The organism is Shinella sp. GW835-FHT14H05, from assembly GCF_058793575.1.
Window position 1 is genome coordinate 57,672 of sequence record NZ_JBXAFY010000003.1, and the last position, 112,184, is coordinate 169,855.

The 112,184-nt window shown below is 63.7% G+C and carries 107 protein-coding genes (2 of these 107 cut by a window edge); 62 read left to right on the plus strand and 45 right to left on the minus strand.

The features are described from left to right. From lpdA to AC1Q6Z_RS11550, 7 genes are all read left to right on the plus strand, one after another. Positions 1-106: the end of a dihydrolipoyl dehydrogenase gene (gene lpdA, locus AC1Q6Z_RS11520; protein WP_492647901.1), read on the plus strand. 1,298 nt of this gene lie to the left of the window's left edge; 106 of the gene's 1,404 nt are visible here — the last part of the coding sequence; its start codon lies beyond the left edge, outside the window; its stop codon occupies positions 104-106. Between the two features lie 100 nt (positions 107-206). Beyond that, positions 207-1,289, plus strand: a complete 1,083-nt coding sequence (gene ada, locus AC1Q6Z_RS11525) for a bifunctional DNA-binding transcriptional regulator/O6-methylguanine-DNA methyltransferase Ada (RefSeq protein ID WP_492647902.1) — start codon at positions 207-209, stop codon at positions 1,287-1,289. A gap of 37 nt (positions 1,290-1,326) precedes the next feature. Beyond that, on the plus strand, positions 1,327-1,992 hold the full coding sequence (locus AC1Q6Z_RS11530) for a hypothetical protein (RefSeq protein ID WP_492647903.1): 666 nt from the start codon (positions 1,327-1,329) through the stop codon (positions 1,990-1,992). A gap of 42 nt (positions 1,993-2,034) precedes the next feature. Beyond that, positions 2,035-3,276: a hypothetical protein gene (locus tag AC1Q6Z_RS11535; protein WP_492647904.1), complete on the plus strand. Its 1,242-nt coding sequence runs from the start codon at positions 2,035-2,037 to the stop codon at positions 3,274-3,276. Positions 3,277-3,362: 86 nt separating this feature from the next. Beyond that, positions 3,363-3,584 (plus strand): hypothetical protein, encoded by a 222-nt coding sequence (locus AC1Q6Z_RS11540; RefSeq protein ID WP_256116266.1) that lies wholly within the window; start codon positions 3,363-3,365, stop codon positions 3,582-3,584. Positions 3,585-3,759: 175 nt separating this feature from the next. Continuing rightward, entirely contained in the window at positions 3,760-4,086 is a 327-nt protein-coding gene (locus AC1Q6Z_RS11545) for a DUF1236 domain-containing protein (RefSeq protein ID WP_492647905.1), read from the plus strand. A 108-nt stretch (positions 4,087-4,194) separates the two neighbouring features. Further along, the gene (locus AC1Q6Z_RS11550) at positions 4,195-4,998 is read left to right on the plus strand and encodes an alpha/beta fold hydrolase (protein WP_492647906.1); all 804 of its coding nucleotides are present in this window, start codon (positions 4,195-4,197) and stop codon (positions 4,996-4,998) included. An 8-nt stretch (positions 4,999-5,006) separates the two neighbouring features. Here AC1Q6Z_RS11550 and AC1Q6Z_RS11555 read toward each other — a convergent pair whose 3' ends face one another. After that, positions 5,007-5,885 carry a LysR substrate-binding domain-containing protein gene (locus tag AC1Q6Z_RS11555; RefSeq protein WP_492647907.1) on the minus strand — a complete coding sequence of 293 codons (879 nt, stop codon included), beginning with the start codon at positions 5,883-5,885 and terminating at the stop codon, positions 5,007-5,009. Between the two features lie 109 nt (positions 5,886-5,994). Between AC1Q6Z_RS11555 and AC1Q6Z_RS11560 the strand changes: the two genes are divergently transcribed. From AC1Q6Z_RS11560 to AC1Q6Z_RS11580, 5 genes are all read left to right on the plus strand, one after another. Further along, on the plus strand, positions 5,995-7,518 hold the full coding sequence (locus AC1Q6Z_RS11560; RefSeq protein ID WP_492647908.1) for an ABC transporter substrate-binding protein: 1,524 nt from the start codon (positions 5,995-5,997) through the stop codon (positions 7,516-7,518). Between the two features lie 71 nt (positions 7,519-7,589). Further along, entirely contained in the window at positions 7,590-8,255 is a 666-nt protein-coding gene (locus AC1Q6Z_RS11565; RefSeq protein WP_492647909.1) for a dimethylsulfonioproprionate lyase family protein, read from the plus strand. Then, a complete protein-coding gene (locus tag AC1Q6Z_RS11570; protein WP_492647910.1) occupies positions 8,252-9,205 on the plus strand; it encodes an ABC transporter permease in 954 nt (317 codons plus the stop codon). Before AC1Q6Z_RS11565 ends, AC1Q6Z_RS11570 begins: the two co-directional genes overlap by 4 nt. Beyond that, positions 9,202-10,089 carry an ABC transporter permease gene (locus tag AC1Q6Z_RS11575; RefSeq protein ID WP_492647911.1) on the plus strand — a complete coding sequence of 296 codons (888 nt, stop codon included), beginning with the start codon at positions 9,202-9,204 and terminating at the stop codon, positions 10,087-10,089. The genes AC1Q6Z_RS11570 and AC1Q6Z_RS11575 overlap by 4 nt, the downstream gene beginning before the upstream one ends. A gap of 1 nt (position 10,090) precedes the next feature. Then, on the plus strand, positions 10,091-12,115 hold the full coding sequence (locus AC1Q6Z_RS11580) for an ABC transporter ATP-binding protein (protein WP_492647912.1): 2,025 nt from the start codon (positions 10,091-10,093) through the stop codon (positions 12,113-12,115). Here AC1Q6Z_RS11580 and AC1Q6Z_RS11585 read toward each other — a convergent pair. Next, positions 12,112-12,900, minus strand: coding sequence for a pseudouridine synthase (locus tag AC1Q6Z_RS11585; protein ID WP_439615916.1), 789 nt, complete (start codon positions 12,898-12,900; stop codon positions 12,112-12,114). The two genes, AC1Q6Z_RS11580 and AC1Q6Z_RS11585, sit on opposite strands and share 4 nt — an antisense overlap. Positions 12,901-13,006: 106 nt before the next feature. Between AC1Q6Z_RS11585 and prmB the strand changes: the two genes are divergently transcribed. Further along, positions 13,007-13,924, plus strand: a complete 918-nt coding sequence (gene prmB / locus AC1Q6Z_RS11590; protein ID WP_492647913.1) for a 50S ribosomal protein L3 N(5)-glutamine methyltransferase — start codon at positions 13,007-13,009, stop codon at positions 13,922-13,924. Positions 13,925-13,927: 3 nt separating this feature from the next. Here the strand turns inward: prmB and AC1Q6Z_RS11595 are convergent, their stop codons facing one another. Together AC1Q6Z_RS11595 and AC1Q6Z_RS11600 are read right to left on the minus strand one after the other, a co-directional pair. Further along, positions 13,928-16,378: a GcvT family protein gene (locus AC1Q6Z_RS11595; protein WP_492647914.1), complete on the minus strand. Its 2,451-nt coding sequence runs from the start codon at positions 16,376-16,378 to the stop codon at positions 13,928-13,930. A gap of 88 nt (positions 16,379-16,466) precedes the next feature. Continuing rightward, positions 16,467-17,249, minus strand: a complete 783-nt coding sequence (locus tag AC1Q6Z_RS11600) for a DeoR/GlpR family DNA-binding transcription regulator (RefSeq protein WP_492647915.1) — start codon at positions 17,247-17,249, stop codon at positions 16,467-16,469. 183 nt (positions 17,250-17,432) lie between these two features. Here AC1Q6Z_RS11600 and AC1Q6Z_RS11605 point away from each other — a divergent pair, with 183 nt between their 5' ends. Further along, positions 17,433-18,449 (plus strand): GlxA family transcriptional regulator, encoded by a 1,017-nt coding sequence (locus tag AC1Q6Z_RS11605; RefSeq protein ID WP_492647916.1) that lies wholly within the window; start codon positions 17,433-17,435, stop codon positions 18,447-18,449. 147 nt (positions 18,450-18,596) lie between these two features. Here AC1Q6Z_RS11605 and AC1Q6Z_RS11610 read toward each other — a convergent pair whose 3' ends face one another. From AC1Q6Z_RS11610 to AC1Q6Z_RS11635, 6 genes are all read right to left on the minus strand, one after another. Further along, a complete protein-coding gene (locus AC1Q6Z_RS11610) occupies positions 18,597-20,603 on the minus strand; it encodes a putative 2-aminoethylphosphonate ABC transporter permease subunit (RefSeq protein WP_492647917.1) in 2,007 nt (668 codons plus the stop codon). 2 nt (positions 20,604-20,605) lie between these two features. Further along, positions 20,606-21,769, minus strand: a complete 1,164-nt coding sequence (locus tag AC1Q6Z_RS11615; protein ID WP_492647918.1) for a putative 2-aminoethylphosphonate ABC transporter ATP-binding protein — start codon at positions 21,767-21,769, stop codon at positions 20,606-20,608. Positions 21,770-21,849: 80 nt separating this feature from the next. Further along, entirely contained in the window at positions 21,850-22,860 is a 1,011-nt protein-coding gene (locus AC1Q6Z_RS11620) for a putative 2-aminoethylphosphonate ABC transporter substrate-binding protein (RefSeq protein WP_439615914.1), read from the minus strand. Between the two features lie 266 nt (positions 22,861-23,126). Continuing rightward, positions 23,127-24,581, minus strand: coding sequence for a phosphonoacetaldehyde dehydrogenase (phnY, locus tag AC1Q6Z_RS11625; protein ID WP_492647919.1), 1,455 nt, complete (start codon positions 24,579-24,581; stop codon positions 23,127-23,129). 10 nt (positions 24,582-24,591) lie between these two features. Beyond that, positions 24,592-25,854 (minus strand): phosphonoacetate hydrolase, encoded by a 1,263-nt coding sequence (gene phnA, locus AC1Q6Z_RS11630; protein ID WP_492647920.1) that lies wholly within the window; start codon positions 25,852-25,854, stop codon positions 24,592-24,594. 18 nt (positions 25,855-25,872) lie between these two features. Then, positions 25,873-27,075 (minus strand): 2-aminoethylphosphonate--pyruvate transaminase, encoded by a 1,203-nt coding sequence (locus AC1Q6Z_RS11635; RefSeq protein WP_492647921.1) that lies wholly within the window; start codon positions 27,073-27,075, stop codon positions 25,873-25,875. A gap of 198 nt (positions 27,076-27,273) precedes the next feature. On the opposite strand from AC1Q6Z_RS11635, the gene AC1Q6Z_RS11640 reads away from it, so the two are divergent. Next, positions 27,274-28,149, plus strand: a complete 876-nt coding sequence (locus tag AC1Q6Z_RS11640; RefSeq protein WP_435265856.1) for a LysR substrate-binding domain-containing protein — start codon at positions 27,274-27,276, stop codon at positions 28,147-28,149. Between the two features lie 203 nt (positions 28,150-28,352). Further along, the gene (locus tag AC1Q6Z_RS11645) at positions 28,353-29,438 is read left to right on the plus strand and encodes an acyl-CoA dehydrogenase family protein (protein WP_492647922.1); all 1,086 of its coding nucleotides are present in this window, start codon (positions 28,353-28,355) and stop codon (positions 29,436-29,438) included. Between the two features lie 27 nt (positions 29,439-29,465). Here the strand turns inward: AC1Q6Z_RS11645 and AC1Q6Z_RS11650 are convergent, their stop codons facing one another. Then, positions 29,466-29,930, minus strand: a complete 465-nt coding sequence (locus AC1Q6Z_RS11650; RefSeq protein ID WP_256116288.1) for an RrF2 family transcriptional regulator — start codon at positions 29,928-29,930, stop codon at positions 29,466-29,468. 202 nt (positions 29,931-30,132) lie between these two features. Here AC1Q6Z_RS11650 and AC1Q6Z_RS11655 point away from each other — a divergent pair, with 202 nt between their 5' ends. The 4 genes from AC1Q6Z_RS11655 (at position 30,133) to AC1Q6Z_RS11670 (ending at position 33,153) form a co-directional block, all read left to right on the plus strand. After that, positions 30,133-30,351, plus strand: coding sequence for a hypothetical protein (locus AC1Q6Z_RS11655; RefSeq protein WP_492647923.1), 219 nt, complete (start codon positions 30,133-30,135; stop codon positions 30,349-30,351). A gap of 54 nt (positions 30,352-30,405) precedes the next feature. Then, a complete protein-coding gene (tauA, locus tag AC1Q6Z_RS11660) occupies positions 30,406-31,410 on the plus strand; it encodes a taurine ABC transporter substrate-binding protein (protein ID WP_439615841.1) in 1,005 nt (334 codons plus the stop codon). Between the two features lie 94 nt (positions 31,411-31,504). Then, positions 31,505-32,311, plus strand: coding sequence for a taurine ABC transporter ATP-binding protein (locus tag AC1Q6Z_RS11665; protein ID WP_492647924.1), 807 nt, complete (start codon positions 31,505-31,507; stop codon positions 32,309-32,311). Further along, entirely contained in the window at positions 32,308-33,153 is an 846-nt protein-coding gene (locus AC1Q6Z_RS11670; RefSeq protein ID WP_492647925.1) for an ABC transporter permease subunit, read from the plus strand. Before AC1Q6Z_RS11665 ends, AC1Q6Z_RS11670 begins: the two co-directional genes overlap by 4 nt. 15 nt (positions 33,154-33,168) lie before the next feature. On the opposite strand, the gene AC1Q6Z_RS11675 is transcribed toward AC1Q6Z_RS11670, so the two are convergent. The 5 genes from AC1Q6Z_RS11675 to AC1Q6Z_RS11695 form a co-directional block, all read right to left on the minus strand. Further along, the gene (locus AC1Q6Z_RS11675) at positions 33,169-33,804 is read right to left on the minus strand and encodes an RBBP9/YdeN family alpha/beta hydrolase (protein WP_492647926.1); all 636 of its coding nucleotides are present in this window, start codon (positions 33,802-33,804) and stop codon (positions 33,169-33,171) included. Positions 33,805-33,974: 170 nt separating this feature from the next. Then, positions 33,975-34,631: a methionine ABC transporter permease gene (locus tag AC1Q6Z_RS11680; protein ID WP_492647927.1), complete on the minus strand. Its 657-nt coding sequence runs from the start codon at positions 34,629-34,631 to the stop codon at positions 33,975-33,977. Further along, positions 34,612-35,682 carry a methionine ABC transporter ATP-binding protein gene (locus tag AC1Q6Z_RS11685; RefSeq protein ID WP_492647928.1) on the minus strand — a complete coding sequence of 357 codons (1,071 nt, stop codon included), beginning with the start codon at positions 35,680-35,682 and terminating at the stop codon, positions 34,612-34,614. The genes AC1Q6Z_RS11680 and AC1Q6Z_RS11685 overlap by 20 nt, the downstream gene beginning before the upstream one ends. A gap of 82 nt (positions 35,683-35,764) precedes the next feature. Continuing rightward, a complete protein-coding gene (locus AC1Q6Z_RS11690; RefSeq protein WP_492647929.1) occupies positions 35,765-36,613 on the minus strand; it encodes a MetQ/NlpA family ABC transporter substrate-binding protein in 849 nt (282 codons plus the stop codon). A gap of 245 nt (positions 36,614-36,858) precedes the next feature. After that, positions 36,859-37,686 carry an SDR family oxidoreductase gene (locus AC1Q6Z_RS11695; protein WP_492647930.1) on the minus strand — a complete coding sequence of 276 codons (828 nt, stop codon included), beginning with the start codon at positions 37,684-37,686 and terminating at the stop codon, positions 36,859-36,861. 128 nt (positions 37,687-37,814) lie between these two features. Between AC1Q6Z_RS11695 and AC1Q6Z_RS11700 the strand changes: the two genes are divergently transcribed. Then, a complete protein-coding gene (locus AC1Q6Z_RS11700; protein WP_492647931.1) occupies positions 37,815-38,732 on the plus strand; it encodes an AraC family transcriptional regulator in 918 nt (305 codons plus the stop codon). On the opposite strand, the gene AC1Q6Z_RS11705 is transcribed toward AC1Q6Z_RS11700, so the two are convergent. After that, on the minus strand, positions 38,729-39,544 hold the full coding sequence (locus tag AC1Q6Z_RS11705; RefSeq protein ID WP_492647932.1) for a MerR family transcriptional regulator: 816 nt from the start codon (positions 39,542-39,544) through the stop codon (positions 38,729-38,731). The genes AC1Q6Z_RS11700 and AC1Q6Z_RS11705 overlap by 4 nt on opposite strands. 257 nt (positions 39,545-39,801) lie before the next feature. Here AC1Q6Z_RS11705 and AC1Q6Z_RS11710 point away from each other — a divergent pair, with 257 nt between their 5' ends. Both AC1Q6Z_RS11710 and AC1Q6Z_RS11715 read left to right on the plus strand, forming a co-directional pair. Then, on the plus strand, positions 39,802-41,079 hold the full coding sequence (locus AC1Q6Z_RS11710; protein WP_256116299.1) for a 4-aminobutyrate--2-oxoglutarate transaminase: 1,278 nt from the start codon (positions 39,802-39,804) through the stop codon (positions 41,077-41,079). A gap of 96 nt (positions 41,080-41,175) precedes the next feature. Further along, entirely contained in the window at positions 41,176-42,657 is a 1,482-nt protein-coding gene (locus tag AC1Q6Z_RS11715; RefSeq protein WP_492647933.1) for an NAD-dependent succinate-semialdehyde dehydrogenase, read from the plus strand. 35 nt (positions 42,658-42,692) lie between these two features. Here AC1Q6Z_RS11715 and AC1Q6Z_RS11720 read toward each other — a convergent pair whose 3' ends face one another. Genes AC1Q6Z_RS11720 through AC1Q6Z_RS11735 form a run of 4 tightly spaced genes read right to left on the minus strand, consistent with a single transcriptional unit; the run spans position 42,693 to position 45,050 of the window. After that, positions 42,693-43,088 (minus strand): type II toxin-antitoxin system VapC family toxin, encoded by a 396-nt coding sequence (locus AC1Q6Z_RS11720; protein WP_492647934.1) that lies wholly within the window; start codon positions 43,086-43,088, stop codon positions 42,693-42,695. Beyond that, positions 43,088-43,327 carry a type II toxin-antitoxin system VapB family antitoxin gene (locus AC1Q6Z_RS11725; protein ID WP_492647935.1) on the minus strand — a complete coding sequence of 80 codons (240 nt, stop codon included), beginning with the start codon at positions 43,325-43,327 and terminating at the stop codon, positions 43,088-43,090. Before AC1Q6Z_RS11725 ends, AC1Q6Z_RS11720 begins: the two co-directional genes overlap by 1 nt. A 57-nt stretch (positions 43,328-43,384) precedes the next feature. Further along, positions 43,385-44,029: a maleylacetoacetate isomerase gene (gene maiA / locus AC1Q6Z_RS11730; protein ID WP_492647936.1), complete on the minus strand. Its 645-nt coding sequence runs from the start codon at positions 44,027-44,029 to the stop codon at positions 43,385-43,387. Positions 44,030-44,033: 4 nt separating this feature from the next. After that, on the minus strand, positions 44,034-45,050 hold the full coding sequence (locus AC1Q6Z_RS11735) for a fumarylacetoacetate hydrolase family protein (RefSeq protein WP_492647937.1): 1,017 nt from the start codon (positions 45,048-45,050) through the stop codon (positions 44,034-44,036). A gap of 113 nt (positions 45,051-45,163) precedes the next feature. Here AC1Q6Z_RS11735 and AC1Q6Z_RS11740 point away from each other — a divergent pair, with 113 nt between their 5' ends. Then, on the plus strand, positions 45,164-45,724 hold the full coding sequence (locus AC1Q6Z_RS11740) for a DUF2585 domain-containing protein (protein WP_492647938.1): 561 nt from the start codon (positions 45,164-45,166) through the stop codon (positions 45,722-45,724). A gap of 8 nt (positions 45,725-45,732) precedes the next feature. Here AC1Q6Z_RS11740 and hmgA read toward each other — a convergent pair whose 3' ends face one another. Beyond that, on the minus strand, positions 45,733-47,073 hold the full coding sequence (gene hmgA, locus AC1Q6Z_RS11745; RefSeq protein WP_492647939.1) for a homogentisate 1,2-dioxygenase: 1,341 nt from the start codon (positions 47,071-47,073) through the stop codon (positions 45,733-45,735). Positions 47,074-47,158: 85 nt separating this feature from the next. On the opposite strand from hmgA, the gene AC1Q6Z_RS11750 reads away from it, so the two are divergent. The 6 genes from AC1Q6Z_RS11750 (at position 47,159) to AC1Q6Z_RS11775 (ending at position 52,280) form a co-directional block, all read left to right on the plus strand. Beyond that, on the plus strand, positions 47,159-47,617 hold the full coding sequence (locus AC1Q6Z_RS11750; protein WP_492647940.1) for a MarR family winged helix-turn-helix transcriptional regulator: 459 nt from the start codon (positions 47,159-47,161) through the stop codon (positions 47,615-47,617). Between the two features lie 88 nt (positions 47,618-47,705). Then, positions 47,706-47,954 (plus strand): WGR domain-containing protein, encoded by a 249-nt coding sequence (locus AC1Q6Z_RS11755; protein WP_492647941.1) that lies wholly within the window; start codon positions 47,706-47,708, stop codon positions 47,952-47,954. A 225-nt stretch (positions 47,955-48,179) separates the two neighbouring features. After that, a complete protein-coding gene (gene repA / locus AC1Q6Z_RS11760) occupies positions 48,180-49,385 on the plus strand; it encodes a plasmid partitioning protein RepA (RefSeq protein ID WP_435266073.1) in 1,206 nt (401 codons plus the stop codon). 2 nt (positions 49,386-49,387) lie between these two features. Next, positions 49,388-50,413 carry a plasmid partitioning protein RepB gene (repB, locus tag AC1Q6Z_RS11765; protein WP_492647942.1) on the plus strand — a complete coding sequence of 342 codons (1,026 nt, stop codon included), beginning with the start codon at positions 49,388-49,390 and terminating at the stop codon, positions 50,411-50,413. A 156-nt stretch (positions 50,414-50,569) separates the two neighbouring features. Next, entirely contained in the window at positions 50,570-51,892 is a 1,323-nt protein-coding gene (gene repC, locus AC1Q6Z_RS11770) for a plasmid replication protein RepC (RefSeq protein WP_492647943.1), read from the plus strand. A gap of 94 nt (positions 51,893-51,986) precedes the next feature. Continuing rightward, positions 51,987-52,280: a DUF6074 family protein gene (locus tag AC1Q6Z_RS11775; protein WP_439625304.1), complete on the plus strand. Its 294-nt coding sequence runs from the start codon at positions 51,987-51,989 to the stop codon at positions 52,278-52,280. 2 nt (positions 52,281-52,282) lie between these two features. On the opposite strand, the gene AC1Q6Z_RS11780 is transcribed toward AC1Q6Z_RS11775, so the two are convergent. Further along, a complete protein-coding gene (locus AC1Q6Z_RS11780; RefSeq protein WP_492647944.1) occupies positions 52,283-52,864 on the minus strand; it encodes a LysE family translocator in 582 nt (193 codons plus the stop codon). A 144-nt stretch (positions 52,865-53,008) separates the two neighbouring features. Here AC1Q6Z_RS11780 and AC1Q6Z_RS11785 point away from each other — a divergent pair, with 144 nt between their 5' ends. The 8 genes from AC1Q6Z_RS11785 to AC1Q6Z_RS11820 all read left to right on the plus strand — a co-directional run bounded on the left by AC1Q6Z_RS11785 (position 53,009) and on the right by AC1Q6Z_RS11820 (position 63,409). Beyond that, a complete protein-coding gene (locus AC1Q6Z_RS11785; protein WP_492647945.1) occupies positions 53,009-53,512 on the plus strand; it encodes a heme-degrading domain-containing protein in 504 nt (167 codons plus the stop codon). A gap of 89 nt (positions 53,513-53,601) precedes the next feature. Further along, positions 53,602-55,425, plus strand: coding sequence for a sensor histidine kinase (locus AC1Q6Z_RS11790; RefSeq protein ID WP_492647946.1), 1,824 nt, complete (start codon positions 53,602-53,604; stop codon positions 55,423-55,425). Next, entirely contained in the window at positions 55,422-56,777 is a 1,356-nt protein-coding gene (locus tag AC1Q6Z_RS11795; protein WP_492647947.1) for a sigma-54-dependent transcriptional regulator, read from the plus strand. Before AC1Q6Z_RS11790 ends, AC1Q6Z_RS11795 begins: the two co-directional genes overlap by 4 nt. A 198-nt stretch (positions 56,778-56,975) precedes the next feature. Beyond that, positions 56,976-57,959 carry a tripartite tricarboxylate transporter substrate-binding protein gene (locus AC1Q6Z_RS11800; RefSeq protein ID WP_435265831.1) on the plus strand — a complete coding sequence of 328 codons (984 nt, stop codon included), beginning with the start codon at positions 56,976-56,978 and terminating at the stop codon, positions 57,957-57,959. Positions 57,960-58,053: 94 nt separating this feature from the next. Next, positions 58,054-58,515 carry a tripartite tricarboxylate transporter TctB family protein gene (locus AC1Q6Z_RS11805; protein WP_492648342.1) on the plus strand — a complete coding sequence of 154 codons (462 nt, stop codon included), beginning with the start codon at positions 58,054-58,056 and terminating at the stop codon, positions 58,513-58,515. A gap of 9 nt (positions 58,516-58,524) precedes the next feature. Beyond that, on the plus strand, positions 58,525-60,030 hold the full coding sequence (locus AC1Q6Z_RS11810; RefSeq protein ID WP_256116320.1) for a tripartite tricarboxylate transporter permease: 1,506 nt from the start codon (positions 58,525-58,527) through the stop codon (positions 60,028-60,030). A 132-nt stretch (positions 60,031-60,162) separates the two neighbouring features. Further along, the gene (locus tag AC1Q6Z_RS11815) at positions 60,163-61,047 is read left to right on the plus strand and encodes a helix-turn-helix domain-containing protein (protein WP_492647948.1); all 885 of its coding nucleotides are present in this window, start codon (positions 60,163-60,165) and stop codon (positions 61,045-61,047) included. Positions 61,048-61,207: 160 nt separating this feature from the next. Then, the gene (locus AC1Q6Z_RS11820) at positions 61,208-63,409 is read left to right on the plus strand and encodes a TonB-dependent siderophore receptor (protein ID WP_492647949.1); all 2,202 of its coding nucleotides are present in this window, start codon (positions 61,208-61,210) and stop codon (positions 63,407-63,409) included. A 100-nt stretch (positions 63,410-63,509) separates the two neighbouring features. On the opposite strand, the gene AC1Q6Z_RS11825 is transcribed toward AC1Q6Z_RS11820, so the two are convergent. From AC1Q6Z_RS11825 to AC1Q6Z_RS11865, 9 genes are all read right to left on the minus strand, one after another. Then, the gene (locus AC1Q6Z_RS11825; protein WP_492647950.1) at positions 63,510-64,532 is read right to left on the minus strand and encodes an LLM class flavin-dependent oxidoreductase; all 1,023 of its coding nucleotides are present in this window, start codon (positions 64,530-64,532) and stop codon (positions 63,510-63,512) included. Between the two features lie 135 nt (positions 64,533-64,667). Next, positions 64,668-65,027, minus strand: coding sequence for a cupin domain-containing protein (locus tag AC1Q6Z_RS11830; RefSeq protein WP_439615811.1), 360 nt, complete (start codon positions 65,025-65,027; stop codon positions 64,668-64,670). 19 nt (positions 65,028-65,046) lie between these two features. After that, positions 65,047-66,432 (minus strand): NAD(P)/FAD-dependent oxidoreductase, encoded by a 1,386-nt coding sequence (locus tag AC1Q6Z_RS11835; protein ID WP_492647951.1) that lies wholly within the window; start codon positions 66,430-66,432, stop codon positions 65,047-65,049. A 20-nt stretch (positions 66,433-66,452) separates the two neighbouring features. Continuing rightward, a complete protein-coding gene (locus AC1Q6Z_RS11840) occupies positions 66,453-67,568 on the minus strand; it encodes an ABC transporter ATP-binding protein (RefSeq protein WP_492647952.1) in 1,116 nt (371 codons plus the stop codon). Between the two features lie 2 nt (positions 67,569-67,570). Then, positions 67,571-68,356 carry an ABC transporter permease gene (locus AC1Q6Z_RS11845; RefSeq protein ID WP_256116327.1) on the minus strand — a complete coding sequence of 262 codons (786 nt, stop codon included), beginning with the start codon at positions 68,354-68,356 and terminating at the stop codon, positions 67,571-67,573. A gap of 5 nt (positions 68,357-68,361) precedes the next feature. Beyond that, positions 68,362-69,183 carry an ABC transporter permease gene (locus AC1Q6Z_RS11850; protein ID WP_492648343.1) on the minus strand — a complete coding sequence of 274 codons (822 nt, stop codon included), beginning with the start codon at positions 69,181-69,183 and terminating at the stop codon, positions 68,362-68,364. A gap of 132 nt (positions 69,184-69,315) precedes the next feature. Continuing rightward, positions 69,316-70,392 (minus strand): extracellular solute-binding protein, encoded by a 1,077-nt coding sequence (locus AC1Q6Z_RS11855; RefSeq protein ID WP_414714148.1) that lies wholly within the window; start codon positions 70,390-70,392, stop codon positions 69,316-69,318. Positions 70,393-70,431: 39 nt separating this feature from the next. Beyond that, a complete protein-coding gene (locus tag AC1Q6Z_RS11860; RefSeq protein WP_256116331.1) occupies positions 70,432-71,049 on the minus strand; it encodes a helix-turn-helix domain-containing protein in 618 nt (205 codons plus the stop codon). Between the two features lie 83 nt (positions 71,050-71,132). Further along, entirely contained in the window at positions 71,133-73,097 is a 1,965-nt protein-coding gene (locus AC1Q6Z_RS11865) for an oxidoreductase (protein ID WP_492647953.1), read from the minus strand. Positions 73,098-73,305: 208 nt separating this feature from the next. On the opposite strand from AC1Q6Z_RS11865, the gene AC1Q6Z_RS11870 reads away from it, so the two are divergent. Next, positions 73,306-73,908: a helix-turn-helix domain-containing protein gene (locus AC1Q6Z_RS11870; RefSeq protein ID WP_492647954.1), complete on the plus strand. Its 603-nt coding sequence runs from the start codon at positions 73,306-73,308 to the stop codon at positions 73,906-73,908. 7 nt (positions 73,909-73,915) lie between these two features. On the opposite strand, the gene AC1Q6Z_RS11875 is transcribed toward AC1Q6Z_RS11870, so the two are convergent. Then, on the minus strand, positions 73,916-74,614 hold the full coding sequence (locus tag AC1Q6Z_RS11875; protein ID WP_435265821.1) for an LrgB family protein: 699 nt from the start codon (positions 74,612-74,614) through the stop codon (positions 73,916-73,918). Further along, positions 74,607-74,981 (minus strand): CidA/LrgA family protein, encoded by a 375-nt coding sequence (locus AC1Q6Z_RS11880; RefSeq protein WP_439615807.1) that lies wholly within the window; start codon positions 74,979-74,981, stop codon positions 74,607-74,609. The genes AC1Q6Z_RS11875 and AC1Q6Z_RS11880 overlap by 8 nt, the downstream gene beginning before the upstream one ends. 326 nt (positions 74,982-75,307) lie before the next feature. Here AC1Q6Z_RS11880 and AC1Q6Z_RS11885 point away from each other — a divergent pair, with 326 nt between their 5' ends. From AC1Q6Z_RS11885 to AC1Q6Z_RS11900, 4 genes are all read left to right on the plus strand, one after another. Next, positions 75,308-76,417, plus strand: coding sequence for a phytanoyl-CoA dioxygenase family protein (locus AC1Q6Z_RS11885; RefSeq protein ID WP_492647955.1), 1,110 nt, complete (start codon positions 75,308-75,310; stop codon positions 76,415-76,417). Between the two features lie 63 nt (positions 76,418-76,480). Next, positions 76,481-77,425 (plus strand): sugar ABC transporter substrate-binding protein, encoded by a 945-nt coding sequence (locus AC1Q6Z_RS11890; protein ID WP_435265818.1) that lies wholly within the window; start codon positions 76,481-76,483, stop codon positions 77,423-77,425. Positions 77,426-77,502: 77 nt separating this feature from the next. Next, the gene (locus AC1Q6Z_RS11895; protein ID WP_256116339.1) at positions 77,503-78,624 is read left to right on the plus strand and encodes an ABC transporter permease; all 1,122 of its coding nucleotides are present in this window, start codon (positions 77,503-77,505) and stop codon (positions 78,622-78,624) included. After that, entirely contained in the window at positions 78,624-79,400 is a 777-nt protein-coding gene (locus tag AC1Q6Z_RS11900; protein WP_439655478.1) for an ATP-binding cassette domain-containing protein, read from the plus strand. Before AC1Q6Z_RS11895 ends, AC1Q6Z_RS11900 begins: the two co-directional genes overlap by 1 nt. A 196-nt stretch (positions 79,401-79,596) precedes the next feature. Here the strand turns inward: AC1Q6Z_RS11900 and iolE are convergent, their stop codons facing one another. Then, positions 79,597-80,496: a myo-inosose-2 dehydratase gene (iolE, locus tag AC1Q6Z_RS11905; RefSeq protein ID WP_492647956.1), complete on the minus strand. Its 900-nt coding sequence runs from the start codon at positions 80,494-80,496 to the stop codon at positions 79,597-79,599. Between the two features lie 115 nt (positions 80,497-80,611). On the opposite strand from iolE, the gene AC1Q6Z_RS11910 reads away from it, so the two are divergent. The 6 genes from AC1Q6Z_RS11910 to AC1Q6Z_RS11935 all read left to right on the plus strand — a co-directional run bounded on the left by AC1Q6Z_RS11910 (position 80,612) and on the right by AC1Q6Z_RS11935 (position 87,135). Next, positions 80,612-81,724 carry a Gfo/Idh/MocA family protein gene (locus tag AC1Q6Z_RS11910; RefSeq protein WP_492647957.1) on the plus strand — a complete coding sequence of 371 codons (1,113 nt, stop codon included), beginning with the start codon at positions 80,612-80,614 and terminating at the stop codon, positions 81,722-81,724. A gap of 20 nt (positions 81,725-81,744) precedes the next feature. Beyond that, positions 81,745-82,728: a Gfo/Idh/MocA family protein gene (locus AC1Q6Z_RS11915; protein WP_492647958.1), complete on the plus strand. Its 984-nt coding sequence runs from the start codon at positions 81,745-81,747 to the stop codon at positions 82,726-82,728. 135 nt (positions 82,729-82,863) lie between these two features. Beyond that, a complete protein-coding gene (locus AC1Q6Z_RS11920) occupies positions 82,864-84,300 on the plus strand; it encodes an NAD-dependent succinate-semialdehyde dehydrogenase (RefSeq protein ID WP_492647959.1) in 1,437 nt (478 codons plus the stop codon). 10 nt (positions 84,301-84,310) lie between these two features. After that, on the plus strand, positions 84,311-85,126 hold the full coding sequence (locus AC1Q6Z_RS11925) for an HpcH/HpaI aldolase family protein (RefSeq protein ID WP_492647960.1): 816 nt from the start codon (positions 84,311-84,313) through the stop codon (positions 85,124-85,126). Then, positions 85,127-86,116 carry a hydroxyacid dehydrogenase gene (locus AC1Q6Z_RS11930; RefSeq protein WP_439615799.1) on the plus strand — a complete coding sequence of 330 codons (990 nt, stop codon included), beginning with the start codon at positions 85,127-85,129 and terminating at the stop codon, positions 86,114-86,116. 107 nt (positions 86,117-86,223) lie between these two features. Then, positions 86,224-87,135 (plus strand): MurR/RpiR family transcriptional regulator, encoded by a 912-nt coding sequence (locus AC1Q6Z_RS11935; protein ID WP_492647961.1) that lies wholly within the window; start codon positions 86,224-86,226, stop codon positions 87,133-87,135. 2 nt (positions 87,136-87,137) lie between these two features. On the opposite strand, the gene iolG is transcribed toward AC1Q6Z_RS11935, so the two are convergent. After that, entirely contained in the window at positions 87,138-88,139 is a 1,002-nt protein-coding gene (iolG, locus tag AC1Q6Z_RS11940; RefSeq protein ID WP_492647962.1) for an inositol 2-dehydrogenase, read from the minus strand. 111 nt (positions 88,140-88,250) lie between these two features. On the opposite strand from iolG, the gene AC1Q6Z_RS11945 reads away from it, so the two are divergent. From AC1Q6Z_RS11945 to AC1Q6Z_RS11965, 5 genes are all read left to right on the plus strand, one after another. Next, a complete protein-coding gene (locus AC1Q6Z_RS11945; protein ID WP_492647963.1) occupies positions 88,251-89,444 on the plus strand; it encodes a Gfo/Idh/MocA family protein in 1,194 nt (397 codons plus the stop codon). A gap of 89 nt (positions 89,445-89,533) precedes the next feature. Further along, entirely contained in the window at positions 89,534-91,375 is a 1,842-nt protein-coding gene (gene iolD / locus AC1Q6Z_RS11950; protein WP_492647964.1) for a 3D-(3,5/4)-trihydroxycyclohexane-1,2-dione acylhydrolase (decyclizing), read from the plus strand. 44 nt (positions 91,376-91,419) lie between these two features. Next, the gene (locus AC1Q6Z_RS11955) at positions 91,420-92,472 is read left to right on the plus strand and encodes a sugar phosphate isomerase/epimerase family protein (RefSeq protein WP_492647965.1); all 1,053 of its coding nucleotides are present in this window, start codon (positions 91,420-91,422) and stop codon (positions 92,470-92,472) included. 53 nt (positions 92,473-92,525) lie between these two features. After that, a complete protein-coding gene (locus tag AC1Q6Z_RS11960) occupies positions 92,526-93,659 on the plus strand; it encodes a Gfo/Idh/MocA family protein (RefSeq protein ID WP_492648344.1) in 1,134 nt (377 codons plus the stop codon). A 60-nt stretch (positions 93,660-93,719) separates the two neighbouring features. Beyond that, a complete protein-coding gene (locus AC1Q6Z_RS11965; protein WP_435265806.1) occupies positions 93,720-94,526 on the plus strand; it encodes an SDR family oxidoreductase in 807 nt (268 codons plus the stop codon). A gap of 16 nt (positions 94,527-94,542) precedes the next feature. Here AC1Q6Z_RS11965 and AC1Q6Z_RS11970 read toward each other — a convergent pair whose 3' ends face one another. Then, the gene (locus AC1Q6Z_RS11970; protein ID WP_492647966.1) at positions 94,543-95,607 is read right to left on the minus strand and encodes a helix-turn-helix domain-containing protein; all 1,065 of its coding nucleotides are present in this window, start codon (positions 95,605-95,607) and stop codon (positions 94,543-94,545) included. A 225-nt stretch (positions 95,608-95,832) separates the two neighbouring features. Here AC1Q6Z_RS11970 and AC1Q6Z_RS11975 point away from each other — a divergent pair, with 225 nt between their 5' ends. Next, positions 95,833-96,654, plus strand: coding sequence for a hypothetical protein (locus tag AC1Q6Z_RS11975; protein ID WP_492647967.1), 822 nt, complete (start codon positions 95,833-95,835; stop codon positions 96,652-96,654). A 213-nt stretch (positions 96,655-96,867) separates the two neighbouring features. Here the strand turns inward: AC1Q6Z_RS11975 and AC1Q6Z_RS11980 are convergent, their stop codons facing one another. The 5 genes from AC1Q6Z_RS11980 to AC1Q6Z_RS12000 are packed head-to-tail and all read right to left on the minus strand — an operon-like array spanning position 96,868 to position 103,440. After that, on the minus strand, positions 96,868-97,659 hold the full coding sequence (locus tag AC1Q6Z_RS11980) for a shikimate dehydrogenase family protein (RefSeq protein ID WP_439615792.1): 792 nt from the start codon (positions 97,657-97,659) through the stop codon (positions 96,868-96,870). Beyond that, on the minus strand, positions 97,656-99,173 hold the full coding sequence (locus tag AC1Q6Z_RS11985) for an aldehyde dehydrogenase family protein (protein WP_492647968.1): 1,518 nt from the start codon (positions 99,171-99,173) through the stop codon (positions 97,656-97,658). The genes AC1Q6Z_RS11980 and AC1Q6Z_RS11985 overlap by 4 nt, the downstream gene beginning before the upstream one ends. After that, a complete protein-coding gene (locus tag AC1Q6Z_RS11990) occupies positions 99,170-100,780 on the minus strand; it encodes a GMC family oxidoreductase (protein WP_492647969.1) in 1,611 nt (536 codons plus the stop codon). The genes AC1Q6Z_RS11985 and AC1Q6Z_RS11990 overlap by 4 nt, the downstream gene beginning before the upstream one ends. A 55-nt stretch (positions 100,781-100,835) precedes the next feature. After that, positions 100,836-102,404 carry an acyl CoA:acetate/3-ketoacid CoA transferase gene (locus tag AC1Q6Z_RS11995; protein WP_492647970.1) on the minus strand — a complete coding sequence of 523 codons (1,569 nt, stop codon included), beginning with the start codon at positions 102,402-102,404 and terminating at the stop codon, positions 100,836-100,838. 1 nt (position 102,405) lies between these two features. After that, complete coding sequence (locus AC1Q6Z_RS12000; RefSeq protein WP_492647971.1) at positions 102,406-103,440, minus strand: LacI family DNA-binding transcriptional regulator; 1,035 nt, start codon at positions 103,438-103,440, stop codon at positions 102,406-102,408. Positions 103,441-103,599: 159 nt separating this feature from the next. Here AC1Q6Z_RS12000 and AC1Q6Z_RS12005 point away from each other — a divergent pair, with 159 nt between their 5' ends. From AC1Q6Z_RS12005 to AC1Q6Z_RS12025, 5 genes are all read left to right on the plus strand, one after another. Further along, a complete protein-coding gene (locus AC1Q6Z_RS12005) occupies positions 103,600-104,664 on the plus strand; it encodes a sugar ABC transporter substrate-binding protein (protein ID WP_435265798.1) in 1,065 nt (354 codons plus the stop codon). A 36-nt stretch (positions 104,665-104,700) separates the two neighbouring features. Continuing rightward, the gene (locus AC1Q6Z_RS12010; RefSeq protein WP_492647972.1) at positions 104,701-106,206 is read left to right on the plus strand and encodes a sugar ABC transporter ATP-binding protein; all 1,506 of its coding nucleotides are present in this window, start codon (positions 104,701-104,703) and stop codon (positions 106,204-106,206) included. Further along, positions 106,194-107,183 (plus strand): ABC transporter permease, encoded by a 990-nt coding sequence (locus AC1Q6Z_RS12015; protein ID WP_256116363.1) that lies wholly within the window; start codon positions 106,194-106,196, stop codon positions 107,181-107,183. The genes AC1Q6Z_RS12010 and AC1Q6Z_RS12015 overlap by 13 nt, the downstream gene beginning before the upstream one ends. A 3-nt stretch (positions 107,184-107,186) precedes the next feature. Beyond that, positions 107,187-107,939, plus strand: coding sequence for an enoyl-CoA hydratase/isomerase family protein (locus AC1Q6Z_RS12020; protein WP_492647973.1), 753 nt, complete (start codon positions 107,187-107,189; stop codon positions 107,937-107,939). 67 nt (positions 107,940-108,006) lie between these two features. Next, a complete protein-coding gene (locus AC1Q6Z_RS12025; RefSeq protein ID WP_492647974.1) occupies positions 108,007-109,041 on the plus strand; it encodes a zinc-dependent alcohol dehydrogenase in 1,035 nt (344 codons plus the stop codon). A 234-nt stretch (positions 109,042-109,275) separates the two neighbouring features. On the opposite strand, the gene AC1Q6Z_RS12030 is transcribed toward AC1Q6Z_RS12025, so the two are convergent. Next, positions 109,276-109,509: a hypothetical protein gene (locus AC1Q6Z_RS12030; protein ID WP_256116366.1), complete on the minus strand. Its 234-nt coding sequence runs from the start codon at positions 109,507-109,509 to the stop codon at positions 109,276-109,278. 251 nt (positions 109,510-109,760) lie between these two features. On the opposite strand from AC1Q6Z_RS12030, the gene AC1Q6Z_RS12035 reads away from it, so the two are divergent. Together AC1Q6Z_RS12035 and AC1Q6Z_RS12040 are read left to right on the plus strand one after the other, a co-directional pair. Next, positions 109,761-110,162, plus strand: coding sequence for a hypothetical protein (locus tag AC1Q6Z_RS12035; RefSeq protein ID WP_256116367.1), 402 nt, complete (start codon positions 109,761-109,763; stop codon positions 110,160-110,162). Positions 110,163-110,205: 43 nt separating this feature from the next. After that, entirely contained in the window at positions 110,206-110,541 is a 336-nt protein-coding gene (locus AC1Q6Z_RS12040; protein WP_492647975.1) for a nuclear transport factor 2 family protein, read from the plus strand. Between the two features lie 86 nt (positions 110,542-110,627). On the opposite strand, the gene AC1Q6Z_RS12045 is transcribed toward AC1Q6Z_RS12040, so the two are convergent. Next, positions 110,628-111,587 (minus strand): sugar phosphate isomerase/epimerase family protein, encoded by a 960-nt coding sequence (locus tag AC1Q6Z_RS12045; RefSeq protein ID WP_435265792.1) that lies wholly within the window; start codon positions 111,585-111,587, stop codon positions 110,628-110,630. An 11-nt stretch (positions 111,588-111,598) separates the two neighbouring features. Continuing rightward, positions 111,599-112,184: the 3' portion of a Gfo/Idh/MocA family oxidoreductase gene (locus AC1Q6Z_RS12050; protein WP_492647976.1), read on the minus strand. Its footprint extends 428 nt past the window's final position; the window shows 586 of its 1,014 coding nt (coding positions 429-1,014); the start codon falls outside the window, past its right edge; its stop codon occupies positions 111,599-111,601.

Here is a 112,184-nt window from a genome sequence, read left to right on the forward strand (position 1 = left end):
CGCGACGGCGGAGGACATTGCTTATACCTGCCACGCGCACCCCACGCACAGTGAGGCCATCAAGGAAGCCGCTCTGGCCTTCACCGGTGCCGCCATCCATATCTGAAATCGGGTGGTCTTCCATCGGATTTGAAAGCAAGGATCGGAGTGTGGCGACTGCAGCTTGGCGGCATGGTGGCCGCGATCCGTTCAGGAAGGCGAAGACGATGACCCGATCTGCATCCACACAACCCCTGTCACCCGTGGCGGACGATCCGCGCTGGGCGCGCATCGTCGCCCGCGACAAGGCAGCCGATGGGCGACTGTGGTATTCGGTCGCGACGACCGGCGTCTATTGTCGCCCCACCTGCCCGTCCCGCAGGGCCAATCCGCGCAACGTCATGCTGCACGACACGCTGGAAAGCGCGCGGGCGACCGGCTTTAGGCCATGCCAGCGCTGCAATCCCGAAGGGCCGTCGCTCGAAAGCGAGAATGCGGCGCTCGTCGCGCGCGCCTGCCGGATCATCGAGGACAGCGAGGAGGAGCCGGCCTTGGAGGCGCTGGCGGAGGCGGTTGGCCGCAGCGCCGGTTATTTCCACCGGGTGTTCAAGGCCGCGACGGGATTGACGCCGAAGGCCTATGCCGCCGCCGACCGGGCGAAGAAGGTTCGCGAAGGCCTCGAAACCGGCAACAGCGTCACCGCGGCGATCTACGATGCCGGCTTCAATTCCAGCGGGCGCTTCTACGAGAAATCGACGGGCATGCTCGGCATGACGCCGACGCAATATCGCGCCGGCGGCGCCGATGAGGCGATCCGCTTTGCGGTCGGCCAGACGTCGCTCGGCGCGATCCTCGTCGCCTCCAGCACGAAGGGCGTCGCCTCCATCCTGCTCGGCGACGACCCGGATGCGCTGGTTCGCGATCTCCAGGATCGTTTTCCGAAAGCCCGCCTCGTCGGTGCCGACAAGGACTACGAGGCGCTGGTCGCCCGCGTCGTCGGCTTCGTCGAAAATCCGGGTATCGGGCTGGAACTGCCGCTCGATGTGCGCGGCACAGCGTTCCAGCGCCGTGTCTGGCAGGCGCTGCAGGAAATCCCGGCCGGCGCGAGAACCTCCTATTCCGAGATCGCGCGGCGCATCGGGTCGCCGACGGCGGTGCGCGCGGTGGCGGGCGCCTGCGCGGCGAATGCGCTTGCCATCGCCATTCCCTGCCATCGCGTGGTGCGGACCGACGGCGCACTCTCCGGCTATGCCTGGGGTGTCGAGCGCAAGCGCGCACTGCTTGAACGGGAGGCGGCGCCGACCATTTGAGGTTATGGTGATCGCCTGTATCAGCCAGGAAGACGCCATGCCCCTGCAAAATCGTGTCACGCCTTTTGGCGAGATCGTCGCCCTCCCGCAACGCGGCCTGTTCACCGGCAATCGCGGCATCATCCATGATCCGACGACCAAAACCCTTCTCACCAAGCGCTGGTCAAGCAAGGCCTGGCTGATCTGCGTCTGCGAATACAAAGGCCGCCGCCGCGCGGTGATGGGCGGGCGGAGTTGGACCGAACTGTTCTTCCTCGACGAGGCCGTGGCCCTCGCCGCCGGCCATCGCCCCTGCTTCTTCTGCCGGCGAGAGGCTGCGGAGGGTTTTCGCGCCTCCTGGGCCACCGCGCGGGGCGAAGCGCCGCCCCTGGCCGGCGTGATGGACGCCGTGCTCCATGCCGAGCGCGTCGCGCGCCGCCGCAAACGCATGCATCCGATCGCCGGGCCTTTGGCGGCGCTTCCCGATGGCGCGGTCGTCGCGCGCGGAATGGAGGCGTTTACGCTTCGTGGCGGCCTCGCCTATCGCTGGACGGTGGAAGGATATGCCGCGCCGCAGCGCCTCGCCAGCGCCGACGGGCTGCTGACACCACCCTCCACGGTGGGGGCACTCAGTGCCGGTTACGAGCCCATCTTCCATCCGACGTTGGAAAATTGCAGGCCGGCTGCCATCGTGGATTGCGGATTGCCGGAAGTTGAAGCATAGTTCTAATTCAACTTCACCTATCGTGACAAAGGGCCGTGTCGCATGCCGGCTTACCCGCTTGGTCCCGAGCATTCCGCCGCCCGCTCGACGGGGCCAGCGCCCTTTGCCGGCGCGCCGCTTGAGGCGCCCAACCAGTTCCTGCCGAACCCGCGCATCGCCCTCCTGCCGCCACTGACCCGCAAGGCGAAGGCCGCCGAGGTCGCGCTCGCGCGTGCGCTAATCGACGACATCACCATGGGCCTGTGCGCCATGCGCACCGTTTCCGTCGTCGCGCCCCATACCGCAAGCTGCCTGCGCAACGAGCCCGACTGGCTCGACCATCTGGAGCGCAACAAGGTCCAATATATCCTGGACGCGCGCAGCACCCCGGAAGGCCTGCTCCTCCAGCTCGTCTTCCTTCCCTCCGACACGATGATCTGGGCGGCGCGGTATGCGCTGCACGTCGCCGTCCTGCCGGATCAGCGCCGGGAAATCGCGCGGGCGGTGACGGTGCAACTCGCGCAGGAGCTTGAGCGCAACGAGGTGTTCTACGCCGACTATGTGCGAAACGCCCGTGCCTACCACCTCTATCTCCGCGGCTTGGACCGGCTGAAGGCCGTGACGCTCACTGACAGCCTCTGGGCGCGCGAAGCCTTTTTGCAGGCGCTGGAGGAGCACAAGGATTTTGCCCCGGCGCTGAGCGGGCTGTCGCGCACGTTCACCATGGAATGGCTGCTACGCGGGCGGGACGACCAGGCGCTGTTGCAGGCGGCGGAAAATGCGGCATGCGAGGCCATCCGGCAGAACCCGCTTTCGCCGCTCGGCCATCGCGAGCGGGGCGTCGCGCGTCTGTACCAGGGCGGAGTGGAGGAGAGCGTCGAGGCGCTTTCGACATCCGTCAGCCTCGGCCCGCACTATGCGGATGCCATCTACAGTCTCGGGGACTCCCTCGTGCACGCCTCCCGCCCGCTGGAAGGGCTGGCGACCATCGAGCGGGCGCTCGCGCTCAACTTCATCCCGCCGGACACCTATCTCTGGAGTGCGGCCGGCGCCTGCTTCTTCCTCGAACGATACGAGGAGGCGATCGACTTCGTCCAGCGCATGAAGGTTTCCGCCCCCGCCGCGCGCCTTGCCGCTGCCGCCTGGGGCATGCTCGACAATGCGCAGGAGGCCGCCGCCGAGCGTCGGCGCGTGCTTCAGCTCAATCCGGATTTCGACCTGGAAACATGGCTCGCCGCCATCCCCATCAAGGAGAGGTGGCAGAAGGACATGTACCGGGCCGGCCTGAAGAAAGCAGGTTTCTAGCACTAGGCCGTGCGAGAAAACAAAGAGATGGAGCCTTTTCGCGATCCCGCGAAAAGCTTCGGCAACCCGAGAGAAAGGAAAGCAATATGGCAAATACCGTTGTGATCGGCGTGGAAGGCGACGCGGCTCTCTACATGATCGACCTCGATGCGAAGACCGTCGAGCCCATCGAGGCGCTCGGCCAGGACGCCTTGTTGAAGGCGAATGCAATCCGCTCGACGGGTGCACCCGTCATCAATGGCATCAATTTCGCCGTGAAGGTCGCGCAGGCCCCGGCCCTTTCGGCCGGCCATTTCGACGGTCATTAAGACCGGCGCGATCGGCGAACGTCCGGTCAGGATCGACAGACACCGAGGCGATGGGAGGGTTTTACGACCCTCCCATCGCACGTTTCTGGAGCATCGGTCTCGACGGAGATGACGGTTACGGGGAACCGTAGCCGGACATTGTCGTTTCTTCCGCATCCAAAAGAGGAGAACGACGATGCAGACCAAACTCATTCTTGCCACGGCGGCGCTTCTGACCCTGTCGGCAACCGCCTATGCGCAGGATACCGTCATCATCCAGCAGACCGACCCGGTGACCACGGAATCGACGGTCGTCGTGCCGGGTGAAGTTCGCACCTACGTACTGGAACAGCAGGTTCCTTCCGCCACCTATGAAGGCGACGTCCTGATCGGCCGGGTGATGCCCGACACAGTGGAAATCCACAGCGTCGACGGCCATTCCGACTATGGCTATACCGTCGTCAACGAACAGCGGGTGATCGTTGACCCGCAGACGCGCACCGTCATCCAGGTGCTCGAATAATTGAAAAAGCCCGGCGGTCTCCGCCGGGCTTTTTCTTTGTATTTTCTCACAAGCTGTCGGAAAGCCGTTCATGCAATCGTCCTTGCCTTGAAGGACAAGGAGGCGGCCATGCAGGGGACGGATGACGAGCTGGTGATTTTCGAGAGGGACGGCGCGCCGCCGCTCCCGGCCTCCATCGCAGAAGGTTTTGTTGCGAATGACGGCGCGCGCATCTGGTATGCCGTCCATGGCGCCGGCCCAGCCGTCATCCTGCTGCATGGCGGATTGGGCAATGCCGGAAACTGGGGTCACCAGGTTGCGGCGCTCGTGCAATCCGGCCACACGGTCGCCGTGATCGACAGCCGCGGCCATGGCCGCAGCACGCGCGATGCCGGGCCGTTCGGCTATGATCGTATGGCAGGCGATGTGCTGGCGGTGATGGATCATCTCGCTATCGAAAAGGCGAGCCTCGTCGGGTGGAGCGATGGCGCCTGCACGGCGCTCATCCTTGCCGACAAGCACCCGCAGCGCGTCTCCCGCGTGGTCTTCTTCGCCTGCAACATGGACCCGAGCGGTGCGCTTCCCTTCAAGCCGACACCGGTGATCGACCGCTGCTTCAGTCGCCACCGGCAGGATTATCGGGCGCTCTCCGCGACGCCGGACGATTTCGAGATATTCGTCGCCGACGTATCGCGCATGATGGAAAGCGAGCCGAACTACAGCGCTGAGCAGCTTGCCGGCATCAAAGTGCCGGTCTCCGTGGTGATCGGCGAGAACGACGAATTCATCCGGCGCGACCATGCGGACTATCTGGCCCGCACCATTCCCGGCGCCGAACTGGTGGTTCTGCCGGCCGTTAGCCATTTCGCGCCCTTGCAGCGGCCGGAACTTTTCAACCGCGCCGTCCTCGGGTTTCTTGACCGGTTCGACTGAGGCTTGCCTCACACCTGGCTCTGGAGCCATTGCACGAATTTGCGCACCGCCTTTTCGTTGCCGCGCCGTTCCAGATGGACGAGATACCAGCCGCCGGGCTGCATGACGTCGGAGGTCAGCGGGGCGACGAGGGTGCCGCTGGCGATATCGCCTTCCACCAGGAAGGCTGGCACGACGACGAGCCCCTGCCCGTTGATCGCCGCCTCGATGGCGAGCAGGTTGCTGTCGAAGAGCGGCGAGGATTTTTGCGAGTGGCCGGTGGCACCCACGCTCGCCGCCCAGGTCGCGGCGTCCTCTGTGGTGCCGCTGACGGCCAGGAACGAGAAATGGCGCAGGTCCTCCGGCGCCTTGATCGCCTTGGCGATGGCGGGCGAACAGACGCCGACGAGCCGCTCGCGGCGCAGAAGCGTATAGGTCAGGTTCGGCCGGCTGGGCGTGCGGGTATAGATGAAGCCGATATCGGCGCGGTCGGGGTTGAACTCCCAGTCGAGCAGGCTCGCATCGAGGCTGACAGCCACTTCGGGCGAGGTCTCCTTGAAGGTCTGCAGCCGCGGGATCAGCCAGCGCACCGCCACAGTGACGTAGACCTGCACCGTGAGCGCGGCCGGCGTGTTGGTCTGGCGGATGAGGTCCGTGGTGAGCGCGATCCGGTCGAGCGCGTCCTGCACGACGGGAAAGTAGATCGCGCCCGCCTCGCTCAGTTCCACGCGGCCGGGCAGCCGCAGGAAGAGCGGCGTGCCGAGATTGCGCTCCAGCGAGGCGACCTGATGGCTGATGGCGGATTGCGTGACGCGTAGCTCTTCGGCGGCCGCCTTGAAACTCAAGAGCCGGGCCGCCGCCTCGAAGGCCCTCAGCGTCGTCAAAGGCGGCAGGATTCGCCGGACCATTTTTCGCAATCCACATGAATTTTACTCATGTAGACGTTAATTCTAATCGTTTGCAAGCCGGGCGCCCCGTTTTCATACTCCCGCCATAATCCGAAAACGGGGAACCGAAATGAAACGAGATCTTCTGAGAACCACGGCGCTCGCCGTGGCAATGGCCGCCTGCGCGCTTTCGACGGCCGCCTTCGCCCAGCAAAGCTGCGTGCGCGTGCTCGGCTACGAATCCGATGGCGAAAAGCAGACGATGGACCCGGCAGCGCTGATCGGCACCGACAGCGTCTACCACATCCGTGCGGTCTACGAGCCGCTTGTCGACCGCAGCAACACGATGCAGCCGGTGCCGGTGCTTGCCGAATCTTGGGAAGCCAATGCCGACGCGACGGAATGGACCTTTCATCTGCGCAAGGGCGTGAAGTTCCACGACGGCTCGGATTTCGACGCCAAGGACGTCGTCTACTCCTATCGCCGCCTGCTCGACCCCGCGGTCTCGCCCGGTGGTTTTTCCACCCTCGCCTTCCTCGATGCGGATGGCATCACGGCCGTCGGCGACCATACGGTGCGCTTCAAGGTGAAGCAGCCCGTCGTCGAGCTGCCGATGCTGATCGCCACAAAGTATGCCCTGATGGTGCCGGAAGGGGCCAAAGCGGAGGATCTGCGCGTCAAGGGCAACGGCACCGGCCCATTCGTGCAGGAGACCTTCACGATTAACGGCGCCGTGCGCGTGATGGCGCGCAACCCGGCCTATTGGCGCGCCGGCTTGCCAAAAGCCGATTGCCTGGAGATCACCACCAGCCTTGAGCCGACCTCCCGCCTTTCCGCGCTGTTGTCGGGCACGATCGACTTGTCGCTGACGGTCGATCCGGCAAGCCTCATCACGCTCAAGGACAACCCCGCCGTCGAGCTTGCCGCGACGCCCGGCGCCACCTCGCTCTATCTCGCCGTGTGGACGGATACGCCGCCCTTCGACGACGTCAGGGTGCGCCAGGCGATGAAGCTGGTGATGGATCGCCAGAAGATCGTCGATACCGTGCTGCTCGGTTATGGCGAGGTCGGCGGCGATACGCCGATCCCGCTCTCCTCGCCGCTCGGCCTCGGCACACCGGCCCAGACGGCGGATGTCGAGAAGGCGATGGCGCTGCTGGCAGAGGCTGGCCACGCGGATGGCATCGATTTCGATCTCTACACGTCGGATTCCTATCCCGGCATGATGCTGCTCGCCCAGGTCTATGCCCAGATGGCTGCTCCCGCCGGTATCCGCGTCAATGTCATCACCTCGCCGGCCGAAGGCTATTGGGACACGATCTGGCTGAAAAAACCGGCCGTCATTTCCTACACCAGCGCCCGACCGCCGGCCGAAGCCCTGACGCTTTCGCTGAACAGCAAGTCCGAATGGAACGAGACCCACTGGATGCGTGACGATTTTGATGCGCTCGTCGTCAAGGCCGGCCAGACGGCGGACGAGACGCAGCGCAATAATCTCTACCGCGATGCCCAGCGCATCGTCGCCGATGAAGGCGGCATGATCCTGCCGGTCTTCACCTCGGTCGTCGCGGGCCTGCGCAAGGGCTGCACCGGCTACCAGCCGAATGTCGACGTGAACCGCATCGACTATGCGAACCTGAGCTGCGGCGAGTAACCGCCCTTTTTACCCAAGCCCAAGACAACCGCATCCACGGGGCGAACCGTCCCGTGGAAGAGGATAGCTGCATGACCACTTCCGCCCTGACCACCTTCCTCATCTGTTTCGCCGATGCGCTTGAGCAGGACGCGCGGCCTGTCTCGCGGTCACACGCCGCCCGGCTCCGCCGGCTTGCCGAGCGCCTGCCGCCCATCAGCGACGTAACGCCCGCCCGCGTACCGATCCAGGCGGCCTGCGAGGCCGAACTCGCAGCGACCGAGACGCCGCTTGCCCGGGCGCTCGCAGCCCTCCTGCCGACCCTCCACATCACCCGCAGCACCAGCTATCTTGCCAACCCGCCCAGCAGCGATTTCGGCGCGAATTACGGTTACGGCGTCATCTGCGGTCCGCAAGGTGGCCCGCCGACGCTGATCGAGGATCCCGATATCGCCTTCGGGCTGATGTTCCTGGGGCCGAAGACGCATTATCCGCTGCATCACCACCCCGCCGACGAGCTCTATTATACCGTCACCGCCCCCTCCTTCTGGCGGGCGGGCACGGCGGACTGGACCCGGCGCGGGATCGATGAAATCATCCACCATCCGCCGTGGCTGCCCCATGCGACGCTTTCGGCCGAGCGGCCGCTGGTGCTGCTCTACATCTGGGAGGGCGACCTCAAGACCGATGCCGCCTTCATTCCCGACACCGTGACGGCGGACGCCGCCCTCATTTCCGTGGGATTGGATGCGACATGAGCGTTTTTCGCCTGCTTGCCAGCAGAATCCTGTTCTCGGCGTTGACGCTGCTTCTCGTCTCGGTGCTGATCTTCCTGATCCTGGAGGCGCTTCCCGGCGACGTCGCCACCCGCATCCTCGGCCGTGACGCGACCGCCAGGGCGCTGGAGGTGCTGCGCAGCCAGCTCCATCTCGATCAGCCGGCGCTGGTGCGCTATTTCCACTGGCTCGGAGATTTCCTGCGCGGCGATCTCGGCGTGTCGATCGCCACCGGCCGGCCGATCGCCGACGTGCTCGGCCCCCGCATCGTCAACACGCTGCTGCTCTCGCTCTTCGCCTTCGTGATCTACCTCGTGCTGGCGCTGGTGCCGGCCATCATCCAGGCGACAAACCGCGGCATGGCGGTCGACAACGTCATCTCGGTCATCACGCTCGTCCTGCTCTCGCTGCCGGATTTCCTGCTCGCCACGATGCTGCTCTTCCTGTTTGCCGTGGCCGTGCCGATCCTGCCGGCACTCGCGACGATCTCCGAGGCCAGCACCTGGCAGGAGACGCTGCGCGCCATGGTCCTGCCCGCCGTCACACTCGCCATCATGATGGCGGTCTATGCCATCCGCGTGTTGCGAGACAGCCTGATCGAGGTGCTGCGCTCGGACTATGTGCGCCTTGCGGAATTGAAGGGCCTGCGCCCCCGCGCCGTGCTCTTCCGCCATGCTTTGCCGAACGCCATCGTGCCGGCGCTCAACGTCACGGCGCTGAACCTCGGCTTCCTGATCGGTGGCGTCGTCATCGTCGAGCGGGTGTTTTCCTATCCGGGCTTCGGCACGCTGCTGATCGACGCGCTGCAACTGCGCGATATCCCGCTGATCAAGGCGACCGTGATGATCAGCGCCGCCGTCTATGTCGCCGCCAATCTCGTGGCGGACGTTCTCGCCATCCTGCTGCAACCGCGCCTGAGGGCAAGCCGATGAGCACGATCACCTCTCCCCCCGCCAAGCGCCTTGCCCGGTTCGATGCCGTCCGCTGGCGCGCGACGCCCGGTCCCTTCAAGGTCGGCGCGGTCATCCTTCTCGCCCACGCGCTCTTCGCCCTTGTCGGCGTGTTCTGGACGCCCTACGGTTTTGCCGAAATGGGCGCGGGCCTGCCGCTCTCCGGTGCCTCCTGGCAACACCCGATGGGTCTCGACCAGATCGGCCGCGATGTGTTCAGCCGCTTCATGCATGGCGCGCATATCGTGCTGCTGCTCGCCTTTGCCGGCACCATTCTCGGCATGGTCGCGGGCACAGCGCTTGGTCTTCTCTCCGGCTATATCGGCGGCTGGTTCGACGAGATCACGCAGCGCATCGTCGAGGCAATGATCAGCATTCCCTTCCTGGCACTCGCCCTGGTCATGATCATTGCCGCCGGCCCGGCGCTTGCCGGTGAACCAGTGCTGATCGTCTTCGTCGTCGGCCTCGTCTATGCGCCGCGCATCGCGCGCATCGCGCGCGCCGCGGCCATGGAGATCGCGACGCGCGAATATGTCGCCGTCGCGGAGCTGCGCGGCGAAGGCACCTGGTCCATCGTCTGGCGCGAGATCCTGCCGAATGCCGCCAATGTGCTGCTGGTCGAGTTCTCGCTGCGCCTCAGCTATGCGCCCATCCTCATCGGCGCGCTCGGCTTCCTCGGTTTCGGCATTCGCCCGCCGACGCCGGAATGGGGCTTGATGATCAGCGAGAACCGCAACCTGCTGATCGCCTCGCCGGTGACGGTGTTCGGCCCAGGTCTCGGCCTCGCCTCCCTCGTCATCGGCTTCAACCTGTTCACCGATGGCCTGTCGCGCATGCTCGGCCAGCGGGCCGTCGCGGGAGCGTAAAATGCAAAACCTCATCGAAGTCCGCAATCTCAACATCGCCTATGGCAGCGCCGCAGGCTGGACCAATGTCGTGCAGGGCGTCTCCTTCGGGATCGCGCGCGGCGAGGCCTTCGGGCTCGTCGGGGAATCCGGCTGCGGCAAGTCCACCGTCGCCTACCGCCTGCTCGGCTACGGCACCGTCAACAGCCTGGTGCAGACCGGCGAGGTGCTGTTCGACGGAAACGACCTGCTGAAACTCGACGCGAAATCGCTCGGACGAATGCGCGGCAACCGCATCGCGCTGGTGCCCCAGAACCCGACGACCTCACTCAGCCTCGGCATGCGGGTCGGCTCGCAGATCCGCGAGATGATCGCCACCCACAAGGCCCTGCCGCCCGGCATGACCATGCAGGCGCGCATTGCCGAGCTTTTTGCGCTGGTCGGCCTGCCGGATGTCGGCCATCGCTATCCGCACGAGCTCTCCGGCGGCCAGCAGCAGCGGGTGACGATCGCCATGGCCGTCGCCTGCAATCCCGACCTGCTGGTGCTGGACGAGCCGACGACCGGCCTCGACGTCACAACGCAACGCCAGATCATCCAGCTTCTCGGCGATCTCAGAAGCCGCATCGGCATGGCGATGCTCTACGTGACGCATGACCTCGCGCTGCTCGCCCAGATCGCCGACCGGGTGGGCGTCATGTATGCCGGCCAGCTTGTCGAGGTGGCGCCCTGCGATCAATTGCTGGCGGCGCCGGCGCATCCCTATTCGCGCGGCCTGATCGCCTCGATCCCGACCGTCGACGGCACGGAGCGGCAGGCGCGCGGCCTGCGCGGCGTACTGCGCCGCGACCAGATGTCCACCGGCTGCAAATTCGAGCCGCGCTGCGATTTCGCGACCGCCGCCTGTCGCAGCATGCCGCAGGTGCTGGAGCCGGTCACGGACGCCCGCACGGTCGCCTGCATGAAATGGCGGGACGCGGCGGTGCCTGAGACGCCGGCCGTCAAGCTGCGGCTCGAAGCCAAAGCCACAACAAAGCCGGAGCGCCTGCTCTCGATCGCCGACCTCGACCTCACCTATCGAAAACCCGGCCTTTTCGACAAGCTCCTCGGCCGCATCAGCCCGTCCGTGGTGCGCGATATCGATCTCGAACTGCGGGCCGGCGAGGTGGTGGCGCTTGTGGGCGAATCCGGCAGTGGCAAGTCGACCATCGCGCGGGCGATCAGCGGCCGCCTGCCGCCGCGTGCAGGCCTGATCAGCCTCGATGGCAGCCTGCTCGATCCGGTGCTGAAAAGCCGTTCGGTCGAGCAGTTGCGGCAGATCCAGTACATCTTCCAGAACCCCGACGCCTCGCTCAATCCCCGCCGCCGCATCCGGGCGATCCTTGAGCGCCCGCTCGACCATTTCGGCATCAAGGCCGACGAAAAGACGCTCGAAGGCGTGCTCGAAAATGTGGGCCTGCATGCGGGTTATCTCGACCGGTTTCCCGAGCAGCTTTCCGGCGGCGAGCGGCAGCGCATCGCGATCGCCCGCGCGCTGCTGGTCAATCCGAAACTGCTGATCTGCGACGAAATCCTGTCGGCGCTCGATGTCTCGGTGCAGGCGCGCATCGTCGAGCTGCTGCGTTCCCTCAAGGAGAAACACGCCGTCGCGATGCTGTTCATCTCGCACGATCTCGCCGTCGTGCAGCAGCTCGCCGACCGGGTGGCGGTGCTCTATCGCGGCGAGTTGATGCAACTGGCCGAGACCGAAACCCTGCTCGCCGCGCCGCTGCATCCCTATACCGAGATGCTGCTGGAAGCGGCACCCGGCCTCAGCAAGGACCAATACGTCTCCCGCCCGGCGGCCATGCCGGCCTCGAAGCCGGTGCCGGGGGTCGGTTGCCCGCTCGCCGGCCGCTGTCCCCGCCAGGTCGGCAGCGTCTGCGCCGAGACGCGTCCGCCCGTGCAGGCACATGGCAGCGGTTTCATCCGCTGCCATGTGCCGGTCGAAAATCTGGCGATCCGCGCGGTTCCGCCGGTGGAAAGGCGGCCGGTTGCGGCCCTCTAGGCGATGCGGGCCGCGACGAGCCGGCGCAGGCCCTCGACCTCGCCGTCTCCCAACGCCCGGACCGCGCCCTTTTCCAGATCGCCGAGCGCGAGATTGCCGATCGAGACGCGCACAAGCCGCAGGCAGGCGATGTTCATCGCCTCCAGCATGCGACGGATCTGGCGGTTGCGGCCCTCGTCGAGTTCGATTTCGAGCCAGGAATTCTTGTCGCCTTCGCGCAGTTTCCGCACGCTTTGTGCGCGCAGCAATTCGCCGTCATGGCGCACACCGGCCTGCAAGGCGGCGAGAAGCGCGTCGTCGGCGAGGCTGTCCATCTGCACGTGATAGGTTTTCGAAACATGGGTTTCGGGATCGAGCAGCGCCTGGGCGAATTCCGTGTCGTTGGTAAAAAGCAGCAGGCCCTCGCTCGCCTTGTCGAGGCGGCCGACGGGCGAAAGATGGGCGTGGTCGAGCTGTTTCAGGCAATCGTAGACTGTCGGTCGGCCTTCCGGATCGTGCCGGGTGGTGACCAAGCCACGCGGCTTGTTGAGCATCAGGTAGACCCGCTCTTCCGCCGCGACGGGCTTGCCATCCACGGCGATCACGGCGTTCGAAAGATCGACCCAGGTCGCCGGATCGGTGACCACGCGGCCGGCGAGTGCCACCCGGCCCGCCAAGATCAGCTCCTCTGCCTGCGTGCGCGAACAATAGCCGAGCTTGGAGAGCGCGCGCGGCAGCGTGACTCGCTTGCCGCCCGGCGCCGGCTCGACCTTTCGAGGAGCGGCCGGTTTCTGCCGCTTGCGGATGTCCTTCATGACGCCGTCCTTGAAACCTGCCATATGTCCCGGGATCGGTTGACCCGCCGGCCTTTCTGATTCTAAAGCACCGTCTTAGCAAATAAGTGAGAGTGCGTTGACCCAGGACGATATTACCCGCGAACTCGTGACGCTGCGCGATTACTGGCGCTATGCGATTTCCCGTTTCAACGCCGCTGATCTCAGCTTCGGCCACGGCACGACGACCGCTGGCGACGATGCCGCGTTCTTGCTGCTCGATTCGCTGGATCTGCCGATCGACGCGCTTGATCCCTTCCTCGATGCGCGGCTGCTTCCCGCGGAACGCAAGCTGCTCGCCGAACGCATCGAGACGCGCGTGACGACCCGCAAACCCTCCGCCTACATCACCGGCCGCGCCTATATCCAGGGCGTGCGGTTCCTCGTCGACGAGCGGGTGATCGTACCGCGCTCGCATATCGGCGAAATCCTGTTCAACGAATATGTGAATTCGCCGGGCTCGTCCTTCCTGCCCGACCCGATGGCCGTGGCCAGCGCCGTCGACATCTGCACCGGCTCCGGCTGCCTGGCGGTGCTTGCGGCAAAGTTCTTCCCCTATGCCGCGGTCGATGCGGTGGATCTCTCCGCCGACGCGCTGGACGTGGCGCGGCTGAACCTCGCGGAACACGAGGTGGAGGAACAGGTCACCCTGCACGAAGGCGACCTTTTCACGCCGCTTGCCGGCCGGACATACGACCTGATCATCACCAACCCGCCCTATGTCGACCACGCAGCGCTCGGTGCCTTCCCCGCGGAGTTCCGCGCCGAGCCGCAGATGGCGCATGACGGCGGCGAGGATGGGCTCGATCTCGTGCGCCAGATCCTGGCAACGGCGGGCGATCACCTCAATCCCGGCGGCGGCATGATCTGCGAGATTGGGTCAGGCCGGGAAATCCTGGAGGAGGAATTCCCGCACCTGGAGTTCCTCTGGCTGGAAACGGCGGAATCCCAGGACGCGGTGTTCTGGATTTCCGCCGAAGCGCTGGGCGTGGCGTGATCGCTACGCCTTGACCCGCAGGCTCTTCGGGTCATAGGCCGGCGAAAGCCAGGCCGTGACCGCGAAGCGCTCCCCGGCAAGCTCGACCTCGAAACGGCCGCTGGCCAAAAAGTCCTTGTCGACGCCGGACGGATGTTCGACGAGGGCAAGCGCGACGGCGCTGCCGAGCGTGTGGCCATAGGCGGCCGAGCGCACTTCGCCGACCGGCTTGCCATCCCGCAGCACCAACTCGCCGCCCCACAGCATGGGCGACGGATCGTCGAGGGTGAACTGCACGATGCGCCGCGTCGGGGTGCCCATCGCCTTTGCCTCGATAAGCGCCTTCCGGCCGATGAAGCCGCTCGGTTTGTCGAGCGAGACCGCGAAGGCAAGACCCGCCTCGTAAGGGTTGATATCCGGCGTCAACTCCCGGCTCCAGGCGCGAAAACCCTTTTCCAGCCGCAGCGCTTCCAGCGCGTAATAGCCGCAGTCGATCAGCCCGGCGTCGCTGCCCGCCTCCTGCAAGGCCTCGTAGACGCCGACCGCGAATTCCGTCGGCACGATCAGCTCCCAGCCGAGTTCGCCGACATAGGTCATGCGGTTGGCATAGGCCGTGGCATAGCCGATATCGATCTCGCGCACGGTCGCGAAGGGAAAGGCCTCGTTCGAAAGGTCTGCGGAGGTGAGGCGCCCGAGAATGTCACGCGAGCGCGGCCCCATCAGTGCCAGCACCGCATAGGCTGAGGTGACGTCGGTGAGCGTGACATGGGCGTCGGCGGGAATGTTCTTGCGGATCCAGTCCGCATCATGCACCGCCTGCGCCGAGCCGGTGATGAGGAGAAAGCGGTCTGCCGCAAGGCGCAAGACGGTCAGGTCGCTTTCATAGCCGCCGCGTGCGTTGAGGAGGCCCGTATAGATCGACCGGCCGATGGCGACGTCGATCTCGGCGGCGCAGATGCGGTTCAGCGCTGCGGTGGCATCGCGCCCCTGCACGAGGAGTTTCGCGAAGGAGGTCTGGTCGAAGAGGCCGGCGGCCTCGCGCGTCGCGGCCATCTCGCGCTTCACAGCCTCGTGCCAGTTCTGCCGGCCGAAGGCATAGTCCGTCACCGGCGTCTCGCCTTCCCCGGCAAACCAGTTGGCGCGTTCCCAGCCCATTTTGGAGCCGAAGCAGGCGCCCTTGGCGGCAAGCCGGTCGTAGAGCGGGGAGCGGCGGAAGGGCCGTGCGGTGTCGAGCTCCCGGTTCGGCCAGGGCATGGCATAGTGCAGGCCGAGTGTTTCCTTGACGCGGTCGTGCAGCCAGCGCGGATTGTTGTTGAAGCCGGCGAAACGGCGGATATCGACCGGCCAAAGGTCCATGGTCGGCGCGCCGTTGACGATCCACTCCGCCAGCGCCCGGCCGGCGCCGCCGGCACTGGCGATGCCCATCGAGTTGAAGCCGGCGCCGACATAAAAATTCTTCAGCTCCGGCGCTTCGCCGAGGATGAAGTTGTTGTCGGGGGTGAAACTTTCCGGACCGTTGTAGAACTTCTTCACCTCGGAGGTCGCGAGCTGCGGCACGCGTTCCAGCGCGCTTTGCATGAGGATCTCGAACTGGTCCCAATCGTCCGGCAAGAGGGCGAATTCGAAATCGTCCGGAATGCCCGCCATGCCCCAGGGCTTGGCCTCGGGCTCGAAACCGCCCATCACGAGGCCGCCGACCTCCTCCTTGAAATAAATGTAACCGTCCGGATCGCGCATGACCGGCAGGTCCGGATGCACGCCCGCGATCTTGCCGGTGACGATATACATGTGCTCGGCCGAGTGCAGCGGCACCGAGACGCCGCACATCTGGCCGACCTTGCGCGCCCACTGGCCGGCGCAATTGACGACGATCTCGGCGGCGATCGTGCCGCGGTCGGTTTCCACGCCGGTGACGGCGCCGTTCCTGGTCGTGATGCCGGTCACCCGCACGCGTTCAAAGATGTGCACACCGCGGTTGCGCGCGCCCTTGGCAAGTGATTGCGTGAGGTCGGTGGGGTTGGCCTTGCCGTCGCCCGGCAGCCAGACGGCGCCCGCGAGATCGTCGATCGCCATCACCGGCCAGAGATCCTGCGCCTCCTTCGGCGAGATCACCTCGATATCGACACCCTGCGCGCGGGCCGAGGCGGCGGTGCGCTTCAGCACGGTCATGCGGTCGGCGGTGCGGGCCACGGAAACGGAGCCGCAATTCTTCCAGCCGGTGGCGAGGCCCGTTTCGGCCTCCAGCTCGCTATAGAGCTGCGTCGAATATTTGATCAGACTCGTCATGTTGGCATGGCTGCGCAACTGGCCGACGAGACCGGCCGCGTGCCAGGTGGTGCCGCCGCTGAGCTGTCCCTGTTCGAGCAGCACGACATCGCGCCAGCCGAGCTTGCTCAAGTGATAGGCGACCGAACAGCCGATGATGCCGCCGCCGATGATGACGACCTGTGCCTGTGTTGGAAAATCCTGTGCCATGTGACGACCTCCCGGAACCATGGAAGGCCGCACTGTAACAAGGTGCCGGCAGATAACAAGACAAAAAGTTACAAAAGATTACATTATCTCACGTCGAGACGATCAGGCTCGGCCCCTTTCGCTCCAGCGCCTCGCAGATCGCCTCCGGCGGACGGCGGTCGACGATTACCCCGGCAGCCAGTTCGAAGCGTGGAATGCGCAGCGGCGTCAGCCGGCCGAACTTGGAGCTGTCGAGCACGAAATAGGCTTTTCCCGCGAGTGCTGCCATGCGCGAACGCTGCTCGGCGCCGCTGCGGGTAAAATCCGTCACCTCGCCATCCGGCGACAGGCCACCACCGCCGAGAAAGGCGACATCCACGCGAAAATGGCTGATCGCCTCCAGCGCATCGATGCCGACGGCGGCCTCCTCCACGGGGTCGATCTCGCCGCCCAGCATATGCACGCGCACCAGCGGTTGGCGGCACATCAGCAGCGCGATGGAAAGCGACGTGGTGCAGATTGTCAGGTTCTTGCGCTCGGTCAGCGCCTGCGCCACGGCGAGCGTCGTTGTGCCGGAATCGAGGAAGACAACCATGCCGTCGCGCACCAGATCAGCAGCCGCGCGGCCGATCGCCACCTTGGCCCCGGCGTTTTCCTCGCGCCGCTCCGTGAAGGCTGCCTCGGTAGGTTCGAACAGCGTGGCGCCGCCGTGCACAAGATCGAGTTGACCGCGATCCGCCAGGTGTTTGAGGTCGCGGCGGATCGTTTGCCGCGACACGTCGAAGAAGTCGGCAAGCGCGGTGATGCTGACCGTTCCATCCGCAGCGAGGCGGCGAAGAATCTCGCCATGACGGCGGGGCGCGAGGGCGCGGGTGTTTTGAGACTCTGACATGGTCCTATCTGCGATCATTTTTGTCGCTTTGACAAGCAGGGCGGGAGAATCCTCGATTTGTGGCCCTTCGACGCCTTTATAGCGCAGGAAATTCGGCCGAAAGCGCCCTATCCACGTCCAAACATGTTGCAAAATGTAATTATTATTTGCATTCTTCGCCTGTACCGCATTGGGAGGAAAACGATGCAACAGGCATGTGCACAGACCGGCAGCTTCACCTTCTATCTGCTCGATGGATTCGCGCTGCATGCCTTTTCCGCGGCGACCGAGGCTCTGCGCCTTGCCAACGAGGCTTCGGGCCGTGCCGCGTATGACTGGCGGATCGTGACGGCGGATGGCAGGCCGGTCGTATCCTGCTGCGGCACGCGCCTTGCGGCCGACGGTTCGCTTGCCGAGGCGCGAGACCGGCTGCACCAAGCCGGGCATCCGCGCGTCGTTGTCTGCGGCGGACGCGCCGTGCCGCCGTCCGACCGGTCGCTCGAAGGCTGGCTGCGGCTCTGCCGGCGCTGTCGGGTTCCCCTCGCAGGCTTTGCCGGCGGGCTTTACAGCCTGGCGCGCGCCGGCGTGCTCGATGGCCGCCGTTCCGCCGTGCACTGGGAGCATTTTCCGGATTTTTCCGAACGGTTTTCCGCGGTCGAGGCACGCCAGACGGCTTTCGAGATCGACGGCGATCTCTACACCTGTGCCGGCGGCAATGCGCCGTTCGACATGATGCTCGGCATCGTCGAGGCCGACCTCGGGCAGGATATCGCCAACCGCATCTGCGAGATGGCACTTTGCGAGCGCGTGCGGCCGGCGGGCGAGCGCCAGCGCCTGCCGCTCCAGGCGCGCCTCGGCATCGACAATGCGGTGTTGATCGCCGTCATCGAGCAGATGGAGGCGAACCTTTCCGAACCACTGAAGCTCGCGGAGATGTCGCCCGCAACCGGCCTCTCCCGCCGCAAGATGGAGCGCCTGTTCCGTCGCGAAATGGGGCGGTCGCCGGCGCGCTATTATCTCGACATGCGGCTGGAGCGGGCGCACCTGCTGCTGCAGAATTCGTCGCTGCCCGTCATCGAGATCGCCATGGCCTGCGGCTTCTCCACCGCCTCGCATTTCTCGCGCACCTACCGTGAGCATTATGGTTGCACGCCGCAGCAGACGCGGATGGCGGAAACGGAACGGCGCCGGCTCGACCGGCCGGAGCGACGCGTGGCGTGAATGGGAGGGCGCCGCGTGCTCCAGAGCATTTCCAGCCGAAGCGGCATCGCTTCGGCGTCGGATAATGCGACAAAAACAAAAATCTAGAGCATTTCCGGTAAACCGAAGTTCACCGGAAATGCTCTAGCACCCGGCGTGGGTCGTGGCTTATCGCCAGGCCTGGGTGCGGGCCAGCAGTCTGCGGGCGATCAGCGCGTGGATGAACTTGGCGGCGACATTCGTGTAGAAGATCATCATGCCCATGGCCGCTGCCGGGGCGATATCGCCGGCATCGTCCATGTTGAGCACGGCGACGGAGGCGAGCTTCGTATCCGTGGCGTAGAGGAAGACCACGGCGGAGACCGTCGTCATCGCATTGACGAAGAGATAGATCGCGATGTTGAGGATCGCCGGCAGGCAGACCGGCACGGTGACCCGGAAGAACAGCCGGTGGAAGGGCTGCTTGAGGGAGGCCGCGACGGATTCGAATTCCGGATCCATCTGCTTCAGCGCAGTCAGCGCCGTCAGGTGCGCGACCGTGTAGAAGTGCGTGACCGTCGAGACGACGAGGATCGTCATCGTGCCGTAGATGGCGTTCAGCGGATTGGCCGGGTTGTTGAAGAAGAAGATATAGGCAAGGCCCAGCACCATGCCCGGCACGGCCATCGGCATCATCGCGAGAAAATGGAAGACGCCGCGGCCGAGGCGGAAACCATCCGCCTTTTCCACCATATAGGCGCCGGCGAAGACGACGAGCGAGCCGAACAGCGCCGTCAGGAGGGCGAGCTGGATGGAATTGCCATAGGCCGCCCAGCCGCCCCCATCCATCAGGTCGAAGGCGAAATTCTTGGTCGTCAGCATCAGGTCATAGGGCCAGAATTTCACCAGCGCCGCGATCTGGCACATGGCGATCATGCCGAGGATGAACAGGCTGACGAGGCAGGCGAAGGCGAAGCAGATCGGATCCAGCCTTGCGTTCGGCTTCGGCGAATAGGGCACGGCGCGTGCGGAGAGCAACGCCACCTGGCGCTTCTGCATGCGGCGGTCGACGGCGAAGGCGAGGATGGCCGGCACGAGCAGGATGACAGAGACGACCGCGCCCATTTCGAAGTTCTGCTGGCCGATCACCTGCTTGTAGATGTCGACCGCCAGCATGCCATATTGCCCGCCGATCACCTTGGGCAGGCCGAAATCGGTGATGACCAGCGTGAAGACGACGAAGGCCGCCGAAACGAGGCCATAGCGCGCACCCGGCACCGTGACGGTGGTGAAGGTGCGCCATTTGCTGGCTTTCAGCGAGGCGGCGGCTTCGTAATGCCGCGCATCGGCGACGGAGAGCGCGGTCAGGATGATCAGGAAGGCATGCGGCAGGGTGAAGAAGACCGAGCCGATGACGATGCCGATCGGACCATAGATGGAGTAGCCCATCAGCCAGTCCTTGAAGACGCCCTGGTTGCCGAAGAGATAGACGAGCGCGATGCCGGGCAGCAGCGACGGCACGAGGATCGGGATCGTCAGGATGCCGCGGAACAGGCCCTTTAGCGGCATGCAGCTTCGCGTCAGCCCATAGGCGAGCGCGAAGGCGATGGAGATCGTCACCACCGTGCTGATCGTGGCCATCAGCACCGAATTGTAGATGGAACGGGCAAGGGCCGGCGTCGAGAAATAGGTTTTGAAGTTTTCCAGGCCAAGGCTGCTTGCCGGCCGCAGAACGACGCGCCGGAACGTGCCGGAATCGTATTCCCGCCATTCCGTGCCCTTCTCCAGCGTCGAGCCTGCGAGGAAGGCCGTTTCGGCGCTCGTGCCGCGAATGCGGTAGTGGACGGGGCTGCGGAAGCTGAAGTCCGGGAAGAATTTCGTGGCGGCGAGCCGTCCGTCAGAGCTGCTGTCGAGCTCCTCCTGCGTGACGGCGCCGAGCTTTTGATTGAGCGCCTCCGCGGTGACGATCGGCCCCCAGTTGGCGCCCGTCTCGTCGCTCACCTGGAATTCGAAGGCGGCGAGGTCGAAGCGGTAGGTCGACAGCGATTTCGACAGCATGACGGCGAGCGGCGCGCCGAGTGTAATGATCAGGTAGAGCCCGATGACGGCCATGAAGCCGAGCTTGATGCGGTCGTCGCGCGAGGATTCCTGCCGGACGCGCTTGCCAGGCGGGGCGAAGTCGAGTGCAAGCGTCATCGTTATGCCCCCCTCGGAAAGAGCAGCAGGCGGTCTTGCGGGATCTCCACCTGGATGACGCCGCCCGTCTCGATCTGCAGCCGGCGCACCGCGTTGACGGAGAAATCGGCGACGAGCGTGCGCTCGCCGAGCCGCGGGGCCGTTAGCCGCGTGCGCCAGAACATGCCGAGGAACTCCATCTCCCGCACTTCGGCATCGATGAGGTTCTGCGGCGTCGTCGGCCGGTCGATGGCGTTGACGGCATGCGCATAGGCGCCATGCGGAATGATATCGACCGGGCGCACGATGGCGGTCGCCGTGTCGCCCGTCGCGAAATCCTCCGTCAGACAGCAGAAGGCCGAATGGCCGATCTCGACCTGGCCGTCGGGCAGGACTTTTGCGGGAAACTGGTTGGTCTCGCCGATAAAATCGGCGACGAACAGGGTTTTGGGATGGCGGTAGATTTCGGTCGGCGAGCCGACCTGCTCGATGACGCCGTGGTTCATGACCACGATACGGTCCGCCATGGCGAGCGCTTCTTCCTGGTCGTGCGTCACCATGATCGTCGTGACGCCGAGCTTGCGTTGCAGCGACTTGATCTCGTGGCGCAGGTGCACGCGCACCTTTGCATCGAGCGCCGAAAGCGGTTCGTCAAGCAAAAGCAGGCCGGGTGAAATGGCGATGGCGCGGGCGAGCGCGATGCGCTGCTGCTGGCCGCCGGAAAGCTGGGCGGGATATTTTTTCCCATGCGCCGAGAGACCGACTGTTTCCAAAAGCTCGGCGACGCGTGCAGTGATCTCCGCCCTGGAGCGGCCGGTGTTTTCCAGGCCGAAGGCGATGTTCTGCTCGATCGTCAGGTTCGGGAACAGCGCGTAGGACTGGAAGACGATGCCGTAGTCGCGGCTGGAGGCCGGCAGGCTCGAAATGTTGCGGCCGCCCTGCAGGATTTTCCCGTGGGACTGGAGGTCGAGGCCGGCGATGGCCCGCAGCAGGGTCGTCTTGCCGCAGCCGGAGGGGCCGAGGAAACAGACGAATTCGCCCTTGGCGATGCTGAGCGAAATGTCGCGTAGCGCGACGAAATCACCGTAGCTCTTCCAGAGATCGGAGATTTCCAGATAGGAAGCCGCCTCTCCGGGCGCGCGGTGAATGCTCGTGGGTGTCGGTTCGATCGACATGGCATGTCTCATCTGCAAGCTCCGCTGGCTGTCAGGCACGTTTCGAGAATGCGAAGGGCGGAGCGCTTGGTGCCCCGCCCGGCCGATCGATATCAGCTCTTCGGTTCCGACTTGGCGTCGTAGCGCTTCTGCCATTCCTTCAGGATCGTGGCGCGGTTGTTCGCGGCCCATTCGAAGTCGTTCTCGATCATCTTGGAAGCGATATCGGACGGCAGGTGTTCGACCGCCTTGGCGACGCCCGGATAGGCGACCACGGCGTAACCGACATTGTACATCTCGTTGGCTTCCTTGGTGACGGACCAGTCGACCAGGGTCTTGGCGGCTTCGAGGTTCGCCGTGCCGGCGATGATCGCCGTCGCCTCGGCTTCCCAGCCCGACCCTTCGGACGGGAAGATGATGTCGATCGGCGCGCCGGCGCTTTTCGCTTTGGCGCCGGGGAACTCGAAGGACACGCCGATCACCGCTTCGCCGGCGCCCGCCATCTTGCAGGGTTTTGAGCCGGAATGGGTATAGGCCGAGATGTTTTCGTGCAGCTTGTCCATGAAGGACCAGGCCTTCTCCTCGCCCCACATCTGCACCCAGCCCGAGACATCGAGGAAGCCGGTGCCGGAGGAGGCCGGGTTCGGCATGACGATATGGCCCTTGTATTCCGGCTTCGTCAGGTCTTCCCAGCTCGTCGGCGCCTTGAGGCCGAGCTTTTCACCCTCGACCGTGTTGTAGCAAAGGGCCGCGACATAGGCGTCCATGCCGACCCAGCTCGGCGGGTTGTCCTTGTCGACGAATTTCTTGTCGAGCGCTTCGACGCCCTTCGGCGCATAGCCTTCCAGCATGCCCTCGGTCTTGAGAAGGAGCAGCGATGTTGCGGCCAGCCCCCAGACGACGTCGGCCTGCGGATTGTCCTTCTCGGCGAGCAGCTTTGCCGTCATGACGCCGGTGGAATCGCGCACCCAGTTGATCGTGATGTCGGGGTGGGCTTTTTCGAAGGTGGCCTTGTAGCGGTCGAGATCGACGGCCTCGACGGCGGTGTAGACGGTGAGTTCGCTCTGGGCGAAGGCAATGGTCGGAAGCACGGCGGACATGGCGCCGGCAAGCAGAAAAAGCATGCGTCTGTTCATGATTGAAAATCTCCTCTGAAGGCCTGGAAAAACCTGGGAAGCGCGGCGGGTGATCTAGTTGTCGCCCTTTGATGATCGGCTTCGAGAGGCATTCTGCGCAGGGGTTTTCGGTAAGTAAAATTTATTATTCTTATCGTTCGGAAGGTAAAATCTATAGGTTCCGCGTCGCGAAAACGGTCCTTTTCGGCAACGAAAAAAGGGAGCCGCGCGAAGGCAGCTCCCAGAAAGGGTGATCCCGCAGGGGTTTGCCCGGATCACCAGGGCAGGGAAAAGGTCTTGACGTTGGTAAAGCTCTTCATCGCCTCGATGACGCCTTCCTTGTAGCCGTTTCCGGAATCCTTGATGCCGCCAAAGGGGGACATCTCGATGCGGTAGCCGGGCACTTCCCAGATGTTCACCGTGCCGACCTTGAGCCCCGCTATGTATTTCTGCATGTGGCGGAAATCGTTGGTGCAGACGCCGGAAGAGAGGCCGAAGGCGGTGGAGTTCGAGAGCGCGATCAGAGCGTCGTCGTCATCCGGCGCGCGGACGATGGGGATGATCGGCGCGAAGGTTTCCTCCATGACGAGCTCGCTTGCATGCGAGACGCGGTCGATGACGATCGGCGGCAGCAGGGCGCCCTGCCGGCCCGGATTGTAGAGGATCTCCGCCCCCTCCTCCGCGGCCTTGTGCACGCGGCGCTCGAAGACTTCCGCGGCCTTGGCATGCACGACGGTGCCGAGATCCATCGTGCGGTCCATCGGATCGCCAAACCGGAGCTTCTTCGCCCGCTCCAGCACCAGCGGCACGAAGCGGTCGGCGACACGCTCCTGGCATAGGATGCGTTTGACCGCCGTGCAGCGCTGGCCGGAATTCTTCGTGGCGCCCGCGACCGCGAGGTCGGCGGCTCTGGCGAGATCGTCATCCGACAGGTCGTTCAGGATGATCAGCGGGTCGTTGCCGCCGAGCTCCAAAATCTGGCGCTTGTAGTGGGCATGTGCGGCGATCAGTTTTCCCACCGGCACGCTGCCGGTGAAGGTGATCAGGTCGAAATTCGGGTTGGTGATCATCTCCATGCCGATATCGCCCGGCCAGCCGGTGACGACGGAGAGCATTTCCGGCGGCAGGCCGGCTTCATAGAGAATATCGGCCAGTACCAGCGCCGTTATCGGCGTCAGTTCCGTCGGCTTCAGCACCACGCAATTGTTGGTGGCGATGGCCGGCGCCACCTTGTGCGCCACCATGTTGAGCGGGTGGTTGAAGGGGGTGATCGCCGAAATGGCGGTCAGCGGCTCGCGGGTGGTGAAGATCTTTCGTGCCTTGCCATGCGGGGTGAGGTCGCAGGAGAAGATTTCGCCGTCGTCATGGATGCACATCTGCCCGGAGAGCGTGAAGACATCGAAGGCGCGGCCCACTTCATAGAGCGAGTCCTGCTTGGAAATGCCGAGTTCCAGCGTGATGAGATCGGAGACCTCCTCCTTGCGGGCGACCAGCAATTCGGCCGCCTTGAGCAGGATGCGCTGCCGCTCGTAGCGCGTCAGCTTCGGCTGGTAGGCGGCGGCAATCTCGAAGGCCTTGCGCGCATGTTCCGCATTGCCCGCCGGAACGGTGCCGATGACGGCATCGTTCCAGGGATAGTGCACCTCGACCACGCCTTCGGTGTCGACCTTCTTGCCGGCGATCCGCATGGGTTCGTGGCGGATCGCGAATGTCGTTTCGACCTTGGCCATCATCCGCTCCCTATTGTGCCGGCTGCGCGGCTGCGACGAGCGCGTAGTAGAAGGCATCGAAGTTGCGCAGCGTGCCGGCGGAAAGAAGCTCCGGCAGCGTACGGTTGGCGATGAAGGGCACTTCCTGCTCGGTGAGGCCGCCATGGGAGCGCAGCGGCTCGTTGAGTGCGGCAAGGTCGTGCCGGTGCTCGCTGGTGCCGAGCGTCTTGTTCTCCGAAGAGACGAGCACGATGTCGCCGATGCGATCGTCCGGCAGTTCGAAGCGAACGCAGGCTTCCGGGCGCGACAGCACGACGTCGATGCCCTCGATCGCCTTCAGCCGTTCGATGATCTCCTCCTTGTCGGTGCCTCCCGGCAGGTAGGCGGTGGCGAAGGAGCCGAGCGCACCGTGATGCACGACATAGGGATCGGTGATCGGCAGGATAACGCGGGCGGCGTCCTTGCCGAGCCATTGGTCAAGCAGGTCCTGCACATAGATCACGTCCGGCGAGCCATCGGCCTTGTGCTTTGGCTTCATGCCATGGTCGGCCGTGACGATGATCGCAGCACCCAGCGCATCGAGTTCGGTCAGGTACTTGTCGAACATCTCGTAGAAGGCATTCGCCTGCGGCACGCCGGGGGCATATTTGTGCTGCACATAGTCCGTCGTCGTCAGGTACATGACGTCCGGGCGGAATTCCTTGAGGAGCTTCACGCCGGCCGCAAAGACGAACTCGGAGAGTTCCGCGGAATAGACCTCCGGCACCGGCCGGCCGAGCCAGGCCGAAGCATTGTCGATGCCGTGTTCCGCCTTGGTCGTCGTGTCGGACTTTTCCGAGGAAAAGCAGATCGCCCTGCCCTCATCGAACTTCAGGCCATGGCCGAGCAGTGCCCGCAGCTTGTCCTTCGCCGTCACAACGGCGACCTTGGCGCCGGCATCATAAAAGGCCTTGAAGACGGTCGGCGCGCGGAGGAACCGCGGGTCGTTCATCATCACTTCCTTGCCGGTTGCGGGCTCATAGAGATAGTTGCCGCAGATGCCGTGGATGGACGGCGGGCGGCCGGTGGCGATCGACAGGTTGTTCGGGTTGGTGAAGCTCGGGATGACGCTGAGCGCGGTGCGCTCCGTGCCGGTCTTGCGGATGCGGGCGAGCGTCGGCATCAGGCCGGCCTTGATGGCCTCGTCGAGATAGGCCGGCTCGCAGCCGTCGAGGCAGATGGCGATGGCCGGGACATTCGGCCAGGGATAGGTGCGCCGGTTGGCGGTGACGGTGAGCTTGGACATCTGGTTCATCGGAAATTCCATCCTTATTCAGGCCGCGAGGCGGCTGCGTTCTTCAAGGGCGATGGCCGGGGGCGCGGCATTGTCGACGCCCATTTCGGCAAGGGAGGAGCGGGCGGCGTCCACCACGCGGCGCATGACATGTTCGTCCATGCGGCCGATGCAGCCGACGCGGAAACTGTCGACGACCGTCAGCTTGCCGGGATAGATGATGAAGCCCTTGTCCTTCATCAGCGCGTAGAAGCGATCGAAGGCGAAGGCCGGATGGGCCGGGCTGAAGAAGGTGACGATGATCGGCGACAGCCAGCGGTCGGCAAGCAGCGTCTCGAAGCCGGCCTCGCGCATGCCGGCCACCATGACATCGCGGTTGCGGGCGTAGCGGGCGCCTCGGGCGGTTACGCCACCCTCTTCGCGGTGCAGGCGCAGCGCCTCCAGGAAGGCGGCGACGACATGGGTCGGTGGCGTGAAGCGCCACTGGCCGGTCTTGTTCATGTAGTCCCACTGGGCGTGCATATCGAGGCTCAACGAATGGCTGCGGCCCTTGGCGGCTTCCAATTCGCTCTTGCGGGCGATGACGAAGCCGAAGCCCGGCACGCCCTCGATGCACTTGTTGGCGGAGGAGACGATCGCCTCGTAGCGGAAGTCGGCGATGCCGGCGGGCACGGCGCCGAAGGCGCTCATCGAATCGACGATCAGCTTGCGGCCGCAGGAATAGACGGCGTCGGAAATTTCCTTGAGCGGGTTGAGGATGCCCGAGCTCGTCTCGCAATGCACGACGACGACATGGCTGATGGCGGGATCGGCATCCAGCGCGGCAACGACTTCGGGGCCGCGTGGCGGCATGTAGTCGCCCTTGTCGATCGTTACATGGTCGCGGCCGAGATAGGCGAGCGTCTGGGCGATGCGCTTGCCATAGGCGCCGTTGCTCAGCACCAGCACCTTGCCGTCGCGGGGAACGAAGCTACCGAGCATCGCCTCGACCGAGAACGAGCCGCTGCCCTGCATGGGCACGCAGTCGAATTCGCCAGTTGTATCGCCGGCAATCTCCAGAAGCTGGCGGCGCAGGTCCGCCGTCATGGCGCGGAAATCGGCATCCCACGAGCCCCAGTCCCGCAGCATCGCTTCCTTGACCGAATAGGCTGTCGTCAACGGGCCGGGCGTCAGGAGATAGGGTTCGCCGAGCCTTGGCGTTTCCAGCGGCGCGATGGTTCTGTCAGAAGCGGTGTTGGGCATGGTCCGTCCTCGCATTGGCGTCTCTGGAGCAACAATGCGGCGGGCAGACATATATGTAAAATCGTTCTTTTGTATGAAAATATAGGTTTTTCTTATGGTAGTGCCGAAGGCGACAACGAATGCGCCTTTTGCTCTTTACATAAGAAGAATCGTTCGGTCTGATGATTGCATCACCTTGATCGATCGAAAGACGGTTCCATGCGCTATGTCCAGCTTCGCGCTTTCCATAACGTGGCCATCCACGGCGGCTTTTCGCGCGCGGCCGAAGCGCTCTTCCTCACCCAGCCCGCCATTTCCGACCAGGTGCGCAAGCTGGAGGAGGAATACGACGTCCTGCTCTTCAACCGCAACAAGAAGCAGGTGACGCTCACCCAGGCCGGCCAGCAGCTTCTGGAAGTCACCCGTCGCATGTTCGACGTGGAGCAGCAGGCGCTCGATCTCTTGTCGGAATCGCGGGCGCTCCGGGCCGGCAAGCTGCGGATTGTCGCGGATGCCGCCCACCATCTGCTGCACATCCTCGCCGCCTTCCGCCGCGCCTATCCGACCGTGCAGGTCTCGATCGACGCCGGCAATACCGAGACGGTCATCACCAGCCTGCATGCCTATGAGGCGGATATCGGCGTTCTCGGCGAAATCCCGCAATCCAGCGACTTCGAGATCCTGAAGCTCAATTCGACGCCGATCATCGCCTTTGCCAGCCGCGATTATCCTCTCGCAGGCCAGACGGAAATCACGCTCGCCGAACTCGCCAAGCACCCCCTGGTCTTTCGCGAGCGGGGCTCCAAGACCCGCCAGAAGCTGGAAGCGATGGCGGCGCAATGTGGCGTCACGCTGACGCCGCTCATCGAGGCGGAGGGGCGCGAAGCGGTTCGCGAGATCGTCGCGGCAGGCGGCGGGGTCGGCTTTGTCTCTTCCGCCGAATTCGGCCAGGACAACCGGCTTGTCCCGATCCGCATCGATGCGCCGGAAATGCTGATGGACGAGGCGCTCATCTGCCTACGCGAGCGCAGCAACGGCAAGCTCGTCAACGCCTTCTACGAAATCGCCCGCAAGCTGGCGCAAACGGCGGGTTGAATGGCCCACCAGTCGCGCAGTGCGGCTTCTCAAGAAAAAGCCGAGGGTTTTTCGCGAGGCGATCGCCGCTTTTTCGTGGTAGCGTGACGACAGTTTCATCGATCGAGTGGCGTAAAATCAATCTATACAATCTCTATAGAATGTGATCTTTTTGCCCCGGTTAAGCCTGTGCGCCTGAAACGGCATCCGCAAGGAGAGACGACATGGGTATGATCTCGTCAGCACTCGACCGCCCAACGCGAACCGCCGCCGTCATCAGCACCGAGGACGAGGCGCTGACCGTCGTCGGCACGATTGCCGGCATTTTCAGTGCCGCCGCGGGCGGCACGCTGGCAACGGCGGAGGCCCGCCTCGACCTCCTGTCCCGCTCGGGCCTGTTCGGCATTTCCGTGCCGACGGAGTATGGCGGCATCGACGTTTCCAACACAGTTCTGGCGGATGTCTGCGCCGTGGCGTCAGCGCAATCCGCCACGCTGGGCGAAATCCTTGCCGCCCATTTCGTCGTGCTCGAAGAGCTTCGCAGCCACGGCACGGACGGCCAGCGCAGCGGGGTTTTCTCGGCCGCCCTTTCGGGCGCGCGGCTCGCCCGCGCCGTCCCCCGGCGCAATGGCGAGGAAGCCGAAACACTGCCGCTCGCCGCAAGCGGCCTTGCCTGGCGGCTCAGCGGTGAAGCGCTCTGTACGCCGTGCACCCGCCACGCCGACTGGTTGCTCGTGCCGACCCGCAACGACGGCGGCAAGGCCGCAAGCCTGTTGCTGCCGACGCGTATCGACGGCCTGCACTATATCGCCAACAATTGCGAGCCGGCGAACGGCGCGCCGCAATCGGCGGAACATGTGCTGTTCAAGGATGTGCTCGTCGATGGCGATGCCCTGCTGCATGCGCCCGGCGAGGTGGCGGTGCCGCATTCCCTCGGTTTGCTTCTCGGTGCCGCAAGGCAATTGGGCGCCGGCCAGCGGGCACTCGGCCGTGTGCTGGACAAGGCGGATGGCGATGTTTTCGAGGCCGGCCTGCTTTCCGCCCGCCTCGCCGCCGCGCAGGCCATGGTCGCCGAGGCGGGTCGCGCCATAGACGCGGCACAGATCGGGATTGCGGACCAGCACAGGACGAACGCCTTCCTCGCCGCCACCGCTGCCCGCGCCGTGGCGCAGGAGGCTGCCGATCATCTTCGAGCGGCAGGCGGTGGCGCGCAGCAGGAGGGTCCGCCGGCGAATCTCACCGAGGCGCTCAGGCAAAGCGGCCGGCTGCGGCGCGAAGCGCACCGCAACCCGCAGGATGAAGAAAACTAGGTTTTTGTGCGGATTTGCGGGGCGGCTTCAGCCGACTCGCTTTTCCAGCTCTTCGTCGTCGATCATCGCGGCGGCACCCGGCACGGCGACGAACTGTTCGAGCGTCATCGTGTCGAGAATGGCGGCGATGGCGTCGCGCACGTCGGTCATGGCGCGGCGGACCTGACAGGTTTCCGGATCGGCACAATCCTCGCAGGCCTCATAGGCGGTGCGGCTGGCACAGCGGATGGGCGCGAGCGGCCCGTCGAGCACGCGGATGGCGTGGCCGATTCGGATTTCCGAGGCCGGATGGGAGAGCGAATAGCCGCCGCCCGGCCCCTTCTTGGAGCGCAGCATGCCGGCATTGCGCAGTTCCAGCAGAATCGTGTCGAGGAACTTTTTCGGAATGTTGTTTCGAAGCGCGATCTCGCTGACGAAAGCGGTTTGGCCCGGCGCCAGCCGTGCGAGGTCCACCAAGGCCTTCAGTCCGTATTTTCCCTTTTTCGTCAGCATTTCAGCCTGCTTTCCGTCAGCATATGTGCATTACCCGGATATGCCCGGCAGCGCGGACGCGCACGCCGCGTCCCGCTGTTTCCATCCGTCGTCCTCGGGAAGATCGATCGGCTCACCTTTGACGGGTGATTCTGGCTCATTCTTGGCACCGGAGTGCGAAAAACATATAAAAACAATATAATTTATTTATGAGCATAACGCCATGGAAATTGGCATTCTCCGGCAACCCCTTATGCCGATTTTTGGCCCCGGCGTGCCCATTTCGCATCATTTTTCGCGACAATCGGTATTTCTTCTGCTCGTCATCAATTTTGCGCCAGGCGCGGCGTTCCACCCGAACCACAGAAAAACGCAAAACCAATTGCGGCAAGGCAGGCAAATTGAGGCAAATATTTCTCTACTAAATTTATGGAATGGATAGCCTGAATTGCCGGCCCGCGGCAGACCGCGGCAACGGCAATTTGAGGAGAGGACCATGACCATCAACCGCAGAACCCTGCTTGCCGCGACCGCCGCCCTTGCCATGGCCGCGTCGTTCGGCACCGCCTTCGCCCAGGAGGTGACGCTCAACATCGGCTACCAGCCGATCGTCGAGCCGTCCCGCGTACCCCAGGCTGACGGCACCTATGAGAAGGTGACCGGCGCCAAGATCAACTGGCAGAAATTCGACGGCGGCGCCGACGTGATCGCGGCGATTGCCTCCGGCTCGCTAGATATCGGCTATGTCGGCTCCTCGCCGCTTGCCGCCGCCTCCAGCCGCGAACTGCCGATCGAGTTGATCTACATCGTCGGCTTGATCAGCGAGGCAGAAGCGCTCGCCGTGAAGTCGATCGAGAAGCCGGAAGATCTTGTCGGCAAGAAGATCGCCACGCCCTTCGTCTCCACCGCCCATTACAGCCTGCTGACGGCGCTGAAGCACTGGAAGGTCGATCCGAAGTCGGTCGAGATCCTCAACCTGCGTCCGCCGGAAATCGCGGCCGCCTGGGAACGCGGCGATATCGACGGCGCTTACGTCTGGGATCCGGTTCTGGCGCAGCTCAAGAAGAGCGGCACGGTGCTGGCGACCTCGAAGGATGTCGCCGATTGGGGCGGCCCGACCTTCGACGCCTGGATCGTCAGCAAGAAGTTCGCGGAAGAGCATCCGGACGTCGTGACGGCCTTCGTGAAGGTGACGGGCGACGCGACCGCCGCCTATCGCGCCAATCCGGACGCCTGGAACGCCACCTCGCCGGAAGCCGAGAAGATCGCGCGGCTGACCGGCGCCAAGCAGGACGAGGTGCCGGCGCTTCTCAAGGGCTACGTCTTCCCGACGCTGGAAGAGCAGGCCGGCGAGGCGCTGCTCGGTGGCGGCACGGTGAAGGCCGTGGCCGATACATCGGCCTTCCTGCTGGAACAAGGCAAGATCCCGTCGGCGCTCTCCGACTACAAGCCTTACATCTCCACGCGCTGGGTCACGGACGCGACGAAGCTGTCCTACTGATCGGCGACAAATCCTGCGGCGGAGGTGGCCCGGCGGCGTGAAAGCGCTGCCGGGCCACCTCCGACAGATAGGCCAAGACACTCCCGGAGGTTCCATGAGCATCCTGACATTCCGCAACGTTTCGCTGCGTTATCCGCCAAGGGCGGGACGCGGCGGCGCCGCTGAAAAACTCGTCCTCGACGGCATCAACCTGCAGGTCGCTTCGGACGAGCTGGTCGCCATCATCGGGCGTTCCGGCTCCGGCAAGACGAGCCTGCTCAACCTCGCTGCCGGGTTTCTGGAACCGACCTCCGGCTCCATCACCGTCGACGGCGTGCCGATCAAGGGACCGAATGCCGACCGGGCCGTGGTCTTCCAGGACGATGCGCTCTACCCCTGGCTCGACGCCCGCGACAACATCGCGCTTCCCTTCAAGTTGCGGGGCGTTCCCCTCGCCGAACGGCGCGAGAAGGCCCAGCAGCTTCTCGAACGCGTAGGCCTTGCGGATGCCGGCGACCGGCGCATCTGGGAGCTTTCCGGCGGCATGCGCCAGCGTGTGGGCATTGCCCGGGCGCTCGCCGCCGAGCCGCGCTTCCTGCTGCTCGACGAGCCGCTCGGCGCGCTCGATGCGCTGACCCGCACGCGCATGCAGGCCTTCCTGCTGCGCATCAAGGCGGAAAGCGGCGCGGGCGCGCTGCTCATCACCCATTCGATCGAGGAGGCACTGCTGCTCGGCACGCGCGTCGTCGTGCTGTCGCCCAATCCGGGGCGCCTGACGGCGGAGATCGAGGCCGGCTTCAATGCGGAGGTGCTGAACGGCGCCCCGGTTGCCACCGTCAAGGCCTCGCCGCTTTTCAAGCGCATGCATGCCGGGCTCAACGGCCTCATCCAGTCCACCACTGACGAGGAGTTGGCCGCATGACGCTCTCCACCGATATAGAAGCCCTGCCGCAGCCGGTCGAGACCACCACGGAGGACGCCCTCCCCCGTGCATCGCGCCCCGTGCCGATCGCCGTCATCTCGACCATCACCGTCGTTGCGATCATCGGGCTGTGGGGCCTTGCCTCCGCCTATGCGCTGGTCTCGCCCGTCTTCCTGCCCTCGCCGCGGCAGGTGGTCATCGCTCTCTATAACCTCGTCGTGACCGGCTTCGTCGATTCGACACTGGCCGAGCATGTCGGCGCCAGCCTCTACCGCATTTTTGGCGCGCTTATTGCGTCGATCCTGATCGGCATTCCCGCGGGCATCGCCATCGGCACGAGCCGCGTCGGCCGCGGCATCCTCGATCCGATCGTCGAATTCCTGCGCCCGCTGCCGCCGCTCGCCTACCTGCCGCTCGTCATCATCTGGGTCGGCATCGGCGAGGCGTCGAAGATCACGGTGATCGCGCTTTCCATGCTGCCCTCGATCATCCTGTCGACATCCGCGGGCGTGCGCGGAGTCTCGAAGGACCATGTCAACGCGGCCCGCTCGCTCGGTGCCAGCAAGCGGCAGGTGCTGACGGAAGTGGTGCTGCCGAGTGCCGTGCCGTCGATCCTCACCGGCATCCGCATTGCGCTCGGTGCCGGCTGGACGACGCTGGTCGCGGCCGAACTGGTGGCGGCGACGAGCGGCATCGGCTTCATGATCCAGTCGGCAGCACAGTTCCTCGTCACCGACATCGTAATTGCCGGCATCATCGTCATCGCCCTGATCGCGATCCTGCTGGAATTCATCGCGCGGCTGATCGAGCGGCGCCTGGTGCCCTGGGCCTCCCATCGCTGAGAGCGATGCCGGCGCTCAGTTGAGCGCCAGCCCCATGCTCGCGACGGCTGCCGTGAACAGGCGGCCGTCCTGCGTTGCGGCGAAGGGATCGCGCTCCGCCCGCGCCTTCAGCAGCTCCAGGAAATCGTAGCCCGCCGTCCAGCGGCCGAAGCCGCTCGCGATGTTGATGTGGCCGGCATTGCCGATATCGATGAGATCGCTGCCCCAGGCCTTGGCGCTCTGGCGCAGCCGGTCGACCGGCATATAGGGATCGTTCAGGCTGCCGACGACGAGCGAGGGAAACGGCAGCCGCTTAACCGGCATGGCGCCGAAGCGGACCACGCAAGGGTGCAGGGTTTCCGTCGTGTCGAGGTCGCAGGGCGCGACGAGCAGCGCGCCGCGGATGCGCGAGGCAAGCGGGCTTTCGGCAAACTGCGCGGCCAGCACGCAGCCGAGGCTGTGGCCGACGAGCCAGAGGTCCTTGCCGATCATGTCGACCTGACGTTCCAGCTGCACAAGCCAGCTCTGCCGGTCCGGGCAGTTCCAGTCGAACTGCTCGACGACGCGGCTTTCGGGATTGTCGCGCGCCCAGTGACGCTGCCAATGGTCACTCGCGGACCCGTTGAGGCCCGGCAGGATCAGCGTGTCGACGGGGATATCGAGTGACGGCATGGCGGCGGCCTTCCTTCGCAAACCAGATCTGTCCGGAAGGATGCGCGACACAACGCGGAATGGTAAGGAAACCGCTGCTAAACTCTTCAAAATCCATAAAAATTTTTTGCATCATGGCGATGATGCGAAGCATCGGGCGGCAAGTTCGCCCAATGCCTTTTTGAGGTTTCTCAGCCGCGATGATCGAGGCGCGCGACGAGCCGGTCGCCGAGCCACTGGATGCCGCAGACGAGCACGATCAGCACGGCGACGACCGCCACCATGACCGTCGTCTCGAAGCGCTGGTAGCCGTAGCGGATCGCGAGGTCGCCGAGACCGCCGGCACCGATGGCGCCTGCCATGGCGGAGGCGCCGATCAGCGTCACGAGCGTCACGGTGAAGCCCGCGACGATGCCCGGCAGCGCCTCGGGGATCAGCACCTCGCGCACGATCGTCCAGCGGTTGCCGCCCATGGCGCGCACGGCCTCGATCAGCCCGCGGTCGACCTCGCGCAGCGACACTTCCGCGATGCGTGCATAATAGGGTGTCGCGGCGATCGACAGCGGCACGATCGCGGCCCAGGTGCCGATCGACGTGCCGACGATGAGGCGCGTGACGGGGATGAGCGCCACGAGCAGGATGATGAAGGGCACGGAGCGGAAGCCGTTGACGATGGCGCCGAACAGGCGGTTGGTCCAGAGGTTTTCCGCAATGCCGCCGCGCGCGGTCGCCACCAGCGCCAGGCCGAGCGGCAGGCCGAAGGCGAGCGAGATGACGCCGGAGGCGGCCGTCATCACGACCGTTTCCCAGAGCGAGCGGACGAGAAGCTCAAGCATGATCGGCGACATGGCCGAGGACCTCCACCTGTGCGCCGAGGCGCTCTGCAAACGAAACGAGGCGCGCGGCGGCATCGGCCGGCACCGCGATAAAGAAGCGGCCGACGGCCTGTTCCTGGATATGATCGACGCCGCCATGGACCAGGCGGTAGCCGCCCGGAAATTCTTCCGACAGCTTCTGGAACAGCGGGCCAGTGGCGGCGGGGCCGGCAATGTCGAGGCTGAGGATCGCCTCGCCTGCGATATCCGCCGTAAGCCTTTTTGCGATATGGGCGGGTAGTTGCGGGCGGATGCCGCTGAGCAGGCTCTTCGTCGTCTCCGCCTGCGGTCGTGAAAACACCTGCCAGACGGGACCTTCCTCCACGATGCGCCCGGCATCGAGCACGGTGACGCGGTCGGCGATATTCCGCACCACTTCCATCTCGTGGGTGATGAGCAGGATCGTGAGGCCGAGCTTGCGGTTGATGTCCTTGAGCAGCGCCAGGATCGAGCGCGTCGTTTCCGGGTCGAGCGCGGAGGTCGCCTCGTCGGAGAGCAGCAGCGCCGGGCTTGCGGCAAGCGCGCGAGCAATGCCGACGCGCTGCTTCTGGCCGCCGGAGAGTTCCGACGGATAGGCCTTCGCCTTGCCGGTCAGGCCCACAAGGTCGAGCAGTTCTGCGGCGCGCGCGAGGCGTTTGGCCTTCGCCCAGCCCTCGATCTTCAGGGGCAGCGCGACATTCTCCTCCACCGTCTTGGCGGAGAGCAGGTTGAAATGCTGGAAGATCATGCCGATGCGGCGGCGCAGCGGCTGCAGTTCGGCTTCGCTGAGGCCGGTGATCTCGCGGCCTTCGATCTCGATCGTGCCGCTGTCCGGCCGCTCCAGGCCGTTGAGGCAGCGGATGAGCGTCGACTTGCCGGCGCCGCTGCGCCCGATGATGCCGAGGATCTCGCCCCGGCGGACGTCGAGCGAAACGCCGTCCAGCGCCGGCGTCGCGCCAAAACGGCGGCGGACGTCCGACAGGCGGATGACGTCTTCTTCGGCGGTGGCGGTTTGCACCCGCTTGCCTGTCACATGTTTGTTCATGCGCGGTTCCCTTCCGGAAACGGAAAGACAGCCCGCGGCGGCTGGGCGCATCGCGGGCTGTCTCTGCTGGTTGTCGAGTGCCTTAGTAGGCGCTGATGCCCGTGCCCTTGTAGACGCGGTCGAACTCGGCCTTCACGACGTCGTTCTGATAGGCCTCGACCAGCGGCTTGACCCAGGGCTCGTCCTTCGATTCCTCGCGAACCGCGATGAAGTTGCGGTACGGATTGTCGGCGACCGGCTCCTGCGCGATGCGGTTTTCCGGGGTGAGGCCGCTTTTCAGCGCCCAGTCGGTGTTGACGATCGCGGCATCCAGGTCATCGACCGAGCGGCCGACGATGCCGGCGTCAAGTTCCTTGATCTCCAGCTTCTTCGGGTTTTCCGAGATGTCGGCGATGGTGGCGAGAATGCCGGTGCCGTCCTTCAGCTTGATCAGGCCCTCGTTCTGCAGCACGCGCAGCGCCCGGCCCTCGTTCGACGGATCGTTCGGCACGCCGACGACGGCGCCGTCCGGCAGGTCCGCGACCTTGGTGTGCTTCTTGGAATAGAGTCCGATCGGCCAGACGGCGGTGTAGCCGGCGGGAACGATCTTGTAGCCGTGCTGATGGATCTGGTTTTCCAGATAGGGCAGGTGCTGGAAGGCGTTGGCGTCGACCTCGCCGCGGGCGAGCGCCTCGTTGGGCTGGGTATAGTCGTTGAAGACGACCGTCTCGATGGTCAGGCCCTTCTTGGCGGCTTCCGCCGTCACGACGCGCCAGACATCCTCGTCCTCGCCGGAAATGATGCCGACCTTCAGGTCCTTCTTGTCTTCGGCAAAGGCGGGCGCGGAAACGGAGAGCGTGGAGACGGCGACGGCCGCCACCGCGAGCGCCGCAAGGGCGGAGCGGCGGGAGAAAAACGCGCTTTCGAGGAGTTTTTTGCTGATTTTGGACATGCTGGCCTGCTTTCGCGATGGGGAGGATCGACTGCGAAACAACGTTGTTTCTACCCCTAAAATCGCAAATGCCGCATTTGTGGACAACGAATGGCGGTTTATTGGGCAGGCCGAACGGGAACTTTCGCTCTCTGATATCGAAGCAGGGCGGAAAATATTTTCTACTGTTTTAGTGGAATACAGCGGAGGCGCTAGGAACGGAGATCCGGACCTCTCGGGAGAGGTCCGGATTAAGCTACGGTCGGCTACTCGGACGTGGGTGCGAACATTGCGCGCATGCGATCGCGATAATGGTCTTCAGAGGTCGACCAGCGCAGCGCGGCGAGCATCTTGGTATCGGCACCGGCCGGATAGCGCAGCCGTTCCCCTTCGTCGGTCGCCGCCGCATAGGCAGCCTCGGCAACTTCCGCCTCGGTGCAATAGGCCGTCGGATAGTCGGCCATCCGCGCGAATGCGGCCTGGGCGAAGGCGCCGTAATCCTCCGGGATCAGGCCCTGCATGCGCGGGCCGCCATTGGCGGTGAAACTGGTCGTCGGCGCATAGCCGGGTTCGACCAACCGCGCCTTTATGCCGAATTGCTCCAACTCATAGGAAAGCGACTCGGTAAAACCCTCGACGGCGAACTTGCTGGCGGCATAGGCCGCGACCAGCGGCATGACGCCGATCGCGACGCTGGAGGTGACGTTGACGATCACGCCGTGCCCCTGCCTGCGCATCTGCGGGATGATCTCGCGGCAGGCGTTGAACACGCCGAACGTATTGGTTTCGAAAAGCTCGCGGATCGCGCTGTCCGGCGTCGCCTCCACCGCGGATGCCATGCCGATGCCGGCATTGTTGATCCACACGTCGATCGAGCCGAAGGCCGCGACGGCTGCGTTGATCGCGGTGCGGATCGTCTCGGGGCGAGTGATGTCGAGCGGGACGATCTTCAGCCGCTCGGCCGGGCCTTCGATGAGATCGGCTTTCGGGGTGCGCATCGTCGCGACGACGTTCCACCCCCGTTCGAGGAAGAGTTCCGCGGTTGCCCTGCCGTAGCCGGACGAGGTTCCGGTTATCAAAACCGTGTTTGTCATCTGTATCTCCTGTCTGAATAGCCCGATTATATTGGTTAGCGGGAGATTTTGAATAATTCAGAGTCCAGTTTGCATTACCGATCGTCCAAATGATAATGTGGCCAAACTCGCTTTACGGATCGTGCAAAATGGATGCTTTCACCGATGTCGTGCAATTGCTGCGCCCGAAAACCGTGCTGATGGGCAGCATGGTGGCGCATGGCACATGGGGCGTGCAGGTGCCACCGCAGCCGGGGCCGACGCTCTATTTCATCACGGCCGGCCAATGCTGGTTCCGCGCGAACGGCGGTGCCGCCCTCCAGGTCGGGGCGGGTGACTTCATCCTTTCGGCCAGGCCGGTGATGGATACGTTCTCCAGCGCGCCCGGGCAGAAGACCGTGCTTTCCGACGATGGTTTCAAGGCGCGGCACATGGTCGACGGCGAGATTCATATCGGCGACGCGCATCGGGGCGACGCGACGCGCGTCCTCGGCGGCGTCATCATGTGCGATCCGACCAATGCGGACCTGCTGGCGGAGATGATGCCGCGGCTCGTGCATGTCTCGGCCGAAGACGGTGTCGGCGCGCGGCTCGGCACGCTCATCGGCCTCATCCGCGGCGAGGCGGCGCTGGCGGGGCCGGGCAGCGATCTCATCCTGTCCCGCCTGATCGAGGTTCTGCTGATCGAGACGCTGCGGCGCGAGGCGGCGACGCTGCCGCATCCCGGCATGCTGCGCGGCCTCGCCGATCCGCAACTCGCCCGGGCACTCGCCAATATCCACGCCGATGTTTCCCGGGAGTGGACGATCGCGGAACTGGCGCAGAAGGCGGGCATGTCGCGCTCGGCCTTCGCGCGGCGCTTTTCCGAGGCCGTCGGGCTCGCACCGGTCGAATATCTGCTGCGCTGGCGCATGGCGATCGCCAAAGATGCGCTGCGCCATCGCCAGGGAACGCTGGAGGAGATCGCCGAGCGGATCGGCTACCGCTCCGCAAGCGCCTTCAGCACGGCCTTCAGTCGCAAGGTCGGCTGCCCGCCGCGGGAGTTCGCGCGCAGCAGCGCGGCCTAGAAGGTCGGTGGCGTGTTGATCCAGATCAGCACCGTCTCGCCGTCATGGCGATTGCGCCAGGCGTGGCGGCGGCAGCTTTCGAAATAGAGGCTGTCGCCGGGGCCGAGATCGTGGAATTCGTGGCCATCGAGCACCATCTCGACGCGGCCGGAGAGCACGTGCACGAATTCCTCGCCCTCATGTTTATAGGCGCCGTCGCTGGAGGCGCCGGGGGCGAGCACGAAGCGGTGGCAATCCATCATGTTGCGGCCGTCCGCCAGCACCTGCACGGTGACGCCCGGCGAGGTCTCCGGCCAGAACTTCCACTCCCCTGCCCGCACGACCGACCGGTTGGCCTCTTCCTCTTCGCCGGAGAGTTTCGAGACGGTCGTGTCGTAATAGGCCGCGAGATCGTGCAGCACGCGGAAGGTCACGCCCTGCGAGGTACGTTCGAATGTGGAGAGCACCGAGGTCGCAATGCCGATGTCGCCCGCGACCTGCTCCAGCGTCTTGCCCGTGGCATGGCGCAGGCTGCGCAGCTTTCGGCCGACACCCTGAGGCGCGTCGCCTTCGGAAACCGTGGTCTCGCCTGGCGGTTCCTCGGCTTCCAGCGCCTCGCGAATGGCGGCGGGGTTCAGGCCGCGTTCCGTCCTGTACCAGGCGATGCGCTTCAACCGGGCGACGTCGTCGCCGCTATATTGACGGTGGCCGGTCTCCGAGCGTTCCGGCACGACGAGGCCTTGCGTTTCCCAAAGCCTGAGCGTGGACGCGGAAACGCCGGCAAGCCGCGCGGCCTCCGCCACCTTGTAGTGCACCGGTTCTTCCGAACCCATCGCGCCAATCCCTGATTCTGGTTATATTTGCTTATAGCATTCCCGGCGGACTGCGCCCGACTTCGCACCCCTGAAAATCCGTCGCATTCCCGTCTTAAAATGACCGTTGCATTCTTGCAGAAAAAATGTAGGAATTCCACTTGAGACTTGCAGAAAAAATGTAAGTTAAAGCAGTTCCAGCAAAAGTGCGAAGCGGTTTTGCGTTCGGAACTGCGAGTATTTTTAACCATTGAAGCCTCCAGATCCAGGATAGCGCCATGACCGCAACGCCCCTCACAGACCGCAAGAACGCCGCCATTTCGCGCGGTGTCGGCATGACCACGCAGATCTACGCCGACCGTGCGGAGAATGCGGAGATCTGGGACAAGGAAGGCAATCGCTATATCGATTTCGCCGCCGGCATCGCCGTCGTCAACACCGGCCATCGCCATCCGCGCGTCATCGAGGCCGTCAAGAACCAGCTCGACCGCTTCACCCACACCTGCCACCAGGTCGTGCCTTATGAAAATTATGTCGAGCTTGCCGAGCGCCTGAACGCCATCACCCCCGGCAACTTCGCCAAGAAGACGATCTTCGTCACCACTGGTGCCGAAGCCGTTGAAAACGCCGTGAAGATCGCCCGCGCCGCCACCGGCCGCCAGGCCGTCATCGCCTTTTCCGGCGGCTTCCACGGCCGCACCTTCATGGGCATGGCGCTCACCGGCAAGGTCGTGCCCTACAAGGTCGGCTTCGGCGCCATGCCGGCCGACGTCTTCCACGCGCCCTTCCCGGTCGAGATGCACGGCACGACCGTCGAACAGTCGCTCGGTGTGCTGAAGAAGCTGTTTGCTGCCGATGTCGATCCCAACCGCGTTGCCGCGATCATCATCGAGCCGGTGCAGGGCGAAGGCGGCTTCTACCCCGTCCCGGTCGCCTTCATGAAGGCGCTGCGCGAGATCTGCGACCAGCACGGCATCCTCTTGATCGCCGACGAAGTGCAGACCGGCTTTGCCCGCACCGGCAAGCTCTTCGCCATGGAGCACTACGGCGTGGTGGCTGACATCACGACGATGGCCAAGGGCCTCGGCGGCGGCTTCCCGATCGCAGCCGTCACCGGCCGTGCGGAAATCATGGATGCCCCCGGTCCGGGCGGCCTGGGCGGCACCTATGCCGGCAGCCCGATCGGCGTGGCGGCGGCCCATGCCGTGCTCGACGTCATCAAGGACGAGGACCTCTGCAACCGCGCGGAAAACCTCGGCGCCCGCCTGAAGCAGCGCCTCGCCTCTTTGCAGGACAAGGTTCCGGAAATCGTCGACATCCGCGGCCCGGGCTTCATGAATGCCGTCGAGTTCAACGACGTTTCGACCAAGCTGCCGAGCGCCGACTTCGCCAACAAGGTGCGCCTGAAAGCCCTCGAAAAGGGTCTGATCCTGCTCACCTGCGGCGTGCACGGCAACGTCATCCGCTTCCTGGCACCGATCACGATCCAGGACGAGGTTTTTGCCGAGGCACTCGACATCCTCGAAGCCGCGATGGTCGAAGCCCGCGCCGCCTGATCGGCGACGCCAAAGACTGAAAAAACATCCTCCCAGGGAACACCCGGAGCACATGCTCCGGGTGAACGTCCTTCCACGTCCGAAAGGAACGAAATCATGGCCTTCTACGATGCGCTCACGAAGCACCTGAAGTCGACCGACTTCCTGCGCGATGCGGGGTATGTCAACGGCAACTGGATCGGCGGCAACGGCGCCGAGACCTTCGACGTCTTCAACCCCGCCACCGGCGAAAAGCTCGCGACGCTGCCCGAAATGGGCGCGACCGAAACCTCCGCGGCCATCGACGCCGCCTACAAGGCGCAGCAGGTCTGGGCCGCCCGCCCGGCCAAGGACCGCAGCATCCTGCTGCGCAAATGGTTCGACCTGATCGTCGCCAACGCGGACGAACTTGCGGCCATCCTGACCGCCGAAATGGGCAAGCCTCTGCCGGAAGCCAAGGGCGAAATCCTCTACGCCGCCTCCTATGTCGAATGGTATGCCGAAGAGGCCAAGCGCATCAACGGCGAGACGATCCCGGCACCGTCCATCGACAAGCGCATGCTGGTCATCAAGCAGCCGGTCGGCGTCGTCGGCACGATCACGCCGTGGAATTTCCCGGCCGCGATGATCGCCCGCAAGGTTGCCCCGGCGCTTGCCGTAGGCTGCACGGTCGTCTCCAAGCCCGCCGAACAGACGCCGCTTTCTGCGATCGCGCTGGCCGTGCTCGCCGAAAAGGCCGGCCTTCCGGCCGGTGTCTTCAACGTCATCCTCGGCACGGACGGCCCGGCGATCGGCAAGGAGCTTTGCTACAATCCGAAGGTCCGGAAAATCTCATTTACGGGCTCGACGGAAGTCGGACGCATCCTGATGCGCCAGTGCTCCGACCAGATCAAGAAGGTGAGCCTGGAACTCGGCGGCAACGCGCCCTTCATCGTCTTTGACGACGCGAACCTGGACGCTGCCGTCGAAGGCGCCATGGCCTCGAAGTATCGCAATGCCGGCCAGACCTGCGTCTGCGCCAACCGCATCTACGTGCAGTCGAACGTCTATGATGCCTTTGCCGAGAAGCTCGCGAAGAAGGTCGCCGAGCTTTCCGTCGGCAACGGTTTTGACAAGGGCATCACGATCGGCCCGCTGATCGAGGAAGCGGCCATCGAGAAGGTCGAGGCACACATTGCCGACGCTGTCTCGAAGGGCGCGACGGTGGTTGCCGGCGGCAAGCGCGTTGCGGGCAAGGGCACCTTCTTCGAGCCGACCGTGCTGAAGGGTGTTGCGCGTGGCATGACGGTCGCGCGGGAAGAGACTTTTGGCCCCGTTGCGCCGCTCTTCCGCTTCGACACGGTCGAGGATGTCATCGCCCAGGCAAACGATACCGAATTCGGCCTTGCCGCCTATTTCTTTGCCGGCGATCTTAAGAAGGTCTGGCAGGTGACGGAAGCGCTGGAATACGGCATGGTCGGCGTCAATACCGGCATCATCTCCTCCGAAGCCGCCCCCTTCGGCGGCATCAAGCAGTCCGGCCTCGGCCGCGAAGGCTCCGCGCACGGCGCCGACGATTATCTGGAGATGAAATACGTCTGCATGGGCGACGTTGCCTGACATTTATAAAACGCCCCGCTTCGGCGGGGCGGTTTTCATGCTGTTTCGATATCCGTCTGCGAAAAGTCGTCGCCCTTGTAGAGCAGCGGGACGGCGAGGTGCCTTGCACAGGCATAGGCGAAACAGTCGCCGAAATTGAGTCCGGCCGGATGGCGGCCTTTGCCGTAGCGCTGGTAAGCCTCGACGGCGGCCGCGGTCGCCGCCGGCAAGATTGCGATGACCTCGATTTCTAGCGGTCGAATATAGGCTTCCACCTCGCGCAAGGCAGCTTTCGGCTCGACGCCGGAAATGCGGCTGTAGGCGACGGAGGCCTCCCAAAGCGCCATCGGTGATGTTGCGCGCGAGGTGGCCGCCATGAGGCGTGCCGACAGCGACGCGGCGTCGCTTTCGTTTGTCATCATGGCGACGATAGCGGAAGCATCGACGAACATCAGTCTTCGTAGAGGCTGTCGATGAAGGCTTTGTCAGCCTTGAGGCCTGTCGGAGAATACTTTCGGTTCAACTCCCGCGTCATGGCAACGGCCTTTTCCACCAGCGTCGGCTCGTTCTCCGCGCGCTCCAACTCATGCGTCAGCGCCTGGCGCACCGCCTCGGTCTTGCTGACCTTGCGCAGCGCGGAGAGCTTTTCCGCAAGCCTATCGACCTCCTGGTCCTTCACGTAGAGCGGCATGGTATATCCTTCCTCTTGTGGAGGTATATATAGCATCCGACCCCTGCAAATGAAAGCTCAGCCCAGCTTTGCCTTGTCCGGATGTGCCGCCTGGAAGGCCGGGAGGGTGCGGCAGGTTTCAGTGATGCGGCACACTCTTTCAAGCGCGCTGATGTCGGCGCCCCAGCGCTCCGCGTTGTAGACCTGCGGCACGAGGCAGAAATCGGCCATGGTCGGCGTGTCGCCGTGGCAGAAGGTGCCGGTTGCCGCATTGTCGAGCAGGGTTTCGACGGCGGCGAGGCCTTCTCCGATGAATTTCTTCATCCAGTCGGCGCGCACCGCCTCGCCGTCCTCGATCAGCGTCATGAGATGGCCGACGACGCCGGTGTTGCAGACGGCATGGATTTCCATGGCGATGGCATAGGAGATCGCCCGCACCCGCTGCCGGCCGAGCGGATCTGCGGGCAGGAAACGCGCCTCAGGGCGCGTCTCCGAGAGATACTCAATGATCGACAGCGACTGCGTCAGCATGTGTCCGTCGATCGCAAGCGCCGGCACGAGGCCCTGCGGATTGCGGGCGCGGTGCTCGGGCGAACGCTGCTTCCCGTCGAGCAGATCGACGGATTCGCGCCGATAGGCGAGACCGAGGCTTTCCAGCGCGATGCGCACGCGGTAGCTGGCGGATGAGCGCCAGTAGTCGAAAAGCACGATCTCGCCGCTCATCGGTTCAGTCCTTTTCGTAGGCTTTGACGGTCTGCTCGATCGCACCGAAGATCGAATGGCCGGTCTTGTCCTTCATCTCGATGCGCACGGTGTCGCCGAATTTCATGAAGGGCGTTTTGGGCGCGCCGGTGGCGATCGTCTCGATGGTGCGAATTTCGGCGATGCAGGAATAACCGGCGCCGCCCTCCGCGACAGGCTTGCCCGGGTCGCCGTCGAGCTTGTTGGAGACGGTGCCGGAGCCGATGATCGAGCCCGCGACGAGCGGGCGGGTCTTTGCCGCATGGGCGACGAGCTGGCCGAAATCGAAGGTCATGTCGACGCCCGCATCGGCCTTGCCGAAGGCCTTGCCGTTGAGCGAAACGAGGAGCGGCAGGTGCAGTTTGCCGCCGTCCCAGGCCTCGCCCAGTTCATCCGGCGTCACGGCGACGGGAGAGAAGGCTGAAGAAGGTTTCGACTGGAAGAAACCGAACCCCTTGGAAAGCTCGGCCGGGATCAAACCGCGCAGCGACACGTCGTTGACGAGCATGACGAGGCGGATCGCGGCGCGCGCTTCCTCGACGCTCGCGCCCATCGGGACGTCGTCGACGATGACGGCGATCTCGCCTTCCATGTCGATGCCGAAGGTCTCGTCGGCCGCCAGGATCGGGTCGCGGGGTCCCAGAAAGCTGTCGGAGCCGCCCTGGTACATCAGCGGATCGGTCCAGAAGCTTTCCGGCATGTCGGCATTGCGGGCCTTGCGCACCAGCTCGACGTGGTTGACATAGGCTGAGCCGTCCGCCCACTGGTAGGCGCGCGGTAGCGGCGAGGCGGCGTCGTGCTCGTGGAAGCGGGTGGTCGGCTGCGCGCCGGTTTCCAGCCCTTCGGCGACCCGTTCCAGCCGCGGCGCGACATGCGCCCAGTCGTCCAGCGCCGCTTGCAGCGTGCGGGCGATGTGCCCGACTTCCGAGCAGAGCGTCAGGTCACGCGAGACGACGACCAGACGGCCGTCGCGGGTGGAATCCTTCAGTGTCGCAAGCTTCATGCGTCTCTCTCCCGATCTTGTTTCCGGCCGCAAGGATGTGTCATCTTTCGGCCGCCTGTCTCCACCCTCGTGCGCCGCTTTGCGCGGCGCATCGTTTTTCAAGGAAATCCCGCGTGAACCGCACGGTCCTGAATTCCCTGCTGCTCGCCGCCGGCTTCATCGGCGCGACGGCGCTTCTCCTTTATACGATGGGTCAGCCGCTCATCTGCAAGTGCGGATATGTCAAACTGTGGCATGGCGTCGTGGTTTCCTCGGAAAACTCGCAGCATCTCTCCGATTGGTACACGCCGAGCCACATCATCCACGGCATTCTGTTCTTCGGCCTCTTCACGCTGATCCTTCCCAAGGCGGGCATCAACCTGCGCCTGGCGCTCTCCCTCGTGCTCGAATGCGCCTGGGAAATCCTCGAAAACACCGACATGATCATCAATCGCTATCGCGAGTCGACAATCTCGCTCGATTATTTCGGCGACAGCGTCATCAATTCGAGCGCAGATATTCTGGCGATGGTCGTCGGCTTCTTCCTGGCCTCGCGCCTGCCCGTCTGGGCAAGCGTCGCACTCATCGTCGTTTTCGAGGGCGTAACTACCTACCTGATCCGCGACGGCCTGGCACTGAACATCCTGATGCTCGTCTGGCCACTCGAAGCGGTAAAGGCCTGGCAGGGGGGCTGAGCGGGCGGTCACTTGATGCCCGGCGTGCCGTCGAATTTGCGCTCAAGCCCGTCCCAGCATTCGAGATAGTTGTCCTGCAGCGTTTCCAGCTCGGCGGCGAATTTCGTGAGCTGCTGCGGGTAGCGGGTCTCGAACATGAAGGCCATGGTGTGGTCGAGCTTGACGGGTTTCAGCTCGCTGTTCGACGCCTTGTCGAAGCCCGTCGCGTCCGGTCCATGCGGCAGCATCATGTTGTGCAGGCTCATGCCGCCGGGCACGAAGCCCTCTTCCTTCGCGTCGTACTGGCCATGGATCAAGCCCATGAATTCGCTCATGATATTGCGATGATACCAGGGCGGGCGAAACGTGTGTTCGGCCACCAGCCAGCGCGGCGGGAAGATGACGAAGTCGATATTTGCGGTGCCGGCCTCTTCCGTCGGCGCGGTCAGCACGGTGAAGATCGACGGGTCCGGGTGGTCGAACAGGATGGCGCCGACCGGGGAATAGGTGCGCAGGTCGTATTTGAACGGCGCGTAGTTGCCGTGCCAGGCGACGACGTCGAGCGGCGAATGGCCGATCTCGGTGACGTAGAACTTGCCGCACCATTTGACGTGGACCCGGCACGGCGTCTCCTTGTCCTCGTAGGCGGCGACCGGTGTCTTGAAGTCACGCGGATTGGCAAGGCAGTTGGCGCCGATCGGGCCACGGTCCGGCAGGGTGAATTTCGCGCCGTAGTTCTCGCAGACGTAACCGCGCCAGACGTCACCCTCGCCGAGGCGGGAAACCTTGAACATCATGCCGCGCGGGATGAGGCAGATTTCCAGCGGCTCGACATCCATGATGCCCATTTCGGTGAAAACGCGGATCGCGCCCAGTTGCGGCACGACGAGCAATTCGCCATCGGCATCGAAGAAGTAGTCGTCCACCATGTCGGCGTTGAACGTATAGGCATGTGCCGCCATGCCGACCTGCGTCAGCACATCGCCGGCCGTCGTCATGGTGCGCATGCCGTCGAGGAAGGTGAGCGTCTCCTTCGGTGCCGGCAGCGGGTTCCAGCGCAATTGCCCGAGCGGCAGGGAATGGTCGTCGAGGCAGGGCGCGCTCTTCCAATGCGGGTAGCTGGCATTGGAGAAGCGGCGCGTGTGGCGCACGCTCGGGCGGATGCGGTAGAGCCAGGAGCGCTCGTTGGTGCCGCGCGGCGCGGTGAAGGGCGAGCCGGAAAGCTGCTCGGAATAGAGGCCGTAATTGCATTTCTGTGGGCTGTTCTGGCCCTGCGGCAGGGCGCCGGGCAGGGATTCCGTCTCGAAATCATTGCCGAAGCCGGGCATGTATTTCAGGCTGTTGGCGATCTCCGCTGCATGGTCCGGCATGGCTTGGCCTCCTCTTGCAAAGCACCCTTGTCGTCAGGTGGTTACAGATGTAACTGTCCGTTTTGTAACCATCAAGGCACCGTCCATGGACTTCCGGCTCGAAACATTCCTGCCCTACCGCCTCAACCAGGCGGCGGAACTGGTCAGCCAGCGTTTTGCCGCGCAATACCGCGCGCGCTACCGCATGACCCGGCCGGAGTGGCGGGCGCTGGCCGCGCTCGGCTCCTATGGCCGCATGACCGCGACGGAGATCGGTGCCAATTCCAGCATGCACAAGACGAAAGTGTCGCGTGCCGTGCGGGCGCTGGAGGAAAAGCGTTGGCTGAAGCGCAGCGAGGATGCCGCCGACCGCCGGATCGAGCATCTCGACCTGACACCGGCGGGCCGGCGCATCTATGGTGAAATGATCGCGCTGGCGCATGAATACGAGCAGGAACTGGCCCAGCTTCTTGGTGCAGACGGCCTGGAGCAACTTGAGGCAGGCCTCGCCACGATCGAAGCGGCGCTGGCGGTGCAACCGGCGCGGCGCGGGCCAAGCGACTGACGACATATCACGCAGATGAATCGATCCGCCCTGATCGATTCAAAGCTTTCGTTGGACGGTGATTCGGGGCTTCGGCAGAATCCCGGGCATGTCGAACACCACCCCCTCCCCCGCCTATCGTTTCCGCCGCATCGACGCGACGCGCAACATGGCGCGCTTCTACATGCTCTCACTGGAGCCGACGCTGTTCGGCGAGGTCGCCGTGCTGCGTCACTGGGGCCGCATCGGCACCCGCGGCCGGCAGGTGTCGAGCCTGCATGCGACAATGGCCGAGGCTGAGACGGTGCTCGCCCGGCAAATCGCCCGGCGGCGCCGGCGCGGCTACACCGAGACGTAGAGGACGGAAAAGGTTAATTTTCCCGAGTTTTCCCCAATCGAATCGGGGCATGCCGATAGGCGTGCGATGGTCAATACGCTAAAGTCTCATTCATGGACGTACCAGCGCCGGTCGAGCGCGGTGCGTTAACCATTATTGCCTTGCCCTCGATTCAGAATCGGTTCTAAATGCGGTTTAAACCCCAAGGTGGGCTTGAAATCGCATTTTGAGATTCTCGACATGAATATGGCCGCAATGTTCGGACAGGCAATTTCCGAGGTCGATCAGCTGATCATCGGGCAGGCGCACGAACTGTCAGACAAGCTGAAGCAGCATCGGCTGGAGATGTTTCCGCCTGTTGCCCAGAAGAGCCTGCGCCAGTTCCAGCTGAGCGAGGCGGCGCATTTTCTCGGGGTCACCAGTGGCTACCTGCGCAATCTTTCGCTGGAATCCAAGGGGCCGCTGCCGCAGGTGACGCCCTCCGGCCGCCGTTCCTACTCGGCCGAGCAGCTGCAGGAAATGCGGGAATATCTGGAGCAGAACGGCCGCGGCGGCCAGCGCTACGTGCCGCGCCGGCGGGGCACCGATCATCTCCAGGTCATCGCCGTGGTGAACTTCAAGGGCGGCTCCGGCAAGACGACGACGACGGCTCATCTCGCCCAGCACCTGGCGCTTACCGGCCACCGGGTGCTCGCGGTCGATCTCGACCCGCAGGCGAGCCTTTCGGCGGTGCATGGGTTCCAGCCGGAATTCGACGTCAACGAGAACGAGACGCTCTACGGCGCCATCCGCTACGACGACCAGCGGCGGCCGCTGAAGGAAATCATCCGCAAGACCAATTTCCCCGGCCTTGACATCGTGCCCGGCAATCTCGAACTCATGGAGTTCGAGCACGACACGCCGCGCGTTCTGGCGCAGGGCGACCGGAGCGATTACGGCCGGATCTTCTTTGCGCGGCTCGACGAGGCGCTCTCCTCCGTCGCCGACGATTACGACGTGGTGGTGATCGACTGCCCGCCGCAGCTCGGCTTCCTGACGATGAGCGCGATCTGCGGTGCCACGGCGGTGCTCATCACCGTGCATCCGCAGATGCTCGACGTCATGTCGATGTGCCAGTTCCTGCAGATGCTGGGCGAGGTGCTGAACACGCTGAAAAGCGCCGGCGGCAACATGAACCTTGACTGGCTGCGGTATCTGGTTACCCGCTATGATCCGGCGGATGGCCCGCAGACACAGATGGTTGCCTTCATGCGCTCGCTGTTCAAGCAGCATGTTCTCACCAGTCCCATGGTGCGTAGCGTCGCCATCGCGGATGCCGCGCTCACCAACCAGACGCTCTACGAGGTCGACCGGAGCCAGTTCACGCGTGCCACCTATGATCGAGCGCTGGAATCCATGGAGGCGGTGAACGCGGAAATCGTCGAACTGATCCACAAGGCATGGGGGCGTTGATCATGGCGCGCAAGAACGTTCTTTCCAATCTGATGTCGCCGAGCGCAGAGAAGTTGACGCCGGTAAACCCCGTTCCCGACGAGCAGCGCCACCACGTCACCTACAAGGGCATCGGCGCGCTCGGCGCCGTGACGCGTAGCATCGATGCGCTCGCCGCCAAGGCGGATGCCGCCAAGGAGATCGAGGCGAAGCTGACGGCCGGCGAAATCGTCATCGAGCTTGAGCCGGACGAGATCGAAGAATCCTTCATTTCCGACCGCCTCGCCCATTCGGACGAGCAATTCCAGGAACTGGTCGAGGCCATGCGCGTGCGCGGGCAGGATTCGCCGATCCTCGTGCGCCCGCATCCGGCAAAATCCGGCGTCTACCAGATCGCCTTCGGCCATCGCCGCGCACGCGCCGCGCGCCTGCTCGGCCGCCCCGTTCGCGCCGTCGTCAAGGCACTCACCGATCGGGATCACGTCATCGCGCAGGGCCAGGAGAACAGCGCGCGCGCGGATCTCTCCTTCCTTGAGCGGGCGACCTTTGCCGGAGAGTTGGAAACGCGCGGCTTCGATCGCGAGACGATCATGGCGGCACTGAGCGCTGACAAGACGACCGTTTCGAAGATGCTGTCGGTGGTGAACCGCATTCCCAAGAGCGTGCGCAGCGCGATCGGCCCGGCGCTGAGCATCGGCCGCGACCGCTGGCACGAGCTCGCGACCCGTTTCGACGAGCCGTCCAACGAGGACAAGGCCGTGGAGTTTCTCGCCCGCGAACGGGTGAAGAGCCGCCCGCCGGAAGACCGCTTCAACCTTGTCAGCGGCCATCTTTCGAAGAAGGAAGCCGCGGGAATTGCCAAGCCGGCGCCGGCGGAATGGTCGCGCAAGGACGGTGCCGTCAGCGCCAGCATCAAGACGAACGGCCGCCAATACACGATTGCCCTGAAGGCCGCCGAAGCGCCCGCCTTCGGCGCCTACATTACCCAGAACTTGGACCGTCTCTACGAGGCGTTTCGGACTGAAAACAAACAGAAATCGGGAGATTGATCCGCAAAAGAAAAAGGCCCCCTCAACGTTACCGTCGCGGAAGCCCTTCTCATCGTTTAGCAGCCTGAGAATCGCACTTCCCCGAATCACAGTCAAGCCTTTTCGGCGCCGGTTTCGGTGATGGGGTCTCTTTTGCCTGTTGAAAGGTGAAGAGAGATGGAGACGGACGGCATAACGACGCCTTTCGGGCGGCGGGCTATGACGCTTGGCATGTTGGCAAGTCAGGCGGTAGCCAAGACGGTCTCGCCGGAGGCGAGCGTCGACAAGTGGAAGCTTTATCGCTGGCTTTGCGAGGCCCGGGTCAAACTCGGCATCAGCGACCGGGCGCTCTCGGTGCTCAATGCGCTGATGAGTTTTCATCCGAAGACCGAACTCAGCGGCAGCGACGGCCTGGTGGTGTTTCCCTCCAACACGCAGCTTTCGCTGCGCACGCACGGCATGGCCGAAACCACGCTGCGCCGCCATCTTGCAGCGCTGGTGGAAAGTGGCCTGCTCACACGCCGCGACAGCCCGAACGGCAAGCGTTATGTGCGCCGCGATCAACAGGGCACGATCGGCGAAGCCTTCGGCTTCTCGTTGGCTCCCTTGCTCGCCCGGGCAGGTGAGATCGAACAGCTCGCCGCCGCTGTCACGGCCGAGCGTGTTTTGCTGCAGCGCCTGCGTGAGCGGGTCACGCTCGTCCGTCGTGATATCGCCAAGCTGATCGAGACGGCGCTGGAAGACGGCCTTGCCGGCGACTGGATGCGTTACGAAGCCGAATATCGCCACGAGGTCCAGGCCTTGCCGCGTTTGCGAACACCCGAAAACCTGACGCCGGCGCTCGCCGCACTCGAAGCCTTGCGCCTGGAAATCCTCAAGTGCCTGGAACAGCAGATTATTTTACGAGAATCGGATGGCAATGCCGGCCATACTGAGCGGCACAAACAGAGTTCAAAACCCGACTCTAATTCTGATCTTGAACCAAGCTTCGAAACGAAGCAGGGCGGAAAAGCTGAGGTCAGACCGAACCGTTCGACCCCGCGGCAGATGGAGCAGGATGAAAAACCGGATGCCCGGTATTCGCAATGGCCTGTCGATGTGCCGACGGCGGCCAAGGGGGTCTACCCCCAGCCGGCGAACGCCTCGGATCCGCAAAAACCGTATCCGCTGGGGCTTGTGCTTCGGGCTTGCCCGGAAATGGTGGCTTTCGGTCCTGGCGGTGCGATTTCGAGTTGGCGTGACCTGATGACGGCGGCGGTGGTGGTGCGCTCGATGCTGGCGATCAGCCCCTCCGCCTATGAACAGGCCTGCGCGGTGCTCGGGCCGGAAAATGCCGCGACCGTGATCTGCTGCATCCTGGAGCGATCCGGCCATATCAACTCCGCCGGAGGCTATCTGCGCGACCTCACCCGCAGGGCCGAGCGCGGCGAATTTTCGCTCGGGCCTATGCTGATGGCGCTGATGCGGACGAACGGTATTCCGGCCAAGCAGGCGGGATGAGGGTCGCAGGTTGGCACAGCGAAATTCACCGCGGAAACCGCACGTTAACCATGGGGCTCCTAATCATGGGGGGAAGATAAGGAAGCCCGAATCAATGCCCCCTCACGCCTCGGTCCAGCCGCGCCGCCGTTCCATTACCGTCGAGACCGGACCGGTCGTTCCGTTCCCCGCCGAGCGCCGCACCGCGCATGTGCGCCGCTGCGCCGGAGAACTTGGCGGCTTGCATGGCGAGGATGCACGGCTTTACTGGCTGAAGGTCTGCCGGGAACTGGCGGAGGAATTGCGCAAGCTCGGATCGAACGAGAACCAGGCGCGCGCCGCAGTTTTCGCATTTCAGGATGAGGTCCAGCAGGAACTCATGCGCCAGCACGAACCGGACGATGTCTGATTTCAGATAAGGCCGGATGCGCTCCCGACGAGGCCAAGTGAAAAAACCACGAGGAAGGCAGCCGCGACCCGGTAGACCAGGCGCGGTGACAGGAGCGGCGCCCGCCCGACGAGGCTGCCCAGCACGAGAAAGCTCGTGCCCGCGCCTGCAACCAGCAGGCTGAAAAGTCCAAGCGCCGGCGCGATCTCCATCAGCAGGCCATGCGGCATGATGACGAGGCCGATGATCGGTGCTTTCGGATTGAGAACGGTCGTCAGGAAAACCTGGCCGATCGTGACGGGCGATGAGGCGTCCCGGTTCTCCTGGGTGGATGACAGGCGCCACAGCCGGAACGCCAGAAACAGCACCCAGCAGGCGGCGGCAAGACGAAGGGCAATTGCAAGCGCCGGGCGTCCTTCCAAAAGCGCGGCCGCGATCGTCGCAAGCGGCACCACCACGGCGAGATAGCCGGCGAGTTCCCCGAAAAGCAGCGGAAGGCTGGCGACGAAACCGCGGGCCGCCGCCCCGACCGTCAGCAAGGTGTTGGTCGGGCCGGGTGTCAGCAGCAGCGCGAGAATGGCGAAGACGAGAAAGCTGTCCGGCATGATGACTCCGGGAACGAATGATGTGATCTCCCCTACCCTATGGCTTCCCCTCCCCGCAACCTTGATCTCCATCAAGTGGAACACACCCTTCCCCTTGCACGAGACTCCCGATAAGGATCGATCACGACAATCCGGATGGGGGACATGATGGCGGAGACGATTGCAGAAGATATCCGGCGCTTGGAAGAACAGGAACGGCTTCTGCGCTTCAGCCGGTTCAGCCCCGACGACGCCTGGGCGCTCGGCAATCTTGTGCGCGAAACGGCTCTGGCTTTGGGCGCCGGCGTGGCGATCGATATTTCGCTGCGCGACCGCCCGCTCTTTCATTGCGCCCTGCCGGGCACATCGACGGACAATGTCGAATGGATCCGCCGCAAGCGCAACACCGTGTTGCGGCTCTGGCACTCCTCCTATCTTGTTGGGCGGCGGCTGGCGCTGTCCAGCCGCGAGCAGCAGGAGGCGCACAATCTCAGCCTTACCGATTATGCCGTGCACGGCGGCGGTTTTCCGCTCTTCGTCGCCGATCTCGGCTGCGTCGGCGCGGTCACCGTTTCCGGCGTGCCGCAGCGCATCGATCATGCGATCGTCAGCGATGCGATTGCCGCGTTCCTGAATGTCGACCTTGGCGAGAGCCGGCTGACCGACTAGCCCCCTCCCCTCTAGGAAAGAGGCAAGCGGCTGATTAGGATAGGCGGCGGCCAGCCGGCCGCGAGGAAGCGGAGAGGAGCCGTCGTTCCGTGAAGCTGCGTCATGCCCTGGCCTTCGCTATCCTGCCGGTCGTCGTCGTGCTCGCCATCCTGCAAGGGGGCACGCTGCTGACGCGCAGCTATATGGATGAAGCGTCGTCGCAGGCGGGGTCCGCTTTGCGTCTTGCAGTCGCCGCGCTCGGCGGTCACCTCAGCCGCTACGAGCCCCTGCCCGCGCTGATCGCCGATCACGACGATATCGAGGCGCTGCTGCAAGCCCCGAACGATCCGGCACTGCGCCGCGTCGCAAATGAATATCTGAAGGAAATCAATGGTCTGCTGGAGTCCTCCGACATCTATGTGATGACGCCGGACGGCAATACGATCGCCGCCAGCAATTATGAGATGCCCGGCACCTTCGTCGGGCAGAATTTCGATTATCGCCCCTATTTCCAGGACGCTATCGCGGGCCGGCAGGCGCGGTTCTATGCGTTGGGCACGACCTCGCTGAAACGTGGTTACTACTTTTCTTCTCCCGTGGATGTCGACGGCAGGATTCTCGGCGTCATCGTCTTCAAGGTCGATATCGATTCCATCGAGAGCTCTTGGCGCGGCGGTGAATACAAGCTTTTCGTCGCGGACCCGGAAGGCATCATCTTCATGACCGGTAGCCCGGAATGGCTCTATTCCGGAATCCTGCCGCTCGATGCCGCGCGCCTCGCCCGCACGCAGGCTTCGCGGCGTTATGCCGAGGCTGAGCTTCGGCCCCTGCCCGTCACCGAGAGTGTTTACTACGGTCAACACCTGATGCGGATCGCCGGCGAAGGCACGACGCGGGAATATCTTCGTCTGTCGCATTACATGCCGGAAGCGGACTGGACGGTGAACGTGCTGCTCGACACGGCATCGGTTCGAACGCAGGCGCGCACCGCGCTCATCGCCATCCTGCTGTTCATCTGCCTTGCGACCCTCGGCCTTGCCGTATTGTGGCAACGCCGCGCGCGGATCGAAGAGCGGCTGCGCCTGCAGGAGGAAACGCGCAACGAGCTCGAACGGCGGGTCGACGAACGCACGGCCGATCTCGCCCGCGTCAACGAGCAGATAGAGCTCGAAATCGCCGAGCGCCGCCTGACCGAACAGGAACTGCGCAAGACCCAGGCCGATCTTATCCAGGCCGGAAAACTCGCGGGTCTCGGCCAGATGTCGGCGGCGCTTTCGCACGAATTCAACCAGCCGCTTGCCGCTGCAAAAACCTATGCGGATAGCGCTGCGTTGCTGATCGACCGCGGCCGCGTGCCGGAAGCACAGGACAATGTGCGCCGCATCTCCAGCCTCATCGACCGCATGGCCTCGATAAGCCGGCACTTACGCAATTTCGCCCGCAAGCCGAACGAGAAACTTAGCCCCGTCCCCCTTTCCGACGTCATCGCCGACACGCTGGAAATCGTCGCGCCACGATTGAAGGCAGCGGATGCGAAGCTCGTCGTACGGCTCAGCGAAGAGACGCTGATCGTCAAAGCCGGCCCGGTTCGCCTGCAACAGGTGCTGGTCAATATCATCAGCAATGCGGCCGATGCGGTGGAAGGATTGGATGACCGGCTGATCATGCTGTCGGCCCGTCATGAAGAGGATAAGGTGATCGTCGAAGTGCGGGATCACGGGCCGGGCGTTCCGGCAGCGATCGCCGAGCGCATCTTCGATCCCTTCTTCACCACCAAGGGCGTAGGCAAGGGGCTCGGTCTTGGCCTCTCAATTTCGTATAATATTATCAAAGACTTCGGCGGAAACCTCTCCGTTGAAAGTCATCCTGAAGGCGGCGCGGTTTTCCGTGTCGTGCTCGATATCGCGGCCTCCGTGCGGGCGGCGGCCGAATGACGGGGCCGCGCATTCTGTTGATCGACGACGAGGAGGAGATGCGGCGCTCCTCCGCGCAGGCGCTGGAATTGTTCGGGCTGGAGGTCGACACCTTTGCCAGTGCCGAACCGGTGCTCGAACTCATCGGCTTCGCCTTCGACGGCGTCGTGGTCAGCGATATCCGCATGCCGGGCATGGATGGCATGACGCTGCTTCAGCGCATTCGCGATGTGGATCCGGAAGTGCCGGTCATTCTGGTGACGGGCCATGCGGATGTGCAGCTTGCGGTGAGCGCCATGCGGGCAGGCGTCTACGACTTTCTTGAAAAACCGTTCACGGCGCAACACCTCGCCGGCATCATCCGCCGCGCCATGGACCGGCGGAGCCTCGTGCTGGAAAACCGCCGTTTGCGTGCCGTCGCCGGGAAGCGAGACGATATCGAGGCGCGCTTGCCGGGCCGCACCCAGGTCATGGTGGACCTGCGCTATAGACTGCGGGCAATCGGTGCGACGGATGCCGATACGCTGATCATCGGCGAGACGGGGGCCGGCAAGGAGGTGGTGGCGCGGGCGTTGCACGATATCAGCGCGCGGGCAAACCGCCCGTTCATCGCCATCAACTGCGCGGCGCTGCCGGAAAATCTCATCGAGAGCGAGCTTTTCGGCCACGAGGCGGGTGCGTTTCCGGGGGCGCTCCGGCCCCGTTACGGCAAGTTCGAACATGGCCGCGGCGGCACGATTCTGCTCGACGAAATCGGCTCGATGCCCTTTGATCTGCAAGCAAAATTTTTGCGAGTGCTGCAGGAGCGCGTCATCACCCGGCTCGGTTCCAACGAGCCGGTGCCGCTCGATGTGCGCTTCGTCGCGACCAGCAAGGTCGACCTGGAGGCGGAGGTCGCCGCCGGTCGTTTTCGCGCGGACCTGTTCTATCGGCTGAACGTCGCGACGTTGCATGTGCCGTCCTTGGCACAGCGGCGGGCGGATATTCCCCTGCTCTTCCTTCAGCTCGTCCGAGAGGCCGCGGCGCGCTACGTCCGCAACGACATCGAAGTTCCGCCCGAGCTTATGACGGAAATTGCCGGCCGAAGCTGGCCCGGGAACGTGCGAGAGCTGCGCAATTCCGCTGACCGTCTGGTGCTTGGGCTCGACACCTCGCCGGAGGATGGCTCGTCGGAGACAGGTCCGCAACGCTTGGCCGACAAGGTGGCGGCCTATGAACGAGGGCTGATTGCCACTGCTTTGGCGGCTCATGGGGGCAGTTTGAAGCCGGTTTACGAACAACTCGGCGTGTCGCGCAAGACGCTTTACGAGAAGATGCAGAAATACGGACTCGATAAAAACATCAGTGCGTCGGCCTTTCAGGACGATCTCTGATGCCTTGATGGGTGGATTTCCACCCATGGCATGTCCGCTTTGTCCCCCATCCCACCCATCGGACGCGGTTTACCGCCGTAAACTGGCCCGTAAATCCCCCTCGCCGCTTGCCGACTCGGCCTGCTGAGCCCCTTTTAGGCCATCCAGAACCGGCGCGGGAGGAGCCACGTCGGCTGGTCATTTCATCGGGAGGATTTGATGAAGACCTTGAAAACCCTGTTTGGCATCTCGGCCGCATTCGCCGTATCGCTGCTCGCCACCTCGGCGCTTGGCCAGACCTATCCGGAACGCACCATCACCATGGTCGTGCCTTTCGCGGCCGGCGGCCCGACCGACACTGTAACCCGCCTTGTTGCTGAAGCCATGTCGAAGGATCTCGGCCAGCAGATCGTCGTCGAAAATGTCGGCGGCGCCGGCGGCACGCTGGGTGCCGGTCGCGTGGCGAGCGCCGACGCGGATGGCTACACGCTGCTGCTCCACCATATCGGCATGGCGACCAGCGCGACCCTCTACCGCAAGCTCGCCTATGACACGCTGAACGCCTTCGAATATGTCGGCCTCGTCACCGACGTGCCGATGGCGATCGTCGCCCGCAAGGACCTCGAGCCGACCGACCTCAAGGGTCTGATCGAGTATATGAAGGCCAACAAGGACACGGTGACCGTCGCCAATGCAGGCATCGGTGCGGCGTCCCATCTCTGCGGCATGATGCTGATGAGCGCTATGCAGACGCAGTTCGTCACGGTTCCCTACAAGGGCACTGGTCCTGCCATGACCGACCTGCTCGGCGGCCAGGTCGACGTGATGTGCGACCAGACCACCAACACGACGAAGCAGATCCAGGGCGGCACGATCAAGGCCTATGCCGTGACCTCGCCCGCGCGCCTCTCCAACCTGCCGGATCTTCCGACGGCGGAAGAGGCTGGTCTTGCCGGTTTCCAGGTCGGCATCTGGCACGGCATATACGCGCCGAAGGGTACGCCGGCCGAGGTGACCGAGCGTCTTTCCAAGTCGCTGCAGGGCGCGCTGAAGGACCCGAACGTCATTGCCCGCTTCGCCGAACTGGGCACGGTTCCCTCCGTCGAAGCCGACGCGACGCCGGCCGCCCTCAAGGCGAAACTCGAAGGCGAGATCGCCCGCTGGAAGCCCGTGATCGAGGCTGCCGGCCAGTACGCCGACTAAGGTTCGCGCGGATCGGATCGTGACGGCGGTCAACGCCGTCACGATCCCTGACCGCCTGCGCGGCCCATTCCGGCCGCAGGATGAGGGGGATCCCATGAAACAATTCGAGTTCGACAGCACCAATGCGATATGCGGCCTGACCTTCATCGCGCTTGGCGGCTTCTTTGTTTATCAATGCCTTAATCTGGATCTTGGCACGGCGTTCCGCATGGGGCCGGGCTATTTTCCGCTGGTTCTGGCTTCGATCCTGACTGTGCTCGGCGTCGTCGTGCTGGTGCAGGCGACGCGGGTAAAAGGCGAGCCGATGGGGCCGTTGGCGCTTCGCGGCATGCTCTTCATCCTGCCCGCGCCCGTCTTCTTCGGGCTGGCGGTGCGCGGCCTCGGCTTCGTGCCGTCGTTGTTCTTTGCCGCGCTCATCGCCGCCTTTGCGTCGAGTCGCATGACGCCCCTGATGGCTTTTTTGCTCGCCATCGCCATCACTGTCTTTTCCGTTGTCGTCTTCAGTTATGCCCTCGGCCTGCCGTTCGAGCGGTTCGGCCCCTGGACCCGGCTTTAGGAGGCGACGATGGATCTTATCAGCAATCTCGCCCTCGGTTTCTCGACGGCCGCATCGCCGGAGAACCTGTTCTTCTGCCTCATCGGCGTACTGCTCGGCACGCTGATCGGCGTGCTGCCCGGCATCGGCGCCACGGCCACCATCGCCATGCTGCTGCCCATCACCTTCCAGCTGGAGCCGGTCTCCTCGCTGATCATGCTCGCCGGCATCTATTACGGCGCGCAATATGGCGGCTCCACCACGGCGATCCTCATCAACATGCCGGGTGAGTCGTCGTCCGCCGTGACGGCGATCGACGGCTACCAGATGGCCCGCAAGGGCAGGGCAGGGGCAGCACTCTCCATCGCCGCGCTGGGCTCGTTCTTCGCCGGCACGGTTTCGACCTTCCTCGTTGCAGTCTTTGCCATTCCGTTGACTGCCGTCGCGCTGGAATTCGGTGCGGCCGAATATTTCTCGCTGATGGTCGTCGGTCTCGTGTCCTCGATCGCGCTGGCGCATGGCTCCATCGTCAAGGCGCTGGCCATGGTGGCACTCGGGCTGCTGCTTGGGCTGGTGGGAACGGATATTTACACGGGCACGCCGCGCTTCACCCTGGGTATCCGGGAATATGCCGACGGGCTCAACTTTGTGGCCGTGGCAGTCGGCGTGTTCGGCATTGCAGAAATCCTGCGCAATCTCGAAGGCGAGAAGACGCGTACGGTGTTGATGGCGAAAGTCAGCGGTCTCTGGCCGACGAAGGACGACTTCAAGCGCATGGTGGGTCCGGTGCTGCGCGGCACGGCGATCGGTTCCGCGCTCGGCATCCTGCCGGGGGGAGGGGCGATCCTTGCGGCGTTTGCCTCCTACACGGTCGAAAAGCGTGTTTCCGATCATCCGGAAGAGTTCGGTCACGGCGCCATTGCCGGCGTCGCAGGACCGGAATCGGCCAATAATGCCGGCGCGCAGACCTCGTTCATCCCGCTGTTGACGCTCGGCATTCCGGCCAATCCGGTCATGGCGCTGATGGTCGGCGCGATGATTATCCAGGGCATCGTTCCCGGCCCGAACGTCGCGACGGAGCAGCCGACGCTGTTTTGGGGCATCATCGCCTCCATGTGGATCGGCAACCTGATGCTCGTGGTGCTGAACCTGCCGCTGATCGGCCTGTGGGTGAAGCTGCTGACGGTGCCCTATTACGTGCTCTTCCCGATCATCATGGCCTTCTGCTCGATCGGCGTCTACAGCGTGAACTCCAACGTCTTCGACCTCTATGCGGTCGCGATGTTCGGCCTTGGCGGCTACCTGCTGGTCAAGCTGCGTTGCGAGCCGGCGCCGCTGCTGCTCGGTTTCGTGCTGGGGCCGTTGCTGGAAGAGAACCTTCGCCGCGCCATGATCCTGTCGCGCGGTGATCCGACGACCTTCTTCACGCGCCCGATCAGCGCGGTCCTGCTGGCCATTGCGCTCGCGGTTCTCCTCGTCGTCTTCCTGCCGTCGGTTAAGGCCAAGCGTGAACAGGTTTTCCAAGAAGAAGACTAACTTAAGAAAAAACCTGCGGGGGAGGGAGGGGTGGCGCAAGCCGCCCCTCCTGCATTCTGGCGATATTGCAACGCCGCAAGATTCGGGTTACAAAAACTTGACCAAAAACAGAAGGAATAGCCGGTAGGGAAGATGACGTTCCAGCCGCGCATGCAGAACAGGATCGAGGGCTTCTCCGTCGTCGGCGACCTTAGCCGCCGATATTGGAACGGCATCGTCGCGGATGTCTGGGACGTGGAATGCGCCGCTAATGCCGGTGGATACTATGTCGGACGGGATCCGCGCCTCTTCATTCTGCTCGACAAGCGCGGTCCCGGCGAATCCCGCATCCGCCTGGCACCGCGCGGCGAGGAGACCGTCGAGGACTGGCGGCATTGCCCAATCGCCTATATTCCCGCCGATTTCGAGCTCTGGGCGGATCTCGCAGACCACCAGTTCCTGCGCCATCTCGATCTGCATTTCGACGTGGAGACGATCAGTCGGCGGCTGGCGGAAGACCTCGATCCCGAACGGCTTGCGACGCCGCAGCTGTTCTTCTCCGACAGCCGCCTGCTTTCGCTGGCGCAGCTCATCGCCGCCGAATGCACCAATCCGCAGCCGCTGCACGACCTCTATGGCGACGGCCTGTCGCTGGCGTTGATCATCGACGTGATGAAGCTCGCCAAGGCGCCGAGCCGCAAGCGCAGCAAGCTTGCCGGCTGGCAACTGCGCCGCGCCACCGATTTCATTGAAGAAAACTGCTTGCGCAATATCCGGCTGGAGGAGCTTGCGAGCCTCATCGGCCTGTCGCAATCCCATTTCAGCCATGCCTTCAAGGCCTCGACGGGCGTCGCACCGCATCAATGGCAGGTGAATGCCCGGCTCAGGCGCGCCAAGCAGTTGCTTTTGAATGGTAATCAGCCACTGACGGAAATCGCTGCCGAGACCGGATTTGCCGACCAGGCGCATTTCACCCGGGTTTTCCGGAAGAATTTCGGCACCACGCCGGCCCATTGGCAGAAGGCGCAGCTCGCCTGAGCTCAAGCCGCCGGGCGAATATTCATTATCCGGAAAATTGCCCAAGAACGTTCTATTTTCGGGGAATGTGACAAGCCCGACCATTAAAACTGAGTTAAGCACTCATCTTATCTTTTGGAAGACCGTCCAGGCAGGCGGGCGGGTGAGTGGGGACGCGCAGATGATGATGAAGTCGAAGAACCAGCGGCGGTTGAGGCTGGCGCTTGCTTGCGGCACGGCGGCCATTGGCCTCCTGGCGCCGCTTTCCACTTTCGCACAGGACGCGGAAGGCACGACGCGGCTGGAAGAGGTCCGGGTCGAGCAGGGCGACCCCAATGCAGTCGTCGATACGGGTGTCGAACCCGTGCGCGGCGTCGTCGCGAAGACCACGCGCACCGGCAGCAAGGCGGCGACCGACCTCAACGAAATCCCGCAATCTGTCTCCGTCGTCGGCCGCGAGCAGATCGACGACCAAAGCCCGCAGAAGATCGACGAGGCCCTGCGCTACGTCGCGGGCGTGAACGCCTCCACCTATGGCACGGATTCCGATACGGACTGGCTCTTCATCCGCGGCTTCCAGGCCGAGCAGACCGGCGTCTTCCTCGATGGGCTTTCGCTTTTCCAGACCGGTTTCGGCACGTTCCTCGTCGATCCCTTCTTCCTGGAGCGTATCGAAGTCATCAAGGGGCCGAGTTCCGCGCTCTATGGCGGCGCCAATCCGGGTGGTTTCGTCAACTTCGTCAGCAAACGCCCGACGGATGATCCGCTGCGCTATGTCGAGACGGGCATCAACAGCTTCGGCAACGGCTATCTCGGCCTCGATTTCAGCGACAAGCTCGGCAGCGACGACGTCCTGAAATACCGCCTGACCGGCAAGATTTCCGGCGGCGGCTGGGAGACGGACAAGTCGAACGATTTTCGCGGCACGATCGCGCCGAGCCTGACCTGGCAGCCTGACGAAGACACGAGCCTCACCATTCTCAGCTTGTACCAGCATATCGACCTTACCCACACCAGCACGGGCTTCCTGCCCTATTTCGGCACGGTCAAGGATCAGCCGGGCGTCGGGCGCATCCCGACCGACCTGTTCTACGGCGATAAGAGCATCGATGAATACGATCGCACGCAGGCCATGATCGGCTATGAGTTCGAGCATACGTTCGACAACAACTGGACGGTCCGCCAGAACCTGCGCTACGCCAGCGTCTCGCTCAAGGAAGACGCGCTGTACGCGAATGGATGGTCGGTTGCCGACCCGACGAAGCTCGCCCGCTACCGCTTCGCGCATGACACGGATGTCGGCATTTTCACGGTCGATAACCAGCTCGAAGGCGAGTTTGCGACTGGCGCGCTCGACCATAACCTTCTTCTCGGACTGGACTACCGGCGCTATTCCATCGACCAGGCGCAGGCCGTCGGCTTCGGCGACCTCGACCTCGATCCGCTTAATCCGGTTTACGGCGTCGATCCTCCGGCGCTCGCAGCACCGTACCTGGATCAGGACCTGACACGCGACCAGCTGGGTCTCTATGCGCAGGACCAGATCAAGTTCGGCGGCGGGTGGATTGCCACGCTCAATGCCCGCTACGATTTCGTGAAGACCGAGCTCGACGACAACATCAACGCGGCCAACTCGACGGAAAGCGACGAGGGCGAATTCACCTGGCGCGCAGCGCTCGCCTATGAGCTTGCAAACGGCCTGACGCCCTATGTCAGCTACTCGACCTCGTTCAACCCGACGACTACGACGGACAATGACGGCGACCTGCTGAAATCGGAGACGGCAAAGCAGTGGGAAGTCGGCGTCAAGTACCAGCCGGACTTCATGGACGCGCTGATCACGGCTGCCTATTTCGACATCACCCGTGAAAACGTGCCGAGCACGATCACCGTCAATGGCATTCCGGAGACGGCTGCCATCGGCGAGGTGGAAGCCCGAGGCTTCGAAACCTCGATCCAGGCGAATGTCACGGATGGCCTGAAGATCATCGGTGCACTGACCTATCTCGACCTGGAAGTCACCAAGGCGACGGGCGGTGCGTTCGACGGCACGCCGGCCGGCAACACGCCGATCCAGGTTCCGGAACTCACGGCATCGCTCTGGGCGGATTATACCTTCCAGGACGATATGCTGCAGGGCGTCAGTGTCGCAGCGGGCGTTCGCCATATCGGCAAGTCCTGGGCGGACCGCGAGAACACGCTGCGGGTGCCCTCGGCCACGCTGGTCGATGCGGCCATTCGCTACGAGAAGGACAACTGGGGCGTCGCGCTGAACGTCTCCAACCTGCTGGACAAGGAATATGTCGCGACGTGCCAGGGCGCGAACTCCTGCGGCTATGGCGCGGGTCGCACGTTCATGCTGAAAGCAAGCACGTCCTTCTGATCCTGCCCGAAGAGCACGAGACAAAAAGCGCGCCAGGGGCTCCCTGGCGCGCTTTTATCGTTTTTGGCTTGTCGTGTAGCCTTCGCGCTGGAAAACGCGCCTAGCGCCAACCCAGGGCCGGTGCGACCTGTTTCAGGATCGCCTCAATGACATGCGCGTTATATTCGACGCCGAGCTGGTTCGGCACAGTCAGGAGCAGCGTGTCGGCTTCCCGGATCGCCTCGTCGGCCGCGAGTTGCTGGATCAGCTTTTCGGGCTCGTCGGCATAGGAGCGGCCGAAGATCGCCCGCGTCTGGTCGTCGATATAGCCGATCGAATCCGCCTCCTTGCCGCCGCGGCCGAAATAGGCCCGGTCGCGGTCGTCCACGAGCGCGAAGATGCTGCGGCTCACCGAGACGCGCGGCGTGCGGGCGTGGCCCGCTTCCTTCCAGGCCTCGCGATAGGCGCGGATCTGTGCCGCCTGCTGGACGTGGAACGGCTCGCCCGTCTCGTCGTTCTTCAGCGTCGAGCTTTGCAGGTTCATGCCGAGTTTCGCCGCCCAGACGGCGGTGGCGTTCGAGCTCGCACCCCACCAGATGCGCTCGCGCAGGCCCTCGGAGTGGGGTTCGAGACGCAGCAGGCCGGGTGGGTTGGGGAACATCGGGCGCGGGTTCGGCTGTGCAAAGCCTTCGCCCTTCAGCACGTCCAGGAACACCTCGGCGTGGCGGCGGCCCATGTCGGCGTCGCTCATGCCTTCCTGCGGCTCGTAGCCGAAATAGCGCCAGCCATCGATGACCTGCTCGGGCGAACCGCGGCTGATGCCCAGCTGCAGGCGCCCTTGCGAAATGAGGTCGGCGGAGCCGGCATCTTCCGCCATGTAGAGCGGGTTTTCGTAGCGCATGTCGATGACGGCCGTGCCGATCTCGATCTTGCTTGTGCGTGCGCCCACGGCGGCGAGCAGCGGGAAGGGCGAGGCGAGCTGGCGGGCGAAGTGATGCACCCGGAAATACGCGCCGTCGGCACCAAGCTCTTCAGCCGCGACGGCAAGGTCGATCGACTGGAGCAGCGTATCACCGGCCGAGCGGGTTTCGGATTGCGGGGAAGGGGTCCAATGTCCGAAGGACAGGAAACCGATTTTCTTCATGGATATGGGCCTCGACGCGGGAGCGTCCGTTGGAGAGGGTCTCACCGCTGAACATGGGATATCGAGGCAGGCTTGAAAAGGCGCGGAACGAGAACGCAGCGTTCACAGTTTGAACCCGTCCCGCGCCGGACCGCGTCAGACGCCCCTCGCGACCATCGTGTAGATCTTGCGGGTCCGCTCGTGGATCGTCCATTCGCCGCGCCAGCCGAGCGGCAGCACGAACATTTCTCCAGCAGCGATATCGCGGCTCGTGCCGTCGGCATTGTGCAGCGTCACCCGGCCCACGAGCAGGTGGCAGATCTCGGCATTGTCGCTACGGTCGGCGGTGAAGCGGCCGGGCGTGCATTCCCAGATGCCCGTTTCCATCTTGCCGTCCGCGCTCTCCCACAGGGGCAGAGTGGCCTCCTCTTGATTGCCTTCGATGGAGGTGGGCTTCGATGCGAAAGCGCCGATGTCGAGGGCGACGAGATCGCCGAAATTCTCAAAACTGATCATGATCTATCCTTGAAATGGCTCAGTGGCCGGTGATGCCGTCGGCAAGGGCCGCGAGCTTGGAGGTCTTCGGCAGGCCGGCGAATTCACGCTCGTCGGCCATGCGGTAGAGCTGGTACATGGAGTGCACGCCGAGCCAGCGGAACGGCTCCGGCTCCCATTTGCGCACGGTGCGGTTCACCCAGGGCAGGCCGGTCAGCGCCGTCTCGCGGTTGAGCACGAGGTCGGTCAGCGTGCGGCCGGCGAGGTTGGAGGAGGAGACGCCGAGGCCGACATAACCGCCGGCCCAGCCGATGCCGGTTGAGCGGTCGAAGCCCGCCGTCGTGCACCAGTCGCGCGGCACGCCGAGCACGCCGCACCAGGCATGGTCGATCTTCAGCGATTTCGTCTGCGGCAGCAGGCGCGTCAGGATGCCGTGCAACGCGTCGATCGTCGCCTGCTGCGTCTGGCCGTTGACGTCGGTCTTCGAGCCATAGCGATAGGGCACGCCGCGCCCGCCCATGGTGATGCGGCCCTCGCGGGTGCGCTGGGCGTAACAATAGGCATGCGCCGCATCGCCGAGCAGCTCGTGGCCGGCCCAGCCGATTTCCTTCCAAAGTGCGTCGGGTACGGGCTCGGTGACGATCTGGGCGCTGTTCAGCGCGAGCCAGGTGCGCTCATAGCCCGGCAGGCCGGCGGAAAAGCCTTCCGTGGCGCGGATGATGGATTTGGCGCGCACCGTGCCGCGGTCGGTGTCGACGCGGCCCTTTTCGAACGAGGTGACGCTCGTTCCCTCGTAGATCGCCACACCGAGGCTTTCGACCACCTTGGCAAGGCCCCGCACCAGCTTTGCCGGCTGCACGCGGGCCATGCTGCGGTAGAGCACCGCGCCTTTAACGTCCGCGATGTTGATGCGCTTGGCAGCGTCCTGCGCCGAGAGCAGTTGCAGGCGCTCCGGCGGCATCTGCCAGTCGAGGGCGAACTGATACTCCTCGCGCACCCGCGCAAGCTGCGCCGCATTGGTGGCGGCGACGAGCTTGTCGACCCGGATGAGGTCGGCGTCGATGCCCTCCGCCCTGGTGACGCGCTCGACCTCGTCGACCGTTCCGGCCATGGCGTTCTGCATGTCGACCACCGCGCCGCGGCTGGAGGTTTTTGCATATTTCTCCCGCGACCAGCTGAAACCGCCGGAGAGCCAGCCGCCATTGCGGCCGGAGCCGCCGAAGCCGGCGAATTCGCGCTCCAGCACCACGATGTTCAGCGTGGGATCGGCCTTCTTCAGGTAGTAGGCGGTCCACAGGCCGGTATAGCCGGCGCCGATGATGCAGACATCGGCCTCGCGGTCGCCGGGCAGGGGAGGGCGTTTTTGCGGAATGCCGCCGATATCGGCATACCAGAAGGAAATGTTGCCGTTGGTCTTGACGTCCATGGGATGTGCTTTCGGTGGGTTCAGGTCAGCGTCACGTCGGCGCTGGCATCGTCGGGAAGAAGGGTGAGGTCGGCGGGCGTGAAGGTGACGTCCACCGGGTCGCCGATCCTGAAATCGGCGCCACCAAGGGGGCTGCGCACGACAGCCGTCGTGCCGTCGGTCAGCCGCACCTCGTATTTCGAGCCGGAGCCGAGATAGATCGCCTCCTCGACCGTGCCCGAGAGCCGGTTTTCGCCGGTGACGGCGTCCGTGCCGGGGCGTTTCAGCGCCGTGCGCTCGGGCCGGAGCAGGATCACCGGCCGTGCATCGCCGGGCAGGCGACCGTGCGCCACGACCTTGTCTTTGCCGATGGTCATCACGGTGTTGCCGTCCACGGTCTCCGTCGGGCCGCGCAAAACGGTGGATTCGCCGATGAAACGGCCGACGAACAGCGTTGCCGGGTGGTCGTAGAGTTCGCGGCCCGTGCCGATCTGCTCGATGCGGCCGCCGTTGAACACGGCGATGCGGTCGGACAGCACCAGCGCTTCCTCCTGGTCGTGGGTGACATAGACGAAGGTGGTGCCGAGTTCGCGGTGGATGCGCTTGATTTCGAGCTGCAACCATTCGCGCAGCTTCTTGTCGAGCGCGCCGAGCGGCTCGTCCATCAAAAGCAGCGGCGGATCGAAGACCAGCGCGCGGGCAAGCGCTACGCGCTGCTGCTGGCCGCCGGAAAGCTCGTTCGGGTAGCGATGGGCGAAGTCGGTCATCTTCACCATGTCGAGCGCACGTTTCACCCGGCGTTCACGGTCCTCGCCCTTGATGCCGCGCAGCGTCAGCGGATAGGCGACGTTCTTGCCCACCGTCATGTGCGGAAACAGTGCGTAGTGCTGGAAGACGACGCCGATATTGCGCTTGTGCGAGGGCAGGCCGGTGACGCTCTTGCCGCCGATTTCGAGTGCCCCGGAGCTGATATCGGTGAAGCCGGCGATCAGGTTCAGCGTCGTCGTCTTGCCGGAACCGGAGGGGCCAAGCAGCGTCATGAACTCGCCGGGACGGATGTGCAGGTCGATATCGTTGAGCGCCGTGAAGGCGCCGTAGCGCTTGGAGGCCTTGCGGATTTCGATCGCGGCGCCGGCGGAGCGTTGGGGTGCATTCATGGTCATGTCCTTCCGCGGCGCATGCCGAAGAGCAGGCCGGCAACGATAATGAGCGAGGTCGCGATGAAGAGCAGCGTGCCGACCGCGGCGACCGTCGGGTCCGCGTCGCGGGTGATCGACGTGTAGATCTGCACCGGCAGGGTCTTCAGGTACGGGCTCGTGATGAACAGCGCGACGATGATCTCGTCAAACGACGTGATGAAGGCGAAGAGCGCGCCGGAAAGGATGCCCGGCAGGATCAGCGGCAGCGTCACCGTGCGGAAAACCGTCAGGCGCCCGGCGCCGAGGCTCGATGCGGCGGTCTCCAGCCGGCGGTCGAAGACTTCGAGGCTCGCCTGCACCGCGATCAGCACGAAGGGGATGGCGAGCATGGTGTGCGCCAGCACGAAGCCGACGACGGTTCCGACCAGATGCGCGTCGAGATAGACCGCATAGATGCCGATCGCCAGCACCACGCCGGGCACGACCATCGGCGTGATCAGAAGCGCCCTGAGCAGCCCGCCGGTGCGCGCCGCAGCCCTGGTGACGCCGAAGGCGGCGAGCGTGCCGACCACGGTCGCGACGACGGCGACGATGAGCGCGATGATCAGCGAATTGGTGAAGCTCGTCGTCCAATCGGGATTGCTGAAGAAGTTCGCATACCATTGCCAGGAGAAGCCGACCGGCGGGAAGGCCAGCGACTTGTTGCCGTTAAACGACATCGGAATGACCACCAGCGTCGGCGCGAGCAGCAGCACGGCGACGAGCAGGCAGAACAGGCCGAGGAAAACGCGCGGGAAGGAGGGCATCGTCGTCAGGCCTCCCTGCGATTGCTGGTGTGTTTCTGGCGCATCAGCGGGGCGGCGATGGCGAGCAGCAGGAAGGTTGCGACCAGAAGCACGACACCCATGGCGCCGCCGCGGCCCCAGTTGAGCAGGCTCAGCACCTGGTTCTGCACCAGCGACGACAGCATGGTGCTGCGCGGACCGCCGAGCAAAGCCGGCGTGATGTAGAAGCCGAGCGACAGGATGAAGACGATGATCGCGCCGGCATAGACGCCGGGCAGCGACAGCGGCACGTAGATCTGCACGAAGGCGCGCCAGGGTTTCGCGCCGAGGCTGCGGGCAGCCTGCAACAGGCGGGTATCGATGCCCCGCATCACCGAATAGATCGGCAGGATCATGAAGGGCAGCAGCACCTGCGTCATGCCGATGATGACCCCGGGCAGCGTGCGGATCAGTTTTACGGGCGGCAGGCCGAGGCTGCGCAGGAAGGAATTGATGACGCCGGAATCCTGCAAGAGGATAACCCAGGCAAGCGTGCGCACCACGCCGCTCAGCCAGAAGGGCACGAGCACGCAGAGGATGAGCGCAAGCCGGACGTTTCGGCCGACGATGGTCATGGCATAGGCATAGGGATAGGCGCAGATCAGCGAGGCGAGCGTCACCCAGGCGGCGACGACGAAGGTCCGTTGCAGCACGTTGCGGTTCACCGCGGACTGGAAGAACCAGACGTAATTGTCGATGCCGAGCGCCGGATCGGTGAAGCTGCGCACCACGACGATCGCCAGCGGATAGGCGAGCGCCACGAGCAGCACCAGCACGGCAGGTGCGGCTAGCCACACCGCGCCGCGCAGCTGGAAGCGCGACAGGAAGGTGGGTCGTTCGGAACCGGTGTGCGCGCCTTGGTCGGGTATCGCTGTCAAGGAAACCTCCCGTGCTGGGGATGCAAGTCCGGCATCACGCCGGACTTGCATTGGATCAAGCTCTTAGTTGCCGGAAAGAAGGGCGGACCACTTTTCCGCGGCAAGGTCGAAGTTCTTCACCCAGAACGGAATGTTCTGCTGGTAGCCCTGGCCGATGCGCTCGGGCGTCGAGGTGAGGAAGGCGGCGGTCACGTCGTCGACCTTCGGCTTGGCGTCGAGGTTGATCGGCGTGTAGGAGGTCTTTTCGGTGAGGATCGCCTGGGCGTTCGCGCCGAGATAGGCGTTGAGCAGCGCATAGGCGGCATCCGTGTCCTTGACGCCGACCGGAATGGTCATCTGGTCCATGACGACCAGCCAATCCTGCCAGACGGGCGTATAGGCGGCGCCGTTCTTCACGGCGGTCATGGCGCGTCCGGTCCACATCATCACCATGTCGGCCTCGCCGGATTCGGCAAGCTGCTGGGATTCAGCACCGGTCTTCCAGTAGATCGTGTCGGGGCCGAGATCGCGCAGCTTCTGGATGCCCTTCTCGATATCGTCCGGCGTCATCGCCTTCGGGTCGCCGCCGGTTGCCTTGAACGCCTGTTCGATCAGGCCGCCGGTCGGATCGCCGCTGCCGTCGATGGCGCGGATGCCCGGGAATTTCTCCGTGTCGAAGAAATCGACCCAGTTCTTCGGCGGATTGTCCTTGTAGGTCTCGTTCTTGTACATCAGCACGACGCCGTAGTTCATCGCCGGAACCGAGCACTCGCCGACCTGGCCGGGCGGGATTTTCGAGACGTCGAGCTTGGAGAGGTCGAGCTTCTGGAACAGCGTGCCGCAATGCACGTAGGGTGGCAGGTCGGCGGTATCGACCACGTCCCAGGTGACGTTGCCGGCATCGACTTGCGCCTTCAGCTTGGCGATTTCCGTCGGGCCGTCATTCAGCAGCGTCACGCCGGATTTCGTCACGAAATCCTGGAGGGCGGCGACCTGGCCGTCCTGGTAGATGCCGCCATAGGAGACGAAGGTCAGCGTCTTGCCCTTGAGCGAGCCTTCCTTCACTTCGCCGGCGACCGGCTTTTCCTGTGCGAACGCCGGCAACGCCAGGGCGCACGTCATCGTCAGGGCGAAAGCCCTCGCAAAATTCTTCATCGTCATTACTCCCAGTAGCGCTCGCGTGCGTTGTTCCTGCCGCGGTTACGAGCCCGGCCGTGGCAGGTATTTGTCGAGGTCATCCGCGACGCTGGTCGGCGGCGCGATCATCCAGAGGACTTCAGCCGTTTCCGTGCCGATATTGACGGTCTTGTGCGGAACCGAGGTCGGATATTCGATGCTGTCGCCGGCCGACAGCACATGGCGCTCGTCGCCGAGGGTGAGTTCCACCTCGCCCCGCAGCACGAAGAAAAGTTCATGCGAATCCCCATGGCTGTAGGGCTTTTCACCCGTCGAGCCGCCGGGGTCGAATTCGCCGATATAGACTTCCATGTCGCGGATCGGGCGCCGCGACAGCAGCATCTTTCGGTAGCCTTCGGCCGGCGGCAAGGCCGGGCGCTCGTGTTTGCGCAGCACGCGGCCGACGGGCGGTGCGGTCTCTTCGAACAGATCTGTCAGGCTGATGCCGAGCGCGCCGGCAATGCGCATCAGCGTGCTGATATTGACGCCGCTCAGCCCCCGCTCCAGTTGGCTGAGGAAGCTCGCCGTCGTTCCCGTGGCGTCGCCCAGCGTGCGAAGCGACATGCGGCGGGCGGTGCGGAAAGTCTTCACCTTCTCGCCCACAGCAGCCTGATTCTTCGTCGCAACCGCGATGTCGTCCATGGCCTCACCCTTCACTTAACAGCGTATTAAGTGAAGGGCACTTTGGCAACTGCTAAAATCACCGGCCGACCATTTTGTGTGTCCTACAGCGCCGCGCCGGCCTTCAGCCCGTCATAGACCGCTTCTTCCGCGGTGCGCGGGGCGAGACAGTCGCCGATGAGATGGATTTCGGGCACGAGGCCCGCCAGCTCGGCCTTGAGCGCGTCCACCGGCGCGTGCCCGAGACAGAGCACGAGCGTATCGATATTTTCGAAGACGATCGGTTGCTCGCTGACGGTGTGTTGCAGATAGACGGTGCCGCCGTCGCAGCCGTAGAGCCGGGCGTAGGGTGTGATGCCGATGCCCTTCTTGTGCAGTTCGGCGGCGATGTTGTCGCGCACATAGAGCGGCAGCAGCTCGCCGGGATGGGTGCCGTTGACCGCCAGTTCGACGCTGCATCCGTCGTTGACCAGCAGTTCGGCAATGCCGGGGCCGATCCAGTCGCAGCGCCAGTCGGCGACGACGACGCGGCTGCCGGTCTTCACCTCCCGGCGCAGGACCTGCCAGGCATCGACCACCTGCACGCTGTCGTCGGCGGGAATTTCCGGCAGATAGGGTCTTCCGCCGGTCGCGAGTACGACGGCATCCGGCCTCTCCGCTTCGACGAGCGCCGCATCGACGCGCACACCCTTGACCACGCGCACTTGCGCCAGTTCGAGTTCACGCGAAAGGTTGGTGATGATGCCACCGAACTCGGTGCGGCGCGGCAATTGCTGCGCGAGCAGCGCCTGTCCACCAAGCTGACTGGCGGCTTCGTAGAGTGTGACCTGATGGCCGCGCGCGGCGGCGATGGCGGCCGCCTTCATGCCACCCGGTCCGCCGCCGATCACCATGACCTTTTTCGGCCGCGCGGCGGGGATGAGCGTGCCGAATTTCAGCTCGCGGCCGGTTTCCGGGTGCTGGATGCAGGAGATCGGCACGCCGCGATGGAAGTGGCCGATGCAGGCCTGGTTGCAGGCGATACAGGCGCGGATGTCGTCGGTGCGGCCTTCCTCGGCCTTTACGGGCATGTCCGGATCGCAGATCAGCGCGCGGGTCATGCCGCAGACGTCGGCGGCGCCCTCGGCCAGCACGGCCTCGGCTTCATGCGGCTGGTTGATGCGCCCGGCGACGAAGACCGGGACGTTCAGCGCGCGGCGGAAGCGGGCCGCATCGCTCGAAAGATAGGCGTTGCGATAGGCCATGGGCGGCACGATATGCACGGCGCCGCCGAGCGAGGCCGAGGTGCCGGCCGTGACGTTGACATAGTCGATGAGTGGTTCGAGCAGGCGACAGCTTTCGAGCGCCTCGTCGGATGTGAGGCCGTTTTCATCCCGATCCCCGGCGCTGATGCGCAGGCCGACGACAAAATCCTCTGACGTCGCCGCGCGGATCGCGGTCAACGCCTCGGCAGCGAAGCGCAGCCGGTTTTCCAACGATCCGCCATAGGCGTCCATGCGCAGGTTGACGCGCGGGTTTAAAAACTGTGCGGGCAGATAGCCGTGGCTTGCCACCAGTTCCACCCCGTCGAGACCCGCCTGACGCATGCGCCGCGCCGCCGCACCGTAACCGGCAACGATCTCGTCGATCATCGCCTGGTCGAGCGCGCGGGGCATGACGCGAAAACGCTCGTTGGGCGTGACGGAGGGCGCATAGGCGACGGTCAAGAGCCCGTCGCCGCCCTCCATGATCTCCCGCCCGGGATGGAAGAGTTGCGAGAAGAGGGCCGTGCCATGGGCATGGCAGGTCTCCGCCAGCCGGCGATAGCCGTCGATGCAATCGTCCTCCGTCGCCATCAGCATGTGCGAGGTATAACGCGCCGTCTCGTGCACGCCGGCGACCTGGGAGACGATGAGGCCGACGCCGCCCGCTGCCCGCGCCTCGTGATAGGCGATGAGCGCCTCGTTGACGAGGCCATCGGTCGGAAGCGTCGTGTCGTGTCCGGTGGACATGATGCGGTTCTTCAGCCGCACGCCGCGGATCTGCAAGGGCTGGAACAGGTTCGGAAAGGGAGAGGCGGTCGTGCTCACGCAACACCTCCCGTCTTCCGACAGAGGCGCACGAAGCGCTTGAAAGGTTCGATCCCGATCATCCAGTCCTCCCATCCCGAGCGAGCGAAACGAGACCGCTTCTATTTTATCTTCAGTAAAAAATCGACTGATTTTTTTACTAATGGCAAAATCTGTTGCCATTATCCGCAATCTGAACGACTTTGCCGGGGACACGAGGAATGAAACGATGGCAGACGAAAACGCTCCGGAACCAGCCATGGATGCCGCAGCCGGCGAGGATCCGGTGCTCGGCGAGCGCATCCGCGGCCTGCGCAAACGGCGCAGGATGACGCTTGCCCAGCTTGCCGAAAGTGCCGGTCTTTCGACTGGCTATATCAGCCAGATCGAGCGCAACCTCGCCTATCCGTCGATCCCCGCGCTGGTCGGCATTGCCCGCAGCTTGGGCGTGACGGTGCAATGGTTCTTCGGCGGCGCGGCGCCCGTGCCGCAGGCCGAGCATGGTTTTGTCATCCGGCGCGGCAATCGCCTGAGGATCCAGTACGATCACGGCATCGTCGACGAATTGCTGACGCCGAAGATGAGTTTGCAGGTCGAGATGATCTACACGCGCCTGCCGCCGGGCACCGAGAGCGCGGAGAGCTACAGCCATGCGGGCGACGCAGTGGGCTTCGTGATGGCGGGCGAACTCGAAATCTGGATCGGCGAGCGCCACTTCCACCTGCGCGAAGGCGACAGCTTCTCCTATTCCGCCGGCGAGCCGCACCGCTACCGCAATCCGGCAGAGCGCGAAGCCATCGTGCTCTGGGCAATCAGTCCGCCCAGTTTTTGAGGGCCTTTCAGAGAAAGAGGTGGACGATCAGGGATGTGAGGACGGCGTTCAGGCCCATGGCGATGCCGGAAAACAGTCCCGCGACCGGATCGACGGAATAGGCGCGCGCCGTGCCGATCCCGTGCGAGGCAAGCCCAACGGCGAACCCGCGGGCGCTAAAATCCTTGATGCGCATGGCGTTCATCATGGGTGTGACGACGATCGCGCCGCAGATTCCGGTGAGCACGACGACGGCCGCCGTCAGGGCCGGGTCTCCCTGCAAGCCGGAGGAGATCGCCATGGCGACGGCGGCCGTCGTGGATTTCGGCGCCATCGAGGCGACGACTTCGGGCGAAAAGCCGAACAGGTCACTGAAGAACACCGTCGAGCCGACCGCGGTAAAGCTGCCGACGACGAGGGCGCTCAGCATGGGCACGAGATTGCTCTTCACCAGCGACAGTTTTTCGAAGAGCGGGATGCCGAGCGCCACGGTCGCCGGCCCCAGCAGAAAGTGGATGAATTGGGCGCCCTCGAAATAGGTGCCGTAGTCGATGCCGGTCACGCAAAGCACGGTGGCGATGGCGGCAATCGAGATCATGATCGGGTTCAACAGCGGGTTGCCGGGGGCGAGCCCGGAAAGGCCGGTGGCGGCCAGCCAGACGACCAGCGTTCCGGCAAGCCACAGCAGGGGCGAGGTGGCGAGATAGACCCAGAGCCCGTCAGTCATTGGCGTACCCCCCGGAAAGCCGTTTGACGAGGATGAAGACCCAGACCGTCACGGTCAGCGTGATGACGGTCGACAGCAGCACGATCGCCATCAGCGCGAAGCCGCGGTCGCGGATGAGATCGAGATGCTGGATGATGCCGACGCCCGCCGGCACGAAGAGCACGCCGAGATTGGCGAGGATCGCCTTGGACGTGTCGATGGTCCGTTCATGGGCCGGTTGCAGGAAAGTCGAGCCTTTCGTCAGCGTGAGCACGATGGCGGCCATCGCCATGCCGATGACGGGACCGGGCACGAAGCCGCCGAGGAAATAGGCGGTCACTTCGCCAACAAGCTGAAAAACAAGAAGAATCGTTATTCCGACGAGCATGTGCGCACTCCCGTGCCTGGCATTGTTTCGAAGGCGGCACGGGGCCGCTTCCTGGCAGGATTAAAGGCGTTCCGCCGTTAAATCCATGGCCATAGCCGGCCCGTCGCGCTCGCATGGCATGCTTTCCTCGACCGCGAAGACGAACATCGCGCCGCAGGTTGCACGATCTATTGACACCGGCAAAATTTCACAATTAATATTGCTGATAGTTGATGGCCGCAATTTTTGATCTGCGCTTGCGGCTCGCGGTGCCCGAGGAGGGGTGCCGCGAGAAGGATGCATGCCGCCATCAAACCGGGTTTCACGCATCGGGTAGGAGGATTTCGATGAACGATATTGCAACGGTGATCGACCTTGCGCAATTCCGGCGTCAGGTGGAGACCGAGACCACCATGGCGATGTGCCCGACGGCGATTGCCATCGAGAAGAACATTCCGATCTATGACGGCGCCTCTGTCAATGACGAAATCGGCCCGGAATGGGCGTCGATCATCGGCGAGGGGCCGGGTGTGTTCGTGGTGAAGCGCGCCTTTACCGATCCGGGTGCCATCGATGCGGCGAGCGAGGTGTTTCGCCAGATCATCGCCGACGAGCGCGCGGCCGGCACGGCGGCAGGCGACCACTTCGCCAAGGCCGGCGCCAATGACCGGATCTGGAACAGCCTGCAAAAGCTCTGCCTGCGCGATCCGGCCGTTTACGCCCGCTATATGGCCAATCCGGTGATCGATATTGCCTGCCGCGCCTGGCTCGGCCCCGGTTACCAGATCGCCACACAGGTCAACCAGGTGCGCCCCGGCGGCAAGGCGCAGGCGCCGCACCGCGATTACCATCTCGGCTTCATGAAGCCGGAGCAGATGGCGGAATATCCGAGCCACATCCACGCCACCGGCCCCACGCTCATCCTGCAAGGCGGTGTGGCCCATTGCGACATGCCCGTCGAGAGCGGCACGACGAAGCTCCTGCCGCATTCGCAGCGCTACCTGCCGGGTTATGTCGCGGCCACGCGGCCGGAATTCCAGGCCTATTTCGAGGAGAACTACGTCCAGCTCGCCCTGGAAAAGGGCGACGCGATCTTCTTCAGCCCGGCGCTGTTCCACGCTGCCGGCGAGAACCGGACGGTGGATGTCGTGCGCATGGTCAACCTCATCCAGACGGCCTCGGCCTTCGCACGCCACATGGAAAACCTCGACCGCACCGCCATGGCTCGCGCCGTCTACCCGCATCTGGCGGCACTCTCGCCGCAGGGGCGGCGCGCGGTGATCGCCGCGACCGCCGACGGCTACCCGTTCCCGACCAATCTCGACACCGATCCGCCGCTCGGCGGTCTTGCCCCGGAAAGCCAGCAGGAGCTGCTCGCCCGGGCCGTCGCGGAAGGCTGGGACCAGGCGAAACTGGACGCCGCTTTGTCTGCACAGGGCGCCAAGCGCGCGGCCTGACAGTTACCCGCAACGGCTTCGGGCGGGGAGGAACAGGAAGCCAATTTCGGGAGGAAATCGTTCATGAAGAAAATTCTGCAATCGCTCGCCCTCGGTGCGCTGCTTGCCACGACGGCCTTTGCCGGTGTGGCCAATGCGGATGGCGAAAAGTTCGTCTGGATCAGCCATGGCCCGGATAGCGACAGCTGGTTCAACGTCATCAAGAACGCCATCAAGGTCACGAACGAGCAGATGGGCGTCGAGACCGAATATCGCAACCCGCCGACGGGCGACCTCGCCGACATGGCGCGCCTCGTGCAGCAGAGTTCGGCCGCCGGCGTCGACGGCATCATCGTGACGATCGCCGACTTCAACGTGCTCGAAGGGCCGATCAAGGACGCCATCGCCAAGGGCATTCCGGTCGTCACCGTCAATTCGGGCACGGTGGAAGAGAGCCAGAAGCTCGGCGCGCTGATGCATGTCGGCCAGCCGGAATATGAGGCGGGCCTCGGTGCCGGCAAGCGCGCGAAGGAAGCGGGCATCAAGAGCTTCCTCTGCGTCAACCACTACATCACCAACCCGGCCTCCGTGGAGCGGTGCCGCGGCTTTGCCGAAGGCATCGGCGTTGAACTCGGCAACCAGATGGTCGATTCCGGCATCGACCCGTCGGAAGTGCAGAACAAGGTGAAGGCCTATCTCACCGCCAATCCCGATACCGGCGCGATCCTGACGCTCGGCCCCAACTCGGCCGAACCGTCGATCCGGGCGGTCAAGGAAATGGGCCTCGACGGCGACCTCTATTTCGGCACGTTCGACCTCTCGGCCGAGATTTCCGCCGCCATCAAGGACGGCACGATCAACTTTGCGATCGACCAGCAGCCTTTCCTGCAGGGCTCGATCCCGATCCAGGTGCTGACGAGCTATGTGCGCTACGGCGTGGCGCCGGCCAACTCCATCTTCACCGGCCCCGGCTTCGTGACGAAGGACAACATCGCGCTCGTCGAGTCGCTGGCGGGCCAGTACCGTTGATCTGATAGATTTTTGGCGCGCACCGGGTAATCGCCCGTGCGCGCCAAAAAATATTTTCGAGGGAGGAGAATGCATTCATGACGGACGTCATTCCGGACGCGCTGAAGGACGAGCGCATCAAACCCGTCTCGCCGCTTCGGCGCGCGCTGATCCGGCCCGAGCTCGGCGGCATCTGCGGCACCATCCTGGTCTTCCTGCTGTTTGCCGTCATTGCCGGCGACAGCGGCATGTTCGCCGCGGAAGGCGTGATGAACTGGACGGTGGTCTCGGCCCAGTTCATGGTGATCGCGGTCGGCGCCTGTCTCCTGATGATCGCCGGCGAGTTCGATCTCTCGACCGGCTCGATGATCGGCTTTTCCGGGGTGATGATCGCCATTCTCTCGGTCCATATCGGCGTGCCGCTCTGGCTCGCCATCATCGCGACCTTCGTCTTCTGCATCCTGCTTGGCGGCGTGAACGGCTGGCTCGTCATCCGCACCGGCCTGCCGTCCTTCATCGTGACGCTCGCCTTCCTCTATATCCTGCGCGGGCTGACGATCTGGGGCTCGATCTACTTCACCCGCCAGACCATCATCGGCGGCGTCGCGGAAAAGGCGGCGACCGACTGGCTCGCCCCGATCTTCGGCGGCAAGGTATTGGGCTGGCTGTTCACCTGGATGGGCGAGGCGGGCTGGATCGCCACCTTCACCCGCGGCAACCGCGCCGGCCAGCCGGTCATCGACGGCATCCCGATGCTGGTCGTCTGGGCGATCGTGCTGGTGATCTTCGGTCATTGGCTGCTGACGCGCACCAAGTTCGGCAACTGGATCTTTGCCGCCGGCGGTGATGCGCTTGCCGCACGTTACGTCGGCGTGCCGGTCAATCGCGTCAAAATCCTGATGTTCATGTTCTCCGCCTTCTGCGCCTGCGTCTTCGCGACGTGCCAGGTGATGGAGTTCGGCTCGGCCGCGGCCGACCGCGGCCTGCTGAAGGAGTTCGAGGCGATCATCTGCGTGGTCATCGGCGGCGCCTTGCTAACCGGCGGTTACGGCTCGGTCATCGGGGCGGCACTGGGCGCCATCATCTTCGGCGTGGTGCAGCAGGGCCTGTTCTTCGCCAATGCGGAAAGCTCGCTCTTCCGGGTGTTCCTCGGCCTCATCCTGCTGACGGCCGTGATCATGAACACCTACATCCGCCGCATCATCACGGGAGAACGCTGATGGCCGCCATCGTGGAGATGAAAGACATCACCAAGCACTTCGGCCATGTCATCGCGCTGGCCGGCGTCTCCTTCGATATCCGCGCCGGCGAATGCCATTGCCTGCTCGGCGACAACGGTGCCGGCAAATCGACCTTCATCAAGATCATGTCCGGCGTTTACAAGCCGAGCGGCGGCGAGGTGCTGGTGGAAGGCACGCCGACGCTGTTCCAAAGCCCGCGTGACGCTATGACGGCGGGCATCGCGACGGTCTACCAGGACCTCGCCATGATCCCGCTGATGAGCGTCAGCCGCAATTTCTGGATGGGCCGCGAGCCGGAACGCGGCGTCTGGCCCTTCCGGACCTTCGACACGGCCAAGGCTGACGACATTACCGTCAAGGAAATGCGCAAGATGGGCATCAGCCTGCGCGGTCCGGACCAGGCGGTGGGCACGCTGTCCGGCGGCGAACGCCAGACGGTTGCCATCGCCCGCGCTGTCTATTTCGGCGCCAAGGTGCTGATCCTCGACGAACCGACCTCCGCACTCGGCGTGCGCCAGACGGCCAACGTGCTGAGCACCATCGACCGCGTGCGCAAGCAGGGCATCGGCGTCGTCTTCATCACGCACAACGTCCGCCACGCGCTCGCCGTCGGCGACCGCTTCACGGTGCTGAACCGCGGCCAGACGCTGGGCACCGCCGAACGCGGCACGGTGGATGCAGCGGCGCTTCAGGACATGATGGCCGGCGGGCAGGAACTGGCGCTACTGGAGTCCTCGCTTGGCGGGACGATCTGAGAAAAGCACGCCGGACAGACCATCCGGCGTGCTTCGCATCGCATGTGAGGGTCTGGTTTTTGGGATCGCGAGCCTTCCTACCCTCCAACGTCATCCTCGGGCTTGACCCGAGGATCCACGCAGCACCCGCGGCATGGATGGTCGGGTCAAGCCCGACCATGACGGAGGAAAGGGCGGAGTCCGGCGGCTCTCACGTTCAGCAGACAACCTCGTAACCGGCGGCAGCCATCACGCGGAGGAGTTCCTTATGGCCGATCTTCGCCATGTCGAGCGGCGGATTGTGGGTGGGGTCCTGCTCTGCCTCGACGACGAACCAGCCCTCGTAGCCGTGGGAGGCGAGGCGCTTGACGATGGCTTCGAAATCGAGGCTGCCGTCGCCGGGGACCGTGAAGGCGCCCTTGATGACGGCGTCGAGGAAGCTTTCCCGCGTGCGGTCGAGCGCGTCGATGACCGGCAGGCGCACGTCCTTGGTGTGCACATGGGTGATGCGCGTGTGATGCTTGTCGATGACCCGCAGCACGTCGCCGCCGGCAAAGGCCATGTGGCCGGCGTCGAAGAGCAGGGGAAGGCCCTCGCCGGAATGTTTCATCAGGAGATCGAGCTCTTCCTCGGTCTCGATCGGGGCTGCCATGTGATGGTGGTAGGAGATCGGCATGCCCTGCTCGGCGCACCATTCGCCGAAGGCCGTCATCTTGCGGCCATAGGCCTTGATCTCGTCCTCGGAAAGCCTGCGCTTCGTGGCAAGCGGCGCCGTACGGTCGCCTTGGATCGTGCCGGCCGTCTCGCCATAGACGATGCACGGCGCACCGACGGCCTTGAACAGGGCCATTTGCGCTGCGATTCGGTCCTTCTCCGCGGAAATGTCGCCGTCGAGCAGCAGGCCGGAGAACCAGCCGCCGCACACGCTCATGCCGTGCTGGTCGAGGATCGGGCGCAGCGTCGCCGCGTCCATCGGGAAGCGGCGGCCGGTCTCCATGCCGGTGAAACCCGCTTCGCGCGCTTCGGCAAGGCATCCTTCCAGCGAGATATCGCTGCTGATTTCCGGCAGGTCGTCGTTCCACCAGGCGATGGGCGCAATGCCGAGTTTGGCTTTCATGGTCGGGCTCCAGGTTCGAGGGAAGATGTCTTGCAAAACAAATATTGACACTCTCATATTTTTGCAACGATAATTGCATTCAACAAACTGCGCATCATCCGAGGAAACACAGAGAATGAAGAAGAAGCTCCGTCTTGGCCTTATCGGGTCGGGTTTCATGGGCAAGACGCACGTCTTCGGCTTTGCCGCCGCCGAGCGGGTCTTCGATCTGCCCTATGACGTGGAGCTGGCGACGATTGCCGACGTGACCCTGGCGCAGGCGGAAGCCGCACGCGCCGCCTTCGGTTTCGCACGGGCCACGGATGACTGGCGGAGCCTGGTGGCGGACCCGGACATCGACGTGATCGACATCACCGCCCCCAACGCCCTGCACAAGGAAATGGCCCTCGCGGCAATCGCCGCGGGCAAACACGTCTATTGCGAAAAGCCGCTCGCCCCGCTTGCGAGCGACGCACGCGAAATGGCGGACGCCGCGGAAAAGGCCGGCGTCAGGACGCAGGTCGGCTTCAACTATCTCTGCAATCCCATGCTCAACCTAGCGAAAGAGATGATCGCCGGCGGGGAATTGGGCGACATCCGCGGCTATCGCGGCCTGCATGCGGAGGACTACATGGCCGATCCGGCCGCACCCTTCACCTTCCGCCACGATCCGGCCGGCGGCGGTGCGCTGGCGGATCTCGGCAGCCATGCGCTGGCGACGGCCGAGTTCCTCGTCGGCCCGATCACCAGGGTCATGGGCGATTGCGTGACGGTGATCGCCAGCCGCCCCGATGGCAAGGGCGGCGTGCGGACCGTCGAGACGGACGATATCGGCCGCGCCTTCCTGCGCTTTGCGAATGGCGCGACGGGCTCGATCGAGGGCAACTGGGTCGCCACCGGCCGCAAGATGCAGCATGATTTCGAGGTCTACGGCACCAAAGGCGCGCTCGCCTTCTCGCAGGAGCGCTTCAACGAACTCCACTTCTATTCGACGGGCGATGCCAAGGGCCGTCAGGGTTTCCGTCGAATCGAGGCGGGTCCGGACCATGTGCCCTATGGCCGCTTCTGCGTCGCACCCGGCCACCAGCTCGGCTTCAACGACCTGAAGGCGATCGAGGTCGCCGGTTATCTCGATGCGATCGCCGGTCTCAGGCCCGAGCCGTTCAATTTCCGCGCCGGCCTGCGCATCCAGACGCTGGTGGAGACGATCCAGACGTCGTCGCGCACCGGCGTCTGGCTTGCGGTTTGACGCGGATGGGAGGAGGAGCCGTGAAAAGCATCGGAATTGGCGTCATCGGCGCGGGCGTGATGGGGGCGGAGCATGCGCGCATCCTTGCCAGCGATGTTTCGGGCGCGCACCTCGTTGCCGTGGCCGATGCCGACCCTGCCCGTGCCGAGGCGGCCGCGCGCGGGGCGAGGGCGACGACGGACGCCGAGGCGCTGATCGCCGATCCCGCTGTCGAAGCCGTGCTCATCGCCTCGCCGGATGCGACGCATCACCGGCTCGTGCTGGCGGCGATCGCGGCGGGCAAGCCTGTCCTTTGCGAGAAACCGCTTGCCACCAGCACCGCCGAATGCCTGGAAATCGTCGCGGCCGAGGCGCGGTCAGGCCGTCAGCTGGTCCAGACCGGCTTCATGCGCCGCTTCGATCCTGCCTATCGCGAAATGAAGGCGGCGATCGACGACAACACGCTCGGTGCCGTGCGCATCCTGCATTGCCAGCATCGCAATGCGGCTGCGCCGTCGTGGTTCAACGGCGCGATGGCCGTCACCAATTCCCTGGTGCACGAGATCGACGTCTGTCGCTGGCTGCTCTCGACGGAATACACCGCCGTCACCGTCATTCCCTGCCCGTCTGAGGCAAGCAACGACCCCGCCATGTTCATCTTCGAAACGGCGGCGGGCAGCCTCGTTTCCGTGGAACTCTTCATGAATGCCGACTACGGCTACCACGTCCACGCCGAAGCGGTCTGCGCGGGCGGCACGATCGGCATGGCGCATCCCGCGCTCACCCGCACGCGGCGCAACGGCGCGGAGGAGGGATCTTTCCCGGCAAACTGGGTGCCCCGTTTCCGCGATGCCTACCGCCTCCAGAACCAGGCCTGGATCGACGGCATCCGCAGCAGCATGCCGGCGGCGGATGGCTCGACCGCCTGGGACGGCCTCGTCGCCACCTGCCTTGCGGACCAGATTGTCGTCGCGATGACGACGCGCGAGCGCACGCGGCTGACGCTGCCCGAAAGGCCAAGCTGAACGGTGGATGGGAATGGGTGATCGCACCAAACGTTGCGGATAATTCTTGACTTGCAATAAAGATTGCTTCTTTTGTGAATGGGAAATGCTGCTTGCGGATGCGGCCTTTTGCACCGCCGGCATGGAGGAGGTGACATGTACGGTTCCTACGGTTTGTTCATTGACGGCGCCTGGTCGGGGCCGGCGCGCGGGGCCTCGACGGAGATCACCGATCCCGGCAATGGCGAGGTTCTCGGCGTGGTGCCCGCCGCCGCCGTCGAAGATACGGAACGGGCGATCGCCGTCGCCGAACGTGCCTTCCGTAGCTGGAAGGCGACGCCCGCCTGGGCGCGTGCGGATGCACTGCACAAGGTCGCCGATGTCATGGCCGCCCGTTCGGCGGAAGCAGCCCGTCAGATCACGCTCGAAACCGGCAAGCCGTTGGCGCAGGCCGGCCGCGAATGGGGCCTCGCCGTCGACCAGTTCCGCTGGTACGCGGAAGAGGCCCGCCGCATCTACGGGCGCATTGTCGAAAGCCGGGCGCCGGGCGGCCGGCTGGAGGTGTCGCATGAGCCCGTCGGCGTCGTCGCGGCCTTCACGGCCTGGAATTTCCCGGCGGCGTTGATCGCCCGCAAGGTCGCGCCCGCGCTTGCGGGCGGCTGCGCCGTCATCGTCCGGCCCTCCGTCGAGGTGCCGGGTGTGGCGATGATCCTGTTCGACTGCCTGCGCCAGGCCGGCCTTCCCGCAGGCGTCGCCAATCTCCTGATCGGCCCGACAAGCAATACTTACAAGCCGATCATGGCCTCGCCCCTCGTGCGCAAGGTTTCGCTGACGGGCTCGACCCGCGTCGGCCAGCAGATGATCCGCGACAGCGCCGAGACGGTGAAGCGCGTCAGTATGGAACTCGGCGGCAATGCGCCGATGATCGTCTTCGACGATGCCGATCTCGACCGGGCGCTCGATCTCGCCGTGCCGACGAAATACGCCAATGCCGGCCAGGTCTGCGTCACGCCAGACCGCTTCTACGTGCACGAGTCGCTGCACGACCGCTTTGCAGACGGTTTTGCGGCGCGGGCAAAAGCGCTGAAACTCGGCCATGGCCTCGACGAGGCGACGCAGATGGGGTCGCTGATCAACGAGCGCCGCAGGCTTGCGGTCGAGGAGATCATCGCCGACGCCAGCGACCGCGGCGGCAAGATCCTCGCTGGCGGCCGTCGCCCGGCCGGCATGAATGCCGGCTTCTTTTTCGAGCCGACCGTCATCACCGGCCTGCCGGACGATGCCAAGGCGATCGCCGAGGAGAATTTCGGCCCGATCGCCGCCATCACGCCTTTCTCGTCGGCGGACGAGGTCTTCGAGCGGGCGAACGCGTCGGAGATGGGCCTCTCCGCCTATGTCTTCACCCGCGATGCCGGGCGCGCCCGCGAGGCGGCGGCGCGGCTGGAGGCGGGCATGGTTGGCGTCAACAGCTTTGCGCTCGCGGCCGCCGAGGCGCCCTTCGGCGGCATCAAGGCGAGCGGCATGGGCCGCGAGGGTGGCACCGAGGGCATTCTGGATTATTCCAATGTCAAACTCGCGCAGATGACGGTTTGAGGAGAGAGCCATGATCAGGAACGGTGTCAAGCAGCGCTGGGCGGAGGGCAAGCCCGTCATCAACGGCTGGCTTTCGATCGGCAATTCCTTCAGCGCTGAGATCATGGCCGGTCAGGGCTACGATGCGCTCACCATCGACATGCAGCACGGCATCGTCGGTTATGACGGCACGGTGCCGATGTTGCAGGCGATGCGGGCAAGCGGCGTGACGCCGCTGGTGCGCGTGCCCTGGCTCGATCCCGCCGATATCATGAAGGCGCTCGATGCCGGCGCTTATGGCGTGATCTGCCCGATGATCAACACGCGCGCCGAGGCCGAGCGGCTGGTCTCCTACGTGCGTTATCCGCCCGCCGGTGTGCGCAGTTTCGGGCCGAGCCGGGCGCTCTTTTCCGCCGGTCCGGGTTATGCCGCGGAAGCGGACGACGAGATCATCTGCCTCGCCATGATCGAGACCGCGCAGGCCTATGAGAACCTTGAGGACATCCTTGCGACCCCCGGCCTCGACGGCGTCTATATCGGCCCCGCGGACTTGACGCTTGGGCTCCAGGGCAAGCGCTATGCGCCCGGCTTCGACCGCCGCGAGCCGGAGATGATCGAGGCGATCAAGCGGATCCTCCATGCGGCGCACAAGGCCGGCAAACGTGCGGCCCTGCACAACGGCACCCCTGAATATGCGGCCGAGGCCGTCGGCTGGGGCTTCGATTTCGTCACCGTCTCCAACGACGTCCGCTTGCTCGCCGCCGCCGCCGATGCGAGCGTGCGGAAATTCCGCGAGCTCGTGCAGGAGGTCGCTCCCGAAAACAAGATCGATACGGGAGGCTATTGAATGCCGAGGATTCTAGTGGCCGGCAAGATCCACGCGGATGGGCTTGCGGTCCTGCACTCCGCGCCGGGCGTGACGGTCGATTATGTCGAGGAGGTTTCCGCGGCGAGCTACCAGCCGTTCCTCGCCGCCGCCGATGCGCTGCTCATCCGCACCCAGCCGCTGCCGGCGGAGTTCATTGCCGGCGCGCCGCAGCTGAAGATCGTCTCGCGCCACGGCGTCGGGTACGATTCCGTGGATGTCGAGGCGCTGAACGGGCGCGGCATACCGCTTGCCGTCGTGGGTGACGTGAATTCGCGAGCCGTGGCCGAACATGCCGCGATGCTCATGCTTTCCGCCGCCCGGCGCACCGTGCTCTTCGACCAGAAGATGCGTGCGGGCGACTGGAATTACCGCAATACGCTCGATGCTGACGAACTCGACGGGCGGACCCTGCTTGTCGTCGGTTTCGGGCGCATCGGCCGCCGGCTGGCGCAGATCGCGATGGTGCTCGGCATGGCGGTGCTGGCCTATGACAAGTTCCAGGACGCTGCCGAGATCGCGGCGGCTGGCGTAACCCCGGTCGCAGACCTGCGCGATGGCCTCAGGCAGGCCGACGTGGTGTCGCTGCATGTGCCGAAATCCGGCGCCGAGCCGCTCATCGGGGCGGCGGAACTGGCGGTGATGAAACGCTCCGCCATCCTCGTCAACACAGCGCGCGGCGGCCTGATCGACGAGGCGGCGCTGCTCGCCGCGCTCAACGAGGGGCGGCTGTCCGCGGCCGGCCTCGACGTGCTCGATTCCGAACCGCCGGCGCGCGACGACCCGATGCTCGCCTGCGAGCGCGTGGTGCTTTCGCCGCACAATGCCGGGCTGACCGAAGCCTGCGGGCGGCGCATGGCGATCTCGGCGGCGACCAATATCCTCGATTTCTTCAAGGGCACGCTCGATCCGGCGCTGGTCGTCAACCGCGACGAGATCGCGGCGCATGCCCGTTCGAGTGTCGGCGCCTGACCCTTTGGAGCGCTGTTTCCCGGCTTCGGCCAAAACGTTGCAGACTTTTGATTTATGCAATACTGCACGGTTTCTGAATGACACGAACTCTGGGGAGTGGAGGCTCAATGCCGCGGGTAAAACAGTCCGACCAGCCGCCACCGAAAACGGCGAATTACGAGACCTTCTTCAACATCGTCACGGAAGCCTATCCCAATCTCAGCGACCGGTTCCAGCAGGTCGCGCGGTTCATCACGCAGAACCCCAACGTCGTGGCCATGCAATCGATCAATGCGATTGCCGAACAATGCGGCGCGCATCCCTCCATCCTCGTGCGCTTCGCGCAGAATTTCGGCTTTTCCGGCTTCAAGCAGCTCCAGTCGGTGTTCCAGAGCCGGCTGTCGACCGCCGCACCCGGTTATCGCGAACGCATCAGCGCACTCGACGTCGATCTGGAAAAGACCAAGCGCAAGGGCAATCTCGGTTTCCTGCATGATCTGGTGGTGCGCGATATCGCGACGTTGCAGGAACTGTTGAACACGACGACGGAGGAGAGCCTTTCGCAGGCCGCACGCGCGCTGAAGAACGCCAACACGATCTTCATCGCTGGCCAGTTGCGCTCCGAGCCGATCGCGAAATTCCTGCGCTACGTGCTCTCCATGCTGCAATGCCGCGTGATTCTTCTCGATCCGGCCGGCGGGCTTGCGCCGGAAATGGCGAAGGTGATGGGCAAGAAGGACGTACTGGTCGCCATCGCCTTCCGACACTATGCCAAGGAAGTGGTGACGATCGCCGATGTCGCGGCGGAAAACGGCACGCCGATCGTGGCGATCACCGATAGCCAACTTTCGCCGCTCGCCAAGAATGCGACGGTGCTCTTCACCATTCCGGAAGACGAATATTCGTTCTCGCGCTCGCTCGCCGCACCCATGTGCCTGACACAGACGATTGCGGTGGCGCTCGCTGCGCTGCTTCAGGAAGACAAGAAGGGCTCGCCCGAGATCCCGACGGTTACGGGCAAGCAGCGGCGCAAGAATTGAGGTCAGCCGGTAATCTCGCCGACCTTCACGAAGCGGCCTACCGCCTGGGAGCGAATGGCCGCCTCGGCCAGCACCAGCGCCTTCTCCCCATCCTCGAAGGTGGCGTCCGGCTTGGTGTTTGAGGCAACGCAGGCGAGGAACGACTGGAGGCCGAGTTCGAAGGCTTCGACATAACGTTCGATGAAGAAATCGAGATAGGGCTCGCCCGCACCCGTCGTCATGGCATTGAAGCGCTCGACATGGTGGGCGCGGCGGTTGCCGGAGATCAGCATGCCCTTCGAGCCGAAGAGCTCGACGCGCTGGTCGTAGCCATAGGCGGCGGCGCGGGAATTGTTGATGTGGCAGAGCTTGCCGCTTGCCGTGCGCATGACGATCATCGTGGAATCGACATCGTCGAATTCCGCGAGCGTCGGATCGACGAGGGTGCTGCCGGTGGCGAACACCTCGACGGGTTCTTCGCCAAGCATGAAGCGGGCGAGGTCGAAGTCGTGGATGGTCATGTCTCGGAAGATGCCGCCGGAGACCTTGAGATAATCGCGCGAGGCGAGGCCCGGATCGCGCGAGGTAATGATGACCTGCTGGAGATCGCCGATCTCGCCGGCGCGGGTGGCGTCACGGGCGGCGCGGTGGCCGGGATCGAAACGGCGGTTGAAGCCGATCTGCACGGGCTTTTCGAAGCCCGCGATGGCCTGGCGGCAGGCGATGACGCGGTCGAGCGACAGGTCGATTGGCTTCTCGCAAAAGATCGCCTTGCCGGCCTTGGCGGAAGCCTCGATGAGGTCCGCGTGGGTCGCCGTCGAGGTCGCGATCAGCACGGCGTCGGCGAGCGCGATCGCCTCCTCGGCGCTGGCGGCGACGGTGCAGCTGTAGCGCTGTCCGATCTCTTCGGCGGCGGCTGCGACCGGATCGTAGACGGCGGTGAGTTCGGCGCCTTTGGCGCGCACGACGGTGGCCGCGTGCATTTTGCCAATGCGGCCGCAGCCGAGCAGGGCTATTCTCGTCATCGGTTCCTCCCGGAAAATTGGAATGCAAAATTCGTTGCGCTTTTGATATTCTCTCAATAATAATTCTGCAAGCCCGTTTTCGGGCCAGCGAGGATTTTGAGGGAGGTGAGCATGGCAGAGGGTTCCGACAAAGCAGAATTCCCGTTGGCGGAGCGCCGCTTGCGGCTCGGTGTCGTCGGCGGCGGGCAGGGCAGTTTCATCGGCAAAGTGCATGCACGCGGCGCGCGGCTCTCCAACCGCTGGGATGTGGTTGCCGGCGCGCTATCGTCCCGGCCGCAGATCGCAAAGGAATCCGGGCGGGCCTGGCTGCTCGCCGACGACCGCATCTATACCGACTACCGCGTGATGGCCGAGCGTGAGGCGGCGCGGCCGGATGGCATCGATGCCGTCGCGATCACCACGCCCAACAATTCCCACCATGCCATCGCTTGTGCCTTCATGGAAAAGGGCATCGACGTGATCAGCGACAAGCCGCTGACCACGACGCTTGACGATGCGCTTGATCTGGTGCGCCGGCAGAAGGAAACGGGCCTCGTCTTCGGCGTAACCTACGCCTATGCGGCCTCCGCCATGGTGCGGCAGGCCCGCCAGATGATCCGCGAGGGCGCGCTCGGCAAGTTGCAGCAGGTGCATGTCGAATATTTCCAGGAATGGGCGCTGACGCCGCCGAAGGACGCCGGTGCCGGCGCGCAATGGCGCGTCGATCCCGCGATCGTCGGCCCCACCTTCACGACGGGCGATATCGGCACCCATTGCCACCATCTCGGCGCGTTCGTCTGCGGCCGCCCGGTCACGGCGGTGCGCGCCGAATTCCACACGCTCGGGCCGCCGAAGGCGCTGGAGGACACCGCCTTCATGCATGTGCGCTACGAGGGCGATATTCCCGGCACGATCATGATTTCGCAGGTGGCGCCCGGCGCCCATTGCGGCCTGCGCATCCGCGCTTTCGGCGACAAGGCGAGCATCGAATGGAACCAGGAGGAACCGGAACTCCTGCATTTCCGCCGCTTCGGAGAACCCGCGCGCATCCTCACGCGCGGCGAGGGCGCCGGCATCAGCGTGCGTGCGGCGCGTTTCGTGCATATGCCGCGCGGCCATCCCGAGGCATTGAGCGATGCCTGGGGCAATCTCTACTTGGAATTCGCCATCGCTGTCGAGGCGCGGCGCCTCGGTCGGACCTTGCCCGAAGGGTTGCTGGAATACCCGATGGTGGAGGATGGTGCGCTCGGCGTGAAGTTCATCGAGGCGGCGCTGGCGTCCAGCCAGTCGGGCGGTGCCTGGGCGGATTGCACCCTGCAGTTCTGATCTGCAATAAGTATTGCAAAAAGTAATTATATGAAATAAAAGTTTCTCGATAGGAGCTGGCGCCGGAGGCCAGCTCAGGGAGGTTTACCATGTCCACCATCCGCCTGACCATGGCACAAGCCCTGGTGCGCTACCTCTGCAACCAGTTTACCGAGATCGACGGAAGGCGCGAGCCGCTGTTTCCCGGCGTCTTCGCCATCTTCGGCCACGGCAATGTTACATGCCTTTCGGAAGCGCTGGAAGCGGTCAAGGACACGCTGCCGACCTGGCGCGGCCAGAACGAGCAGTCGATGGCGCTCGCCGCGATCGGCTTCGCCAAGGCGACGCGCCGCCGCCAGATCATGGTCGCGACCAGCTCCATCGGCCCCGGCGCGCTGAATATGGTGACGGCCGCGGGCGTGGCGCATACCAACCGCCTGCCGATCCTGCTTCTTGCCGGCGACAGTTTTGCCAACCGTCGTCCCGACCCGGTCATGCAGCAGGTCGAGCATTTCGGCAATCCGACGATCACCGTCAACGACGCCTTCAAGGCCGTGACGCGCTATTGGGACCGCATCGTCCATCCGGAACAGATCCTTTCCTCGCTGCCGCAGGCCGTCGCCGTCATGCTCGACCCGGCCGATTGCGGCCCCGCCTTCATCGGCTTGCCGCAGGACGTGCAGGAAGTCGCCTGGGACTATCCGGAGAGCTTCTTCGCGCCGACCGTCCACAGGGTGCCGCGCCCGCGGCCCGATCGCGACAGCCTTGCGGAAGCCGTCCGCGTGCTCAAGGCGGCAAAACGCCCGCTGATCATCTCCGGCGGCGGCGTGCGCTATTCCGGTGCGGAAACGGCACTCGCCGCCTTCGCCGAAAAACACGGCATCCCGCTCTGCGAAACCATTGCCGGCAAGGGCACGGTCACCCACGACCACCCGGCCCATGTCGGCCCGATCGGCATTGTCGGCTCCACCTCGGCCAATGCGCTGGCGGCGGAAGCCGACGTGGTGCTCGCCGTCGGCACGCGGTTGATGGATTTCACCACCGGCTCCTGGACGGCCTTTTCGCCGGACGCCCGCTTCGTCTCGATTAACGCCGCGCGCTGGGATGCCAACAAGCACCGCGCCGTCGCCGTCGTCGGCGATGCGTTGGAAACGGTGGGCGAACTGGAAGCAGCGCTCGGCGACCACAAGGCCGATGGCGCTTGGACGGAAAAGGGCCGGCTGGAATTCGCCAAGTGGAACGATGCGCTCGACGGCTACCAGAAGCCCACGAATGCGCCGGTGCCGACCTATGCCCAGGTCGTCGGCATCGTCAATTCCAAGGCGAAGGACCGTGATCTCATCATCACCGCCGCCGGCGGCCTGCCGGGCGAGGTGATGAAGAACTGGCGCGTCAAGGCGCCGAACACCTTCGATTGCGAGTTCGGCTTCTCCTGCATGGGCTACGAGATCGCCGCCGGCTGGGGTGCCGCCATGGCTGACTCCACCCGCACGCCCATCGTCATGATCGGCGACGGCACCTATATGATGATGAACTCGGACATCTATTCGACCGTGCTCTCCGGCCACAAGATGATCCTCATCGTCTGCGACAATGGCGGCTATGCGGTGATCAACCGCCTGCAGAACGCCAAGGGCACGCCGGGGTTCAACAATCTCATCAAGGATTGCCGCGTCAAGGAACCCTTCGCCGTCGACTTCGCCAAACATGCCGAGGCGATGGGCGCGCTGACGCGCCGCGTCGAAAGCCTCGCCGATCTCGGCGACGCCGTCGAATGGGCGCAGACGACCGACCGCACCACAGTCATCACCATCGTCTCCGACGCCTTCACCTGGACGCCGGGCGACGCCTGGTGGGATGTCGGCGTGCCGCAGGTGAGCGAGCGGGCGGAAGTCAACGCCGCTTCGAAGGACCAGCTTGAAGGTCGCAGGAAACAGCGCGTCGGCGTCTAATCGCGGCACTGCCTCGACACCATTTTGATCTGAGGACGACAAGCATGAGAACCATCAAGGGTCCCGGCGTGTTTCTTGCGCAATTTGCCGGCGATGAAGCGCCTTTCAACTCGTTGAAGGGGTTAGCGGGTTGGGCTGCCGACAAGGGGTTCAAGGGCGTACAGATCCCGACCTGGGACAGCAGGGTGATCGATCTCGAACGTGCGGCGGATAGCCAGGACTATGTCGACGAGATCAAGGGTACTCTTGACGCGCATGGCCTCGTCGTGACGGATCTTGCCAGTCACTTGCAGGGACAACTCGTCGCCCTTCACCCATCCTTCAACCTGCCGGCCGATTCCTTTGCGCCTGCCAAGGTGCACCGTGATCCCAAGGCCCGGCAGGAATGGGCTGTCAACCAGTTGCTCTGCGCTGCCAAGGCCTCGCGCCGGTTCGGTGTCGATCGTCATACGACGTTCAGCGGAACGCTTCTGTGGCCCTATTTCTACCCCTATCCGCAATGGCCGGACGGGCTGATTTCCGATGGCTTCGATGAACTGGCGCGGCGATGGCGGCCGATCCTCGATGCCTTCGACCAGGAGGGGGTCGACGTCTGCTACGAAATCCATCCGACCGAGGATCTGCATGACGGCCTGACCTTCGAGATGTTCCTGGAGCGCGTCGACAACCATGCGCGCTGCAATATCATGTACGACCCGAGCCATCTGGTGCTTCAGTCGATCGACTACCTCGCCTACATCGATCATTTCCACCAGCGTATCAAGACCTTCCACGTCAAGGATGCGGAGTTTCGGCCCACGGGCAAGACCGGGGCCTATGGCGGGTATCAGCCGTGGGTCAACCGCGCCGGCCGCTTCCGCTCGCCGGGAGACGGACAGGTCGATTTCGGCGCCATCTTCTCGAAACTCACGGGCTACGGCTTTGACGGATGGGCAGTGCTCGAGTGGGAGTGCTGCCTGAAAAACTCGGAAGACGGTGCGGCCGAGGGCGCAGGCTTCATTCGCGACCATATCATCAAAGTTTCTGATCGCGCTTTCGACGACTTCGTGAAGTCCGGCGCGGACCGGTCCGTCAACAAAGAAATTCTCGGGATCTAAGGGCCTTGTCCGTGTCGAAAACAAACCTGTCCAACCGTCGTCTTCGTCTCGGCATGGTCGGTGGCGGCGAAGGGGCCTATATCGGCGGCATCCATCGCTTTGCCGCACGTCTCGATAACCACTACGATCTCGTCGCAGGCGCGTTCGATGTCGATGCCGAACGGGGGCACAGTTTCGCCTCTACTAACTTCATCGACCGGGACCGCTCTTATGGCGACTATCTCGCTATGGTCGCGGGAGAGCGCACACGGGATGACCGCATCGATGTCGTTGCGATCTGCACGCCCAACCATACGCACTTTCCGATCGCCAAAGCGTTTCTCGAAGCCGGGTTCGACGTCATCTGCGAGAAGCGGATGACGACAACCGTCGAGGATGCGATCGCCCTTCACGACCTGGCGCAAACGACGGGGCGTTTCCTCGGGGTGACCTACACATACAGCGGTTATCCGATGGTTCATGAGGCGCGCGCAATGGTTGCGCGCGGGGACCTTGGCAAAGTCCGCGTGGTGCAGGTCGAATATCCGCTGGAATGGATGGCCACAGGGATCGAACTGCAAGGCAACCAGCAGGCGGCCTGGCGCACGGATCCGAAGAAGAACGGACGCGGCGGTTCGATTGGTGACATCGGCACTCATGCCTATCATCTCGCGGGTTTCGTAAGCGGATTGAAGGCCGAGGCCGTCGCCGCCGATCTCACGACTTTCGTCGAGGGGAGAGCACTGGACGACAACGCCCACGTGATGATCCGCTACGAAGGTGGCGCGCGGGGCCTTCTGTGGTCTTCACAGGTGGCGATCGGCCAGTCGAACGGCTTGAGGCTGCGGGTCTTCGGCGAGAAAGGCAGTCTCGTCTGGCATCAGGAGCAGCCGAATGAGCTGGTCTTCACCGGGCTCTTCGGCGCTCCAGCCACGATCAAGCGCGGCCGCGACGATCTCACCGATGGTGCGCGCATTCGAACCCGGACGCCGCCGGGCCACCCGGAAGGCTATATCGAAGCCTTCACGAACCTCTATTCCGGCTTCGCCGCCGCCATCCCGGCGAAGGAGAGCGGAGCCTCGGCCGGGCCGTTCGGGGAGGGACTACCGTCGTCCTATGACGGACTTAAAGGCGTCGCCTTCGTCGATGCCGTCGTCGACAGCCATGAGAAGCACAATGGCGGATGGTTGTCGTTGCAGTTCGCGTAGAGCGCGCACCGGACAAGCCGAACCGCAAGACAACGCGTAAGCGCAGGAGAGGAAATCCGAATGGCACAGTTTGAAAACAAGATCATCGTCGTGACAGGTGGCACCCAGGGACTCGGTGCCGCAACTGCAAAGCTTCTTGCGGAACGCGGCGCGAAGGGGCTTATCATTTGCGGGAGATCTGAAGAAAAAGGTGCGGCACAGGCGGCCCAGCTTGGAGCTCTGGGTGCCGAGACCGTTTTCGTCAAAGCCGATCTGTCGAATGTGGAAGATTGCAAGGCCGTCATCGCTGCGGCAGACAAAACGTTCGGCCGGCTCGACAGCCTGGTCAATGCTGCCGGCATGACAAATCGCGGGACCATCCTCAGCACCAGCCCGGAACTCTTCGACCAGCTATTTGCGGTCAACACCCGGGCGCCGTTCTTCCTCATGCAAAGTGCGATCGAGCTTTTCAAGCGCGACAGCATTGCTGGAACGATCGTCAACATTTCGACGATGTCCTCGATGGGCGGACAGCCGTTCCTGGCTGCCTACAGCGCCTCCAAGGGCGCCCTTGACACGCTCACACGCAACACCGCTTACGCCGCACTTCGGAACCGCATCCGCGTCAACAGCCTCAACATCGGCTGGATGGCCTCCGAGGGAGAAGACAGGACGCAACGCGAACTGGACGGCCAGCCGGCCGATTGGCTCGAGAAAGCCGTCGTCGCCCAACCAAATGGCCGCCTGATCGAGCCTGAAGAGGTCGCCCGGGCAATCGCGTTCCTTGCGTCAGAGGAATCCGGCCTGATGACCGGTGCGATCATAAACTTCGACCAGGCGATCTGGGGCGCCTATGACAGCCTGCCGCACGCGAATTCGGCCCTGTGATGCAGGTCAAAAGGGCCTAGCTTTCAATATGCCGCGGCACCAGCGGATGGATATAAGGGATCGCTTCCGGCGATACCGGGAACGGAATGTCCTTGCCGGCCGGGCGGACGGCGAGCGTCCTAACATCCTTGGGCGTCAGGCCGAAAAGCGCCTTGAAGGAGCGCGTAAAGGTCGAAGCATGCGCAAAGCCAAGTTCGAATGCCATGTTCGAGAGGCGCAGGTTTTTTTCGGAAGGGTCGGTCATCCGGCGGAACGCATGCCGCAATCGTCGCTCGGTGATGTAGGCGGTGACGCCTCCAAGCGGCTCGAAGGCGCGGTACAACGTCGAGCGCGTCATGCCGAACTCCTCGAGCAATGCCTGGACCCCCAAATCGGGATCGGTCAATCTACGTTCGATTGCAGCTTTCACGCTTGCAAGCGACACGGTGCTCCCCTGTATGTCGGGCGTCACCTTTGAATGTGATATGGTTTCAAAGCAGGATTTGACGAGCAGGATCATCGCCTCGGCGATCGGGCTTGCGTGCGGCGATTGTATCGCCGGCCCCATCTCCATGGTGTGCTCCATGATGCCGATCAGTATTCTTGAGAGTGCTCCTGGCCGGACCACAAGACCATGCGCGCTGTCAAGCAGCGGAATGGCCCGCTCCAGTTTCCGCCGTTGAATGGCGAGGCTGATATTCTCGACAGACGGTGCCTCGATGACGATCTCCTGTGAGAGATCGAAGAACGCAAGTTCTCCTTGCTCGACCCGCTGGATTTTATCGCCGATACGATAGGTAAAATGGCCGCTCGTGTAGCAAACGACCAGGATATCGTCGGTCGCCGACCTGGCAATCGTTCGCACCGTCCGCGTAAACCGGGAGGCGGTCGCTCTTGCCCGCGAAACGGTGACGTCCGGCAGGCAATAGATCTCTGACTCAGAAGAGAACGGCGTCATTCCGCCAGAATCCGGCACCTCGAACTCGAACAGTGGAAGCATCATTTCACTGTAGGCTGCCAACGCCTGGGGATCGGCCTCGGGGAAGATCATTTTGAAGCAATCGATGGTCGAGGCGGCGTTGGGAAGCGAATGTTTTGTCATGAAACTTTCGACGGGTGGAGATGTACATCCAGCTAAATAATAGGCCCGACCTCCGACGATATTCAAGCGCCATGTCAGGGGCATTTCTCGCCGATTGGTGACAGGGCAGTCCGGTCTCTATACCGCCCGTCCCAGATGCTTATCACAGCGTCCAAACCGCCTTTATGCGTCTTGACTGTAACGTCGCTCCATTCAGACAGTCTCCTCCGCGTGGAGACGGTGTCCGTGCCGGCCATGAGTTGCATAAGTCATCATATCGCGAAGAGAAGAGAGGCCTATCCGGTTCCGGAGACATTCGGATCGCGGGAGAATAGCGACCTCTTTGAAGAACAAACCGGATCGATCTGCACTTGGCCATCCGCCATGATATTTGAGGGGAAAATGTACGTTACGCAGAGTTATATTGATGTCGACGAAGCCGCAGAGAACCCAGACCTTGTTAATGGGAGTGTTACGATCGGCATCACCTTGATTGACAATAAAACGTTGATAAGGCCCATGGTAACCGACTTTGGGCCCAGAAGTGGCAATAGTCTCGTTCTGTTTGCGAAGGATATGGACACGATCATCCGGGGACTGAGCGCTTATACCGGCAGCTCGTCCATTGCTCTCACGGGACCGGTCGCCGCTCTTCCAATGGTGTTTGGCGATCCGAGGAAGCGACAGAACGTCACTGCCCAGTACATCAAGGGTCAGGTCCAGAATGTTGGCAATAATGTCAAAGGATTACGCGTAAAGGCGATGGGGACGTTCGAGCGCTGGCAGAACAAGAGGGGAGGCACGCCGAACGCGAAACTGAAGGAGATGCAAAGATTTGGCAACAGGATCGGCTTCGATGGACACCTTTGGCATGACGGCCCGAAGAACTACGGTGGCACCAAAGATACTGTAAGGGATTACAATCTTGCCGTGAGCCACGCTCTCGTCTACTTGTTTCCTGCCTCTTACCGAATGTCATTTAACCGCAATGTCGTCTGCGCCATAGATGGCAAAGGGGAAACTTCACTTGCAGCAATTGCCAGGCTTTTGAGAACCGTCAAGCTCTAGCGCATCGGGCTTCGTGGTTCATCATCCGCCGCCTAAGGGTTTCCCGAAGCCCGAGACGTTCCGACAACTGGTTAGGAAATTTCAGGCAAAAGCAGGTGGTTGCTGAGTGGGAATGCGCTTGGAAATAGCGTGGCTAGGCTTGAACCGTGCGGCGAACGGTGTTGCAATTATCAACCGCGCTGCAATGCTATTGAACAAGGGTCGAGCCCTTCGTTATACGCCGCCCTTGGCACAGGAACCGGGAAGACGAAAGAAGTTCCAGATCGCTTCCACCTGGTAGTCGAGCATGTGACGGCCCTCCTGGATGGGGTGTCCCAGATTTTCGGCTTCTGCCAGCAGGCGCGTCTTCGGCGGCTTCATAATGGCCTCGCACACCAACGCCCCCGGTCGCAGACCTGCCGGGTCGAAGGGGAGCGCGTCGGTGGGGGACATACCGGCTGAGCTTGCATTGATCGCAATGTCATCGAGTGCGGATGGTGGACCGACGGTGATGGGGACTGCCGTATGCGCGGCAAGCCGCGCGCTGAGGCGTTCGGCGAGTGGCTGGTTGATGTCGAAGATCCGGATTGTCGCCGCATCCCGGTCGATGAGGGAGAGCGCTATAGCCGTGCCCGCCCCACCTGCACCGACGATAGCGCAGCGCCGGCCCGCGATGGGTCCGTGTCTGGCCTCCACCCCGATGGCAAATCCTTCGCCGTCATAGAGGTCGCCCGCCCACCCGTCTTTCGTCGGGCGGATCACATTGGCGGCGTGCGCGATCTCGGCGCGATGCGAGGCATCCGACAAAAGCCGCGCGGCGGCGAATTTGTGGGGGACCGTGATCACCAATCCCCCGAGGTTGCGCATGTGTCGCAGGCCCTTCAGCGCGTCCTCGAAATCGCCGGTCGTGACGTGCATGGGAACCATGACGGCATCGATACCCCTTTCCCGAAAGAGCGCGTTGAAGACTTCGGGGGAGCGGGCCTGTGCGATGGGATCACCGACGATGCCGAAGATCGTTGTCATTGCCGACCTGCTCCAGCCGCCGGCACCCAGAGATTGGTCCGCGGCCCTTGATGGAACAGCACCGACTTCGTTTCCATGAAGTCCTCAATCGCGTGGGGACCCTGTTCCCGGCCGATTCCGCTTTCGCGCATGCCGCCGAAAGGCATTTCGGGAAAACCGTCCATCCAGCAATTCACCCAGATCGTGCCTGCCGAAAGTTCGCGACCTGCTTTGAGAGCGCTTTCGTAGCGGCTCGTCCAGATGCCGGCGGACAGGCCATAATGCGTGCCATTGGCAATCGATATGGCGTCATCGAGATCCTCGAAGGTCAGTGTCGAGAGCACCGGGCCGAAGACTTCGTCGGTTGCGATCGGCATCTGGCGGGTGACGTCGCTGACGACCGTCGGCGTCATGAAGAGGCCCTTGGCGGTCTCCATGCGCGTCCCACCGAGGCGGACTTTCGCGCCGTCGCTACGTGCGCCGCTGACGAAGCCGAGGATGCGGTCCATCTGGTTCTGGTTGACGATTGCGCCAACCTTGGTCGCTTCGTTGAGCGGGTCGCCGACGGTTACGCGCTTCGTCAAGGCCTCGACACGGGCGAGGAATTCGTCGCTGATCGACTTTTCGACGATGAGGCGGCTTGACGAATTGCAGCACTGGCCGGCGTTGAAGAAGACGCCGAACACGACGGCATCTGCCGCAGCGTCGAGATCGGCATCCGCGCAGACGATCTGCGGGTTCTTGCCGCCGAGTTCGAGTGCGACATGCTTGAGGTTGCCTGCCGATGCGCGGACGATACCCTTGCCAACGGCGGTGGAGCCGGTGAACGAGATCATGTCCACATTCGGGTGCTCAGCAAGCCGCTGGCCAACGGTTGCGCCATAGCCAACGATGATGTTGACGACGCCGGCAGGCACGCCCGCTTCGTTGAGGATGGCGCCGAGCCGCAGTGCCGATCCGGGGGTGAGTTCGCTGGGCTTGACGACGACGGTGCAGCCGGCCGCCAGCGCGAAGGGCAGCTTCTGGCTGAGGATCACGAAGGGGAAGTTCCAGGGCGTGATGAGCGCGACAACGCCGACCGGCTCACGCGTCGTCAGGCCGAGCATGTGGGGACCGAGGCTGGAGTTGCTTTCACCATGCTGGGAGCGGGCCTGCCCGGCGGCGTAGCGCCAGAGGTCGATCGCGCCCGCGATCTCCGCGCGGACCTGCGTGATCGGCTTGCCGCCTTCCAGGACGTCGGCGAGGACCAGTTGGTCCTTGTAGGTCTCGACGAGATCGGCCACGCGAAAGAGGACGCGCGAGCGCTCCGCGCCGCTCATGCGTGGCCATGGGCCGGTGTCGAATGCCTTGCGCGCGGCGGCGACCGCGCGGTCCGTGTCGGCGACATCGGCGAGCGGATAATCGCCGACCACGATATCATGGGCAGGGCTCGAGCGGGTGAAGCGCTCGCCGGAGGCCGCGTCGCAGGCGTTCCCGTCGATCCATTGCTGGTAGGATTGGGCCTTGATCCCGGTTGCCTGGTCAATCGTCATCATGCGGTTCCTTTCACGCTGTGACCCGCTGCGGCCAGGATGAGATCCGATGCCTTCTCAGCGATCATGATGGTGGGTGCGTTGGTGTTCGCACTGATTTCGAGCGGCATGACCGAGGAATCGCAGACGCGAAGACCTTCGATGCCGCGCACGCGCAATTCGGGATCGACGACAGCGAGATCGTCCGTCCCCATCTTGCAACTGCCGACCGGGTGGTAATCGGTCTTTGCCCACTGGCGCACATAGGCTTCAAGCTCCTGGTCCGTCTTCATCTGCGGGCCGGGCATGCGTTCGGTCTTAAGGTACGGGCGCATCGACGGGGCGGCCATGACCTCGCGTGCCAGTTTCAGGCCGGCAACCGCCATGCGCATATCGTCCGGGTGCGACAGGTAGTTGGGATCGATGAGGGGAGCCGTCGTCGGGTCGGCGCCGGCAAGCCGCACCGTTCCGCGGCTCTTCGGTCGGAGCAGGTTCGTATAGAGGCAGACGCCATAACCCGGGATGCGCATGAGGCCATGGTCGACGACATAGGCCGGTAGGAAATGGAGCTGGGTGTCGGGAATTTCCGACGCAGGATCGGCCTTCACGAAGGCGCCGGCCTCGACGATGTTGGTGGTAACCGGACCGTTGCGAAACAGCAGATACTGCAGCACCCACCACGCCTGGCGGATATGCTGGTCAACCCCATAGTAGCTGTGCGGGCCGCTGCAGTCGTAGACTGTGTAGCAGTCGAGATGGTCTTGCAGGTTTTCGCCCACACCTTTTACGTCGGCGACGACAGGGATGCCATGTTTGCCAAGGTGCTCCGCCGGGCCAATTCCGGACAGCATGAGCAGTTTCGGCGAGCCGATGGCGCCGCTCGTCACGACGATTTCGCGGCCAGCATGGGCGCGCTCGATACTGGTGGAACCATCGACACGATATTCGACGCCAACGGCGCGACCGTTCTCGAGGATCAGCCGGCCGACCTGCGCCCGTGTGATCACCGTGAGACCCTTGTTCTTGCGCGCAGGCCGCAGGTAGGACACCGCAGAACTTCCTCGCCGGCCGTCCCGGGTAGTCGTCTGGTGGTAGCCGACACCTTCCTGTTCGGCGCCGTTGAAGTCGGGGTTGTAGGGAATGCCGGCTTCCTGCGCGGCCTTGATGAAGGCGGCAGAAATCTTCAGGGGGCTGATCGCATCCGAGACGGCAAGCGGTCCATCGACGCCGTGGTACTCGTTGGAAAATCGCGCGTTCGATTCCGCCTTCCGGAAATAGGGGAGCACGTCGTCGTAGGACCAGCCATGCGCACCGCCGGCTGCCCATCTGTCGTAGTCGGTGCGATGGCCGCGGGTATAGATCATGGCGTTGATGGAGCTGCCGCCGCCGAGCGTCTTGCCCTGCGGATACCACATGTCGCGGTTGTTGAGGTGTTTCTGCGGAACGGTGCGGAAGCCCCAGTTGACACGCGGGCCGCTCAATTTGGTAAAACCGGCAGGGACATGGATGAACGGGTGATTGTCCGGGTAGCCCGCTTCGAGAAGAAGAACGGTCGCACCCGAATCGCTCAATCGCGCCGCCAGAACGCAACCCGCGGCTCCGCCGCCCGCAATGATATAGTCATAAGTCATTGAAAAGCCTCTTCCCATGCGGCGGCCCTGCTGGGCGCCGAAACACGGTCTCCTATTATGCGGAGACGGAAATTTCTCCGATATCGTTCAACGATGCGGGTGCGAAATGGGCCTTGTCCATTTCGACCGGGTTGCGCACGATCGGCGCAAAGGCCATGCGGTCGAGAATGTCCGTGCGGATATCGACGCCGGGCGCATGCTCGATCAGTTCCACGCCGCCATCCGTCAGCTTGAAGACCGCGCGTTCGGTGACGTAGTGGACGGTCTGGCCGCGTTTGATCGCTTCGCTGCCGCTGAAGGTGATCCCGGCCACCTGCTCGACCAGCTTGGTGATCTGGCCGTGCCGCTCGATCTTCAATCCACCGTCAGCGAGGCCGATGCTTGCGCCTTTGGCATCAAAGCTGCCGCAGAAGACGATATTCTTCGCGCCTTGCGAGATGTCGATGAAACCGCCGGGACCGCTGATCTGGCCGCCGAAATGCGAGACGTTGACATTGCCGAACCGGTCCATTTCGGCAAGGCCGAGGAAGGTCTGGTCAAGGCCACCACCGCTGTAGAGATCGAACTGTTCGCTCGCAGACAGGATTGCGACCGGGTTGGCGGCGATGCCGAACAGGTCTCCGGTTAACAGGTCGCCGCCGTGGATGCCCTGTTCGATGGTGAACCAGTAGTGACTGCTTTCGCCTGCTCGCACAATGTGCTCGGCAACACCGGCCGACATGCCGAAGCCGAAATTGATGGTCGCACCTTTGATCAGCTCGACGGCACCCCGCCGCGCCACGATCTGGCGCACGATATCTGCGGTCGCGGGCAGCTCGACGGGCGTCTCATGCGGACCAAGGCCGGCGAGCGCGAGGTCATAGGGGCCGTGATAGGTCTGGGCCTGATCCGGGTCGGCGAAGACATAATCGACGAGGTTGCCGGGAATGGACACTTCGCGCGGTCGGAGCCTGCCCTTCGGCACCACCTCCCGAACCTGCGCGATGACGATGCCGCCGCTGTTCTTGGCGGCAAGGGCGATCGAATAGGAATCGAGATCCGCCGGCTCTTCCGACGCGCTGATATTGCCGAGCTCGTCGCTGAAGGTTCCACGGACAACCGCGACATGAACGGGGAATGGCTTGTAGCGAAGCACTTCCCGACCGTCGATTTCAAAAAGCTCGATGATTTCTTCCGTGGTACGATCATTGCAGCGCCCGCCGCCAAGACGCGGATCGACGAAGGTGCCGAGGCCGACATGAGTGAAAAGACCCGGCCGCCGGGCGCCGATCTCACGGAAAAGATTGGTGATCGCGCCGCTCGGCAGGCAATAGGCCTCGATCTTGTTTTCCTGGGCGAGGCGGAGCATGCGCGGCGACCAGATCCAGTGGCCTCCGATGACGCGCTTCACCATGCCTTCATAGGCGAAACGGTTGGTGCCTTTCTCGATGCGATCGCCCATGCCGAGTGCGTGGATCAGTGTAAGCTGCGAAGGGCGACCCGTCGAAAGGAACGTCTCCTCGAAGGCGCCGAGAATGGTTTCCGGTTCGAGCAGGCCGCCGCCTGCGCCCGAGATCGCAACCGTTGCGCCCTCGGCGATGGTCTCGATCACCTGCCGCAAGCCGGCTTTATCGACGATCTTCATTCTAATTCTCCGTGCCTGACCGACAGCCGCAAGAGCGTCGGATGCAAAGCGTAGGTTGGAGGACCATGCGCACCTGCCGGCTTTCGGACGGCGTGCGCTGGTCCCGTTCGATGCGGTCGATGAGAAGCTGGAGGGCGCGCTGGCCCATGATCAGCCCCGAGCCATCGACGCTGGTAAGCGGCGAGAGGGAAACCGCGCCGAAAGGCACGGCGTCGAAGCCGACGAGAGCCAATTCGCCCGGGATGGTGCGGTTCATCTCGTCGCATGCCTGCATGATCCCGAAGGCAAGGTTGTCGGTTGCAGCGAAGATTGCGGTCGGTGGGTTTTCCAGCCTCAGAAGTTTGAGACCTGCCTGATGACCGGCCTCGACATCCATGCGATCGAGCGACAGTTCATGCATGGCCGGGGGCTCGATGCCTGCCTCGGCAAGGGCGCCCTTCCATCCTTTCAAGCGATCCTGGAACTGGGCAATGCTGAGGGGGCCGCCGACATAGGCGATCGATCTGTGACCGTGCTGCAGGAGATGATTGACGGCGAGCTTGGCACCCTTGACGCTGTCGACGAGCACCATGTCAACCTCCGCATCCGGAAGATGGCGGCTTGCGAGAACAACGTTGACGCCGTCCTTTGCAAGCGCCGTCACCTCGCGGTCCGCAAGCCTGACTGAGGCGAAGGCGATGCCGTCCACCTGACGCTGACGCATCGCATTGACGATCGTGCTCTCGCGTCTTGGCTCGCCGTCGGTGCTGGCGAGAAGGAGCGTGTATCCGCGGGCAGCGGCCACTTCCTCGGCGCCACGAATAAGCTCTGCATAAAAGGGGTTGCCGATATTGGCGACGACGAGGCCGATCGTGTGGCTGCGCTTAAGGCTCAGCCCCTGTGCCACCCTGTTCGGCGCATAACCGAGCTCGGACACGGCAGCCGCAATACGCTCTTTGGTTTCCTGCGAGACGTAATGGGTGCCGTTCAGAAATTTCGAAACGGTCGCCTTCGACACGCCCGCCGCCTTTGCGACGTCTGTAATTGTCACTGCCATAGCATCTTGGCCTCCTCGGATTCTGGTACCATAACGGATTTTGAAAGGAAACCGGTTTCTTAAATCATCACTTTTTTGTCTATTGCATCGTTCAATTGCAGGAACTATAGGTAGGAAACCGGTTTCCGGTCGATCATCGTTCTTGGAGGAGAAACTTCGATGGCCTACACCAATACGACGTCCCGCCTGCGGGTTTCCGCTATTGCCGCGCTTGCATGCGGCGTGGCGCTGTTCGCATCTCATTCGTTCGCCGCTGACTACACCTATAATTCCGACAAGCCCGAGGCCAAGCAGATCGTCGGCGCCGAGCTGAGCAAGACGCTGGGTGCGGCGCCGAAGAAGGAAGGCGTCAAGATCGGCGTCGTCCTGAAGAGCCTCACCAACCAGTATTGGCAGGGCATCGCGAAGGGCGTGGAAGCGGCTGCGAAGGATCTCGGCGTCGAGGTCACCATCCAGGCCGCCAACAGCGAGGCGGACCCGACGCAGCAGCTCACCATCGCCCAGACGATGATCGGCCGCAATTTCGATGCCTACGTGCTTTCGCCGGTGTCCGTCTCAAACCTCACGCCGGCCGTGCGCGAGCTGCAGAGCCGCAACGTGCCGATCGCCAATGCTGACGATGCGCGCATCGCTGCAACGGTCTATATCGGCCCGAACCACGAGCTGAACGGCGTGGTTGCGGCCGATTACATGGCCGAGCACTTGCCGGATGGCGGCGAGGTGGCGCAGATCGAGGGCCAAGCCGGCTCGAGTGCTGCAATTCTGCGCATCAAGGGCTTCAAGGAAGGCATTGCGAAACACGCGAACCTGAAGCTCGTGGCGAGCGTTCCGGGTAACTGGGATGGAACCCAGGCTTATAATGCGACCCAGACGATCCTGCGCAAAAATCCCGACATCAAAGCGATCTACGCCAATAACGACACGATGGCCGTTGGCGTCGCCAAGGCGGTCACCGACATGGGTCTGACCGGCAAGATCATCGTCATTGGCACGGACGGCATTCCTGCCGCGCTTGACGGCATCAAGAACGGGACGATCACCGCAACGGTTACGCCGCTTCCCTACTACCAGGGCTATTGGTCGGTGGAATCGCTTGTTCGCCTGCTCGGTGGCCAGCAGGTCCCGGACTGGATCGTTGCGCCCGCGCAGCTCATTACCAAGGACAACATGACCGAGTTCTTCGACGACAAGTATGAGGTGAAGGAAGGTCTCTACAACAAGTAGGTGCGGCTTCACGCTCAATCTGGTCCGGAGTGCATCATGTCCGCATCCACCGCAAAGCCGCTTCTGAGCCTCAAGGGAATCTCAAAGAGCTTCCCGGGCGTCAAGGCACTGCAAAACGTCCATCTCGATCTCTATCCGGGTGAAATTCATGCCCTGATGGGGGAGAACGGAGCTGGCAAGTCGACGCTCCTGAAGGTGATGTTCGGTGCTTATTCCGCGGATGAAGGTGCGTTCGAACTCTCAGGCGAGCCGGTCTCGATTCGAGGCCCCGTAGATGCCCTGCACAAGGGCATCTCGATGGTCCACCAGGAACTGAGCCTCGTGCCGCAACTGTCGGCTATCCAGAATATCGTCCTCGGCCGGGAGAAGTCGGTTGCCGGGTTCATAGACTGGTCGGCGGCGCGGCGCGAGGCACTTGCCGCACTCGCGCGGCTGGACTTCCAGGGTAACCCGCATGTCCCCGTATCGCGCCTCAGCGTGGGCCAACAGCAGACGGTCGAGTTGGCGCGGGCCATTGCGGCGAATGCCAAGATCATCATTCTTGACGAGCCGACAGCGAGCCTGAGCACGAAGGAATCGGAGAAGCTCTTCAGCATCCTGCGCGAGCTGCGGGCAGACGGGCACGCGCTCGTCTATGTCTCGCACCGCCTGGCGGAAGTGTTCGACCTTGCGGACCGGGCGACGGTGCTGCGGGATGGCCAATATGTTGGAACACTCCTGCGTGGCCCGGATCTCAACGAGACATCCCTCGTCAAGATGATGGTGGGTCGATCACTCGAAGATTTCGCAATCCAGCATGAAGCGGCGCTCGGCGCCGTGGCGCTGAAGGTCGATGGCCTGGCGCGCAACGGCGTTTTTCAGAACGTCAGCTTCGAGGTGCGCCGCGGCGAAATCGTCGGCATGGCCGGTATGGTCGGCGCCGGGCGAACGGAAGTCGCCCGCTGCATCGCCGGTGCCGATCGTATCGATGCGGGATCGGTCTCCGTCAACGGCAAGGCTCTCTCTCTTTCATCGCCGAGCGATGCGGTGCGTGCGGGCATCGCGTTCCTCACCGAGGATCGCAAGCATCAGGGGCTCGCCTTGCGCATGTCACTTGCCAAGAACGCGACGCTGACCCGCGTACCCACCCGCATGGGGCTCATCAACCGCACGAAACAGGCGGCTGACGCGAAAAGCGCGCTCGCGTCGGTCGGTGCGCGAATGCCGACGACGCGGCTTGCGGGCCAACTCAGCGGCGGAAATCAGCAGAAGGTCGTGCTCGCGAAATGGCTTCTGAGCGGATGCGACATCTTCATCTTCGACGAACCGACGCGCGGCATCGACGTCGGCGCAAAGGCCGAAATCTACGCGCTCATGCGCGATCTCGCCGATAAGGGCGCGGCTATCCTGATGATCTCGTCGGATCTTCCCGAGGTCCTTCGGATGAGCGACCGCGTCCTCGTCATGCGCGAAGGCACGCTGTCCGGTGAAGTCGCGCGCGCTGAAGCAACGGAAGAGCGGATCATCGCATTCGCGAGTGGAGGAAATACATGGCAAAGCTAGAAGCCGCCAATGCGTCACCTGGAGCAGCTGCGACCGAGAAGTGGTCGGTCCGTCGGCTGTTCAGCGAATGGCGCGAGCTCGGGATCATCGCCGCTCTGATCATGACCGTGCTGGTCTTCACGGCGATCGATCCCGAATTCCTGAGCAGCTACAACCTGGTCAATATCGTGCTTCAGGCATCGGTAACGGCCATCCTCGCCATGGCTGTCACCTTCGTCATCATCACCGGTGGCATTGATCTGTCGATCGGTACGGCGCTGGCACTCTCTGCCGTCGTCAGCGGCCTATTGATGTCACAGGGCTATCCCTTGCCCGTCGTCGTGCTCGGCACGCTTGCGACGGGCGCGCTTGCGGGCCTCTTTAATGGCACCATCATCACGCTCAGCGGCATCACGCCCTTCGTCGTGACCCTGGGTTCGATGAGCATCTTCTCGGGACTTGCGCTGATCGTCTCCGGCGGCCAGACCGTTTATGGCATACCGCCCGAGTTCAGCGACCTGCTCGCCGGGAAGATCGGACCGATACCGACGCCGATCGTCATCGCCTTTGTGGTCCTTGTCGTCTCCTCCGTCGTCATGCGGATGACGAAGCTCGGAGAGTATCTGATCGCACTCGGCGGTGCCCGCGAAGTTGCGCGCCTTGCCGGCATCAAGGTAGGCTTCTACACCGCAATCGCCTATGTCATCTCAAGCTCGCTCGCCGCCGTCGGCGCTATGGTGACGGTGGGGCGCCTCGGCGCGGCCGATCCGGCGCTCGGCGCAGACCTTCTCCTGCCCGCGATCGCCGCGGCCGTCATGGGCGGTGCCGATCTCAACGGTGGGGAGGGCAGCATGCTCGGCGCTGTCATCGGCGCTCTCCTGATCGCCACGTTGCAGGCGGGCCTGACCTTCCTGAACGTACAAGCCTTCTACCAGCAGGTCGCAATCGGTGTGGTCATCATCCTCGCACTGCTGTCCAACCGGCTGCAGAAAGCTTGAACCGTGTCCAATCTCAAGATTGAAACTGACCCGCGTGGCTGCCGAACCCTCTGGCTCGACCGTCCGGCGAAAAGAAACGCACTCGACGAGGCTCTGCTTTCGGACCTGCTCGACGCGGCGATTGACACACGGATGACGCCTGGCCTTCGGCTCGTGGTTCTCCGGTCCACGTCGCCCCTTTTCTGCGCGGGCGCGGACCTGAACGACTGGGCGGACATAACGCCTGCAAAGGCGCAACGCCTGTCCCTGCTCGGTGCAAAGGCATTTCAGGAGCTGGCGGACCTGCCCGTTCCGGTCGTCGTGGTGGTGGAAGGTGCTGCGCTCGGCGGTGGCTTCGAGCTGGCGTTGGCGGGCGATATCCGGATTGCGACGACACAGGCGCGGTTCGGTTTCCCCGAAGCCCGTCTCGGTAACACGCCGGCCTGGGGAGGCGTGCCGCGCCTTACCAAGCTTTGCGGTGTGGGGACTATCCTTGATGTGCTGCTTACTGGCGATCCGATTAATGCGGAGCGCGCCGAACGTCTCGGGATCGTGCAGCGGCTGTGCGCACCGGACGATCTGGATAGGACGCTGATGGGGCTGATCGACAGCCTTCTGTCGTGCGATACCACGACGCAAGGCTACATCAAGGCGATGTTCGGCAATCCCAGCGCGCTGATCGCGGCCAAGGAGGCCGCGTTGGCCGGCTTTACCGCAACGCGCGAGGAGGCGAGCGCCCGCAAGCAGGCATTCCTGGATAGCCGCCGCAAGGCATAGGGCACCGACTGAAGTCGCCGGCGGCGCCCATAGAAGGTTGGCGGCGCCACGGAAAAAAGGAGCTTCAATGTTGCCGAAAACGATGACCGCCGCTGTGCTGGTCCGTCCGGGAGCGTTCGAGATACAGACGGTGCCGGTGCCGCAGATTGGCCCCGGTGACGTGCTGATCAAAGTGGCGCGAGTAGGGGTCTGTGGCACCGACATCCATATTTACCGTGGACACTACGCGGCCGGCTGGTTGCCGCTCATCCCTGGCCACGAGTTTTCCGGAACGGTCGCGGCAGTTGGCGATGGCGTCATAACGGTCGATGTCGGCACGCGGGTGATTGCGGATATCAATATCGGTTGCGGTCACTGTTTCTACTGCCGCAAGAACGAGGTGATGAGTTGCTCGGAGGTGAAGCAGCTAGGCATCCACATTAACGGCGCCTTCGCGGAATATGTGAAGGTCCCGCAGCGCCTCGTCATTCCGATCCCCGATGACATGCCGTTCGATGTCGCAGCTCTGGCCGAACCGCTGGGCTGCACGGTACGCGCCGCGAAAAAGAGCGCGATCCGGTTCGGTGAAAGCGTGCTCGTTATCGGCGCCGGGCCGGTCGGCAATTTTCATGTCCAGCTTGCGCGCGCAATCGGGGCGGCGCCGATCATCGCCGCCGACCTCAATCCCGAGCGGTTGCGTTTGGCGAAGGAATGCGGCGCGGATGTTGTCGTTTCCGATATGAGCACACTCGACGCCGCCGTGCGGGCGGTGACCGATGGGCGCGGCGCCGATGTCGTTATCGAAAGCGTCGGCCTGCCTGCGCTTTACGAAAGGGCATTTGATCTCGTCCGGCCGGGCGGGCGAATTGCCGCCTTCGGTCTCGGGGGCGAGGATGCGGTGGTCCGGTTCGCACCGCAGAAGATGGTGCTGAAAGAGACCGGGATACGAGGCTCCGTGGCGGCCATGGGCGACGACATGCACGACGCCCTGACTCTCCTGCGTTTCAAACGCATAGACGTGCGGCCCTTCCTGCAGGAGACCCGCACCCTTTCCGAAGTGCAGGACGCGATCGAAGCCTTTGCCGGAGATCCCGGCATCCTGAAGATGCAGATCATCGTATGAAAGCTTGGCGTAGTGCTTGCTGAGCGCCCCGAGACCATAAAAGGAAGTCTTTTCCAGAGAGCATCCGACGAATTGCCTGCCTACACCGGCAGATGAGGTGAATCATCGAAACACTGTCTCGCGCTTCCGTCATCTCTGTGCGGCGACCTTGCGGGTTGGGATCGGCAGCTTATCGATGGCCCTGCCAAAAAGGAGATCGGTCGTCATACTGCGATTTGCCTGGCGCCATAAGGCTCAAGATGCCGAGTATTTCACCGTTACGCCGCGTTGTCGGAAATAGGCCTGCATCAGCTTCCTGCCAGAACGGTTGTTGTGCGCGAGCCTAGCCGGGTCGAATGTCGCTTCTTTCAAACCTGCCCGCGTCAACGCTGCCTTGAGGGTCGCGATATGCACATCAATGTCGGCATTGTCAGCCTGAAGCGATTCATAGATGCGGTTTGTTGCATCTTCCACGGTCGGTTCGCTCACTACTACACTCCTGCTATTGTTTGACTGCGATTACCACATTTTTCCGATCGGCCCAATTCTGATAAGAAATGCCGACATCATGTTTTCACAGAATGTCTGGGGTCGGGCTGCCGCAAAGCGGGGGCAGGTCCATTTTCAGAGCGCAGAAGTTGGCGAACGCGGAACATAAGACCAAATCGTTGGCGGCAAAGGCGGTATGGCCTCTGCTCGTTCTCACGGCTGCACTGCAGGTATATGTAGGTCTGTCGTCCGTGGCCTACGTCTTCATGGGGGTGGCGAACCCGGCCTCTGGGCTTGGTGGATGGACAACTGCCGCCATGGGTGGGCTTCAGTCTCTCGCCGCCGTCGCGGCGTTCGTCTTGGCCGCTCGACGCGATCTTCGCGGCACTACCCTTGCAGTTGCCGGCAGCATAGTGCTGGGCTGGCTTTCGACGTTGCCGTCCGTCGTTGAGCAAGGGCTCGACTTTCATGGCGACGATAGAGTCACCCCGGTTTACTTCGTCGTATCGCCCCTTTTTGCAATCGCTGCGGCAACGCTTGCATGGCGCAACGTTTATCCGATCGCGGCCGCCCTCTTCGTGAGTGCGATGACCTTCGTCGGCATTTTGATCGTTGCCGCCTTCGCAATCATCATCGCGATGTACGGCTTCTAAGGCACTGGTCCTGGATGCGAGACGTCGTCGTTCCAGCGCCGCGATGCCTCTGCGACGCCTCTACGCCGACGATTACATCCAGCACAATCCGAACATTCCTCAGGGCAGGAACGTGTTGCAGCGCCTCGTTGAGACCCTCTCACCTTCCGTCCACTACGAACCGGGATTGATCATCGCCGAAGGCGACTTGGTCGCTATCCACGGCCGTATCCGGAGCTGGGTGGACGAGCCCCAGATTGTGGTTGATATCTTCCGGGTCGAGGGTAGCAAGCTCGTCGAACACTGGGACATGTTGCAGAACGAAGTGCCGGTAACCGCTGGCGTTGCCGGCCTTGCGATGTTCGATCCCGAAGAAAGCGCCAGCCGCGCTGGACAATAACCTGTTGCGTTTTTCCACGCTTCCTACATCCGCGGGGACGCTCTAATTTCGTCGTCCGCGGAACTTCGCTTTCGATGGCATGGCCGTCAAATTGCTTGCAGTTTGAAATCGCTTGCGGCGACGGGCATGACGGTCTTCAGCAGTACCACCGATTTCTCCAGCCCTTCGAAACTGTTGAGCAGTACGTCTTCGTGCTCGATCGAAAGCCAGCCGTCGTAGCCTGCCATCTGCAAGCGGTAACAAAATTGCCGCCACCAGGCTTCGCCATGGCCGAAACCGAGTGTGACGTAGGACCAGCTTCGAGCCGGAACGTTCATCAGGGAACCATTTTCCAGAAGCGAGGTCGTCGCCTGAACCGGCGCATTCAGCATCGTGTCCTTGGCGTGCACATGGAAGATGGCATCTCCGAGCGCTTCGGCCGCCATCAGCGGATCAGCGCCCATCCAGAAGAGGTGCGAGGGGTCGAGATTGGCGCCGACGACTGGACCGATGGCGGCCCGCAGCTTCAAAAGCGAGGGGACGTTGTAAACATATTGATTGCCATGCAATTCCAGCGCGATGCGCTCGACGCCGCCTTCCTTTGCGAGATCGGCGATCTCCGCCCAGAATGGCAGAAGCTTCTCTTCCCACTGGTAGCGCAATACTTCCTGTGTTTCCGGCGGCCAGGACGAGACGACCCAGTTAGGCATGAGATCGCCTTCGCGCCCGGCGGGCAGGCCGGACATGGTGCAGACGGTCTTGATGCCCATTTCTCCGGCAAGCCGGATCGTATCCTTGAGACACTCGCCCTGCTTAGGCTGGGTCGGGTGCAGTGGATTGCCGTTGGCGTTGAGTGCAATGATCTCCAGGCTACGCTCCTCGAAGGCTCTGGTGAAGCGCCGACGCGCATCGGCGCTGCCTTTCATCGCCTCGAGATCGAAATGTGGTGCCGTGGACCAGCCGCCGGTGTTCACCTCGACGCCGGAGACACCGAGTTGTGCGGCACTGTCGAGGAGGGCATCGAAAGACAAGCCGCCAAGGCTGTCGGAGACGAAACCGAGCTTCATTATCGAATTCCTTATCGTGCGTTGTAGAGAGGGGGCCTGACCATTGGGTCGAGGCTGACGCGCTTGCCCGTCCGCAGTGCCTCGACGCCTGCTTCTGCGACGAGAGTGGCGCAGTAGCCATCCCAACTGTCGGAGGCGATTGGGGGAAACGTGCCAGTTCGGACGAAATTCACAAAGGCCTTGTTCTGCAGCCGGTAGGCTTCCGCAAAGCGCGGCCGCCAGTCGGATGGATAGTGCTCGAAAGCCATGAGATGGGCGTTGCGGCGCGTGTGGACAGGGGCGTTGAGCAGGATCGAGCCCCTTTCGCCCACCAATTCGCCGCGCACGTCGTAGCCATAGGCAGCGTTGTTGTTGACCTCGATGTTGACGATGTGGCCCCGATCGGTTTCGAGAACCATGAAGACCGGAGCGCCGGTCTTCGATGCATCCACTCCGCTCGGCTGGAAGACGGATATCGCGGTGTAATCGGCGTCGAGGATGAAGCGTGCGACATCGAATTCGTGCGGGGCCGAGTTTGTGATTGCCATCTGGCCGGTGAAGTTTGCGGGCGCTTCGACATTCCTGTGGGTGTTGTGCATCATGATCGCCTGGCCGAGC

Coding starts and splice junctions, on each gene's coding strand:
- AC1Q6Z_RS11570 (WP_492647910.1), top strand. CDS start 8,252: ATGAGCGTTTTTCGCCTGCTTGCCAGCAGAATCCTGTTCTCGGCGTTG.
- iolD (WP_492647964.1), top strand. CDS start 89,534: ATGTCCACCATCCGCCTGACCATGGCACAAGCCCTGGTGCGCTACCTC.
- AC1Q6Z_RS11835 (WP_492647951.1), bottom strand. CDS start 66,432: ATGGACGTCAAGACCAACGGCAACATTTCCTTCTGGTATGCCGATATC.
- AC1Q6Z_RS11670 (WP_492647925.1), top strand. CDS start 32,308: ATGACGCTCTCCACCGATATAGAAGCCCTGCCGCAGCCGGTCGAGACC.
- AC1Q6Z_RS11880 (WP_439615807.1), bottom strand. CDS start 74,981: ATGCTCGTCGGAATAACGATTCTTCTTGTTTTTCAGCTTGTTGGCGAA.
- AC1Q6Z_RS12015 (WP_256116363.1), top strand. CDS start 106,194: ATGGCAAAGCTAGAAGCCGCCAATGCGTCACCTGGAGCAGCTGCGACC.
- ada (WP_492647902.1), top strand. CDS start 207: ATGACCCGATCTGCATCCACACAACCCCTGTCACCCGTGGCGGACGAT.
- AC1Q6Z_RS11655 (WP_492647923.1), top strand. CDS start 30,133: ATGGAAATTGGCATTCTCCGGCAACCCCTTATGCCGATTTTTGGCCCC.
- AC1Q6Z_RS11985 (WP_492647968.1), bottom strand. CDS start 99,173: ATGATGACGATTGACCAGGCAACCGGGATCAAGGCCCAATCCTACCAG.
- AC1Q6Z_RS11815 (WP_492647948.1), top strand. CDS start 60,163: ATGACGTTCCAGCCGCGCATGCAGAACAGGATCGAGGGCTTCTCCGTC.
- AC1Q6Z_RS11990 (WP_492647969.1), bottom strand. CDS start 100,780: ATGACTTATGACTATATCATTGCGGGCGGCGGAGCCGCGGGTTGCGTT.
- iolG (WP_492647962.1), bottom strand. CDS start 88,139: ATGACGAGAATAGCCCTGCTCGGCTGCGGCCGCATTGGCAAAATGCAC.
- AC1Q6Z_RS11935 (WP_492647961.1), top strand. CDS start 86,224: ATGCCGCGGGTAAAACAGTCCGACCAGCCGCCACCGAAAACGGCGAAT.
- AC1Q6Z_RS11930 (WP_439615799.1), top strand. CDS start 85,127: ATGCCGAGGATTCTAGTGGCCGGCAAGATCCACGCGGATGGGCTTGCG.
- AC1Q6Z_RS11595 (WP_492647914.1), bottom strand. CDS start 16,378: ATGGCACAGGATTTTCCAACACAGGCACAGGTCGTCATCATCGGCGGC.
- AC1Q6Z_RS11860 (WP_256116331.1), bottom strand. CDS start 71,049: ATGGACGACATCGCGGTTGCGACGAAGAATCAGGCTGCTGTGGGCGAG.
- AC1Q6Z_RS11635 (WP_492647921.1), bottom strand. CDS start 27,075: ATGCCCAACACCGCTTCTGACAGAACCATCGCGCCGCTGGAAACGCCA.
- AC1Q6Z_RS11545 (WP_492647905.1), top strand. CDS start 3,760: ATGCAGACCAAACTCATTCTTGCCACGGCGGCGCTTCTGACCCTGTCG.
- AC1Q6Z_RS11855 (WP_414714148.1), bottom strand. CDS start 70,392: ATGACGATGAAGAATTTTGCGAGGGCTTTCGCCCTGACGATGACGTGC.
- AC1Q6Z_RS11910 (WP_492647957.1), top strand. CDS start 80,612: ATGAAGAAGAAGCTCCGTCTTGGCCTTATCGGGTCGGGTTTCATGGGC.
- AC1Q6Z_RS12010 (WP_492647972.1), top strand. CDS start 104,701: ATGTCCGCATCCACCGCAAAGCCGCTTCTGAGCCTCAAGGGAATCTCA.
- AC1Q6Z_RS11640 (WP_435265856.1), top strand. CDS start 27,274: ATGCGCTATGTCCAGCTTCGCGCTTTCCATAACGTGGCCATCCACGGC.
- AC1Q6Z_RS11900 (WP_439655478.1), top strand. CDS start 78,624: ATGGCCGCCATCGTGGAGATGAAAGACATCACCAAGCACTTCGGCCAT.
- AC1Q6Z_RS11945 (WP_492647963.1), top strand. CDS start 88,251: ATGGCAGAGGGTTCCGACAAAGCAGAATTCCCGTTGGCGGAGCGCCGC.
- AC1Q6Z_RS11965 (WP_435265806.1), top strand. CDS start 93,720: ATGGCACAGTTTGAAAACAAGATCATCGTCGTGACAGGTGGCACCCAG.
- AC1Q6Z_RS11735 (WP_492647937.1), bottom strand. CDS start 45,050: ATGAAGCTTGCGACACTGAAGGATTCCACCCGCGACGGCCGTCTGGTC.
- repB (WP_492647942.1), top strand. CDS start 49,388: ATGGCGCGCAAGAACGTTCTTTCCAATCTGATGTCGCCGAGCGCAGAG.
- AC1Q6Z_RS11980 (WP_439615792.1), bottom strand. CDS start 97,659: ATGACAACGATCTTCGGCATCGTCGGTGATCCCATCGCACAGGCCCGC.
- AC1Q6Z_RS11535 (WP_492647904.1), top strand. CDS start 2,035: ATGCCGGCTTACCCGCTTGGTCCCGAGCATTCCGCCGCCCGCTCGACG.
- repA (WP_435266073.1), top strand. CDS start 48,180: ATGGCCGCAATGTTCGGACAGGCAATTTCCGAGGTCGATCAGCTGATC.
- AC1Q6Z_RS11750 (WP_492647940.1), top strand. CDS start 47,159: ATGGACTTCCGGCTCGAAACATTCCTGCCCTACCGCCTCAACCAGGCG.
- AC1Q6Z_RS12000 (WP_492647971.1), bottom strand. CDS start 103,440: ATGGCAGTGACAATTACAGACGTCGCAAAGGCGGCGGGCGTGTCGAAG.
- maiA (WP_492647936.1), bottom strand. CDS start 44,029: ATGAGCGGCGAGATCGTGCTTTTCGACTACTGGCGCTCATCCGCCAGC.
- AC1Q6Z_RS11615 (WP_492647918.1), bottom strand. CDS start 21,769: ATGAGACATGCCATGTCGATCGAACCGACACCCACGAGCATTCACCGC.
- phnA (WP_492647920.1), bottom strand. CDS start 25,854: ATGAACCAGATGTCCAAGCTCACCGTCACCGCCAACCGGCGCACCTAT.
- AC1Q6Z_RS11705 (WP_492647932.1), bottom strand. CDS start 39,544: ATGGGTTCGGAAGAACCGGTGCACTACAAGGTGGCGGAGGCCGCGCGG.
- AC1Q6Z_RS11665 (WP_492647924.1), top strand. CDS start 31,505: ATGAGCATCCTGACATTCCGCAACGTTTCGCTGCGTTATCCGCCAAGG.
- AC1Q6Z_RS11895 (WP_256116339.1), top strand. CDS start 77,503: ATGACGGACGTCATTCCGGACGCGCTGAAGGACGAGCGCATCAAACCC.
- AC1Q6Z_RS11795 (WP_492647947.1), top strand. CDS start 55,422: ATGACGGGGCCGCGCATTCTGTTGATCGACGACGAGGAGGAGATGCGG.
- AC1Q6Z_RS11800 (WP_435265831.1), top strand. CDS start 56,976: ATGAAGACCTTGAAAACCCTGTTTGGCATCTCGGCCGCATTCGCCGTA.
- AC1Q6Z_RS11550 (WP_492647906.1), top strand. CDS start 4,195: ATGCAGGGGACGGATGACGAGCTGGTGATTTTCGAGAGGGACGGCGCG.
- AC1Q6Z_RS11780 (WP_492647944.1), bottom strand. CDS start 52,864: ATGCCGGACAGCTTTCTCGTCTTCGCCATTCTCGCGCTGCTGCTGACA.
- AC1Q6Z_RS11785 (WP_492647945.1), top strand. CDS start 53,009: ATGATGGCGGAGACGATTGCAGAAGATATCCGGCGCTTGGAAGAACAG.
- AC1Q6Z_RS11725 (WP_492647935.1), bottom strand. CDS start 43,327: ATGCCGCTCTACGTGAAGGACCAGGAGGTCGATAGGCTTGCGGAAAAG.
- AC1Q6Z_RS11715 (WP_492647933.1), top strand. CDS start 41,176: ATGGCCTTCTACGATGCGCTCACGAAGCACCTGAAGTCGACCGACTTC.
- AC1Q6Z_RS11920 (WP_492647959.1), top strand. CDS start 82,864: ATGTACGGTTCCTACGGTTTGTTCATTGACGGCGCCTGGTCGGGGCCG.
- AC1Q6Z_RS11885 (WP_492647955.1), top strand. CDS start 75,308: ATGAACGATATTGCAACGGTGATCGACCTTGCGCAATTCCGGCGTCAG.
- AC1Q6Z_RS11600 (WP_492647915.1), bottom strand. CDS start 17,249: ATGTCAGAGTCTCAAAACACCCGCGCCCTCGCGCCCCGCCGTCATGGC.
- AC1Q6Z_RS11755 (WP_492647941.1), top strand. CDS start 47,706: ATGTCGAACACCACCCCCTCCCCCGCCTATCGTTTCCGCCGCATCGAC.
- AC1Q6Z_RS11710 (WP_256116299.1), top strand. CDS start 39,802: ATGACCGCAACGCCCCTCACAGACCGCAAGAACGCCGCCATTTCGCGC.
- AC1Q6Z_RS11650 (WP_256116288.1), bottom strand. CDS start 29,930: ATGCTGACGAAAAAGGGAAAATACGGACTGAAGGCCTTGGTGGACCTC.
- AC1Q6Z_RS11540 (WP_256116266.1), top strand. CDS start 3,363: ATGGCAAATACCGTTGTGATCGGCGTGGAAGGCGACGCGGCTCTCTAC.
- AC1Q6Z_RS11955 (WP_492647965.1), top strand. CDS start 91,420: ATGAGAACCATCAAGGGTCCCGGCGTGTTTCTTGCGCAATTTGCCGGC.
- AC1Q6Z_RS11575 (WP_492647911.1), top strand. CDS start 9,202: ATGAGCACGATCACCTCTCCCCCCGCCAAGCGCCTTGCCCGGTTCGAT.
- AC1Q6Z_RS12025 (WP_492647974.1), top strand. CDS start 108,007: ATGTTGCCGAAAACGATGACCGCCGCTGTGCTGGTCCGTCCGGGAGCG.
- AC1Q6Z_RS11685 (WP_492647928.1), bottom strand. CDS start 35,682: ATGAACAAACATGTGACAGGCAAGCGGGTGCAAACCGCCACCGCCGAA.
- AC1Q6Z_RS12045 (WP_435265792.1), bottom strand. CDS start 111,587: ATGAAGCTCGGTTTCGTCTCCGACAGCCTTGGCGGCTTGTCTTTCGAT.
- iolE (WP_492647956.1), bottom strand. CDS start 80,496: ATGAAAGCCAAACTCGGCATTGCGCCCATCGCCTGGTGGAACGACGAC.
- AC1Q6Z_RS11830 (WP_439615811.1), bottom strand. CDS start 65,027: ATGATCAGTTTTGAGAATTTCGGCGATCTCGTCGCCCTCGACATCGGC.
- AC1Q6Z_RS11995 (WP_492647970.1), bottom strand. CDS start 102,404: ATGAAGATCGTCGATAAAGCCGGCTTGCGGCAGGTGATCGAGACCATC.
- AC1Q6Z_RS11825 (WP_492647950.1), bottom strand. CDS start 64,532: ATGAAGAAAATCGGTTTCCTGTCCTTCGGACATTGGACCCCTTCCCCG.
- AC1Q6Z_RS11680 (WP_492647927.1), bottom strand. CDS start 34,631: ATGTCGCCGATCATGCTTGAGCTTCTCGTCCGCTCGCTCTGGGAAACG.
- AC1Q6Z_RS11925 (WP_492647960.1), top strand. CDS start 84,311: ATGATCAGGAACGGTGTCAAGCAGCGCTGGGCGGAGGGCAAGCCCGTC.
- AC1Q6Z_RS12005 (WP_435265798.1), top strand. CDS start 103,600: ATGGCCTACACCAATACGACGTCCCGCCTGCGGGTTTCCGCTATTGCC.
- AC1Q6Z_RS11610 (WP_492647917.1), bottom strand. CDS start 20,603: ATGACGCTTGCACTCGACTTCGCCCCGCCTGGCAAGCGCGTCCGGCAG.
- AC1Q6Z_RS11700 (WP_492647931.1), top strand. CDS start 37,815: ATGGATGCTTTCACCGATGTCGTGCAATTGCTGCGCCCGAAAACCGTG.
- AC1Q6Z_RS12040 (WP_492647975.1), top strand. CDS start 110,206: ATGCCTCTGCGACGCCTCTACGCCGACGATTACATCCAGCACAATCCG.
- AC1Q6Z_RS11845 (WP_256116327.1), bottom strand. CDS start 68,356: ATGCCCTCCTTCCCGCGCGTTTTCCTCGGCCTGTTCTGCCTGCTCGTC.
- AC1Q6Z_RS11875 (WP_435265821.1), bottom strand. CDS start 74,614: ATGACTGACGGGCTCTGGGTCTATCTCGCCACCTCGCCCCTGCTGTGG.
- AC1Q6Z_RS11645 (WP_492647922.1), top strand. CDS start 28,353: ATGGGTATGATCTCGTCAGCACTCGACCGCCCAACGCGAACCGCCGCC.
- AC1Q6Z_RS11820 (WP_492647949.1), top strand. CDS start 61,208: ATGATGATGAAGTCGAAGAACCAGCGGCGGTTGAGGCTGGCGCTTGCT.
- repC (WP_492647943.1), top strand. CDS start 50,570: ATGGAGACGGACGGCATAACGACGCCTTTCGGGCGGCGGGCTATGACG.
- tauA (WP_439615841.1), top strand. CDS start 30,406: ATGACCATCAACCGCAGAACCCTGCTTGCCGCGACCGCCGCCCTTGCC.
- phnY (WP_492647919.1), bottom strand. CDS start 24,581: ATGGCCAAGGTCGAAACGACATTCGCGATCCGCCACGAACCCATGCGG.
- AC1Q6Z_RS11695 (WP_492647930.1), bottom strand. CDS start 37,686: ATGACAAACACGGTTTTGATAACCGGAACCTCGTCCGGCTACGGCAGG.
- AC1Q6Z_RS11960 (WP_492648344.1), top strand. CDS start 92,526: ATGGTCGGTGGCGGCGAAGGGGCCTATATCGGCGGCATCCATCGCTTT.
- hmgA (WP_492647939.1), bottom strand. CDS start 47,073: ATGCCGGACCATGCAGCGGAGATCGCCAACAGCCTGAAATACATGCCC.
- AC1Q6Z_RS11675 (WP_492647926.1), bottom strand. CDS start 33,804: ATGCCGTCACTCGATATCCCCGTCGACACGCTGATCCTGCCGGGCCTC.
- AC1Q6Z_RS11775 (WP_439625304.1), top strand. CDS start 51,987: ATGCCCCCTCACGCCTCGGTCCAGCCGCGCCGCCGTTCCATTACCGTC.
- AC1Q6Z_RS11840 (WP_492647952.1), bottom strand. CDS start 67,568: ATGAATGCACCCCAACGCTCCGCCGGCGCCGCGATCGAAATCCGCAAG.
- AC1Q6Z_RS11565 (WP_492647909.1), top strand. CDS start 7,590: ATGACCACTTCCGCCCTGACCACCTTCCTCATCTGTTTCGCCGATGCG.
- AC1Q6Z_RS11605 (WP_492647916.1), top strand. CDS start 17,433: ATGCAACAGGCATGTGCACAGACCGGCAGCTTCACCTTCTATCTGCTC.
- AC1Q6Z_RS11560 (WP_492647908.1), top strand. CDS start 5,995: ATGAAACGAGATCTTCTGAGAACCACGGCGCTCGCCGTGGCAATGGCC.
- AC1Q6Z_RS11890 (WP_435265818.1), top strand. CDS start 76,481: ATGAAGAAAATTCTGCAATCGCTCGCCCTCGGTGCGCTGCTTGCCACG.
- AC1Q6Z_RS11970 (WP_492647966.1), bottom strand. CDS start 95,607: ATGACAAAACATTCGCTTCCCAACGCCGCCTCGACCATCGATTGCTTC.
- AC1Q6Z_RS11805 (WP_492648342.1), top strand. CDS start 58,054: ATGAAACAATTCGAGTTCGACAGCACCAATGCGATATGCGGCCTGACC.
- AC1Q6Z_RS11690 (WP_492647929.1), bottom strand. CDS start 36,613: ATGTCCAAAATCAGCAAAAAACTCCTCGAAAGCGCGTTTTTCTCCCGC.
- AC1Q6Z_RS11810 (WP_256116320.1), top strand. CDS start 58,525: ATGGATCTTATCAGCAATCTCGCCCTCGGTTTCTCGACGGCCGCATCG.
- AC1Q6Z_RS11720 (WP_492647934.1), bottom strand. CDS start 43,088: ATGTTCGTCGATGCTTCCGCTATCGTCGCCATGATGACAAACGAAAGC.
- AC1Q6Z_RS11870 (WP_492647954.1), top strand. CDS start 73,306: ATGGCAGACGAAAACGCTCCGGAACCAGCCATGGATGCCGCAGCCGGC.
- AC1Q6Z_RS11580 (WP_492647912.1), top strand. CDS start 10,091: ATGCAAAACCTCATCGAAGTCCGCAATCTCAACATCGCCTATGGCAGC.
- AC1Q6Z_RS11620 (WP_439615914.1), bottom strand. CDS start 22,860: ATGCTTTTTCTGCTTGCCGGCGCCATGTCCGCCGTGCTTCCGACCATT.
- AC1Q6Z_RS11530 (WP_492647903.1), top strand. CDS start 1,327: ATGCCCCTGCAAAATCGTGTCACGCCTTTTGGCGAGATCGTCGCCCTC.
- AC1Q6Z_RS11555 (WP_492647907.1), bottom strand. CDS start 5,885: ATGGTCCGGCGAATCCTGCCGCCTTTGACGACGCTGAGGGCCTTCGAG.